The following is a 115,343-nucleotide window of genomic DNA, read 5'->3' on the forward strand; positions in this document are numbered from 1 at the left end:
TGCCATAAAGAACATCATATTGATGACATGTTCAGGCTTACCAGCAAAATGCTTCCGCAAGTCAGGATTTTGAGTCGCAACACCAACTGGACAAGTGTTGAGCGAGCAAACTCGCATCATAACACAACCTACTGATACAAGAGCCAAACTAGCAAACGAATATTCTTCAGCTCCAAGAAGTGCCGCTACCGCTACATCACGGCCTGTCATAAGTTTACCATCTGTTTCAAGTGTCATACGTTGACGAAGACGGTTGAGTGACAGCGTTTGATGTGCTTCAGCCAGCCCCATTTCCCAAGGGAGACCAGCATCGCGAACAGAGTTACGAGGCGAAGCCCCTGTACCACCATCATATCCAGAGATAACAACCTTGTCAGCGCCAGCTTTCACACAACCCGTTGCAATGGTACCAACTCCTGTACTTGATACCAGTTTAACATTAATTTTAGCATAAGGATTGATAGCTTTAAGGTCATAAATCAATTGTGCCAAATCTTCAATTGAATAAATATCATGGTGCGGTGGTGGGGAAATCAAGCGAACACCAGGCGTTGCACCACGGATTTCAGCAACCCAAGGGAAGACTTTTTGACCCGGAAGCTGACCGCCTTCACCAGGTTTTGCACCCTGGGCTAACTTAATTTGTAGTTCTTCAGCAGACATGAGGTATTCAGCATTGACACCAAAACGTCCAGATGCTACCTGTTTGATTTTAGAATTGAGATTACGACCATCTGGTTGAACTTTGAAACGATTTCGGTTTTCGCCACCTTCTCCAGAGTTGGATTTAGCACCGATACGGTTCATGGCTTCTGCAATAGTTTCATGTGCCTCTTTAGATAGAGAACCAAAACTCATGGCACCAACCTTAAAGCGTTTAACTATGCTTTCAGCTGGTTCAACTTCTGAAAGGTCAACTCTAGGACGATTCGAATGGAATTCCCAAATAGAACGAAGCGTCGTTGGATGTTCAAGTGCTTCTTTATCCAACTCAGTAGTATAAGTCTTGAAGAGATCATAATCCCCCCTACGAACTGCTTGTTGGAAATTATAAATAGTCTGTGGATTGAAGAGGTGATATTCACCATCTGCTTTAAATTGGTAACTACCACCACTCTGAAGATAGTCGTCACGTCTTGCACCAAAGGCGTCCTCAATACGTTGCAAGTATTCTGCTTCGATTTGGTCAAGTGACAAACCACCAATACGAGTCACCGTTCCTGTAAAGTATTGGTTCACAACAGCATCAGACAGACCAACGGCTTCAAATAATTGGGCTCCCTTATAACCAAGAATGGTTGATATTCCCATACGACTCATGACTTTTACGATGCCTTTTTCTGCTGCTTTACGATAGTTTTCATATGCTGCTTCATCCTTGCCATAGTCTGCAAGTGTCGCATACGCACCGTAAGGATGGATAGCCGCTGCACCATAACCAACCAAGGTCGCAAAGTGGTGAACTTCAGTTGCTTCAGCTGTATCAACAACAATTGAGAACTGGCTGGCTTTTCCTTTGACAACCATGTAGTTATTCAAGCCCGATACAGCTAACAGGATTGGAATAGCAGATTGACCTTCCTTGACACCACGGTCCGATAAAATAATGATTTTGCTACCCTTATCTACTGCTTTTTCTGCTGCTTTGAAAAGATTTTCCAAAGCACGTTGCAAACGATTTTGGCTAGGTTCAACTAAATTATAAACTGTTGATAAGGTAGTTGAACTATAGCGGGCATCAGTCAGCTGAGCTAATTTGGCAAAATCCTGACTAGAGAGTACTGGGCTATCAATTTTGACCTTAACACAATTATCCGCACCATCTACAGTAAAATTCCCATCTCCACCCAAATACACACTAGTGGATACTACGATTTTTTCACGAATAGCATCAATTGGCGGGTTCGTTACTTGGGCAAACTGTTGTTTGAAGAAAGTAAAGAGGGACTGATTTTTATTTGACAAAACAGCCAATGGACTGTCAAATCCCATAGAAATAACGGGTTCCTCTCCTTTTTCGGCCATAGGAAGAATAACCGTACGAATCACTTCCTCGGTGTAACCGTATGTTTTCCACAAGGTTGTGATATTATCTACTTCTTCTTTAACTTCTACTGCTTCAAAATCATTGAGATGAGCAATATTTTCTTCAACCCATTCTTTATAAGGATATTGAGCTGAATAATAATCCTTAACTTCCTCATTTTTCATGAGTTTGCCAGAAGTCGTATCAATCAACAACATATTACCAGGACCAAGCACACCTTTTTCAACAACACGACTTGGTTCTAAGTCAACAACACCTGATTCAGATGAACAAATCAAAAAGTTATCCTTAGTTAATGAATAACGACTAGGTCGGAGACCATTACGGTCAAGACGAGCACCAACCATGTCTCCATCTGTGAAAACAAGAGCGGCTGGTCCATCCCAAGGAGCCACGAAACTTGAAGCATATTCATAGAAAGCTTTCAACTCGTCAGAAAGACCGGATTGTTCTCCCCAAGCTTCTGGCACCATCATCAATAAACTTTGTGGAATATCACGTCCGTGGCGATAAAGGTATTCCAAGCAGTTTTCTAGTTTAGCTGAATCAGAATTTTCTTCATTGTAAACTTCAATTTGATGGCTGTGCATCCAATTTTCAGCACCACGTAGGGTATTAATCTCACCATTATGAGCTAAGAAACGAAATGGTTGCGCACGATCCCAAGATGGAAAAGTATTTGTTGAGAAGCGTGAGTGCGTCAGAGCAATATGTGATTTGAATAACTCATCTGTCAAATCAGGATAAAAAAGCCCAACTTGAAACGCATGCAACATTCCCTTATAAACAATCGTTTTACTAGACAAAGAACAAATGAAAAATTCATCCGCTGAAAAACTCTTCTCTAGTTGACGACGCAAACGGAAGAGTTTATCTTCAAACGCTCGCCCAGCTTTAGTATCTGAAGGTTTACTAATAAACAATTGAACAAAACTAGGCATAATTTCTTGTGCAGCAGGACCGCAATTATCATAATTAAAAGGAACATCTCGCGTAAACAGAACACGATAACCTGCATTTTTAATTTCAGATTTAACAGCAGCTAAAAGACTGCTTTTTGCCTCAATATCTTGTGGAAGATAAAGCTGTGCAACAGCATAGTCTCCTTTTGATGGCAAAACCAGTCCGGCTTCGGTAGCCTTTGCTTGGAAAAATTCATCTGGCATAGCCAACAACATTCCTGCTCCGTCACCAGTATCAGGTTCTGCGCCTGTCCCACCACGATGATTCATCCGCGTTAACATGGTAAGAGCATAGTCAATCAGAGTATGACTAGGCTCACCATCAAGCTGTGCAACAAATCCCATTCCACAGGCATCTGATTCAAATGATGGTTCCCAGAGAGTCGTCTGCTGAGCCTTCAAAGCATCTTCATTCATAGCTTTTTCTCCTCAATTTATAGAATAAATAGTCAAATTATTCAGAATTTTCATTTTGTATTATATCACAAGTTTCTTATTTAGAATAGTTATTATTATATATTTTTCGTTTTACTGAATAAAAATTAAAAGAGGTTGGGACAAAATGTACCCAACTTCTTGTAATTTTGTAATTTTACTTGCGAGGCACAGTGGTTACGGAGATTCTATCAACTTTAGTCAATCTAAGATTTCCCCTGAATGATTCATTAGCATTAGGTACCAATGAAAATCTGCTGATTGGCGAGGATAGGCTCAAGTCCGACCTCACCTCTCAGAGTTTGTGTCAACATCAACACAAAGGTTACTCAACCGTTCTACTCTCAAGGTTAAATTTTTTAGTAGAGGTTGAGGTAGTTATCAATTTCCCATTGTGAAACAAAGGCAGCATAACTTGACCATTCAATCTTCTTAGCTTCAACAAAGTTAGTAAAGATGTGTTCACCAAGTGCAGACTTAACAACTTCATCTTCTTGAAGAGCTTTAACCGCATTGTGAAGTGTTGAAGGAAGGTCTTTAATACCTGCAGCCTTACGTTCATCTTCTGTCATGACATAAATATTTGTTTCGACTGGAGCAGGCGCTTCAATTTTATTTTCAACACCATCAAGACCTGCTTCCAAAAGAACGGCAAGAGCAAGATAAGGATTAGCTGTTGGATCAACTGAGCGAAGTTCAAGGCGTGTCCCCATACCACGTGAAGCAGGAACGCGGATAAGTGGTGAACGGTTACGTCCAGCCCAAGCAATGTAAACTGGCGCTTCATAACCAGGAACCAAACGCTTGTATGAGTTTACAGTTGGATTCATGATTGCGGTATAGTTGTAAGCGTGTTTCATCAAACCGCCAAGGAAATCATAGGCAGTTTCTGACAATTGCATTCCTCGTGGGTCTTCTGGGTCAAAGAAAGCATTTTTACCATCTTTATCAAAAAGAGACATATTACAGTGCATACCTGAACCGTTAATACCGAATTTAGGTTTAGCCATAAATGTCGCATAAAGACCATGTTTACGAGCAATAGTCTTAACAACCAGTTTGAAGATTTGGATATTATCACAAGCTTTCAAAACATTAGCGTACTTAAAGTCGATTTCATGTTGACCTACTGCTACCTCGTGGTGACTAGCTTCAACTTCAAATCCCATTTGGGTCAAAACATTGACGATTTCACGACGTGTATTATCAGCCAAATCTGTAGGAGCAAGGTCAAAGTAACCACCTTGGTCGTTCACTTCAAGTGTAGGTTCACCTTTTTCATCCATTTTGAAAAGGAAGAATTCAGGTTCTGGACCAAGGTTGAATGATTTGAAACCAACTTCTTCCATATGATGCAATGCACGTTTTAGATTACCACGTGGATCTCCTGCAAAAGGTTCACCTTCAGCAGTATAAACATCACAAATCAAACCAGCAACAGCACCGTTTTCTCCACCCCAAGGAAAAACGGTCCAAGTATCAAGATCTGGGTACAAGAACATATCTGATTCATTGATGCGAACAAATCCTTCAATTGATGAGCCATCAAACATAGCTTTGTTTGATAAAACTTTTTCAAGTTGTTCATCAGTTGCTGGAATTTCAACATTTTTCAATGTTCCTGCGATGTCTGTAAACATCAAACGTAAGAAGGTAACATTTTTTTCTTTAATATCTTTTTTGATATCAACAGCAGTAAGTGTCATGGTGTTCTCCTTTGTTAACAAAAATGCCAATACACATGTAAAATGTGCAGAAATTGATATTTTTTATAGGTTAAATCTTTGATTTGTGATGAATTTTCTTTAAATCCATGAACATTATTCAAATAATTCAACTTATCTAGATTCATTATAATCTTATCAGAATATTTTGTCAAGTCTAAATGTTATAAAATATAACATCGTTTTCAAAAAAATAAAAGAACCAAGAAAACTTGATTCTTTTAAATAAGTATGCTTACAAAATGTTATCAAACGTTTCACGAACTTCTTTTGGCCAAACACTAGATTGTACTTCACCAATATGCTTCTTACGAAGCAAGAACATTGCCATACGAGATTGACCGATACCACCACCGATGGTAAGTGGGAATAGACCATTAAGAAGAGCCTTATGCCATTCTAATTGTAAACGATCTTCGTCACCTGTAATCTTGACTTGGCGTTTAAGCGCCTCCTCATCGACACGAATACCCATAGATGATAATTCAAACGCTGAACCAAGCGCTTCGTTCCAAACGATAATATCACCATTTAAACCATGATATCCATTTTCAGATTCTGAAGTCCAGTCATCATAGTCAGGTGCACGTCCATCGTGGCGTTGACCATCTGGCAAGATGCCACCAATACCAATGAGGAAAATAGCTCTAAATTCTTTAGCAGCAGCATTTTCACGTTCTTTTGGTGTCAAATCTGGATATTTTTCAACCAATTCTTCAGTGTGAATAAATGTAATCTTTTTAGGCAAAACAGCTTCAATATCAAAGCGTGCTTCAACTGCTAATTCTGTCAATCGAATAGCTTTATAAACTTGTTCAACTGTTTCTTTCAAATAAGTAATATCACGACGACCATTAGGAATTACTTTCTCCCAATCCCATTGATCCACATAAATAGAGTGGATGGGATCCAAATCCTCTTCGTCTGGTCGGAGAGCTTTCATGTGTACGAAAAGCCCTTCTCCTTCATTGAAGCCAAAACGTGCCAAAGTGTGACGTTTCCACTTAGCAAGTGAATGAACAACTTCAAATTCAGCATCTGGAATGCGTTTAACGTGCACTGAAACAGGATTTTCGATACCACTCAAATTATCTTGCATACCATCCCCGACCTGACTAAGAATAGGTCCTTGCACTTCAACAATTTCAAGTTTGTCAATCAAATATTGTGTAAAAGTATTCTTGACAAAAGAAATCTCCTGTTGCTGATGAATAAAGCTTTTCTTCATGTTTGCTCCTCCTTTAAAAATTAAGATAGGGCTATTATATACCTTTCAAAAGCAAAAGAAAACCCCTTTTTCAAAATTTTTGCAATTTTTCTGCCAATTTCGAACTCTTTATGTTATATAATCTAACATTTGTCCCGGTTTTTATAAATCTCTTTTGTTCTGGTCTTTCCACATAGCCCAATTCTTTATAAAATGCATGAGCGCCCCTTCTAGATATACCTGAATTAACACGGATACCTGAGATATTGGATCGCTGGGCCAACTTTTCTAATTTCGACAAAAGAGCTACTCCAAAACCTTTCCCTTGATAATCTTGAGATACAGCTAGCGCTATTAGATTCCATAAAGGCTTAAAATACAGTGTTTCATAGAGCTGAGCATGCACATAACCAATCAGTTGACCATTTTCTTCAGCTACCAAAATGGTGTGATTAGAGTCCTGTAAAAGTTTCTCAAGCTGAGCCTTGGTTGCTGACATATCACTATCATAGCCCAAACTATCACGGTTAATGACATAGAGAGCTTGGGTATCTGATAAACGAGCTGATCTAATCATTTAGGGTTTCCTCAACTTTCTCAATGAGTTCTTTGGTCATGCGACGCGGTCCACGAATATTACTGACACCCAGTTCTTTGAGAACGGATGCCGGAAATTTGCCATCATCAAACTGTCGAATAAGCTCAATGCGCATGAGTCTCTTGATGTCTGGATGGTTGCGGTAGCCGTTATTGTCCGTATCGGCTTCTAAGACTCGGCAGAGATAGCGGAGCATCCGACTAGGTGCAGTGATGTAAATGCCCACATAGTCTCCCTTCTTGATGGAGGCTTTTTGAGTCCAGTCAATAATTTTATTTTCCGTAAACTCTGCATCAATGTCATAATACTTAGGATTAGCAGGAATCAGCCAGAAATTTGGCCCTTGGCTGCGACCTAGTAGATTAGGAGCAGCTAGACTACGACTTTGGGTAACTAATTCCCAAAGTTCTTCATCTGATAAACTATCGTCAAGCACTACCGAAACCCAGCTCTTCTTGGACATGTGGTAACTAGGAAAAATGCCGTCTTTACTGAGTAAATTTGCTATTTCAGTTGGCTCAACCTTGAGATTAACCACTTCAACTTCCTGCTCTGCTATTGCCCCCGAAAATCCTAACTTTTCCAACTTAAGTGGAAAAATCAAGGCATACCACTTACCACCAACACGGTAAGAAGCAAACTGAGGAGACTTGACAAAAGGATAATCAACAACGTCACCCCACTCACTTTCAATCATAGTAGCTAGGCGATTCGTTTGGTCATTAATAAATGGCAGAGTTTGACAACAATTGCTAGCCACACGCTCCAAAACGTCTAGATAAGCCTCACGTACTTGGCCGACAAAGCTACCACTAGCACGCTCAACATGAAGAGCCAGATACTCTTCATTTAGTTCCAAATCTATGACCTTACTAGCTATTTGCCCGTCAAATGTGACCTGTATCCGCACTTCAAAATCACCATTTAAAATACTTTCGCGGAACTCATAACCATTTGTCGATTTGACAAAACCAAAAGGTAACAGTTTTTCAAAACAAATTCGTTTTTTTGCAAATATAGAAGAACTCAAGTCACCCCCTCCTTTCTCTTATAGCCATTATAACAAAAAAGGAAGCCAGAATAGATTTCTTAACTTCCTTTTCTTTTTTAAACAAGATGGTACTCTTTCAAGAGTTTTTCAATATCGGTACCTTCTGTCTTACGAAGGGCTTGTTTCAGGATAAATTTTTCGACAAAGTTCAACTTCATATCAGTGATAGCCTTGCCATCACGCAGTGCAACTGTCGCATGAAGCAAGTCACGCACATCATAGGTGCTGCCCCAAACTTCCGGCACACCACGGTCAATGTCTAATAACGTGTAAACAGCTTCCATCCCCGTACGAATAGAGTATTCTGTAGTAAAAATGGTATCACGCTGTGTTTCAGCAAATTGTCCTAAAAAGGCAAAGTTAAAAGCGCCATCTGGCACAACATTTGGGCGGTCTCCTTTTTCACGTGGCATAAAGAAGGCTGTTATGTAAGGCATCATACAAGGAACAGTTTTGGCACTGTGACGCGACAAATTATCAATGTCTGATACGGGCACTCCCATATGATAAAGCCATTCGGCACAAATTTCCTGACCAGTGCAATCGCGCATTGGTTTTTTGATATAGTCGCCTTCCTTGTCGGAAAAGAGACCATAAACCCAAACCACTAATTCATTCTTAGCTTGATTTCTGAATTGTGGTTGGCGGTTAACCGTCCAGCTCATCAGCCAACTTGAATCCTTAACAGTGACAATTCCGCCTGTAACAACCTTACCTGAAAATGGATCACGCTTACAAATTTTTTGAATATAAGCTGGTATCTTATCATCAATCGTCGTTACTGTGGCACTCATCCAGTTAGATTGTTCAGGGTCATAACAGAATTTGTCCGGATGACCAAAACTAGCATCTTGTGCCGCAATCTTCCGCCACATATCCCAGCCGCCGCCTGGACGAATTTCCTTATTAAAGCTAGCAGGCTTATCTTGGCTGCCGTAACTTGAATTTTCAACACAGCCGCCATTGGTGATAAAGACCAAATCATTTTCAGTCAGGTCAATGCTATCTTCTTGCCCATCACGAATAACTTCAATCTTTTTAGCGACTTTCTTATCTTTTTGACAGTCAAAGAGGACATTGACCACCTTGGTATTGTAATGGAAAATAACTCCAAAAGATTCCAGATACTTGACCATCGGCAAAATCATAGATTCGTATTGGTTGTAGCGGGTAAAACGCAGAGCAGTAAAGTCAGGCAAACCACTGATATGATGAATAAAGCGTTTGATATAAAGTTTCATTTCCAAAGCAGAATGCCAATTTTCAAAAGCAAACATGGTCCGCCAATAAAGCCAGAAATTAGAGTCAAAAACTTCATCATCAAAAACTTCATTAATCCGTTTGTTATAAAGATCTTCATCAGGTGTGAAGAAGAGTTTCATAATTTCCATAGCTGCCTTGTCAGACAAGCCAAACTTCTTATCTGTATGAGCATCTTGACCTTGTTTTTCAGTCGCACGGCAGAGCGAATAGTTAGGGTCTGCTTTATTGAGCCAGTAATATTCACCCAAGACACTGACACCATCCGTTTCAATGGAAGGAATAGAGCGGAAAAGATCCCACATGCATTCAAAATGATTGTCCATCTCACGGCCGCCCCGCATGACATAACCAATATCACTGTATCGATAACCATCACAGGCCCCGCCAGGAATCGGATCCTTTTCTAAGATATGAACTTGTTTGCCTGACATTTGCCCATCACGGACAAGAAAGCATGCTGCTGAAAGAGCAGCTAAGCCAGAGCCTATGATATAGGCTGATTTGTGATCAACACCAGCTGGCTTTTGAGGACGAGCAAAAGCTTCATAATTACCACTAGAATAATACATTTTGAATACCTCTCATCTTTTTTACTTATCTCTATTGTAAAAGCCTCCCCGCCTAAGAACAATAAACAAAAAAGCTTAAATGATAATTTTTTTATCATTTAAGCATATTTGATAAAAAGCAGAGCTATCGCCCTTTAGTATCATAATGTTGCAGAGCAGCTACGATATTACCATGCACTAAGATGGCCAGACGATTAACCAAGTCTTGAGGGTCTTCTCTCATGTCCTTTTTAATCCAATCCAACATGAGCCCGACTAAGGCATACTTGTAAAAGTCTGCTATAAAGTCCATATCTTCAGTGCTGACGCGTAAACCAACTGCCTTTTCCTCAACCACATCAATCATGAGCTGATAGGTCAACTGATAGAGATAGGTTTCAATCTGCTCCCGACTCACCGAGTGATAAACATTGAGGATAAAAGGCTTATTTTCCCTGACTGCTTTAAAAATATCCAGCAGCCCTTCCTCCCAGCTATCATAATGCCGATTTTCACCAAGAGCCTTTTGCGCGTCTTCCTCACAAGACCACTCCACCAAATCATAAATGTCCTTGAAGTGATAATAAAAAGTCATCCGACTAATCCCACAGTCATCCGTAATATCCTGAATGGTGATCTTGGGTAAAGGCTTTTGCAGCAACAAGTTCTTCAGAGACGCTTCCAAAGCTTTTTTCGTTATTTGTGCCATAGTTTCCTCTTTCAATACCTTTATTATACCAAAAAGTAAAGCCAAGCATAGTATTAGACTTGATTATAAGATGTAACTTTTATAATGCTAAGGAGCTATTCCATTTATCTGTTGATTAATACTCTTCGAAAATCAAAATTATCCGTTGTCAACTTGCCTTGATGAACTCAAGTTCTATCGTCGGCTTCGTTTCCTAGACTACTTTTGATTTTCATTGAGTATAAAAGTGCCATCTACTTGTAAAAGACCAATCATACCAATGTTGCCGATTGAATTTACTAAAATACTTCCTTTCGGTATATTCCTTGAAACATTCCAACCTAATTCAGTTAAACTTTCGCTTGCAAAAATCAAATTTTTTCCTGTAATAAATCAGTTGGTTTGAAGAATGGATAATTGCCATTGTAATACTCTTCATATTTTTCGAAGGTGTATTACCCGTGACTACTTCTCCAATATTTTGTATAGATGGGTACACCAATTGATTGGAACCTTCCCATAATAGGCGTTGTCATCAGTTAAAACGGGTTCAATTTCGACTAAGCCTTTCTTCTTGAGTTTCCCTTCCTCAAAGAGCCGTTGCTTTTCTGCACGAATTTTTTTCCAATAAAACTGAAGCGGGTTCATCATTGGGGTCTTGTGGGACCAACTTTCCTTGCATAGCCACATCCAGAACTTTTTGTCGGAGTTGTTCTGATAATTGTTGAAGCTCTACTTGGTTTTGATTGATAATATCTAGAAGATTGAAATAGTGTTGGATTTGGTTAGCGATTCGTAGTTGTTCAGAAATTGGTGGGATAGGGAATAGAAAATCTTCTAAAAATATTTTGGGAATCCTTTGTTGTCCAACAACACCAGTAAAATTATCACACTTAAACTTACATTTTCTTATTATTAGTAATGTATTCGCAGAGTTTATGTCTTTAAACGGCAACCATCCAAAGAAAATACTAGATTACAAATTTTGAGAAAAATTATTGACATAAGGATGAAAATAGGTTAAACTACTAAATGGTTCTGTGTGAACTGACCTAAGACAGCAGGGGAGCGGTGCTCATAAGATTCCTGCCGAGGCACAAAACGTCATTATGAAATAACGTCTTTGTACTTTCGTGTCTAGGTTTAGGTGCGATTTTTTTGTGCCTAGCCCAAAAATAAAAACGGAGGTAAAACTAATGAGTGAAGCAATTATTGCTAAAAAAGCTGAACAAGTTGAGCTCGTTGCTGAAAAAATGAAGGCAGCTGCAAGTATCGTCGTTGTTGATTCACGTGGTCTTACAGTTGAGCAAGATACAAATCTTCGTCGTTCACTTCGTGAAAGCGGTGTTGAGTTCAAAGTTATCAAAAACTCAATCTTGACTCGTGCAGCTGAAAAAGCAGGTCTTGACGATTTGAAAGAATTATTTGTAGGCCCATCTGCAGTAGCATTTTCTAACGAAGATGTTATCGCACCAGCAAAAGTTCTTAGTGACTTTGCAAAAGATGCAGAAGCTCTTGAAATTAAAGGTGGTTCAGTAGACGGTAAATTCACTTCTGTTGAAGAAATTAACGCTCTTGCTAAATTGCCAAACAAAGAAGGTATGCTTTCTATGCTCCTTTCTGTACTTCAAGCGCCAGTTCGCAACGTTGCATATGCTGTCAAAGCTGTTGCAGAAAGCAAAGAAGAAGGCGCAGCTTAATGCGTCAGCCCGTAGCAGCTTAATGCTATCTTATTTAAACCTAATTTAAAACATATTTGGAGGAAATTACAATGGCATTGAACATTGAAAACATTATTGCTGAAATTAAAGAAGCTTCAATCCTTGAATTGAACGACCTTGTAAAAGCTATCGAAGAAGAATTTGGTGTAACTGCAGCTGCTCCTGTAGCTGTAGCTGGTGCAGCAGGCGGAGAAGAAGCTGCTGCTAAAGATTCATTCGACGTTGAATTGACTGCAGCTGGCGACAAAAAAGTTGGCGTTATCAAAGTTGTTCGTGAAATCACAGGTCTTGGTCTTAAAGAAGCTAAAGCTCTTGTTGATGGTGCACCAGAAGTTATCAAAGAAGGTGCATCTGCAGCTGAAGCTGAAGAAATCAAAGCTAAACTTGAAGAAGCTGGAGCTTCTGTTACTCTTAAATAATAGAGCGACTACTCAATTAGCCTAAAAACATTCTGAAACCGCTATTCTTAGGAATAGCGGTTTTTATTTTTGTCGGCAGATTTCAACAAGTCCAAGTTAGCCATCGTTTACACTTCTCAAAGTAATCTCCTTATTACTGAGTTTAACATTAAAGACATCTACCTTATTCACTACTATTAGCTTATGATAATTTACATCAAACCGATTCTTAATTATTTTTTAAAATTTTCTCATTTTGTATTGACCTTCACTGACCAAAGGTGTATAATATCATCAGAAGATGGTTAGGAAAACCAATACAATCACCTTAAATACGACCTCTCTACCCATTTGTATAGACTAAGGTGTTTGTTCTTCAACGACATATAAATCAGATTATAATACTACTTGTGATCTATTTTTAGAAAAAGAGGTAACTAATTATGGCTAACAACAACTTTTATGGAAGAGATCCTTTTGGAAATATGGACGACATTTTCAACCAACTCATGGGAAATATGGGAGGCTACAATTCCGAAAACAAACGTTATTTGATTAACGGACGTGAAGTCACCCCTGAAGAATTTGCTCAATATCGTCAAACTGGTAAATTACCAGGTAATCCAGATATGCAACAAGCATCTGCTGCTACTGCTCCTAAAGAAGATGGTATTTTGGCAAAACTTGGTACCAACTTGACCGAACAAGCACGCCAAAATGAACTTGACCCAGTCATTGGACGCAACAAAGAAATCCAAGAAACTGCTGAAATCTTATCACGCCGTACGAAGAACAATCCTGTTCTTGTCGGTGATGCAGGAGTTGGTAAAACTGCTGTGGTTGAAGGTTTGGCACAAGCTATTGTCAATGGCGACGTGCCTGCGACGATTAAAAATAAAGAAATCATTTCAATTGATATTTCAGGGCTTGAAGCGGGTACGCAATACCGCGGTAGCTTTGAAGAAAATATTCAAAATTTGGTTAAGGAAGTCAAAGATGCAGGTAATATCATCCTCTTCTTTGATGAAATTCATCAAATTTTAGGTGCTGGCTCAACCGGTGGTGACTCTGGTTCCAAAGGCTTGGCTGACATTCTTAAACCTGCCCTTTCGCGTGGTGAATTAACTGTGATTGGTGCGACTACACAAGACGAATATCGTAACACCATTTTGAAAAATGCTGCGCTAGCACGTCGTTTCAATGAAGTTAAGGTTAATGCACCATCTGCACAGGACAGTTTTAATATCCTCATGGGTATTCGTGATTTGTACGAAAAGCACCACAACGTCATTTTGCCGGATGATGTCTTGAAAGCAGCTGTTGATTTCTCTATCCAATATATTCCACAACGTAGCTTGCCAGACAAGGCTATTGATTTAATTGACATGACTGCTGCTCACTTAGCAGCTCAAAATAAGGTCACTGACATTAAGACTTTGGAAAAGGAAATTGCTGATCAAAAAGCTAAACAAGAGGCCGCTGCTGCTAAAGAGGATTACGAGACTGCACTCAATGCCAAAGTACGGATTGAAGAACTACAAAAACAAATTGATAACCACACAGAGGGTCAAAAAGTAACTGCTACGGTCAATGACGTGGCAGAATCCGTTGAACGTTTAACTGGTGTGCCTGTTTCCAATATGGGCGCAAGCGACATTGAGCGTTTGAAAGAAATGGCTAGTCGTTTAAAGGGTAAAGTCATCGGTCAAAACGAAGCTGTTGAAGCAGTGTCACGCGCCATCCGTCGTAACCGTGCTGGTTTTGATGAGGGTAACCGCCCAATCGGTAGCTTTCTTTTCGTGGGTCCAACAGGAGTTGGTAAGACCGAATTGGCTAAACAATTAGCACTTGATATGTTTGGTTCCAAAGATTCTATCATTCGTCTGGATATGTCGGAATACAGCGACCGCACTGCCGTTTCTAAATTAATTGGTACTACCGCTGGTTATGTTGGCTACGATGATAATAACAATACTCTTACAGAACGTGTTCGCCGCAACCCTTACTCTATCGTGCTTTTAGATGAAATTGAAAAGGCAGACCCACAAGTCATCACCCTCCTTCTTCAAGTTTTGGATGATGGTCGTCTAACCGATGGTCAAGGTAACACGATTAACTTCAAAAATACGGTTATCATTGCTACATCTAATGCTGGATTTGGTAACGAAGCTTTAACTGGTCAAGATGATAAGGATAAGAAAATCATGGATCGTATCGCTCCTTACTTCCGTCCAGAATTTCTCAATCGTTTCAACGGTATCATCGAATTCTCTCATTTGACTAAGGAAGACTTGAATGAAATTGTCGACCTGATGTTAGATGAAGTCAGCAAGACAATTGCTAAGAAAGGTATTGATCTTGAAGTCACAGACGCTGCCAAAGCTCACTTGATTGAACTAGGGTATGATGAAGCGATGGGGGTTCGTCCACTGCGTCGTGTTATCGAACAAGAAATTCGCGATAAAATCACTGACTTCTATCTTGATCACACAGATGTTAAACATCTTAAAGCTGATATTACAGACAATGTCATGGTTATTTCTGAAAAGCAAAATTAATATATACACAGTAGAATTGATGCTTATCAGAACTTGACAACAAAACAATTTCCCTTAATGATACAAAAAAACTGATTCTCAGATGAGTATCAGTTTTTTTAGATTTTAATTATTGCTACACAAATTGGTATAAAGGGATAAAAAGGTGACACCACTGACATATCATTTTGATTTTCTAAAACCATCAAATGATGTCAACTCTAATCACTTGTCCCCTTCTTAGTTGAAGCGATAAGATTTGCTTAGCACTGCTATTTTTCTACCTAGAACACCAGACGTAAGACCGCTACAGTTGCAACTCCTATGAGAACTGCCAACATGACATTTTTGCTTTTTGCAACAACTAGAAATGTTGGAGCTACTGCCACCAGTTCAATCCACTTAATTTGAGGGAGATGCCCTTTTTCAACTGTAAAAATACTAGATAAAATCAAAGCGAAAATAATGGTTATTGGTAGATAACCTAAAAATTTAATAACCTTTGGAGGTAATTCAGCAAAGCGCACAAGTATATAAGGAAAGACCCTTGGAATCCATGTAACCAACATCGATATGACAATGGCCGCTATAACATATGAACTAATCATCAAGCAAAACCCCCACAAAGCATCCTAAGAGCGTCGCAACCAACACCGCTAAAGCACTCGATATGATGACACTAAGTAAAATATAAGAAAGAAAAACTGTCACTAAAATCCAAGTAATTTTCTGCCATTTAACCCGCCGAACCATACCTTCCAACTGACTAGAGAATATAGCCACAAACATAGCGATTAATGCAAAATCTATCCCAAAGGAATCTGGATTAGGAATGAGACCTCCTAAAACACAACCAATTATAGAAGCAGTTGCCCATGTGAAATAGCCTGCAAAATTATTCCCATACATCCAGATGACTGAAATATCTTTATGACGAATATGCTCCCCTAGTAAAATACCATAACTTTCGTCTGTCATGAAACTTCCAATCAGTAACTGCTGTCCTATGCTTGCCTTTGGAAAAATCGTTGAGGTATGCAAATTCATCAAAAAATGCCTCAGGTTGATTAAAAAAATGGTAAGTCCAATAGAAGGTAACGAAGCCTTTGCCAAAATAAGACCACAAAGAGCAAATTGACCAGAACCAGAATAAACAATAATGCTCATCAAACCAATTTCCAGCGGTGTCAGACCAGACTTTGCTCCCACAATTCCCAAAGCCATTCCTATCGATATATATCCAAAAACCGTTGGTGTAGCTGCCTTGGCACCATCCCAAAATCCTTTTTCCTGCATAGTTCCTCCTTGAATTACCAGAATTTTCCTATATTATAACATAATTTTAGTACTGACTACCACTCATTTAAATAGGAGATTCTTTTGTTGTTTTTCTAAATGATGGAGTAACAATCCAAAAATTTACCCACTTATTATGTACTGACGCCCTAGATTAGTTGGCGATTAAAGAAACTTTTTTAATAGCGGAAACAATAATAAACAAGTAACTATGAAATGTTGATAGCTAGTAATCATTTTTCCACTGTTTCAAATGCCAAACTTGGCTTGGCATTTAAGTCAAGGCTGGCAAAGTGTTTTTTTTCATATTCAATTGCAGCTGCAAGTGCAATCATCCCCGCATTGTCTCCACAGAGCCGCAAAGGAGGAATAACGACAGTAGTCTCTGTGATTTCTTCTGCCAATCGTTCACGTAAACCACGATTAGCAGCCACACCTCCAGCTACAACTAATGTCTTAACAGCATAACTTTTAAGTGCCTTTTTAGTTTTGGACATAAGAATATCTAGCACAGCTGCTTGAAAAGAGGCACACAAATCTTCTTTGACAAGTTTTTTACCTTTTTGTTGGGCATTGTGGCTCAGGTTAATAAAAGCTGATTTGAGTCCAGAAAATGAAAATTCCAGATTATCCTCTTTCATCATAGCACGAGGAAAATCATAGACGTCCCGTCCCTTATGTGCTAACTCATCAATTTCTCGGCCTGCTGGATAGGTCAATCCCATGACACGACCAACCTTATCATAAGCTTCGCCGACTGCGTCATCACGAGTCTCTCCCACAATTTTATAATTGCCAGGTTCAGAGACATAAACTAATTCTGTATGACCTCCGGATACTAAAAGCGCTAAAAGTGGATACTCCAACTCCTGAACTTGGCGTGCAGCCATTAAATGGCCAGCCATGTGATTGACAGGAATCAAAGGAAGTTGATTTGCCCAAGCAAAAGCCTTTACAGCAGCCATTCCCACTAAAAGTGCACCAACCAAACCAGGGCCATAAGTTACCGCCACAGCATCTAGTTGACTTGCTTCAATCCCTGCTTCCAGCAAAGCATCTTCAATACAAAGTGTAATAACCTCAACATGATGACGACTAGCTACCTCAGGAACAACTCCTCCAAAGCGTTTATGACTCTCCACTTGGCTAGCAATAATATTACTCAGCAGTTCTTTGTCATTCTTTAAAACAGCGACACTTGTTTCATCACATGAACTTTCCACTGCCAATATATATCTGTCCTTCATTTACTCAATTCCCTCACGTTTCATGATAATGGCATCTTCAACTGGATCATGGTAGTAATTTTTCCGATGTCCGATTGCATTAAAGCCATTTTTTTGGTACAAGGCTTGTGCAGCATTGTTGGATGCTCTCACCTCAAGAAAAATCGGAAAATCAACCTCATTGAGGAAAGCCATGAGCTGCGCTCCCAGACCTTGTCCCTGATAGCTTTTTTTTACCGCTATATTCGTGATTTCCAACTCTCCTACTAACTGCTGTACCGATATAAAACCAACAACTTGCGTCTCAACTTCTACAAAAAAATAATCAACGTTGCTTTGCTGCATGTCTGCTAAAATCTGTTTTTCTGACCAAGGTGATTTGGCATAAACATCTGACAAAATATCATAGACAGCTACAACATTTTCTTCCAATGTCCGCATATCATACCCGTTTAACATAGTCAGCCTGTGAATCTTCATGATGGTCTTTCAACCAATTTTCTTCAGCCTCAACTCGTTTAAGATAGTTTGGAACAAAGGCATTCACATCTACTGCAGGTAAAGTTTGACCTAGTTTGCCAATTTCGTATGCTGATGGTAATGTTTGGATAACTGTTGCCTGCGGAAGGTGTTCTTCAATTTGAGTTCGAAAACTTTCCACTTCTCCAACAAAGGTCACTTTTTCTTGGAGTTTCAAACTTTCTAGAACATCCGTAAGAGCTAAATGTCTATCTTGTACAACCGCTCTGCCATTGTCATAAAAACCAGCATAAACATTATTGCGTCTAGCATCTATAATAGGAACGACCAATCCGGATTTTTTAGCAGGTGCTGCGAGAGCATAGAGACTTGATACTCCGACCAAATCAATCTTGAGGCTGTAAGCAAGAGTCTTGGCTGTTGCTACTGCGATGCGGAGACCTGTATAAGAACCTGGACCCTGAGCAACCACAATGCGCTGCAAATCACTAGGCTGCATATCCACTGAGTGCATTAAAAAATCAATAGTGGGCATGAGGCTGATACTATGATTCTTTTTTATATTAAGCGTAACTTCTGCTAATAATTCTTCTCCATCTAAGATTGCAAGTGACAATGGCTTACATGAAGTATCAAAGGCTAAAACTTTCATCTTGTTTCCTTCTGACTTGAAATTTCTTTTCCAATTATAACATAAAAATACATCCGATACATGACTGATGTTCAATAAGACTCTAGAGTTAGACGAAAAAAGGTTTCTATGGTATAATTGAAATAATTGTAACGAATCAAAGTAAAATCTATTACTCATAAAATTTCATAAACGATGGCCGATTGAAATACGTTTAATCTGGCAGACTTTTTGTAGTTATGATTTTACTTGTCATAAAGAAAGGAATCCTATGATTTACAAAGTTTTTTATCAAGAAACAAAAACACGTAGCCCACGTCGTGAACAGACAAAAGCGCTCTATCTCGACATTGATGCCACTGATGAACTTGAGGGACGCATTAAGGCGCGTAAACTCGTTGAAGAAAAGACTGCCTACAACATTGAGTTTATTGAACTCCTCTCAGACAAACACCTCGAATATGAAAAAGAATCAGGTGTTTTCGCCCTAACGGAGTTATAATATGAGCAATATCAATCTTAAACCTGAAGAAGTTGGGGTTTATGCGATTGGTGGCCTTGGTGAAATCGGAAAAAATACCTATGGAATTGAATACAAAGATGAAATCATCATAGTTGATGCCGGTATCAAATTTCCAGAAGATGATTTATTAGGTATTGACTATGTTATCCCTGACTATTCTTACATCGTTGAAAATCTTGACCGCGTGAAAGCTTTGGTTATTACTCACGGACACGAAGATCATATCGGCGGTATCCCATTTCTTCTGAAACAAGCCAATGTTCCCATCTATGCAGGACCACTTGCTCTTGCTCTAATCAAAGGCAAACTGGAAGAACACGGCCTCTTACGTGAAGCTAAGCTATATGAAATCAATGCTAATACCGAGCTGACCTTCAAGAACCTCAGTGTTACTTTCTTCCGTACAACTCACTCTATTCCAGAACCCTTGGGAATTGTTATCCATACTCCTCAAGGTAAAGTTGTCTGCACAGGAGACTTCAAATTTGACTGGACCCCTGTTGGCGAGCCAGCTGACATTCATCGCATGGCTGCTCTGGGAGAAGAAGGTGTTCTTTGCTTACTCTCAGACTCAACCAATGCCGAAGTCCCAACTTTTACAAATTCCGAAAAAGTTGTCGGTCAGTCTATTATGAAGATTATCGAAGGTATTCACGGACGTATTATCTTTGCTTCTTTCGCTTCCAATATCTTCCGCCTTCAACAGGCTGCTGAGGCTGCTGTTAAGACAGGCCGTAAGATTGCTGTTTTTGGACGTTCCATGGAAAAAGCCATCGTTAATGGAGTTGAACTCGGTTATATCAAGGTTCCAAAAGGCACCTTTATTGATGCCAATGAATTGAAAAATTACCATGCGAGCGAAATTTTGATTATGTGTACTGGCTCTCAAGGAGAGTCAATGGCTGCCTTAGCTCGTATTGCTAACGGGACTCACCGTCAAGTTACCCTACAGCCCGGTGACACGGTTATCTTTTCATCAAGTCCAATTCCAGGTAATACAACCAGTGTCAACAAACTTATCAACACCATTCAAGAAGCTGGTGTTGAGGTTATTCATGGTAAGGTTAATAATATCCATACTTCTGGACACGGTGGTCAACAAGAACAAAAACTGATGCTTCGCCTCATGAAACCAAAATTCTTCATGCCTGTCCATGGGGAATACCGTATGCAAAAAGTCCACGCTGGTTTGGCTGTTGATACTGGTGTTCCTAAAGAAAATATCTTTATCATGGAAAATGGTGATGTTCTTGCGCTCACTAAGGATACCGCTCGTCGCGCTGGTCATTTCAATGCCCAAGATATCTACGTTGATGGCAATGGTATTGGTGACATAGGTGCCGCTGTCCTCCGAGATCGTCGTGATCTATCTGAAGATGGTGTCGTCTTAGCTGTAGCAACTGTTGACTTTGAGTCACAGATGATTTTGGCAGGACCTGACATCCTCAGTCGTGGTTTCATCTATATGCGTGAATCTGGAGATTTAATTCGTGAAAGCCAACGCATTCTTTTCAACGCTATTCGAATCGCCCTGAAAAACAAAGATGCCAGCATTCAAACAGTTAATGGTGCTATAGTCAACGCTTTGCGTCCTTTCCTCTACGAAAAGACAGAGCGAGAACCTATCATTATCCCAATGATACTGACCCCTGATAAATAAAAAAAGCAGGAGATAAGTTTTCTTATCTCACTGCTTTTTTATACTCAAAGCTGACTATTTTTATTGACTGCTAGCAAATCTTTGAGTGAAATGAGGAGTACGGCTGCAAAAATGAAAATCATTCCTAGAATATCAATGACGTAAAAAACTTCTTTCATCAAGAGAACTGTCAAAAGTACCGAAGCTATGGGCTCAACTGCAGCTAAAAGACTGCCTTTTACTGGACCAACAATACTAGTGCCTTTCAGAAAGGCTGTGTAAGCAAACACGGTCCCAACGCCTATCATCCCAACATAAGCTAAAAGATTATTTCCAATTCCTAAAGCAATATCGTACCGCCAAGCCTGTGTAAAAATTGGGAAAACAATTCCTCCCATGAGCATACCTAGACCAATAACTAAAATACTTCCCCACTCATGAATCAGTTTGACTGGAATGATGATGTAAGCCACGTAAGTAACCGCTGAAAAGAGCCCCCAAAATAAACCAACCGGAGTGATAGCTAAATTACCTAACTGACCATGAGTAGCTATGATAAAAGTTCCCAAAACAGCTAGGATAATAGATAGCAATTCAACCATTGTCGGCGCTGTGCGATTTTTCAAACAAACTAAAACCAAAATTAAGATAGGGGTCACATACTGCAAGACCGTTGCCGTTCCAGCATTAGTATGCTGAATAGCTTGCAAATAGGCAAACTGATTGAGAACTAGCCCAAACAGGCTAAACAAGAATGTTCCTAGAAGAAGAGATCTATTTGTCAAAGCTTTTTGCAATTGGTTAGGCTGTTTAATTACGAGAATAGTAAGTAAGATGAGCCCTGATATCAATAGCCTAAGACTAGCAAGGAGATTGATATGGACTCCATGTGCCATTAAATATTGTCCGCTAACTCCTGAAATTCCCCAAGCACAGCCCGCAATAATGACCAAGAGACTGCCTTTTAAATTTTTTGACATTTCGTTAAACTCCTTTTGTAAACTCCTTTCATTTTATCATACAAAATTTGCTTTGGAGAAAAAATCTTCATATTCTTTTTTCCAGAATAGTTGGAGCAATAATTTATATCAATCCAAGAAGCAAATGGACAACCAAACCTATTACTTTCAAAAGCATTTCTATAAGTAAATCCTAAAAAGTTTTTGCGTACCAATCAGTTTAACGGTTCTCCACAAGTAACTAGCTCTATCATTTCGTTGCCAAAATTGAGACGTCTATCACTAACATTAACTGGGGATGAGGCCTCTCTCTCAAAAGGAGACATAACTACTCAAAAAGGCTCTACAATTTCTGAAGTTAATTTTCCAACTTTAGAAATTATAGAGTCTTTCATTAAAACAATTCACTGTATGCCACACAAATTACTGCTAAGGATATTTAGTCGTTTTCTTTCAACTTCGCCAACTCTTGTGCTAAAAGTTTTAAGGCAACTTGCGGATTGGCTTGTCCTTTTGTTGCTTTCATAAGAAATCCTGTGAAGGCTTTGTCAGCATTACGTTTGCCAGACTTGAAGTCAGAGACAGCCGCTTCATTATCTGCAAAGACTTGGTGAATAATTGGAATAAGCACATCAGGATCTGAGATTTGTACCAGACCAGCCTTTTCGACAAATTCACGGGCACCCCCACCATTTTTGGCCAAATGAACAAAAACTTTTTTAGCAATTTTAGAGGAGATGGTACCGTCTTCGATAATGGCAATCATTTCAACCAAGTTTTCTGGTGTCAGCTGGATTTGATCCAAGGTCTTGCTCTCAGCATTTAAGAACTGTGCCACTTCTCCCTGCAACCAGTTAGAAACCTGTTTAGCATCACCTCCAAGGGCAACTGCTTTTTCAAAGAAATCAGACGTTACTTTTGTTGATGTCAACTGACCAGCATCATAGGCTGACAACCCAAGTTCTGAAATATAGCGGGCACGGCGGTCTTTCGGAAATTCTGGTAAACTAGTACGAACTTCTTCAATCCATTCATCAGACACTTCAAACAATGGCAAATCTGGCTCTGGGAAGTAACGGTAGTCAGCAGCGCCTTCCTTGACACGCATCAAAATAGTAGCCTTGTTTGCTTCATCATAGCGGCGAGTTTCTTGACGAATTTGCCCACCAGCACGCAGAATCTTTTCTTGACGTGTCACTTCATATTCAAGCCCTTTGCGGACATTTGAGAAAGAATTGAGATTTTTCAGTTCTGTCTTAACACCAAATGCTTCTTGACCGTACGGACGAAGGGAAATGTTGGCATCAACACGCATAGACCCCTCTTCCATCTTGACATCAGAGATGCCTGTGTACTGGATGACTTCCTTAAGTGCGGTTAAGTAAGCATAGGCTTCTTCGGGACTGCGCATGTCAGCTTCAGATACGATTTCAATCAAAGGTACCCCTTGACGATTGAGGTCAACGTAAGAATAACCGTCGGTTCCGTGCGTATTTTTCCCAGCATCTTCTTCCAAATGAGCGCGTTCAATGCCAATTTTCTTAGTTGAACCATCTTCCAGTTCAATTTCAATCCAGCCATCGTAGCCAATAGGCTCATCAAATTGTGAAATTTGGTAGGCTTTTGGATTATCAGGATAGAAATAATTCTTTCGGTCAAAGTGCATGTGCTGATGGATGTCCATATTAAGTGCCAACGCAGCTTTGATTCCCGCATCAATAACACCTTTGTTCATGACTGGTAGAACACCTGGAAAAGACCAATCAATAACGTTAGTATTAGCATTTTGATCATTACCGAAATGGGCTGATGTTGGTGAGAAAATTTTGGAATTAGTGTTCAACTCAACGTGAACTTCAAGTCCGATAATTGTTTCAAAGTTCATTATTTGTCACCTCCAAAAATCACTGGTTGTCGTTTGTGATAGTCTGTTGTTGCTTCGAAGGCAGCAGCAGCTTGATAAATGGTCTCCTCACTGTATTTTGGACCAATCAACTGCAAACCAACAGGCAAACCTTGAGCAAAGCCGGCAGGAATGGAAATCCCTGGCAAACCTGCCAAATTTACTGGGATGGTCAAGATATCTGCCAGATACATGGCAACAGGGTCATGATTTAAAGAGTCCAAGTCATAAGCAACACTAGGGGCGGTTGGTCCTAAGATTAAATCGTAATCCGCAAAAACATTTTCGAAGTCTTGAATAATCAGAGTACGCACAGCACCAGCCTTTTTGAAATAAGCATCGTAGTAACCCGATGACAAGCTGAAGGTTCCTAGCATGATACGACGTTTGACTTCATCACCAAATCCTTCGCTACGGGTATTAACATAGATGTCTTCAAGATTGCTGAAGTTTTCCGTACGGTAACCATAGCGGATACCATCAAAACGCTGTAAGTTTGAAGAAGCTTCAGATGAAGCGATAATATAGTAAACTGCCACACCGTACTTGCTATGTGGAAGACTAACTTCTTCCACTGTTGCTCCTAGTTTTTCAAAATGTTTCGCAGCATTAAGGATGGTTTCTTTCACCTCAGGGTCAATTCCTTCGCCCAGATATTCTTTCGGAAGTGCGATTTTCATCCCTTTGATGTCTTGACCAATTTTAGAAGTAAAATCAGCTACTTCGTTAATTGCTGATGTAGAATCTTTAGCATCATATCCTGAAATAACATTTAAAAGCTGTGCATTTTCCTTAACAGTTGGGGCAAATGGACCGATTTGATCTAATGAAGAACCAAAGGCAATCAGCCCAAAACGTGAAACTGTCCCATAGGTTGGTTTCAGCCCAACAACGCCATTAAAAGCAGCTGGCTGGCGAATTGAACCACCTGTATCTGACCCCAAGGAAAGACGTACTTGACCAGAGGCAACTGCTGTTGCAGAACCTCCTGATGAACCACCCGGAACTTTATTTTGATCCCAAGCATTCTTGGTTCTCTTAAAATATGATGTTTCGGTTGACCCACCCATGGCAAATTCATCCATGTTAGTCTTTCCGATAACAATCATATCCTTTCCATAAAGTTTTTCAACGGCCGTCGCATCAAAAATTGGTTCATAATTATAGAGCATTTTTGAAGCTGCTGTGGTCAAGATACCCTTGGTTGAGATATTGTCTTTGACAGCTAAAGGAATACCAGACATGACATTATCAACGTCAATGCCCTTTTCATCAATCGCTTTTGCCTGTGCCAGCGCAGCTTCTTCTGAAATCGTGATAAACGAGTCAACAGCGGTTTCGCGTTTTTTGATGTCTTCAAGTGTCAACTTAGTTAGCTCAGTTGCTGAGATTTCTTTCTTGACAAGGAGATCATGCAACTCGTCAATTGATTTTGTATTGAATGACATTAGGCATCTCCTCCATCTTCTAAGATAGCTGGTACTTTGATGTAATAGTTTTCAGCTTGTGGTACATTTTTGAACAATTCATCTCGATTTGTGCCTTTTTCAGCCACATCATTACGCATTACTGTCTTACGATCAGCCATGGTTGTGGTAATAGGCACACCGTTTGTATCAACTTCATTCAATAGTTCTACCATATCAACAATTTTTGACAAAGTGGTCGCAAATTCTACTGTTTCTTCGTCTGAAAATGCTAATTTAGATAGACTCGCCACATGGCGGACTTCTTCTTCAGAAATTTTCATCGCATTTCTCCATTATTTTTACATAGTCTTACCAATTATACCATAAACTGTGTTGCTCTGCTATTTTATACTTAGTTCAAATTACCTCAAATTAAAATCTGACTTTTACTATGGTGACAAGTTGCCAATAAAAGAATTGAATTTATCTCATACAGGTTAAGGACAAGAAATATGGCATCAATGAGAGCTTTTAAAAACTTCCAGATTTCTCTTATCTTAACTAAGAATACCACTTAATACTTTGTCATAGATAGACAAACATCCAAACACAGCAACATTAGGGTTATCCCAGTAATTTTTTCTTACTACTAAAGGCTTGAAAAATGAGATTGTGAGATACTATAACTAACTCTTTCGTTTGATTGTTCAGAAATTATCCCAGAAAACTAAAGAGTCTGCTTGCCAACACTGCTTCACGGTATTAATAAAATAAACCATGAGATATCTCTTCGATTTTATTGTGTCACTTTGTAAAAAATAAAAGACCCTATCCAATTAATATTGGTATAGAATCTTTAACTTGATGTCATTGCTCAATAGAGCAAAACTAGTCTGATTAGGCTACTTGGTCAAGCAGTGATTGCAATTTCTTGAATTGCTCATCCGTCAAGTAAGTTTTGTAACTATTAATAAGTTCTTGGAGTTCTTCTTTTGAGTACAGCGATGTACTTTCTTTAATAGAATTATAGATACCTTCAAACTGTTCATCTGACATTTTGTAGTTTTGTTCAACAAGCTTGCCAAGTTCCTCCTGAGATAAAATAGCATTACTATTTGGAACTTTAATGTCCTTATAGGTAGATTTTTTATAAGTCATTGTCAAATGAATAGAGTCAATTCCGAGATTAAGGGCTTTTGCATAAACCAACTTAATATCAGCATTCCCACTGCCATCTTTATCTAGAGTCATAGTAATCTTGGAGTCATCAGAAACCGATGCTTTAGCTAAATCAATGTAAGTTTTCAGTTCCTCATCTTTCTTAGCTTGAGCTGAGTAGACCTTCAGTAACTCATCAAATGATAGCGTGGCTGTTACCTTATCGCCATCTTTTTTGAATTTTTTGTCCGATAATTTTTCTATCCAAGAATAATCTTGCTCTTTAGAAAGTTCACTTAATTTAGGGAAAGATTCGTTTGAAAACTCAGCCAAATCAATGTATTTACCCTCAAAATTTTTACTATCTAACCCATAGAAAGTAGTGATGGCATCTGCATTGAGATAGGCCGTATCCTTAACGTAAAAAAGATTAAATTTTGGGAATGCTGCATTTATTTTAGATAAATCAGTTGAAATGCTCATTTTTTCATTTTTCAAATCTTGCTGTACTTGAAAATTCAGCGAAGCACCTTTAAACATACTCATATCAATACTTTCTGAATTATCAGAAGTACTTGTCTGAATATCCTTAATCTTAACGCTAAATTGATAAGCTGACTTGTCTTGGTCAGCATTCTGCTTTATCCGAGAGATAAACTCCTCTTTCGGACTCTTAGAGCAAGCCACAATCAAAAATAAGACTGGAAGCAAAAGTAAAATCCTAATTTTTTTCATTTTAAAGTCTCCTTTTGTAACCGTTTCCTCTATTATACCCTTTTTGCTTCTCATTTTCAATGAATATTCACAAAATATCACGACAAACGCATGAAAACTTTCTTTGATAAAAAAGAAAGTTCATCAAGATCTTTTTGAAGACTGCAACCAAAAGATTGATTGCCTGAATAGATAAAAAAGTTAGAACCTACATTCACAAGCAAAGTACTCATAGATAAGAGATAGTTTTTCGCTAATCAAGGTAGTTTTTGAGAGAATACTGACTGTATTTTGAAAAAAACTAACAATAAGTCGCTCAAAAACTAGCCTTAGATAGAAGTGCTGAACTGTGAATACAGGTTCTTAGTTGTCATACCAAAAATATATCCCTGAATGAGAATAAAAATTGTTCAGTACATTATCGGTTGATTTAGTAGTTTTATGTGTGCTTTATTTAATCTTGCTCAATTTTTCTTCTTGTAGTAGAATCCCAGTGATTCTATCACGAAAACAATTGTTTTGGATAACAAACTTACTTATTATCCAAAAAAACTAACTGATGTACAAGATAACACCCAGTTAGAATAAAATCAGAATTTTTCTGACCTAGTGTGAGTACAAGTTCAATCTCAAGAAAAATTGAAATACAAGATTTCAACTGTAGTAACAAAGTGGTGAAACAATTATTTTACGATAATCAACCCTAACTAATTGGGGTGTAAAGAATATTTTTCGGACATTCAGAATAATTAAAAAGAAAATGTGGAAGTCAAATCCACATTTTCTAAAAGTCTCATTCTGCTAATGATCAGCGAGGCGTTTTCTAAGTTCCTCCATGCCAACTATAACAAAAGGACAAAGTAACAGATAACACCAATGCCACAGACCAAGACTAGCAGTATTAAAAAGTTCATGGAAGAAAGGCAAGTAAACCAGCATCAAAAAGACGAGTAGTTCGACCGCCAAACCAATATCAATCAATGAATTTGAGAAAAGCCTCAATTGCCGAATGGATTGGTCAGAAGTGCGGCTGTTCATAACCATGCCAATCTGGCAAAAGATGATAGCTCCCAAAGTCATAGTTGTAGCTTCACGATAGAGTTGTCCTGAGGCAACCAGATGAGAGAGATTTCCATTATGCAAATAATAAGTGACGAAGAAGGCTCCCATAGCAAGAGCAGACTCAATCAAACCATACCAGAGGAAGGCTTTGATAAGCAGAGATTTACTGAGAAGTCTATCCGTTAATTTTCGAGGCGGATGGTGCATAACATCAGGTTCCGGAGGCTCTACGCCCAAACCGAGGGCAGGAATCATGTCCGTCCCTAGGTCAACTGCCAAAATCTGCATAACGGTCAGAGGAAGGGGAACAAAGCCCTTTGAAAGGAGGAAAAAGGCGGATGGCACAGCTTCCGGAGTATTGGAATTAAAAATATAGGTCAGAAATTTTTTGATGTTGTGATAAACGGCTCTCCCTTCTTCCACCGCATGGACGATAGAAGCAAAGTGATCATCGGTCAAAATCATGTCAGCCGATTCTTTGGCTACGTCTGTCCCAGTGATTCCCATCGCAATACCTATATCTGCTTTTTTGAGAGCAGGAGCGTCATTGACACCGTCACCAGTTACTGCAACTACTTCTCCCAGTTCTTGCAGAGCTGTCACGACACGATATTTTTGTTCAGGAGCTACGCGGGCAAAGACAATTTCACCTTTGAGTGCCTCTTTGAGCTGACTGTCAGATAAAGTTTCCAGTTCAAGTCCTGTCACCACACGTGCGTCATCTCCACGGACAATACCAATTTTCTTGGCAATGCTGAGCGCTGTCAAACCATAGTCTCCTGTCACCATGATAATACGAATACTAGCTAGGTGACATTTTTCGATAGCTTCGCGAACACCTTCTCGAGGCGGATCACTCATGGCAACTAAACCAAGAAAGACCATATCCATTTCCAGATACTCTTGTGTCCAAGAAGTCTCATCTGTCAGAGCTTCCCTTTCCAGTGGACGATAAGCAATAGCCAAGACACGTAACCCATCTTGCGCAAAATTGTCATTGGCTGATAAGATTTGCTGACGGACACTATCAGTCATTGTGTGAAGGCCAGATCCATCCCTATAAAAGTGGCAAAGTTCTACTATTTCCTTGGGGGCTCCTTTGGTGATAGAAAGATGCTGGCTGCCATCAATAGTCTCACTCAATTCATGCACAGTAGTCATGCGTTTTCGGACAGAGTCAAAGGGCAGTTCTTTGAGGCGAGGAGCCCAAGTATGGTTATTATGAAGGGTAATTCCAGCTTTTTCTGCCAAAACATTTAGACAAGCCTCAGTTGGATCGCCTAAAACGGTGTAAGTAGCATGGTCTTGGTCAGGTGGCAAAACTTGAGCATTGCTGCAAAGATGGGCAAAGCGAACCAAGTATTCGAGAGATTTGTCGTCCACAAGCGAAGCTTTTTTACCATCTACCTTGCGGATGTCACCTTCTGTGGCATAACCGAGACCAGTAACATCGTACTGGTCTGAGACTTGCCAAAGGTGGTTGACAGTCATCTCGTTTTGAGTTAAAGTTCCTGTCTTATCCGAGCATATGACAGAAGTGGCTCCCAAAGTTTCAACCGAAGACAGTTTTTTGACCAGAGCATTATCCTTTGCCATGCGTTGCACCGCCATTGCCAATGAAAGGGTAACGGTAGGAAGTAACCCTTCTGGGATAAAGGCAACAATCATGCCTAAGGCGAAAATAAAAGCTTGAGCAAGAGGCTGATGGACAAAAAAACTTGCTGCAAAAAAGAAAACAACTCCAACCGTGATGGCGATGATTGAAATTTGCTTGGTCAAATGATCCAATTCCTTTTGCAGAGGGCTTTTATCATCAACCATAGTTTGCGTCAGGTGGGCAATTTGTCCAAATTGTGTCTCCATACCGATGGCTGAGACAATCATTTTGGCAGATCCAGAAGATACAGTAGTTCCTGCAAAAACCATATTGTCACGCTCCAGAAGACTTTTATCAAGAACTTCATCAGCCTGATTAGTCTTATAAACGGGGTTTGATTCCCCAGTTAAGGCAGACTGATTGACTTGCAAGTCTGTCGCAAAAACCACACGCCCATCTGCCGAAATTCGGTCCCCCTCTTCAATAAGAACCAAATCTCCTGGTACCAACTCTTCGGCAAGGATTTTTTCTTCCTGACCTTCGCGGACAACACGGGCATAAGAAGGCAGCATCTTTTTTAGAGCTTCTGTTGCTTGGCTAGCACGATACTCTTGGACAAAGCTGAAAATACCATTAACAATATTAACAAACCAAATGGCAATTCCTAATTCTATGCTGTGGGATAGCAAGGCTACAGCACCACCAACCCAAAGTAATATAGCCATCAAACTCGTAAAATTTTTAACAAAGGTCAGCACGATAGGTTCTTTTGATGCTTCTTTAAGTCTATTTGGTCCATAGATTTGCTGACGATTGCTGACTTCCTCTTTGGTAAGTCCAGAAGCTCGGCTAGAGGCGGCTTGATAAACGTCGTCTGCTGCATAAGTTTCAAGGCTCTTTTGAGAAGTCCGAGAATAATTATGACTACTCATATGATTTCCTCAATTCTAATACTCAATGAAAATCAAAAGTAGCCTAGGAAACGAAGCCGACGATAGAACTTGAGTTCATCAAGGCAAGTTGACAACGGATAATTTTGATTTTCGAAGAGTATAAATCAATATTTCAGAGACAATATAGCCTACATTGAAAAAGATGAAAACGTTTTTCTATACTGTCATTATACTCCTTTTTAAGCAAAGTGAACAAAAAAAAGTCTGATTGTCACAGACATTTTCTGAAAAATAAAAGGATGATAAATTATTGGCACAAGTTGTTTTTTCTCTTTAAAGTCTATACCAAATGGAATGATTTATAGTCTATTAGTACTAGGCAACGAGCTGCAGGTTGCTAGAACAGCCTAGGGGCTGTTCTAGGTTGGAAGTAAGACATGCGAAGCAAGTCACTTTCGTAAAGTACGGCAAAGCGAGTTCAAACAATCCAGTGGAGTGTTTGAAGTTGGAAATAAGGAAACGGAGTTTCTCTTATATCGAAGTAATCAAAGATAAACTAATTGACTATAAAAGCTCTAGCTCACTTTTCAGAGATAGTCTTACAATTTCAGTATAGCAATATTATCCATTCACCGTCTCTTCACACCTACTTTTAATCTTCAATAAGCCCTAAAATTTAAGAACCATCATTTACTTAAGTTGAGAACTCTTCTTTGAAAATTTACGAGTATAAAGCGGGCAATAGGACCAACTACGAGAAGATTCAAGGGTAAGGCAAATACGAAATTAGTTATCCAGGTACGGCCATAAATCCCATAAGAAATCGGAATACGGTTGAACAGCAACCCATAAAGCGACATACAACTTACCATAAAAAGAACCATCATCCCGGAAACAGCAATAATTCTCACCCACTTTTTCCCTTGATAATCAATGCGTTCTAGAATTGCAAAAGCCAGTTTTTTTGCAATTGGTCCTGCAAGCACAATATCAAGAAAAAGTGCAACTATAAAACCTGGAAGATAACTTGACGCTAGGTGTCCCCACGAGAAATGTCCAGCTACAATCAAATTCCAGGTAGTCATCCCAAGCACCATCATCACACACATCAGACCGGTAAAAAAGAGTGATTCTTTGAAATTACGAGGCATAAAAATTCTCCATTTTCTTTATTTTTATGTCTTCTGATTTTTTAAATCATACAACTGGAGTTATTTTAACATAAATATTTTTTTCTTGTAAGTCAAATTTTTAATCTTCACCTAAAATCTGTTCCATACAAGTCTCACGTGGTGTCATCCCTTGGTTTTGGTAGAATCGAAGAGCACCTAGGTTATCATTCCAAACATTGAGCGTTAGGGCATAGCATCCAATTCTTTTGGCATAATCAATTGCAAAGCGATAAAGTTGTTCTCCGATTTTTTGGCCGCGCGTTTCTTGGTCAACACACAAATCATCAATAAAAAGGGTTTTGTGAACAACAGATGGTGCTTTACTCTCTTGAATCATGGTAAACAGATGCCCCAGAACCCGTCCTTCGCAATCTTCATAGACGAAGATTGGGCGTTGGTCATCTTGGATAAGTTCCTCCAATTCAGTTTCCGTATACTTACTCCCTTCTGCTTCAAAAAGATCTGGTCGTGCCTGATGATGCACATAGAGAACTTGTCTCAAAAGCTCTTGTAGTGCTGGGATATCTCTTACTTCTGCTCGTCTGATTGTCATTTTTTCTCCTTTTCTTTTGGGTGATGGCTAGCGCTGGCCATCCCATTCTGCATAAAATTCTCTCAAAAAATTTTCTAAATACTGGTGGCGCTGCTCTGCCATTTTCCGACCAAAATCAGTATTCATCAAGTCCTTGAGTTTAAGCAATTTTTCATAAAAATGCATGATAGCCGTATCTTGACCATTCCGATACTCATCAGGAGTTAGCCGCTCCCGCGGTTGCTTGGCTGGATCGTGGATAAGCCGCCCCTTACTACCAGAATAAGCCATGCAGCGAGCAATACCTATAGCCCCGATGGCATCCAATCTATCCGCATCCTGAACAATTTTCCCTTCCAAGGACACCATAGGTTGACCGCCACCACCTTTGAAGGACATAGTGGTAATGATTTGAATAATGTCAGATATCATCACCTCCGTCAAGCCTTGATTAGCTAACCAAAGCTGTAAATTAGCCAGTTCTACTTCTGGCTGGTCTGTTAGCTTATCATCTGCCATATCATGAAGTAGCGCAGCCATTTCACAAAGAAAGACATCTGCCTTTTCTTCCATGGCAATCGTACGGGCGGTGTTTCGTACCCTAACAATATGCCACCAATCATGACCGCTGGAGTCACCTTCTAAGCGGCTACGAACCAGTTGCTCCGCTTTTTCTAAAATCATTTTCTTGTTAATCATGATGTTATTATAGCATAGATTCTGTTAGTAAAATGATGAAAACCTAGAGTTGATACGGACTTGTTTAAAAAGTTATTTATTGCCAATTCGATTTGTAAAATCTTACAACTACCTTACAAAACTGTAAGGGCAGTTTTCCTTCACTTTGATAAACTATGGTTAGGAGGATAAGACAATGAAATCTTTAAAAATTTTAAATACAAATCAGCTCAAGTATATCGCCCTAGTTTTTATGGCTATGGATTCTGCTTTCTTTGCTTTTCCTGGTCTACCAAGTTGGATCCATCTCATCACGCGCTTTGTGGCACCGCTCTTCGCCTACCTAACGATTGAAGGTTTTTTTCACACTAGAAATCGCAAGAGGTACCTGCTTCGTCTATGGAGCGCAGCTATTCTCATGCAGCTAGGTGACTTCTTATCTATTTTCTTACTCGGACAGGAACATGCCATCAGAGATAACATTTTTCTGACCTTGGCTGTCGGTTACAGTGTCATCTATTTTTGGCAAAAGTCTAGAGATGAGGATAACCAAAAATCCGCTAACATCATTCTGGGGACTCTGATTTTTTTGATTGGTATTGTCTTATCGCTTGTTGGTTTCCCCTTAGGTCAACATCTTATCTTAACGCTAGAAGGTGGTATTCCAATCCTCTTTCTCATGCTGATCTTCTGGGCTTTTTATGGTAAACCTAAAAAGCAAGTCACTATCTTTTGTTTGTGGAGCATTCTCCTTTTTATCGGTTGGGGACCAGATCTCAACATTAGTTATTACAAAAGTTTTGACAACTGGTTTGACATGTTTTGCTACAATAGCGATGCCCTAAGTTTTCTCTTTTTACCATTTCTTCTGTTATACAATGGTCAAAAAGGCAGCAACAAGCCCATTCACAAATGGTTTTTCTACATCTTCTATCCAGCCCATCTCTGGTTACTGCATTTGCTAGCTCTCTTTTTATAATACCCTTCAAAAAAACTCAAACATTGTTGACTTCATCTGATGACAACAATTCATCTGCACCCGCATTCACTGGTCTGAGTTTGATTTTAATGAGTATAAATGGAAAAGACCCCACCACAATAGGTGAGGTCTTAAACATATTAGAACCTGTATTCACAGCTCAACACTTTCATCTAAGGCTAGTTTTTCAGCTACTCATCGTTAGTTTTTTTAAATACAGTCAGTATTCTTCAAAAAACATTGGTTAGCGAAAAAATATCTCTTAAATAAAAGCGCTTCACTTGTGAATACAGGTTCTTAGATTTTAAAGTACGCTTGCTCTTTATTTAACTTTACCGTTCCAATAGTCAAAACCATCTTTAAGAACATAGATTGTTTTGTATCCCGCCTTTTTAAGTGACAACACCACACGTGGAAGCGATGTACTCCTACTGCTATCATAAAGAAGGACTGGTTTGTCCTTACGAAGAGCAGACATGCTCTGATTAAATTGACTCGCTGGAAGATTTCGCGCTCCCAAGATATGCTTCATTCGGTAAGCGCTTTGTTCACGAATGTCAATGAGCTGACCACCGTGAATCAATTCAGCAAAGGCAGCATTGTCAATAAATTTAGCAGCTTTCCTAACTTGATAATATCGCCATGCGGTCCAACCTAGAAAAGCAACAAGTGTAAGGAGAAGAATAATCGTCACCAAACTGATATTTCCCATAACTACTCCTAATCTACAAACTGACTGGCAAGACTAGCTGCTCCAATAATTCCAGCATCATTTCCTAATTCTGCAATTTTAATTTTTGTCGATTGACGCACCTGTGGAAAGGCATATTTAACAAAATGTTTTTCAATGCGGCCACGCAAAAATTCTCCTGCTGCAGAAACACCACCACCAATAACGACAGAGTCTGGATTTAGGATGTTTGAAATGTTTGCAGTCGCTAAGCCAAGATAAAAGGCAACTTTTTCCACAACTGAATCTGCAAATTTATCACCACTTGCCGCAGCTTCAAAGATGTCCTTACTTGTCACAGCTTCACCATTATCAATAGCTAGCTTTATGCTAGAAGTTCCTTCATAGGCTTCAGCTAGATGACGAGCAACGCGAACAACACCTGTCGCCGAAGCAACTGTCTCTAAACAACCTTCATTACCACAAGTACAAGCAAAACCGTTCTCAGGCTCTACATTGATATGCCCAATTTCACCGCCTGCACCAGCAACTCCATGGATAAGATTACCGTCTGCAATTACACCACCGCCAACACCAGTGCCAAGAGTCACAAAGACCACGTCAGGATTGTTGGCACCTGCGCCAACCCAACGCTCACCAAGAGCCGCAACGTTAGCATCATTATCAATAGCAAACGGAATCCCAAGCTCTTCTTCAATAACTGAGCCAACTTCCTCTGTGTGTGCCCAGTTGAGGTTGAAGGCCCCTGTGACTGTCTTTTTATCGCGGTCAACCGCACCCGGTGAACCCATTCCGATACCTACAAAATCATCCTTGGTTAAACCATAAAGTTCCAAGCGATGTTTAAGCGAAGCAACAATATCTGGCACGATGTGCTTGCCGTCTTCGAGAATATTAGTCTCAATTGCCCATTTTTCCTGGACTTGACCGTCAAGGGATAAAATCCCAAATTTTACAGTTGTTCCGCCAAGGTCGATACCAATCAATTTTTTAGCCATCTTATTTTTCCTTTTCCATTTCCAATCTGTGTTCTCGTCGCAAAATCAATTCAGCTGTAATATAATCATCCTTGTCAATCAAACCATTGTCATAAAGTTTTTCCAGTTCAATTTTCATGACTTCGATGTCATAAAGGCGCTTGCCAATATAAATAATAATGCCAAATTGCTTAAGCAACTGTTGCACATCATATAATGTTTTCATATAAAAATTTTAGCAAAAATCAACCATTTATGCAATCGTTTTCTGCATTTTCAAGACCACTTTTTCAACCTAACCGATACTGACGAATAATATCTAAGAAAGTTCCAAAATTGACATGTTAGGAAAATCTTACACTCAATGACAATCAGACCGTTGAAGCTAGTCATACTTTCACTGGTATAGTAGGCCCGAGGTGATTATAAACTAAAAGACTAGAAAACCTCCTTTGGATCCCGCTACTAGCTAGGTTCAAAGGAGGACTGTTTAATTTTTAAGGCTCAACTCAGCACTAGAACAAGGTTATACTGATTGAAAACTTATTTTTAGCGAATACCTGGTTTTTGACCACGTTCTGCTTGTAGCATCCAGATAGTTTTTTCAGCATCTGCCTGCGCTGCAGTGAAAATGTCATTGCTAGGGGCATCTCCCTCTTCATCAGTGACATCAAGACCAACTTGATAGAGATTTGACAAATAGGTATAGACCTCTACCAAGCGTTCTAAGTGTTGATCCATTGTTTTATCAAAATTGCCGACCGTTTCTTCTAATTTAGAATATTGGTCAAATTCTTGCAAAGTTGAATAAGGTGCACCACCAATGGTAATCAAGCGTTCACTCATTTCATCTAAGTGTGCATTGAGTCCATCCATAAGCTCATCCATTTTGGGATGAAGGTAGAAGAACCCAGTACCACGCATATACCAGTGAACTTGGTGGACAATAGAAGCCGCTTTTGACAAATCTGCCACTGCTTGATTAAGTACAGCCTTCGTCTTTTCATTTTTAGCAACTTTTTTAGAAGAAGCATTATGAGTTAGAGAAACAAAACTATTTTCAACAATTGTTTTTGACATGTGATGTCTCCTTTCAAACGTAAAGTGAGAGTTCTTATTTAGAATGATTATCATTCTTACACCCTCATTTTAGGTCTATTTTTACTAAAAATCAAACATTTTGCTTGGAACTTTCGAATAAATAGGTATGGCAAATTTACTTATTTTTTTCTTTGGAACCAGTTTTGGATCTTTTATTGGTTTGGTTGTGGATAGATTTCCCGAAAAATCTATCCTTTATCCACAAAGTCATTGCGATTCCTGTGGAAACTGTCTGCAAGTCAGAGATTTAATCCCCATCTTCTCACAACTTATCAACAAGTCGCGCTGTCGGTGGTGTAATCAGAAGATTCCTTGGCGCTACATCGCTCTTGAGACCATTTTGGGCATCGTTTTCTATCTAGCTTGGTGCGGGCAATTCAGTGGCAGCCAAGTTTTCATTATTTGCCTTAGCTTGACACTCAGTCTCTATGATTGGCAAAACCAATCCTTTCCTCTCCTCGTCTGGCTCATTCCAAGTTTAGTGGCACTACCATTTACTGGGATTAACAGCCTAGCTCTGTGCTTCTTATTATTCGGAGTCATGGCAGAGCTGGTTGACTTGAAAATCGGCAGCGGAGATTTTTACTATCTGGCAACCCTTTCTCTATTCCTTAGCTTTCAAGAGATCCTTTGGGTGGTTCAGTTAGCCTCCCTGTCAGCTATTCTAGCCTGCTTTTTTATCCAAACTAAACGCCTACCTTTTGTACCATTTTTATTTTTTGGCTATTTAGTGATTAGCATTATTTGTTTTTAACTATGCCTAACTAAATTTTTAAATATTCTTAACAAATAATCTATTTTCTGCTATAATACTTCTTGTCAGAAAGAAGTATTTATATGAAACAAAGAAAAATATCTCTTAGCGAAGTTAATCAAAGTGTCAACGTCCCTAAAAATGCAGGTTTTTTCAAAACCCTCAGTGCTTTTTTAGGCCCCGGAGCTTTAGTGGCCGTTGGTTATATGGATCCAGGGAATTGGATTACCAGTGTCGTTGGTGGCGCAAGTTATAAATACCTTTTATTGTCCGTCATCCTCATTTCTTCCCTCATTGCCATGCAGTTACAGCAAATGGCTGGAAAATTAGGTATTGTTACTCGTCAAGATTTGGCTCAAACAACAGCTGCCCACCTTCCTAAATGGCTACGTTATTTACTCTTTGTGGTTATCGAGTTAGCCCTCATGGCAACTGACTTAGCTGAAGTCATTGGCTCTGGGATCGCTCTTCACCTACTCTTTGGATGGCCACTACTTTTCTCCATTCTCATTACCATTTTAGATGTCTTTTTACTCCTGTCGTTGATGAAGTTAGGTTTCCGTAAAATTGAAGCTGTGGTATCAACCCTGATCTTAACCATTCTAGGGATTTTCATTTATCTGGTTCTCCTCTCCAAACCTAGCCTCTCTGGGATTTTACATGGCTACCTTCCCAACTCAGCTATCTTTGATTTGCGACAGACGGCTGCCAACAGCCGACTGACACTGGCTTTGGGGATTATCGGAGCAACCGTTATGCCACACAATCTCTACCTACATTCCTCTATTTCACAGACACGAAAAGTCAATTACAAGGACCCTGATTCAGTTACAGAAGCCGTACGCTTTATGACTTGGGATTCCAATCTTCAATTGAGTCTGGCCTTTATCGTCAACTCCTTACTCCTCATCTTGGGAGCCTCCCTCTTCTACGGACACGCTAGTGATATCAGTGCTTTTTCACAGATGTACAATGCGCTACGCGACTCATCCATTGCTGGTAGTGTTGCCAGTGGGCTGCTATCAACCTTATTTGCTGTGGCTTTGCTAGCCAGCGGGCAAAATTCAACCATTACAGGAACACTGACTGGACAAATTGTTATGGAAGGATTTCTTCATTTCAAGCTACCACAATGGCTTATTCGTCTGGTCACACGACTCTTAGCATTGTTGCCGGTCATCATTGCTGCAGTGCTCTATGGTAGTAAGGAAACCATTTTAGATCAACTTATTGTTTATTCACAAGTTTTCTTATCACTTGCCTTACCGTTTTCAATCTTCCCTCTAGTTTACTTCACTTCAAATCCTAAAATCATGGGAAAATTTGTCAATGCCCGTTGGAACAGCTTCCTTGGCTATCTGATTGCTATCATTTTGACTCTACTCAATTTCAAACTCATCTACGATTTAATCCTATAAAAAGCTGAATTGAACTGAATCTTTCGTTAGATCTTACGTCTAACCATAGGAACAGTTCAATATCAGCTTTTTATTTTTTCTCAAATTGAGAGCCAAATGCAACAAAGTCTGTCACTTCTTGAATTTTACCATCGTGAAGCCCTTGGACAATTTTCGTACCTACGATAACTCCATCAGAAACAGCATTAAACCGCTCGATATCTTCTTCTGTGGAAACGCCAAATCCTGTCAAAACAGGGATATCAGCATGGACAGTCAAGTTGGCTAAATGCTTGTCTAAATCATCTCGATAATTTCCTGTCTTACCAGTAACCCCATTGATGGCAACTGCATAGACAAATCCTTCTGCCCCATCAATCAAGAGTTTTTGACGGTCAAGTCCCGTTGTCAGACTAACAAGTGGCACAAGTGCAATATCGCTTCCTTCCAAGAAAGGCTTAATCATATCTTCATGTTCATGTGGTAAGTCAGGAATAATCAAGCCTTTGACAGAAGTGTCCACTAAATCTTTGATGAATGTTTCAATACCATATTGATAGACGGGATTGATGTAGGTCATGATGATAAGGGGAACTTTTGTTTTTTGCTCCTGCAATTTTTGGACTATAGCTGCCAGATTGACACCTTTAGCTAGACTGCGCTGTCCTGCCAACTCTATCACAGGACCATCGGCAACTGGATCTGACCATGGAATACCGACTTCAATGGCGGAAGCTCCGCTATTTTCCAACAAAGTAATAATCTCAAAAAGCCCATCTAACCCCTTAGCATGGTCGCCAGCCATGATATAAGGGACGAAAATCCCACGCTTACTATTCTTAATTGTTTGCAAATGTTTTGTTAATGTCTTTGTCATATCTTACTTCCCTTCCGCTTCAAAACGCTCTTTGACCTGCATAACATCCTTATCACCGCGTCCAGATAAACAAACGATAAGAGATTGGTCTGGTGTCATTTTCGCTGCTACCTTTTGTGCTAGGGCAATGGCATGGCTTGACTCCAGAGCTGGGATAATGCCTTCCAAACGTGAGAGGAGTTTAAAACCTTCAAGCGCTTCTTCATCGGTGATAGAATCATAAGTCGCACGACCAATCTCATTGAAATAACAATGTTCAGGCCCTACACCAGGATAATCTAATCCTGCCGAAATTGAGAAAGCTTCCATAATTTGACCATGTTCATCTTGTAAGACCTCCATCAAGGCACCATGGAGGATACCTGGACACCCCTTAGCAAAAGTTGCCGCATGCTTATCAGTATTGAGTCCCAGACCAGAAGCTTCTGCACCATACATGGCAACAGAGTCATCATTGACAAAGGGGTAGAACATACCGATAGCATTTGAACCGCCACCAATACATGCCATGACCGCATCTGGTAAGACTTTGCCAGTCATCTCCGTAAATTGACGTTTAGATTCTTTACCGATGACCGATTGAAAATCTCGGACAATTTCTGGAAAAGGTGCTGGGCCAAGAGCAGATCCCATGATATAGTGGGTGTCATCAATACCCGCCACCCAAGCACGCAAGGCTGCATTGACCGCGTCCTTGAGTACGCGTGAACCATCTGTCACACTATGTACCTTAGCACCTAAAAGCTCCATGCGAAAGACGTTGAGCGCCTGACGTTTAACGTCTTCTTCACCCATATAAATGGTACACTCCATGTCAAAGAGAGCGGCTGCGGTGGCTGTTGCTACACCGTGTTGACCCGCACCTGTTTCAGCAATGATTTTCTTCTTACCCATGCGCTTGGCCAGTAACACTTGACCAAGGGCGTTATTAATTTTATGAGCACCAGTGTGGTTCAAATCTTCACGTTTGAGGTAAATTTGGGCACCACCGATATACTTGCTCAGCTGCTTTGCATGGTACAGTGGGGTTTCGCGTCCGACATAATATTTGAGCAGCTCATCCAATTCCGCTTGGAAAGTTGGATCTGCCTTAGCCTCACGATAGGCTTTATCCAACTCAATCACTGCTGTCATCAGCGTTTCTGGGACAAACTGTCCACCAAATTGTCCATAAAATCCATGTTGGTTTGGTTCTTGATAGGTCATTTTTTCACTCTTTCTATAAATTGTCTAATCTTGTCTAAGTCCTTGATACCGTTGGTTTCCACCCCTGACGAAACATCCACCGCATAGGGCTGAAAAAGAGCTTGCGCTTCTGTCACATTTTCTGCTGTCAAACCGCCTGCGATAAAGAAGGGTTTTCTAATCTCCTTCTCCGCCAATAAGTGCCAGTCAAAAGCCTGACCAGAGCCAGCTGTTGGAGCATCAAAGAGCAGGAAATCCGCTGCGCTGTCAAGCTGGGGTTCATCATCTCTGATTTGGATGGCTCGAATGACAGGAACAGAGATTTTAGACAAGTCTTTTTCAGGAAAGTCTCCATGAATTTGTACTATATCCAATGGAACTTTAGCAATTGCCTCTTCTAATTCCGAAAGGCTAGGTGATACAAATACTCCAACGATTTTTGTAGCCTCAGGAACTACTTTCGCAAGTTCATTAGCTCGCGCCAAACTCACCTGTCGCCTGCTTGGAGCAAAAACAAAACCAATGTAGTCTGCTCTGCTATTAACTGCCATCTCTACCGCTTCTAGCGTTGACAGACCACAAATTTTAACCCTTGTCAATCTGCAACTCCTTTATTTTCTCAGCAACATTATCAGCCGTCATTAGGGCTGTCCCGACTAAAATACCATTAAAGTAAGGCGCCACCAAAGCCGCATCCTCAGCTGTAAATAGGGCTGATTCAGAAATGTAGGCAGGCTTGCCTTTAAAATATGTGGAAAGTTCCAAGCTAGTATTGATATCTGTCTCAAATGTCACAAGATTACGGTTATTAACACCGATAATATTCGCACCAATACGATGAGCGACCTCTAGCTCGGGCAGGTTGTGAGTCTCAACCAAAACTTCTAAACCAAGTCCTGTTGCAAAGTCATAAAGCTCCTTGAGATGCTTTTCTGATAAGGCCGCCACAATCAGCAAAATTACCGTTGCTCCAGCATTTCGACTACGAACAATCTGCTTTTCATCAATAATAAAATCCTTGGCTAAGGTCGGAATTGACACTTGTGAGGAGATTTGTCGTAGATAATCAATATCACCTTTAAAGAACAATTCATCTGTCAAAACAGAAATCATCGCAGCACCATTTGCCTCATAGGTTTTGGCCTGAGTGACGATATCTATATCCAAATTGATGTCCCCCAAACTCGGACTAGCTTTTTTTACCTCAGCAATTAGTTGCAGTTTATTGGGGTGAGTTTTTAGGAAATCATAAAATTTATAAGTCTGACGAAGTGACTTCAACTCCTCCATCGGCAAGCCAGCCACTTCTTTTTCTTTCTGTTCTAAGATTGTGGGGAGAAAACTTTTGCTCATATCTGTACCTCCTGCAAGTGTCTGAGTTTAGCTAGAGCTGACCCATCTGCTAGTAGCTTGCGAGCTAGTGCCACACCTTCTTTGATGGTGTTAGTCTTACCGTTGGCAAAAAATCCTAGTCCAGCATTTAGAACCGTTGTTTCAAGGTAAGGGCTAGCTTGATTTTGGAGAACGCTAAGTAAAATATCCGCATTTTCCCTGGCATCACCTCCAACAATATCTGCTAACTCTACCTTTGGCATGTCTAAGTCCTCATAGGTAAAGTTATGCTGACTAATTTGACCATCTTCTAATAGTGTATAGGTATTGGTACCATAAAGCGCAGCTTCGTCCATGTTGTCTGGTCCAGTGATGATAATAGCTCGTTTACGTCCTAATTTTTTCATGGTTTGAGCAGCCATTTCTTGCAAGTCTTTGCGGTAAAGCCCCATCAGTTGCGACTCCAAATCCAAAGGATTGGCCAAAGGACCGACAATATTCATGACTGTTGGAATCCCTAGAGCTTTTCTTGCCGGACCAATATAGCGCATGGCTGGGTGCATGGTTTGGGCGAAGATAAAGGCGAGACCAACTTCATCAAGTGCTCTTGATAGGGTTTTCGGGGCAGCGGAAACATTGATACCCAGCGCCTCTAAGACGTCTGCTGAACCTGATTTTGAAGAAACAGAACGATTGCCTGCCTTTGCCATGCGAATCCCACCTGCCGCTAAGATAAAACAAGCTGTTGTTGAAATATTAAAACTAAAGGATTGATCCCCTCCCGTCCCACAATTGCACATAGCATCCTCAAAAGAATCAGGTAAAAGGGTAGCGTGCTTTTTAAGAGCTCGAACAATACCAGTAATTTCAGCAGCAGTCTCCCCTTTAGTCTTAAGTCCTATAAGAAAAGCAGCAATTTGACTTTCTGATACTTCATTTTTCAAGATTTTATCAAAAAGAGCTTCCACTTGTTCTTCTGATAAGTCTTGTCGATTTGAGATTTGTGTAAAAATTTCTTTCATTGACGTCTTCCTTTCATGATGTAAAAAATGTTTCCTCTGTTTCGCGTTATTAGAACCTGTATTCACAAACGAAGTGCTTATAGATAAGAGATCACTTTTCGCTAATCAAGGCAGTTTTTTGAGAGAATACTGACTGTATATTGAAAAAAAACTAACGATGAGTGGCTCAAAAACTAGCCTTAGATAGAAATGCTGAACTGTAGATACAGGTTCTTACTTAAACTCAGATTTTTATGAATTCTCTTCGAAAATCAACCTCGAACGGTGTTGACCTGATTTGATGAACTCTAGTTCTGTCTTCACCTACGTCACCTAGTCTGATTTTGATTTTCATTGAGTCTAAGCATTATGTTTGACTAAATTTACAAAATTCTCAATCATTTTCAATCCATCTGGACTACCGATACTTTCTGGATGGTACTGCAAGCCATAGATGGGGAAATGTTTATGCTGAATAGCCATGATTTCTTGATCGTCTGTGGTAATAGCAGTAACCTCAAAGTCTGCTGGTATTTTTTCCACAACAATGGAATGGTAACGCATAATGGGAACTTCCTTGTCAATCCCTTCAAAGAGAGGAGATGGTGTTTCAAGAGAGATAAAACTCTGTTTGCCATGCATGACATTTTTAGCGAGCCCTAGTTTTCCACCAAAACTTTCAGCAATAGCTTGGTGTCCCAAACAAACTCCCAAGATGGGTTTACGGCCAGCAAAGTCCTTGATCATGCTTTCCATCTTGCCTGCGTCTGCTGGCCAGCCTGGGCCTGGTGAAAATACTAAACCGTCTGCTCTTTCGGCCTCCTCATACAGAGCATCAGCATCATTTCGCAAAACCTTGACCTCTGTAAATGTTCCTAAATATTGTGCCAAATTGTAAGTGAAAGAATCATAATTATCAATCAGTAAAATCATCGTGTATCTCCTATTCTCGTCATAGCTTTGGCTTTGTTGATGGTTTCGTAAAATTCATTTTCAGGTAAGCTATCATAAACAATGCCAGCACCTGCCTGCACATAGGCTTTTTGATTTTTCAAAATCATAGTGCGAATAGCAATGGCAAAATCCATATCCCCAGTCGCAGATAAGTAACCAATGGCACCCGCATAGATGCCGCGCTTTTCCTGCTCTAATTCATAAATGCGACGCATGGCACGGATTTTAGGAGCACCTGATACAGTACCCGCTGGCAGAGTTGACTTAAGCGCATCAACAGCCGATAAGGCCGACAAGAGTTCTCCTTTGACCACACTGGTCAGGTGCATTACATATCGAAAATATTCAACTTCCATGTACTTACTTACCTTGACAGTGCCATTTCTAGCAACTTTTCCTAAATCATTACGTCCCAAGTCAACTAACATGCGATGCTCCGCCGTTTCCTTGATGTCTGAAACCAAATCCTTAGCCAGAGCTACATCTTCTTCCTCGCTGTCACCACGAGGTCTCGTGCCTGCAATTGGATTGGTGGTTACTACTCGATTTTTTACCGAAACAAGACTCTCCGGACTGGCACCAATGACCTGATAATCCCCAAAATCATAAAAATAAAGGTAATTGGAGGGATTAGTGATGCGTAAATTGCGATAATAATCTAAAGGATCACCTTCAAAATCAGCTGAAAAGCGCTGGCTGATGACACATTGGAACATATCACCTTCACGAATCAGCTTTTTTGCTTTGACTACCATTTCAGTGAAGGCCTCTTTTTCGATATGATTGGAAAATTGCAAAGCATGAAGTTCCTGCGGTGTAAATTCATTGGAAGCCTGCGTCTGTAAGTCTGTGATAACTTGACCAAGAGCTTGGCGCACCGTATCATTATCACGACCAGAGTAGATGTTATCCTCTATGACGTAAATTTTTTCCTTCTTATGATCGAAAATCAAGTAAGATTCATAAACAAAGAAGTGCATATCTGGTGTTCCAATAGTATCTACTGGAATATCTCCGATATTTTCATAAAGACTGATCATGTCATAGCCGACAAAACCAATGGCACCACCAGCAAAGGGGAGTTCTGAGCTAATGCCCTTTATCGTTATTTGATTCAAATAATCCAAGGGATCTTGCTCCACAGCTTTGCCATTTTCATAAAGAACTCCTTCTTTAAAGATAATTTCAAAGACAGGATTGTAAGCCACGATGGAAAAACGGGCATTTTCTTTCTCACGTGGAATAGACTCCAAGATGATCTTGTGCTCACCTTGCACACGCATATAAGCCAGAATAGGTGTCAAGGTGTCTGCTGGTAAAATTTTTCTCATAGAAGTTTCCTTTCATCAATTGTCTTTATTAATTGTCATTTCAAGCTCGGTGAAGGCTTCAATCATTGAACGCCAAATTTTCTCAGCCACATCTGGAGACAAATGGGCTTTAGCAGCCTCCTATCGCCGACTAGCAAGAACTTGTGATACCCTGTCAGCTACCTGAACAACTCGGATATCGTTCTTATTTTTAACCGCCCAGCTTGTTCAACTAAACGCTGACGCTTGGCCAAAAGAAGAATTAAGAACCTGTATTCACAAGTAACGTGCTTTTATATAAGAGATCGTTTTTCGCTAATCAAGGCAGTTTTTTGAGGAATACTGACTGTATTTTGAAAAAAAACTAACGATGAGTAGCTCAAAAACTAGCCTTAGATAGAAGTGCTGAACTGCGAATACAGGTTCTAATCCTTGGTCTATTTGATCAATCGCATGACGAATCTCCGTTATATTTTTCATACAGTCACTCTCCAAATAAAAACAAAATCCCCACACAGAAAAAAACTCTGTGCGAGGGCGTTAGTTAATCTAGCGCGGTGCCACCTCATTTGACGAAAACTAGCTCTCGTCATCTCAACCTCCTCCAATAAGGAGTTGCACAGTAAGGGGTGCCACCCTGAGGACTATTGTTTATCCCCAATCCCTCTTTCAGCCCAATGTTCATCAAAGTCAGATACTTGTTTCCATCGCCCACAAGCTTTCTGAAATCCACCTTAGACTACTTTTCTGAAAGGTTTAATCATTTTTCGATTCTAAATAATCTGCGATTGACGCTACATCCTTATCGCCACGACCCGAAATATTGACAATAATAATTTGATCTTTTCCCATTTTAGGAGCACGCTTGACAGCCTCAGCAATGGCATGAGAACTCTCTATAGCTGGTATAATCCCTTCTGTTTTTGAGAGCAATAGCAGAGCTTGTACTGCTTCATCGTCTGTAGCTGGGACATATTCTACACGCCCTGAACTTCTCAAGAAAGCATGCTCTGGGCCAACTCCTGGATAATCAAGACCCGCAGAAATTGAATAAACAGGAGCAATGCTACCATCATCTGCAAAAAGAGCATAAGTCTTCATTCCATCAACAATTCCTACAGTTCCTTTGGTCATTGTCGCAGCATGCTTATCCGTGTCAATCCCATGCCCAGCAGCCTCAACACCAATCAAAGTAACTTCTTTATCTGCAACATACTGTGAAAAGGCACCAATCGCATTTGAGCCTCCACCGACACAGGCAATTACCGCATCTGGCAGACGTCCCTCTTTTTCTAAAATTTGATGACGTGACTCTTCACTGATAACCTTCTGAAATTCATGAACAATAGTTGGATAAGGGTGAGGACCAACAGCTGAACCCAAAACATAGAAAACATCCAAGTCTGACATCCATGCTTCAAAGGCTGCATCGACAGCTTCTTTAAGAGTTGCCGTCCCCGCAGTCACTGCATGAACTTTTGCCCCCATCATCTCCATACGGAAAACGTTTAGGCGTTGGCGTTTAACATCTTCTGCTCCCATGTAAACATCACAGGCCATACCAAATTTCGCTGCTGCAGCTGCAGTGGCTACACCGTGCTGACCCGCACCTGTCTCAGCAATAACCTTGGTTTTGCCCATACGTTTAGCTAAGAGAATTTGACCTAGAACATTATTTAGTTTGTGAGAACCCAAGTGATTCAAATCTTCACGTTTGAGATAGATTTTCGCCCCACCCAAATGTTTGGTCAAACTTTCCGCATAATAAAGTGGTGTTTCTCGACCTGAGTAGTCTTTTAAATAATAATGATATTCGTTCAAAAATTCTGGATCATCCTTATACCGATTGAAAACATCTTCCAGTTCGTCCAATAAATGTTGAATGGGTTCAGGTACAAAACTACCTCCAAATTCACCAAAATAACCTTTTTTACTGATTTGTTCTGCCATTTTATATCTCCTTTTCGTTTTTCTCTTTAGTTAACATTTTAGTTCGCTTTTAGTTATGAACAGAAAATTTTGTGGTAAACCATAGCACCAACTCCTATTTAATGCTACAAAACAAACTAAAGACTATATCTGAAATCCTTATAATTTAGAAAAACAGTCGCCATCGTTTAAACATTAACATTCCTCCAAAGAAGCAAAAAGCCCTGCACAGAAAAAAGCTCTGTGCGAGGGCGTTAGTTAGTCTAGCGCGGTGCCACCTCATTTAACGAGAATTAGCTCTCGTCATCTCATCCTCCTCAAACAAGGAGTTGCATGGTAAGGACTGCCGCCCTGAAAACATTATAGTCTCACTTTTAAAGAGTTACTTCCCATAAGACTTTGACATCAAAAAACCTCACACAGAAAAAACTGTGTGAGGGCGTTTTAAGTTGCCTAACGCGGTGCCACCTCATTTAACGAGAACTATCTCTCGTCATCTCATCCTCCTCAAACAAGGAGTCGCACGATAAGGGGTGCCTACCTGAAAAATATGTTTTATCTTCACTCTTTACTATCAGCCCAATTTCACAATCGCCCGCTACCTGCTCACAATAACCGCAGGCTCCCTGAAAACTTCTTACTGCTACTTTTCTGATTTGAGATTATTATAGCTGGATTTTTAGAGTCTGTCAATATTTTTTTGAAATTTTCTAAAAATAATAACACTTAATGACAATCAAAATCAGACAAATTTTAACAGATTTGGCAAGTCTATTATGGGTAAGACATAAAACGAACTTAGAGGCTGGACAAAAAGCCCAGCAGCACTTCTCAAGGTTTGTTCAACATTTCAGCGCAGTGGTTGATTGGGTTTAACAGTCCAGTGGACTGTTAAAGGTTGGAGATAAGGTTTGCGAAGCAAATCTCAGCAATTCGTGTTTTACACTCCAAATTTGACCTCTACGACTGATGCGAACAGAGTTCGCTTCATTTCCAACCTCAAAAGATTCCCCTAACCTTTGGAGCTGTGCGGGGCGGGAGTGAAACAGTCTGGGAATAGACTGTTTCAGCTCAACAACTTGAAACGAGAAATTGTTGACGAACTCTCTTTTCTACCATTTGTCAAGCCTATCAAGGTTTTAGAGAAAAAATAATTTTCATACAGTCATCAAAATAGGGAAGTGACCTTACTTTACACTAAAGATTTACATAAAAAGTGTATACAAAATCAACACCTTATTTTGTGATTTTTGAAATAAGGTGTTACAATAATATGGCATAAACAGTTTTACCGATTTTGGGTTAAAGTGTAATCGTAAAGTTTGTTATGCATAATGAGGTAATACATTGTCCGGATGAGACGATGTATGGAGGCAATCGTGTGTGGCTTGGTTGAAGTCGTTTGCGATTGCCTTTTTCGTTTCTCATAAAAGTCTGCAATATGGCAAGGATTGGTGTGACTAGCTGAAGCGATATTGTGAATGCATTTGAACAGAATCTTTCTAGCGTAGGGGTTGCCACGCTTGGTAATGTGTTCCTTAGCGATGAAGTTTCCAGATTCATAGTGTCTCAGGTCAATACCGATAAAGGCATTGATTTGATTGGCAGACTGAAAACGGCGAATATCTCCCAGTTCACCAATAATACTTGTTGCAGTCGTCTCAGCGATACCAGGAATAGAAAGCAGAATGTCATACTCTGGTAAAGGTTGAGCTAGTTCCACCATTTCGTCTAAGATTGCTTGTCTCTGTTCAGAAAGTCTAAGCAATTCTTTTGCATAGTAACGGACCTCTTCCATGATTGGAGAGGTTTTCTTGACGGCACAATAAGATTGATTAGCTAGTGCTGTCAGCTTCTCTGCTAAGTAGGCCACACGCTCGTCAGAAATCCGTTTTGAAGTGGACAGACGGATGCTCTTTGAGAGTTCATCCTTGCTTAACTCAAGCACGAAGTCCTTGCAAGGAAACGCAGTAACTAAGTTCCAGTATTGTTCCCCAGTTGGTGTTGACAAGATAGTTTCCAATTCAGGAAAAGTGACCTGTAAGACCTTGTGCAGACGGTTTTTAGCTCGAACGATGTCCTCAGTTAAGTTCTGATAGAACCGACTTGAATCTCGCAGATCTTGATAGACTTCTTCTTGGACATAGGTCGGTTTACGATTCAATACAAACTGAGACTGAGCCAGTTTTTCGGCGTCAATTTGATCTGTTTTTCGCACACGCAAGCTATCCAGTTGCTTCTTGGCTTCTAAGGGATTGAGTCGCGTATAAGCGTAGCTATGTTCATCCAGAAAAGCTTGAAGACGACGAGAATAGACGCCTGTTGCTTCAAAGATGATTTCTGGCTTGTGGACAGTTTTCAAATCGCCAAGTAGCCGAGAAAATCCAATGGCATCATTGGCCATGGTATAGCCATGAACCTTCTCGCCGTTGACTAGAATAGCCACTTCTGAACTTACCTTACTCACGTCAATTCCCAATACTACTCGCATGATATTACCTCTTTGTCTTGAATGATTCCTTGTTTTAGTGATGTCATTTTCAATACTCGACGTCTGGCGTCCCACATACTTTGATAACATTCTTTCTAAAACAGGTGTCTTGCCAGTTTTTGTTGCGACGTCTAGCGTCAAAAAGCCCCACGACTTAACAAGACACCTCTACTTTATCATCTTGAGAATGAAAAAAGTAGTGAGTACTCTCTCCCGTCAGAGATTTCCTCACTACTAATCTTAGTATGTTTTTACCTGTTGAGTTCTTTCCCGCTCCCACCATAAAACTCTACGTCTTCTTAGTTTTCGGGGAACAGGCTGTTAAGTTCACCACTGATAATTTCTTGAAGAGGAAAGGTAACACTGATACTTTGTCTGTACAATCAAAACCACCCGTGAGAACGGGTGGTTTGCTCTTCGGCTGAAAGCCTCTGCTACCGGCCGAGGCCTAAAGGCCTACCGAATGGTTTCCCTTCAGCACCACCTTTGCTAGCTGACCCGACTAGCGGGTCTCTTTAAGACTACTTTCTTTTATTCTTCTCACCTGTAAACGGATCATATTCCTCGAAAAGACTGAGCTGATCTGCTATCACGTCTTCTTGTAATTGATTACGAATATATTCTTCAATTCGCTTCTGATTTCGCCCAACCGTATCAACATAAAACCCTCGACACCAAAATTTGCGATTCCCATATTTATACTTTAAATTAGCGTGTCGGTCGAATATCATTAAGCTACTTTTACCCTTTAAATATCCCATAAATGAGGAAATACTTAGCTTCGGTGGTATACTCACCAACATGTGAATGTGATCTGGGCATGCTTCTGCTTCATGAATTTCAACACCTTTTCTTTCACATAATAACCGTAAGATTTGACCAATACTTGCTTTGTATTTCCCATAGATTATCTGACGTCTATATTTTGGGGCGAAAACAATATGATACTTACAATTCCATGTAGTATGTGCTAAACTATTATTATCCTGTCTCATCAGAGGTACTCCTTTTGTATATTAGTTAGTGGTCGGGAAACCTTATCTAATATAACACTTTAGGGGGACTTTTTTGATACATCGCTAAAAGCTTTTCGGAACCACTAGCACAGCTAGTGGTTTTCGTGAGACAAAAAAAAAGGCTGGAATCATCCAGCCTCTTAAATAGTTTTCGTTAATAAGTCTGCCTAGATAGAATCAGCCTGAATTGCGAAGTCCTGTAGCAATTCCGTTGATAGTGGTATGAATGAGTTTTTCGTAGTCCTCATTTACCCCATCATGGCGTAGACGTTTAATCAGCTCAATCTGAATGTAGTTTAAGACGTTGAAGTAAGGAAGACGGAAATCAAGACTAGCACGAAGAGATGGATTTTCCTCCAACAACTCCTTGTGATTTTCAATAGCTAGAATGACTTCTTTAGTCAGTTTCCATTCCTCAAAAATAATCTTGAACACATCACGAACTTCTTGACTTTCAGCCAACTGTGCGTATTGGTAGGCGATGCTCATGTTAGATTTTGACAAGACCATATCAACATTTGACAAGAGCGAATTGAAGAATGGCCATTTTTCATACATGTGTTGTAATTTGGCCAAGTTACCTTCTGCGGCATCAATATAATGCTTGAAGGCTGAGCCAACACCATACCATCCAGGGAACATGATACGGTTTTGTGACCATGAGAACACCCAAGGAATAGCACGCAGTCCTGAAATTTCAGTAATCGTTTTACGAGCTGCTGGACGTGAGCCAATGTTCAGACTGGAAACTTCCTTGATAGGACTAGCCTCAAAGAAATAATCGTAGAAATGAGGATTTCCAAAGACAAGATCACGGTAAATGACATTTGAGTCAGCTACAATGTCATCCATAGTCGCACGGAAATCATCAATCTCATTTGGATCAGTAATCATTCGCGTCACCATACGGTCAATAGTTGCTGAAATCAGCATCTCAAGATTGTAATAGGCCACATCCTTGTTACCGTATTTATTTTCAATGATTTCACCTTGCTCAGTCAGACGAATGCGGTCTTTGATAGAACCAAAAGGTTGTGAAGTAATGGCTTCATAAGAAGGTCCACCACCGCGTCCAACAGTACCACCACGGCCGTGGAAGAAGGTTATTTTCACTCCATGTTCCAAACCGATTTGTGTCAGTTCATTTTGAGCTTTGTAAAGTGTCCAACCTGAAGCGAGATAGCCGCCATCCTTGTTTGAATCAGAATATCCAAGCATGATTTCTTGATAATTGTGATTTGTAGCCACCCATTTCTTGACGATATCGTAGTCAAGGTACTGAGTCATAATACCACGTGAATTATCCAAATCTTCAATGGTTTCAAAAAGCGGTACAATCTGAATACGAGCCTTTTCCTTGTCAATCAAGCCGACTTCTTTTAGCATGATGGCAAGTTCAAACATATCTGACACACTCTCCGTATGTGAGATAATGTGCTGTTTAATCACTTCTTCGCCCAATTTGTCTTTGAGCTCACGCGCCACTTGATAAATAGCCAATTCTTTTTGCAAGAGTTCTGACTTTTCAACATTTGTTGAGGAAAGTGTCCGCGGATCTTCTTCCAATTCTTTGAGAAGGACAGCACATTTTTCTTCTTCGGAGAGAGAACTGTAGTCATCAACAATATTTGCAGACTTAAGCAATTCAGCCACACAAGCTTCTTGTACGCTAGAATCTTGACGCATATCAATACTTGCAAGATAGAAACCAAAGACTTCAACGGCCTGAATCAATTCGCTCAAATCACCTGTTAGAAGGGCATCATCGCCATTGTCCAAGAGAGATTTCTTGATGAGTAGGAGATCTTCTTTGAATTCTTGAGCTGTGGCATAGCGTGGTAAATCTTCCTCGCTAAATTCAGAAGCCACCTCTGACACTTTGTTCTGAACATAACGTGCAACCACACCTGCATTGTTTGCACCCGTGTTAACATCTGCAAAGACCTCATTGCCATCAATGCGAGAGGCCAAGCTAGAACCACCCACTTTGAGACCGATCAAGGTTTGGATGAGTTTGGACTGGATGTAATGGAAAGCCTTACGATAAGGTTCGTTTTCACGGTAGATAGATTTGTCACTAGATTGGGCAGCCAAATATTCAACTTCTGGGCTGATATTTGTTAAAGTCGTTGACAATGAGAAAGTACGGTAAAGCCCTGACAACTTTTCAATGTAATAGTTAATAATGACTTCACTTTGAACAGTGGCAGAAAGGCGAAGAGTCTCAGCAGTTACATAAGGATTTCCGTCACGGTCTCCTCCAATCCACATGCCCATCGTAATAGGTGTCGGATTGTCTAGTTCAAGTCCCTTATCGGCAGCCAATTTTTTATATTCGGCTGTCAATTTTGTAATGGCCTGAATCAATGAAGAGTTGTAATACTCCATGACGTTAGTGATTTCATTTTTTACTTTGAGTTTCTTCTCACGAATAATATCCGTTTGCATGATGATCTCAATGTAACGGCGCAAATCTGTGTGCCATTTTTCTTCATTGACTACACCCGCACGCACATCACGATATTTACGAAGAAGGTCATGAATTTTATTCGTCAATTCAAGAACGGTCTTACGCTGAACTTGTGTTGGGTGAGCTGTCAAAACAGGAACGACATTCACATGTTCTAAAATCTCCTTGGCATTTTCCTGCTCTGCCACCATATCAATGGTTAGGGACATTTTTCCTAGATAATCAGCCTTGGTATTGTTTTGATAGTTAATCTCATAAGCCAAGTCAACATCTTCTGAAATGTTAATCAAAAGTGGCAAAATTGAGAAATAACGAGAAACAATAACCATTTCTTCATTAGTTAATTGAGAAATCAAGTCATTTAACTGAACATCATCTTCCTTAGCAGAGAGGTCAATAATTTTTTCGATTTTAGCAAAAGAAGCATCGCCAACCATTTGGCGAGTGATTTCTTCTAGCATTTTCTTCAAAATACTGACTTCTTCAGTGATGATAGCCTGATTATTGCTGCTTTCTAACTTTTTGACGGTCACACAATCACTCCTTCATTAAGAGACCAAGCTTTTGCCATCATTCAAAAATGATGTGCTTTAGCTTTTAACAAGTTATTTTACTAAACAATGATAACGATTTAGCCAAAAAAAGCTTTAAATTCCGTATCATTTTTAGCTTACCCTTCTATCATACCACTTTTTCCCGAAAAAGTAACCCGAAACAAGGAATATTGTCTAGTATTTTATAAATTTTCTGATTTTTTCTTTGTTTTTTCAAATTTAGCTTAGCATACCCTGCTTTTTTACCTCTACTTATTTTTTTGATATACTGATATTATGACATTGACTAGGCAGCAAGCCTAGCAAGCAAAGGAGACTATATATGGAATTAAAAAAACGCTCTGAATTTCCTGAAAATGAACTTTGGGATCTAAGTGCCCTCTACAAAGATCGCCAAGATTTCTTACTGGCTATGGAAAAAACTTTAGCCGACATTGATGTTTTCAAGCGAAATTATGAAAACAACTTGAACAGTGTGGAAGAGTTTACAGCTGCTCTGATGGAAATTGAGCAGATTTATATTGAGATGAGTCACATCAACAACTATGCTTTCATGCCACAGACCACCGATTTCAGCAATGAAGAATTTGCCCAGATTGCTCAGGCTGGTGGTGATTTCTTTACCAAGGCTAGTGTGGCGCTCAGCTTTTTTGATACAGCCTTAGCCACTGCGGATACGGCTGTTCTTGATGCTTTGGAGAAAAATCCTTACTTTAGCTCTGCCATTCGTCAGGCTAAAATCCGAAAAGAACACTTTATCAGCCCTGATGTTGAAAAAGCTTTAACTAATCTTGGTGAGGTTCTAGGAGCACCTTATGATATCTACACCAAGATGAGAGCTGGTGATTTTGCCATGGAAGATTTTGAGGTGGATGGAAAGACTTATAAGAACTCTTTTGTAACCTATGAAAATTTCTATCAAAATCATGACGATGCCGCTATACGTGAGAAGGCTTTTCGTTCATTCTCAGCTGGTTTGCGTAAACATCAAAATACTGCTGCAGCTGCTTATCTGGCTAAGGTTAAGTCTGAGAAAATTCTCGCTGACATGGGCGGCTACGACAACGTTTTTGATTATCTTCTAGCGGATCAAGAAGTTGATCGTGCCATGTTTGACCGTCAAATTGACCTGATTATGACAGAGTTTGCCCCTGTTGCTCAACGCTATCTCAAACACGTTGCCAAGGTCAATGGCCTTGACAAGATGACTTTTGCCGATTGGAAATTGGACTTAGATGGTGAGCTAAATCCTGATGTCACCATTGATGATGCTTATGATTTGGTCATGAAATCAGTGGAACCTCTGGGACAAGAATACAGCCAAGAGGTCGCTCGCTACCAAAGCGAGCGCTGGGTGGACTTTGCTGCGAATGCCAACAAGGACTCTGGTGGCTACGCTGCCGATCCTTATAAGGTTCACCCTTATGTCCTCATGAGTTGGACTGGTCGCATGTCTGATGTTTATACCCTTATTCACGAAATTGGTCACTCGGGCCAATTCATCTTCTCGGACAATCATCAGTCTTATTTCAACGCTCACATGTCCACCTACTATGTGGAAGCTCCATCAACCTTTAACGAATTGCTACTCAGCGATTATTTGGAGCGTCAGCTGGATGACCCTCGTCAAAAGCGCTTCGCTCTTGCCCACCGCTTGACTGATACCTATTTCCACAACTTCATCACTCATCTGTTAGAAGCTGCCTTCCAACGCCGAGTTTATACTTTGATTGAGGAGGGTAAAACCTTCGGTGCTGAGCAATTGAACAATATCATGAAAGAAGTTTTAAGCCAATTCTGGGGTGATGCGGTGGAAATCGATGACGATGCTGCTTTGACTTGGATGCGTCAAGCCCACTACTACATGGGACTTTACAGCTACACCTACTCTGCTGGTCTGGTCATCTCAACGGCTGGCTACCTCAACCTCAAAAATAATCCTAATGGTGCTAGCGACTGGCTCAACTTCCTCAAATCTGGTGGCAGCCGCACACCACTAGACACCGCCCTTCTCATCGGTGCTGATATTTCTACGGACAAACCGCTGCGCGACACTATCCAATTCCTAAGCGACACCGTTGACCAAATTATTGCTTACACAAAGGAGCTTGAAAATGCCTAATCTTTATGATTTTACTGTCAAGGCTCAAGATGGCAGTGATAGCCCGCTTAGCCAATACGCTGGCAAGGTTGTGCTCGTTGTTAATACGGCAACAGGTTGCGGCTTGACACCGCAGTATGAGGGGCTACAAAAACTTTACGATACCTACAAAGACCAAGGTTTTGTCATCTTAGACTTTCCTTGTAACCAGTTTGCTGGTCAAGCACCTGGTAGCGCAGAGGAAATCAATACCTTTTGCAGCCTCAATTACCAGACAACTTTCCCACGTTTTGCCAAAATCAAGGTCAATGGCAAGGAAGCTGACCCTCTCTATGACTGGCTCAAGTCAGAAAAAAGCGGTCTGCTAGGCAAACGTATCGAATGGAACTTTGCCAAATTTCTCATCGACCGTGAGGGCAATGTGGTGCAGCGCTTCTCCTCTAAGTCCGAACCAGAAAAGATGGTGGTGGACATTGAAGCTCTACTCTAAAAGTATAGTCATTTAGTTTATCTTTGATTACTTCGTTAACTCGCTTTGCCGTACTTCAGTACAGCCTGCAGCTCGTTGCCTTGTACTAAAAGCAAACTAAAAGACTATAAAAGAACTCTGAGACAAAATCTCAGGGTTCTTTTGGTTTTAAAGGCTACATCATTGTAACTTATACTCAATGAAAATCAAAAGTAGCCTAGGAAACGAAGCCGACGATAGAACTTGAGTTCATCAAGGCAAGTTGACAACGGATAATTTTGATTTTCGAAGAGTATTAGCTAAGAAATCCTCCAACTCTGCCTGGGCTTCTGGTGTGGTACCGACTAGTTGACCAAGCATTTCTTCAAGTTTCGCTGTGGTTTCAGCGATTTCCTTATCTGTCTCAGCTAGCTTGTCCGCAAGCTCTGTCAGTGGAATGACAGGCTCTTCCTCAAAGGTATCCACATAGCGAGGAATGTTGAGGTTGTAGTCATTTTCAACAATCTCTTCAAAACTTGCCAGATAAGCAAACTTATCCACCGTTTGACGGTCACGGTAGGTTGCTAAGATTTTGGCAATGTGGTCATCTGTCATGACGTTTTGATTTTTGCCTTTGTCAAATTCTTTTGAGGCATCAATGAAGAAAACATCTTTGCTCACACGATTTTTCTTGAGAATGATAATAGTCGTTGGGATGCTCGTATTGTAGAAAATGTTGGCTGGCAAACCAATGATGGTATCAATGGCACCTTCTTCGAGGAGGTGTTTTCTGATTTTCTGCTCGGCATTGCCACGGAAAAGAACGCCATGCGGCAGGACAATAGCCATAACGCCTGAATGCTTGAGATGGTAGAAACCATGTAGCAAAAAAGCGAAGTCAGCCTTGGATTTTGGTGCTAGGACACCGTATGGGGCAAATCTAGCATCTTGCAAGAAGCCCGGGCTTGCTGCCCACTTTTGTGAGTAAGGTGGGTTCATGACAACCCCATCAAAGTCTGTCGGCTCTGTGTTTGGCCAGTCTTCGTCAAGGGTATCTCCATTACGTAGGTGGTGGTTTTCTGTCGCTACCCCGTGTAGGATCATGTTCATGCGCGCCAGATTATAGGTAGAGGTTTTGTTGTCCTGACCAAAATAAGACACGGTTGAGGCTTGGTGGCTATAGCGCTTAGCATTGAGCAAGAGTGACCCCGAACCCATAGTTGGATCGTAAAGGGTAAAACCTTTTTGATTTTCTCGCCCGCTAAAGACAATCTGGGTCATGAGGTGAGAGACGGCTTGTGGGGTGTAGAATTCTCCCGCTTTCTTACCAGAGTCACTGGCAAACTGACCAATCAGGTACTCGTAAGCATCACCCAAAATGTCCCCATTGTGCCCTGCCAAGTCAAGGTCGTTTAAGGCGAGGATGACTTGCGCAATGGCTTTATTTTGCTTTTGTGGAGTGGTGCCTAGTTTTTTCGAGTAGAGGTCAATGTCTTCAAAGAGGTTTTCAAAGGCTTCATTGCTCTGCTCAATGTCACGAAAGCCCTGTGCCAAGTCTTCCAGTTGGAAGCTTTCTTGGTGAATGCTATCGACAAGACTGGCAAAGGTGAGCGTTGGGTCAATGACATAACCAAGTTCATCTTCCAGGACGTCTATCAGGTCTTCTTTGACATCTGGATCAGCGTAGTTTTCGGTATAAACCGTCAGTGCTTGGGATAGGCTATCAAAAGGTTCATCGAGGTTATCACAGACAGCCATCAAGAGCTTGTCTGAGAGGTATTTGTAAAAGATCAATCCCAAAAGGTAGGATTTGTAGTCGTTGGCATCCATGCTGGCACGCAGGATATCGGCAGCGTTCCAAAGGGATTGAAAGAGGCTAGTGGAATTATCTGTTTGTGTCATGTGCTTTCTCTTTCTAGCTTTAGTGTGTCGTTTTTGACACTCGGTGAGCATCTCATCAAGGGCGTGCTTCATTGAGTGTCAAGGGGTTGTCAATTATTGGTCAAGGTCGTCCTTGGCCTCTTGGGGCTTTTTAGTTGGGGTGACCTTGTAGCGGTTACGGATAGTGTTGAGTTGGTCTCTAAGATCTGCAAGCCCTGTCTTTTCTGGGTAAGCATAGGCATTGATGGCGGTAAAGTCCACTAGGAACTCATAGATTTCCTGCATCTCGGCACGAAGTGCTTTGCTGTTGCTTTTGACCACGGTCTTTTGCTCTTGCAGCCGTTCAACATAATAGTGGGCAAAGACTGACTGTGTCCGACGCAATTCGTCATAGTGGGGGTAGAGATGGAGGGTGGTCAATGCTGCTTGGTACTCCTCTTTGGCTAGTTGACCGAGGAGATGGCTGATGGCCTCCGTCTCTTTTTCATAACTGGCTGTAGCGACCTGCTTATAGTTTTTGAGCAAGTCACTTAGACGCTGGTAAGCTGCCGCAGTCTCTGGGACACTCACACGGGAAAAGGCACGCACTAAGCTAGTCAAGGTCATAAAGGCTGCATCACGCCCCTTATCAGCCTCCTCTAGCTTGTCACTGACCTGACTGGCACGAGAGCGGTGCAATCCTGCCTGAAAGTCTTGCAAAAGAGGTTTGAGGGCTTCATTTTTGGACACGTAAAGCAGGTCTTTATTCTTTTTGACGAAGCTGTCAATAGCAGAGCTGCTCTCTGTCATCAACTGAGAAAAGCTGGCGTGGTCCAATTTACTTAATTCAAGGCTTGTGATCTTATATTTTTTCATAATCATCTTCTTTCTTTTTTGTTTTTTTGAGCTTACATTTACTGGCTATTAGAAAAGCTAGCCAAATCATCTATCTGAGGGTCTAGGGAGATGAGACAATTTCCCGACAAGTTAGCTGAGAACTTAGACAGTTCAGAAAAGTTCCCGACAAACTACCTGAGAACTTAGACAGTCCAGAAAAGTTTCTGACAAACTGCCTGAGGGCTCAGGTAGGCTAGAAGAATTCCCGACGAACTGCCTGAGAACTTAGGCAATCCAGAAATGTTCCCGACGGACTTCTAGACATGGGTAAGGCGTGATAACTCCTCATACCTCACGAGACAAAAAACTTACGCAAGAGAGTCTTTTTCATCTCTTTCAAGCTAGCCAACTTGTCCTCCACCTGATCCATCTCTTGATCGAGGGTTTGGAAGAAAGTGCCAATGGCTTCTTGTTCGGGGAGGGAGGGGAATCATATATTGTAGAACATCTTTATTAGAAATATTAGCTTGGGCAGCTCCTTGAGAAGCTAATCGCATTTCATTTTCGAATTTTTCAGTTCTGAGAATAGAAAAAATAAATTCAAAGTTTGCTGTTGTCGTTAACTTTCCAACTCGCTGGTTAAGAACACCTTTTGATTCAGTCATTTTAGAAACCCTACCTACATTTCCAGTTAATGATATTAAAATATCACCTTTTTTTAACACATATTGCATTTCATTTGGGTTAATATCAATCCTATTTCCTTTTTTGTCATCAATAAAGTATTCACCTGTTACGTTTGCAATAGTTACAACTAAGTATTCACCAGTTAAACTATAACTATCTGATTTCCAAGCATTACCTCCCTGAATAGTACACACTTCCCCCAACTTCACTTCTTTCCAGTCGTCTTCAAAGCCTTGGAAGCGGAGGGCTGGTTTGGTTTGTCCCTTGGCTGGAAAGAGGAGTTTGAGATAGGTCTTCTTCTGCTCCTTGAGCGTGTCCAACTTACGCTGATGAAGGGTGATTTGTTGGTCGAGGGTGGAGAAGAAGGTGCCGATGGCTTTTTGTTCGGGGAGGGTGGGGAAAAAGGCACTAAATTCTAAAACTTGATCTTTTGCAAGATTTGTTTGTCCAACCCCATTATCAAACTTAAGAAAATATGAGTTTCTATTCAATAATTCATTCAAAAAACTTGCACTTTCTTTAGGAGTTATGGCAGCTATCCTCTGATTTAATGTATACTTCTGATCTACATCAACCAAGAACGTCTTTGACAGAGCTTTACCGTTTGGAATATCACTCAGTACAAAGGCGATTTCGTTTTTATAAAGTGGCTCTAATTGTCGACTTGAAAATTTTTCGACTACTCCTCCTGTAGAAACAAACTTTGAATTTATTACTACGTAATCTCCTTCTGCAACTATCGATTGTTCATGTGCTTTACCATTTCTATATTTTGCCACCTCTCCCAACTTCCGCAGTTCCCAAGCGTCAGTGTAGCCTTGGAAACGATAGGCTGGGATATTATTGTTTGTTTTCATTTAATCTCCTTTTAGTCTTTTAACACCAAATCCATATATTTGTGGACTTTTCCATTTATCAAAACATCAATATTATTTGTCCAGATGTCATAGATTGGTTCATTACCAATATTTTCGAAAGTTAGACTTCTCAGACATGACAGCTCCTTACTGTCAAAAAGACTTGATAGCTTAGAGTTGCTGAAATTTAGATTGACTAATTTCAACTCTTTCACCTCGGGATGTATTGTCAAATTTTGCAAAGTCTCTCCGCCACCATACAAGGTGATAGAATCTGCATTTTTGAACTCAACTAATAGGTTGGAGCTATTATAAGGTAAATCTATTGTAGAAGCATTTTGAATCCAGTGATAGACCATAGGCTTTATACAACAATCTTCATTTCTTGATATATGTATCTGTCGTAACTTTTGACTAATCCCTTCTGAATTTGCTTCAATAATAAACTGAGTAGTAGGCACAGTTTCAAAACGATTACCCACACAGGTAAATGTTTCTAAAGATGGAAGTTTGCACAAATCCAACGTGTTTTCATCAGCAACTTGGATTTTATTATTCTCTAAAACAAGGTGTTTGCAGGTATTTCCTGCTAACAAATCTTTTAAGAATGTAAAACTAAATGTACAGTTTCTTATGGTTATACTTGAAGCATACTTGAAAATCTCTCGTAATTCCTCTCTAAGTAATTTACCGTCGATACTGGTTGAAATATCTTCTAATACTTAACAAAAATCAAAAATAGCGTTATAATAGTATTATGACAAAAGAACTTACCCAAACACAAGTCGAAGAATTAAAGCAAGCCCTTAAAGATAAAAATAATGCTCCGCATCATAGAAAAATTCAAGCCCTTATTCTCTACTCTGAATGCCATAATTTAACATCTGTAGCTAAATCAGTAGGCTTTGTCCATCAGACAGTCCGCAACTTATTAAATCGCTATCTAAGTGGTGGCTTAGAAGCTCTCTTAAAGGAGAATCGTGGTGGTCGCCGCCGCTCCTATATGACGCATGAGGAGGAAGAAGATTTCCTTAAAGAGCAACTCTCTTCCTCTTTGAATGGAGAATTCGTTACCGTTAACACCCTCTTTAAAGCTTATCAAGAGAGAGTTGGGCACAAGACAACCCGAGAAGGTTTCTATGCTCTCCTGAAACGTCATGGTTGGCGTAAAGTTAGCCCACGTCCCCAACATCCGAAAAAAGCAGACGCCGAAACCATTTTAGCGTCTAAAAATAAAATCTTTATTCGAGGAGAGAATGAGTAAGCGCTTTATTGATGGAAAAGAATATCAAAAAATCCGCCTTATGTATCAAGATGAGGCGGGTTTTGGGCGTATCAGTAAACTTGGTTCGTGTTGGTCTCCAAAAGGTTATCGTCCTCACGTAGCAAGTCATCACATTCGTGAATACCGCTATTGTTATGGAGCTGTGGATGCCCATACAGGCGACTCGTTTTTCATCATAGCAGGCGGATGTAATAGTGATTGGATGAATGAATTTTTACGCCAACTATCGGCAGCTTATCCAGAAGATTATATTATTTTAGTCATGGATAATGCCATCTGGCATAAATCTCAGACCTTAAATATTCCTAAGAATATTGAATTTACCTTCATTCCACCCTACACACCTGAAATGAATCCTATTGAGCAAGTCTGGGCTGAGATTCGTAAACTTGGTTTCAAGAATAAAGTATTTAGGACCTTAAATGAGGTAATCGATAAACTTCAAGAGGTTATTCAAACCTTAACCGCTTATCAACTCAAATCAATTGTAGATAGAGACTGGACTTCCGCTATTTTTGATTTTAACTGAGTATAAAACGATAGGTATTTTCAACTTAGAACCAGAAGATATTTTAGGGATATAGTGTGAAAATTGTTTCAACTCTTCTTCAGAAGTTACCCAAATTTGTTTGATTCGTTTAAAAACAAAACTATCAAAGGGAATCATAAACTTTTTAAACACAGCATTTATTTCCAAGTTTCCATTTGTCCGATAGATCGGCATTGGAAAATCATATACTTTTTTGAAATGTTCTATGCTATTCCGAGTTAGTCCCAAATCCTCACGGTCAAGATAATAATTCAAAGCCGCCTTATTATCTCGTTCTATTGACTGATTAAAACTTAACACCTTCTTGCTGTCTACCAAAATATCAAGCATTGGAACTAATTGGAATTTCTCCATCAGATACGCATCAAATATTTCATACAATTTTTGAAACTTGGGGATGAAATCCTCTTCATAGTAGAAAAGATAAACCTTACTCGCTTTTTTAATAAATGGCTTTAAGAATACCAAATCACTTCCCACAATAGAATGACCAAGTAGATAAAGTTCTATGGTCTGATTAAAGTTAGCTCCTCTCTGAGTCTGCCATATCAATCTTTCTCTTTGGGCATGAAGTTGAGCATCTCTCTTAATTCTGATTGCTTTATCGTTCATCACTGAACCAGGTACATTTAAAGGAATATTCTCATCAATAAAATTTCCACCAAAAATAATGTTGCGATTTTTTAAATTTCCATGAAGATGTAATATCTCCATTGTATCTACATTCTGAGATTCTGTTATTTCTGCTTCAAATAATTCTTGTATACTATTTGTATAATTGAAGCTAAGCACTTGAGCATTTTTAAATAGAGACTGGTATAAAGGATTAACAATCTTTTTCGTTTCTTTAAAGCGACGACTCCATTTTTGGTACTCTAGATTAAGATAATCATAAAACTCCTGCTCCAGTTCCAGTAAATTTTGGTTCAAACGTTGCATCTCATACTCAGATTTCAATCTCTCAGTAGATGATTGATGGGTACGATTCAGCTCTTTTACTCTTTCTTCAAAAAGAGTTTCAAAATCTGACCAGTTTTGACCGCCTCCAGAATATTCCTTTATAAATAATTGATTGTGTTGGTATGTTTCCCTATTATCAAATAGTTTCTGTTGTTGTTGAATATACTCCACAAAATCCCCATAGGAACTTTTAATCCCCAAGTTCAAGTCAAAGCCGTTCCCAACGATGACGTATTTTTGCACTTCTTCAGTCACTCTACCTACCTCCTTTCAAGGGTAGGATGTCTTCTGCGATCATGCTCAGGTAGTCCTCTTTGAGGGCTTTTTCTACCATTTGTCAAGCCTATCAAGGTTTTAGAGAAAAAATAATTTTCATACAGTCATCAAAATAGGGAAGTGACCTTACTTTACACTAAAGATTTACATAAAAAGTGTATACAAAATCAACACCTTATTTTGTGATTTTTGAAATAAGGTGTTACAATAATATGGCATAAACAGTTTTACCGATTTTGGGTTAAAGTGTAATCGTAAAGTTTGTTATGCATAATGAGGTAATACATTGTCCGGATGAGACGATGTATGGAGGCAATCGTGTGTGGCTTGGTTGAAGTCGTTTGCGATTGCCTTTTTCGTTTCTCATAAAAGTCTGCAATATGGCAAGGATTGGTGTGACTAGCTGAAGCGATATTGTGAATGCATTTGAACAGAATCTTTCTAGCGTAGGGGTTGCCACGCTTGGTAATGTGTTCCTTAGCGATGAAGTTTCCAGATTCATAGTGTCTCAGGTCAATACCGATAAAGGCATTGATTTGATTGGCAGACTGAAAACGGCGAATATCTCCCAGTTCACCAATAATACTTGTTGCAGTCGTCTCAGCGATACCAGGAATAGAAAGCAGAATGTCATACTCTGGTAAAGGTTGAGCTAGTTCCACCATTTCGTCTAAGATTGCTTGTCTCTGTTCAGAAAGTCTAAGCAATTCTTTTGCATAGTAACGGACCTCTTCCATGATTGGAGAGGTTTTCTTGACGGCACAATAAGATTGATTAGCTAGTGCTGTCAGCTTCTCTGCTAAGTAGGCCACACGCTCGTCAGAAATCCGTTTTGAAGTGGACAGACGGATGCTCTTTGAGAGTTCATCCTTGCTTAACTCAAGCACGAAGTCCTTGCAAGGAAACGCAGTAACTAAGTTCCAGTATTGTTCCCCAGTTGGTGTTGACAAGATAGTTTCCAATTCAGGAAAAGTGACCTGTAAGACCTTGTGCAGACGGTTTTTAGCTCGAACGATGTCCTCAGTTAAGTTCTGATAGAACCGACTTGAATCTCGCAGATCTTGATAGACTTCTTCTTGGACATAGGTCGGTTTACGATTCAATACAAACTGAGACTGAGCCAGTTTTTCGGCGTCAATTTGATCTGTTTTTCGCACACGCAAGCTATCCAGTTGCTTCTTGGCTTCTAAGGGATTGAGTCGCGTATAAGCGTAGCTATGTTCATCCAGAAAAGCTTGAAGACGACGAGAATAGACGCCTGTTGCTTCAAAGATGATTTCTGGCTTGTGGACGGTTTTCAAATCGCCAAGTAGCCGAGCAAAGCCAATGGCATCATTGGGCATGGTATAGCCATGAACCTTCTCGCCGTTGACTAGAATGGCCACTTCTGAACTTACTTTACTCACATCAATCCCAAAAACTGCACGCATGATATTACCTCTTTGTCTTGAATGATTCCTTGTTTTAGAGATGTCATTTTCAATACTCGACGTCTAGCGTCCCACATACTTTGATAACATTCTTTCTAAAACAGGTGTCTTGCCAGTTTTTGTTGCGACGTCTAGCGTCAAAAAGCCCCACGACTTAACAAGACACCTCTACTTTATCATCTTGAGAATGAAAAAAGTAGTGAGTACTCTCTCCCGTCGGAGATTTCCTCACTACTAATCTTAGTATGTTTTTGTACTTGAGTTTGTTGAGGGCTTGGTCGCCTTGGGCGTCTTTGTAGGCTTGATAGTCTTGGGAGTCGGTGATGGCTTTTTCTCCGATTTGCTTGTCTTTTCCTTGACGGTAATTGTCCACGACAAATTGGAGTTCGTCTTCGCCCACATGCCAGTAGCTAGCTTTTTCATGAACCTTGTCTTGGATAGTTTGGTCGATGATGTCGTCCAATTTCTGGGCGACTGATTGGCCTTGGTAGCTGGCAGCGTTGGCTTGGATATCTTTCCACATGTTTGCGATGAGTTGGGAGAGTTTTGGATTGGTCTTGTCCAGATCGGCGATATAGTTATCCACCATCTCTTTTTCGCGTTCTGGGATAGTGGTCTGACGGCGCTCGATAAGAGATTGGATGAGAGAGAGGATGTAGTGGTAGTTGATCTCATCAGTCCGGATGGATTCTAACTCGTAGGTGATGTCTAAGATCTGACTCTCATCATCGGGGTCAGCCTTGCGACGCTCCTTGATTTCCTCGATAACATTTTGATAATGCCCTGAGTAGTCTTCGATATCTTCGAGGCTAAGGCCAATTTCTGACAGGAGACTGTCTTGGTCATAGTCTGTATAGACTTGCACCGAGGCAAAGAGTTTGTCAAATTCTTGGAAAGCTTTGGCAAAGTCTTTTAACTCTCGGTCTGTCGCCACATCAAGGTCTGGGGTCTGGTCAGGACTTGGGGCAATCTCCAAAAGTCTGTGAACTTTTTCAAGAAATCTTGCCTTTTCCTGTTCCCAGTCAGGAGCTAGGACACTATTTTCCCCTCCATTTGAATAGAGGCTCAAGGCTTGGTCAACCTTTTCCTTGAAGAGTTGCGGGCTTTGGAATGTGACGACTTGACCAAACTTCTTATAGTCGTCAAAAAGACGGTTGGTTCTTGAGAAAGCCTGAATCAAGTGCTGCGGTTTCATGGGTTGACGGTCTATGAATAGCGTTGACAAGCAAGGCGCATCAAAGCCTGTTAGTAACCTATCTACGACGATAACCATGTCCAATTGTTCTTCACGAAAGGCATAGCGGTCATTCTTTCGAGCCAAGCGGTCGTTGAGGTCGGCATTGTAGGCCTTGATATTGGCCATGCTAAAGTGTGTCCCAAACATCACATTGTAGTCATTGAGACTATCTTGCATTTCTTCTTGATTGGTGAAAGAGCCATCGGCATTTTCAGTGATGGAGTAGGTGATGGCTATTTTGGGAAAGTCGGGTAGGACTTTTTTGACATCTTCTGAGATGGTGAGAGGTGTCTCTCCATTTTTGACCGCCTTAATCAGGCGGTAATAGGCTTGCGCTTGGGCGATACTGCTGACGGTCAAGAGCGCATCGTAGGTCTTACCGACACCATTATCAATCCCTAGTTTACGCTTGGAGTGATTGAAGATACTGTCCAAGACCTTGAGCATATGCCTCTCATCTGTATAAGCTTCCTCTGGTATGCTGTCTTCTGCTAAGTGGGGCATAGTGGTCTTGTACTCCACCTGAAAGCCTAAGACAGCCTTATCATGGATGGCTTCCTTGACAGTGTATTGGTGCAGGCAGTCGCCGTACTGTTCTTGAGTTGTTTGCGGCAAGTCACCTTTTTGTTCACGTTTATTTTCTTCAAAGATGGGAGTTCCTGTAAAGCCATACCAGAGCGAATTGACAAAGAACTGACTCAGCTGGCGTTGGCGTTCTGGGGTGACAGCCCGATGACACTCATCTACGACAAAGGTGAGATTGAGGTGCTTGATCCGATGAAACTGCTTGGCATGACGACCTTCGTCAAACTGGCGAATCATGGCATTGATTTTTTGGATAGTGGTAACCACCACTCGCCGTTCATCTGAAAAGAGATTTTTCACCAAATGTCTGGTATCATCCGTCTCGTCAATATCGACCATATCATTTTCGGCATAAGAGAGAAAGGAGGATGTGGTCTGCTGATCCAAGTCCGTGCGGTCAATGACGAAGATGGTCTTGTCAATAGACGGAATCTGCAAGAGGTTACGTGAGACTTTATAAGAGGTTAGGGTCTTACCCGAACCAGTGGTGTGCCAGATGTAGCCAGACTGGCGGTTACGACTGGCTTCTCGTATAGCCTCGATAGCATGCACCTGATACGGACGGAGTAATATCAAGGCTTTTTTATCGTCATCAATCACTGAGTATTGCATAATCATCTCATGCGCTCGGGGAATAGAGAGGACAGAGCGAGCAAAGTCAAAGAGATGGGGCTGTGGGGTATTGTCCTTATCCACCCACTTGGTCAAAAACTGCTCATTCAGTTTTGATTCTTTGGTTGCTGCGATATAGCGGGTGTCATTGACATTTGAGACGACAAACATCTGTAGGCTAGAGTAGATACCGTGAAATTGACCTTCTTTTTCATACTTTTGGATTTGTCGAAAGGCATCTTTGAAAGGATGGGAGCGTGATTTGAGTTCGATTTGAATCATGGGGAGGCCGTTGATGAGTAGAGTCACATCGCCACGGCGTTGACGAAGCCCCTTTCCTCCTGTAACGATCTGATTGACCACTTCATAGGAGGACTTGCCACCAGCCACATTGGAGCGCCAGAGGACTTCCAGTCGAATAGTACCCAAACTAGCATCTTCTCGCTGCACCTGAACTTTGGCAATTCCATTTTCACCTGAAATCCATTTAGCCGCTTCGTAAAAATTGACAAAATTAAGTTGGTTCTTAATTTGGTACTTCTCATTGTCTGTCAATGGGTGGTCTGCCAAGAGACGGACATTGTTTTCTGCCAATTTGGCAAAGAAATTGTCCCACAAATCTTCAATGTTACGGATATCTGGGCGATAGGTCCACTGGCTCTCCCCACGGGTCAACTGAGTGATGAGGTCTTTTTCGATTTGCAGCTCTTTGGTCGTCTCTTCTTGGGACTGATAATCAGCAGTGACCATCCTCATACTGACCTCAAAATCGTGGAGATCGTCTTCGTTGATTTGACGGACAAGCCCAAGCAGGTGTTTGTCAATGGCTTCTAGTTTCAAGTGGGCATCTGCCAGACGTTGTTGGGCATTATGGTAGTGATCAGGATTTTTCACAATGGCAAGATAGCCTTGCAAGAGGTCGTCAGCTTTGGTAAATTCGCTGCTACAACGTGCCACAAACTCCTCACTATTTTCCATATCAAAGCTGACCTCTAACAGTCGGGTTTGATAGCTTTTGAGGTGTTGGCAGATGTCAAGCAAGTCAGGCGCTTCTGTCCTGATCTGTTGCAGATCAATGGTCATTTGAGAGAGGGCTTCAGTCATGGTCAAGCACCTCCCTTTTTGGAGTAAGCCAAAAAACCTGACAGAAAACTGGCAGGTTACTTAAGTGATTCGATTTTAAGTTGCTTAGACGCGAAGCGCTAATATATATATATATACGGCCGCAAGGGTTTGCAGGATTTCCATACGTTCATTATCTCCTTTTTAATTAAGTTTATTTTACTATTTTTTTAATCAAATGACCACCCTTTTGCCGTATCTAATGACACTGATAACCTCAGTAAATTCTTTTACACCCACAAGAATCCAAGAGCTCCCTTTCCTGACATCCCACTACCAATCACTTACTGAAATATCACCACATCGCTGACTCATTCCAGTACAACCGAACAGCCCTACTCATGCGCTCCAGCAGTCCAGAAAGAATCGCGACAGACCGACTTTGAACTCTGGCTACCCAGATAAAATCACAACAAACTGACTACGCTCTAAGGCGGTTCAGAAAGAATCACGACAGACTGACTTTGAACTCTGGCTATCCAGAAAAAATCGCGACAGACTGACTGCGCTTTATGGCGGTTCAGAAAAAAGCACGACAGACCGACTTTGAACTCTGGCAGTCCAGAAATAATCACGACAGACCGACTTTGAACTCTGGCAGCCCAGAAAGAATTGCGAAAAACCGACTGCGCTCTAGAGCGGTTCAGAAATAATCACGACAGACTGCTCGTGAACGCAGGCGGTTCGGAAATAATTGCGACAAACTGACTATGCTCTAGGGCAGCCCAGATAAAATCACGACAGACTGACTTTGAACTCTGGCTATACAGAAAAAATCACGACAGACTGACTATGTACTCTGGCAGTTCAGAAATAATCGCGAAAAACTACCTACGCTCTAAGGCGGTTCAGAAAGAATCACGACAGACTACCTACACTCTAGGGCTATCCAGAAAAAAGCACGATAGACCACCTACGCTCTAGGGCAGTCCAGAAAAAATCACGACAGACTGACTGCACTCTAGGGCAGTTCAGAAAGAATTGCGAAAAACCACCTGCGCTCTAAGGCGGTTCGGAAATAATCGCGACAGACTGACTTTGAACTCTGGCAGTCCAGAAATAATCACGACAGACCGACTTTGAACTCTGGCAGCCCAGAAAGAATTGCGAAAAACCGACTGCGCTCTAGAGCGGTTCAGAAATAATCACGACAGACTGACTGCGCTCTAGGGCCACTCAGAAATAATCACGACAGACTGCTCGTGAACGCAGGCGGTTCACTTCGCTTGGTCCAGATGAAACTTTTCCATCAAAAAACAAGCTGATCGCAGAAGCTTTGTGTTCGTGGGGCAGCTTGTTGGGTGTCGTGTTTATCTATCCTTTATAGACTGACTGGTAGAACTCAATCTTGTCACCGTCTTTGACTTTGATTTTGTTGGCAGTTTTTGGAGCGAGTTCGTCATTGACGTCAAACATCCAGTAGAGACCTTTTTCCTCATCTTGGGCGACACCGTCAATGACCGTGATGAAGCCTTTAGATTCTTTGACCTTATAGTTGGCCTTGAGGACATCCATGACCGTATCTCCCTTTTGAAAGCTGACTTTTTCGTCAGTCGTGTTATCACCCTCTTTGACAATGAGGCGTACGGTTCCCGCACTAGATGACTGGGAAGTCTTGGTCGAATCAGCTGTGCTATTGCCGCAGGCCGTCAGAAAAAGGACAGATAAGAGTAGGGTAAGCAGGCTAAGTGTTTTTTTCATGTGAAAATCTCCTTATGATGGGGAATAGTAGGGGGTAAAAGAGCAATGTTGAGAGGGCATGGGCTAGGTTGAAGCTAGCGCCTGCTAAGACATAAGTCCACCAGGGCATGCCATAGAGCAGAGCATAGCAGCTGTCGATGATGACACCATAGGCCACACCCATCAGTCCTGCAAAGACAGACTGACTGAGCAATTCGCTGATACCTAGGGTAGCCAAAAATTTGGACAAGGGGCAAAGCAACCACCGCCAAAGCAAAAGGACCAGCGCAAAGGCCAAAATCTGCCAGAACACCCAAGGACCAAAGCCCAAGAGAAAGGACGATACCAGCATGGTCACCGCCATGATGAGCAGACTCTCCCTCAGGGAGACGAGCAGACCCCAAAGCAAAAAGATAGCGGTAATGGGCTGCACATTGGGTAGGCTGGCAAAGGCATAGCGTAAAACCACACAAAGGGCGGACAGCAAAGCTATGCGTGTCACTTGTTGCAAGGAAAGTATCGGAGTTTTAGTCATATTACCAGTCTAGTGAAAATTTTCCTACCTGTCAAGCAGGCTAAGGTAGCTTTCTGACTAAGGATAGTTTACTTATGAATTGAATGTCAGTCTTACGTTAACACTCCTCAGACCTTCTTGTCTTGAGTTTCAGCCTGTTTACTTAAAACAAAAGAGGAACAGAGTCCCAGCTGCATCTTGCCGATACAAACTGTGATCATCTGATTTTCATTGAGTATGACTTGTCAGGGTGAGTTTGATTTTTCATTGAGCATAACAACAAAAAACCGGAAAAAACTTCCGGCTTCTTGCTATCTTATCATGATACTCAATGAAAATCAAAAGTAGCCTAGGAAACGAAGCCGACGATAGAACTTGAGTTCATCAAGGCAAGTTGACAACGGATAATTTTGATTTTCGAAGAGTATGAGAATGTGCTCTTATCCCCACACCTCATCAATCACTTCTTTCACCAAGGCCAATTTCTTCCATTGGTCTGCTTCTGTCAGGATATTGCCTTCTTCGGTAGAAGCAAATCCGCACTGGGTAGAAAGCCAGAGTTGATCCAAAGGCAAGATTTTTTCTGCTTGACGGATGCGGTCAATAACTGCCTGCTTATCTTCCAAAGTTCCTTCTTTTGAAGTAATAAGACCAAGAACCGCAACTTTGCCATCTGTGATTTCAGCTAAAGGTTCAAAGCCGCCTGAGCGGTCATTATCAAATTCCAAGAAATATTCAGTCACCACTTCTTTTCCAAAAAGTTCTTTAGCGATCGGATCGTAGCCACCTGACGCTGCCCATGTTGAGTGGTAATTCCCACGGCAGACATGTGTATTGACCAAAAGTCCTTCTGGGACATTTTCATAAACGTCATTGTTGAGGGTCAAGAAAAGATGACCGAGTTCTGTACGAACTTCTTCTGCCGTCTTGCCTGTGAGAGCGCCCCAAGCTGCCAAGAAATTGTTATCAACCAAGGTACCCCAAGTACAGTCATCCACTTGCAAGGTTTTAAGCCCTGCCGCAACCAAGTCAGCAATAACTTGAAGGTAAGCTGCCTTGATGTCAGCACGCAGTTCTTCAAAGTCAGGGTAGATGCTATTGAGTTTTTCAACGTGCTCAGCATCACGAATCAATTCAAAGTAAAATTGTGCTGGCGCTGGAATGGTATATTTTGCTTCTACTGGTGCACCTGTCTCATCAACGTAGACCTTCAAGAATTGGTATGCTTCCACAAATGGATGCTTGTCACCAGTAATCTTGCCAGCAATCAAGGCAGAGTCAGCTTTGGTCGTTTCATCATGGAAGTGATAGCCTTCTGCTGCTTGGACATGATCGATACCACCAAATCCCCAGAAGAAATCCAAATGCCAGTAAGCACGGCGGAACTCTCCGTCCGTAACCTTTTCAAGACCAGCAGCGATTTGTTTATCAACCAAATCTTTGATAGCTTGATCTTCAACAGATTTCAGTTCTTGAGCTGTTACTGTACCAGCTTCAAAACCTGCACGCGCCGCCACCAACTCAGCCGGTCGCAAGAAACTGCCAACATGTTCAAAATATTTTTTCGTCATTATTATTACCTCATTTATTAGTATAATCTCAGTTTAACAGAGTTTGCTATAAGTGTAAAATATATATTTCTTATGCTTTTCCATAGTTATAAACTATAAGAGCTCGTATTCACAGTTCAGCACTTTCATCAAAGGCTAGTTTCAAGCCATCAAAAAAAAGCCGAGCAATGCCCGACTTCTTCAATTTAAGCCCACACTTTATCAGTGATGGTTTTAATCAGTTGGAGTTTGTTCCACTCATCTTGTTCAGTCAAGATATTGCCTTCTTCGGTGGAAGCAAAGCCACACTGGGTTGAAATACCAAGATTTTCAAGTGGTACAATGGCCGCCGCTTCCTGTATGCGAGAAATGATTTGGTCAATATCTTCCAATTCTGGCTTTTTAGAGGTAATGACACCCAGTACCAACTCAACATTTGGACGATTGTTCCAAATATCCGCAAGTGGGGCAAAATCTCCCGAACGCTCATCGTCGTATTCTAGGAAGAAAATGTCATAGTTAAGCTGTCCCAGATATTTAGCGATGGTGTGATAGCCGCCTTCAAAAAGATAAGTAGATTGGAAATTACCGCGGCAGATGTGCGTTGCCACTGTCAAATCCTCTGGTAGACCTTCCAAAATTTTATTGATTACATAGACATCATCTTGAGCAATTTGTTCAAATTCTGAACGAAGCTCAGGATTGTTTTTATTGTCTTCTAGCTGTTGGATTAAATAAGCCCAAGTAGTGTCATCTAATTGTACGTAACGTGCTCCCAAGTCATAGAAATGCTTGATCGTATCTTGATAAGCCTGTGCCAAGCCATCCAAGAAATCTGTCCAGCTGTCATAGTAATCAGCGTAAAGATCACTGCGATGGTCACGTTTGATAATCAAAGATGGACTAGGAATGGTGACCTTAGGCGTTACACCTTCTGGTGTGATAGACTTAAGGTAAGCAAAATCACGGTAAAAAGGATGATTAGGATTCTCAGCCAACTTGCCCACAATGCGTACATTGGTCGTACGGGTCTTGGCTCCGTGGAACTTATAAGAGTCCTCTTGCAGATATTGTTCCAATCCCGTCAAATTCCAAAGGAAATCCAAATGCCACCAAGAACGACCAAACTCACCATCAGAAACAACTTGAAGACCATTTTCGACTTCATGGTCCACCAATTCCTTAACCAATTTGTCTTGAATAGCTAACAGTTCTTCATGAGAAATTTTTCCTTCTTCAAACTGCTCACGCGCTGCTTTTAATGCTTGTGGGCGAAGATAAGAGCCGACATGATCGAAATGAAAATGTGTTTTTGTCATAATACGTACCTCTTTTGATTTGTTTCCACCATTTTACACTTATATCCTATAGCTGTAAAATATATATTTCCTATGAATTGCCATAGTTTTAGCTTATATCTCGGTAAAAAAGTATAATGTCACGGCACAGCCCCCAAAAATACGACATAAAAATACACTTCTGTTGAAATCTAGTAAACTAGAAATTCATTGGCTCCATAAGACTGTAGTGAGTAAATTTCACAGCGGTAATGATAGGGTCGATATTAAGCATAATACTGTTGGTTGCAGGAGTTTTGACAATTTTAAGAACCTATTATTCTCTCTTTGAACATACAAAAAGAGAAGACACAATTCGTCTCCTCTCATGCTTATACTCAATGAAAATCAAAAGTAGCCTAGGAAACGAAGCCGACGATAGAACTTGAGTTCATCAAGGCAAGTTGACAACGGATATTTTTGATTTTCGAAGAGTATTAATGATCTACCAACCACCACAAGTGACAAAAAGTCGAATTTTGTTAAAGATATAGTCAACGGCTGACTTACAAAAAAATGAATGAAACGATAAAAAATAGTTTTACACCGTCATCATTCATTTTTATTTATTGTGTTTTAAAAATCACTGTCACATCAGAAAACGCGGGCAAGACTGCTCTTGCTCCTTGCAGATTTAATCACACTTCTCTAACTCACCTGTCCAAGCGGCTGTCCCGCCATTGATGTTAGTGACATCATAACCCTGAGCATCTAAGAAAAGACAGGCTTGAGAAGAACGTCCGCCAAGGTGACAGATGATATGGTAGGGAGTCTCAAAGTCTAATTCAGTATAGCGGTTAGCTAACTCACTTAAAGGCAGATTAATAGCTCCAGGCACATGTCCCGCTGCAAACTCGTCCGCTTTGCGAACATCTACCACATGAAATGCCTTATCCTCCAAATCTACTGTAACATCAGCTATATCGACAACTTTAATCATTTATTTTCTTCCTTTAAAAAATCTTTAATAACCAAAGCAATGGTTTCTGGGTACTCACGATAGAGGTCATGACCAGATTTTGGTGAGAGTTGGTAACTAACATAACCTGGATTGACCTTTTCTGGCACTCTTCGTTTTTTCGCTGACAAGTCTGCTCGTATGGCTGAAAGAATGGCCAAAGTCTCAATTGCAATCAGACTCTAGGAGACTGAACTCACTTCTGCTGCTAATTTCAATAAACCAAGCATGCTTTCTGGCTAATAGTCAAGGACATACTTTCTTTTTTCTTGTTCCCAGTAATAGGCATGCCAAATAATTGCTGCCAAGACCGTCTAGAAAATAAAGGGAGATCATTTTTTATCGCCTTTTTTAAGATATCTGATGACCAGAAGTACCAGATTGGCGAGCAAGAGAAGCCCCCAAATACCCGCTATAAGTAGCCTGTCATTTTTGATGTTGATAAAAACGCCAGCACTATAAAGCAGGATAAAAAAGACAGTCATCAGGTCAGAAGTAGAAGTAAAGGGAGATTTTTTCATCGTTTTCCTTTCATGTATCACAGGGTTAAAACCATTTCTAAGCAGGGTAGTTGCGATCCCCATATCTCTAAGTACCTAGCTGGACGAAAGCCAACCTTTTCATAAAAAGCTCGGGTTTGAGCATAGGACGAGCTTGGATGAACTGCCGACAGGGTCTTGACCAGCAAGTAGGTTTTAGCATGCTGGCGAGCATAGCTTTTCAGTTTTTCTAGCATAGCAGAGCCGACACCCTGACCTTGATAGGATTTCAAAACACCCGTGCAGTCAATTTCAAAGGCTGTCTCAGTTTCTATCAAACTGATAAAACCGATAGCTGTTTCCTCTGCTTCTGCTAGAAGACAAAGTTCATCACCCGCCGCATCAACATAAGCCTGAGTAGACTCTGGAATACCAAACCACTCTGGCAAGTCTGCCAAAATAACTTTTGCAGCTTGGCTATTTTGTGGTGAGGGTTGTGAGATAGTAATATTCATGTTTGATTTTTGTGTGTCAGTTTAGTGCAATATCTAAGCCAAGCACCTATTATTTCTTCTTATCATCGTCATCCATGCTAAGAACGCTGAGAAAGGCTTCCTGCGGAACTTCAACAGAACCAATAGCCTTCATACGCTTCTTACCAGCCTTTTGCTTTTCAAGGAGTTTACGCTTACGAGACACGTCACCACCATAACACTTGGCCAGCACATTTTTGCGAAGAGCTTTGATATCAGAACGTGCCACAATTTTTTGACCAATAGCTGCTTGGATTGGCACTTCAAATTGCTGACGTGGAATGATTTTCTTCAATTTCTCCACGATAAGTTTTCCACGTTCATAGGCAAATTCTTTGTGAACAATAAAGCTGAGCGCATCTACCTTGTCACCGTTGAGTAGGATATCCATTTTCACTAATTGTGAGCGGCGGTATTCAGAGATTTCATAGTCAAAGCTAGCATAACCACGCGTTGATGATTTCAATTTATCAAAGAAATCAAAAACAATCTCTGCCAGCGGAATTTGGTAGATAACATTGACTCGATTATCATCGATATAATCCATTGTGACGAAATCACCACGCTTACGTTGTGCCAAGTCCATTACAGCCCCAACATAATCCTGTGGAACCATTATCTGTGCCTTGACATAAGGTTCTTCGATACTGTCAACCTTTGTTGGGTCAGGGAATTCAGAGGGATTAGACACTTCCATCATATCACCATCAGTTGTATTAACGTGGTAAACCACAGATGGAGCTGTCATGATAAGGTCAATATTGAACTCACGCTCCAAACGCTCTTGAATGACGTCCATGTGAAGCAGACCCAAGAAACCACAACGGAAACCAAATCCTAGGGCTTGAGATGTTTCAGGCTCAAATTGAAGACTGGCATCGTTAAGCTGTAATTTGTCTAGGGCTTCACGGAGGTCATTATATTTGTTAGACTCAATTGGATAAAGTCCAGCAAAAACCATTGGATTCATTTGCTTATAACCAGCTAAAGGCTCTGTCGCTGGATTGTCAGCTAAAGTAATGGTATCACCAACACGAGTGTCTGCGACGGTTTTGATAGAAGCGGCAATATAACCAACATCACCTGTTGCCAAAAATTCACGACCTACAGCTTTAGGAGTGAAAATTCCCACTTCAGTGACATCAAAAGTTTTGCCATTTGACATCATTTGGATAGTGTCACCGGGCTTGACAACTCCATTAACAATACGGACTTGTAGAATAACCCCACGGTAAGCATCGTAAACAGAATCAAAAATGAGGGCTTGCAGGGGAGCTTTTACATCACCTGTCGGTGCTGGTACTTTTTCAACGATTTGTTCAAGGATATCTTCAATACCAATACCAGCTTTGGCAGAAGCCAAGACAGCTTCTGAGGCATCTAGACCAATGACATCTTCAATCTCTTGTCGGACGCGTTCTGGATCTGCGGCAGGTAAGTCAATTTTATTGATGACTGGCAAAATCTCCAAATCATTATCTAGTGCTAAATAGACATTTGCTAAGGTCTGTGCTTCAATACCTTGTGCAGCATCTACAACTAAAATTGCTCCTTCACAAGCTGCCAGAGAACGAGAGACTTCATAGGTGAAGTCAACGTGCCCTGGGGTGTCAATAAGATGGAAAATATAAGTTTCACCATCTTTAGCCTTGTAATTTAGCTGTACCGCATTTAGCTTAATAGTGATACCACGTTCACGCTCTAGATCCATGCTATCCAGCAACTGCGCTTGCATTTCACGGCTAGAAACCGTTTCTGTCTGCTCTAAAATACGGTCGGCTAAGGTTGATTTCCCATGGTCAATATGAGCAATAATGGAGAAATTACGAATTTTCTCCTGTCGTTTTTTCAATTCTTCAATATTCATTACTAATTCCTATACTATTTTGTACTCAATAAACATCAAACCAGCTATAACTATCTTGAAGATAGTTGTAGGTTGAATATTCAACAGACATCGCTCGTAGTAGTAAATATGCAAATAAAACTACGGTTCATCAAATCGACGATGTCCGAATTTGATTTTAGAAGAGCATCAGTCATTCTAATCTATTATATCAAAAAGAAGCTATCTGTGCGCACTTGACAAGAAATTTTGATTAGAGGGCATTTCTATATAGCTTTGTTATTCAAAAAAAGAAGCTGAAATAAGATCAACTTCCTTAGTTTCAATTTTTAAAATAAGAAGATATAGCAGTTGGGTACATTATAATTCATGAAAAAACAATTTTCACCCCAAAATTAAGCTATACAACTTTAATAATTACTTATCACCAAACCACAATGCAATCTCACGCTGAGCTGCTTCTTTGGAATCAGAACCATGAACCACATTTTTGATATTACCATCAACAGCTCCCATGGCAAAATTTCCTCGAATGGTACCGGGTAGCGCATCGACAGGGTTGGTTGCACCCATCATAATTCGCCAACTCTTAACAACTTTTGGCCCTGAAATCACCCCAATCAACACTGGACCACTAAGCATGTAAGATAAAATATCTGGGAAAAAAGGTTTATCCACAAGATGACTGTAGTGCTGACGTAAAATTTCCTCTGTTGCCACCCTCAACTCTAAACGCTCAATAGTAAAGCCTCGACGTTCTATCAAATTCAGAATTTCACCAATCAAGCGGCGTTCTACACCATCTGGCTTAATCATAAAAAAGGTATTCTCCATATCTGCCTCCATTATGTAGTCATTTCTTTCATTTTAGCATAAAAACGTTTTCTATGCTCATCTTTTAACTAAAAAAATCCAGCCGAAACTGGATTTTTAATCGTCATTGTGACACTATTACTGCATTAGTTTGAGTGCCAGATGTCTTCGTTGTATTGAGCAATTGTACGGTCTGATGAGAAGAATCCTGCTTTAGCAATGTTCTTAACAACCTTAGTCATCCAAGCATCACGGTCCTCATAATCTGAAAGCATTTGTTCTTTGACTGCAATATATTCTTTCAAATCAATGAGGGTCATGAACCAGTCTTTGTTAATCAACTCGTTGTAAAGACGTTCTAAGCGTTCTGCTTTACCAAGCGCTACCAACTCATCGCTAACGATGAAGTCAACAGCTTCTTTGATAACTTCGTCACCATTATAGTAATCAGCTGAAACATAGCCTGCCTTGTCATAAAGATCAATAATTGTATCTGAATCTTTACCAAATGTGTAGATATTTTCCATACCAGCAAGTTCTGCAATTTCAACATTGGCACCGTCCATTGTACCAAGTGTCAGAGCACCATTAAGCATGAATTTCATGTTACCAGTACCTGAAGCTTCTTTTGAAGCAAGAGAGATTTGTTCAGAGATATCTGTCGCAGGAATAAGGTGTTCAGCAACAGTTACGTTGTAGTTTTCAACAAGGTGAACATTAAGGTATGGTGCTACTTCTGGATCGTTGTTGATCAGTTCAGACAAGCTGAGGATAAGGTGAATAATATCTTGTGCAATGGTATAGGCTGGAGCTGCTTTACCACCGAAGATAACAGTTACTTTGCGTTTTGGCAAGTTTCCACGTTTAATTTCCAAGTATTTATGGATAACATACAAAGCGTTCATTTGTTGACGTTTGTACTCGTGGAAACGTTTGATTTGAGTATCAATGATAGAGTTTTCATCAAGCTCAATACCTTTGTTATCTTTGAGGTAACGTTTAAGAGACAATTTATTATTGTATTTGATCTCAGCCAACTTAGCATGAACGTCTTTGTCATCAGCAAAAGCAAGTAGTTTTTCAAGCTTAGTTGCGTCAGTCAGATACTCATCACCAATCAATTCCTTGATGTAGTCAGCCAAATCTTGGTTAGCAAATTCAAGCCAACGACGGAAAGTAATACCGTTTGTCTTGTTATTGAATTTTTCAGGATAAAGGTCGTAGAATGCTTTCAATTCACTGTTTTTAAGGATTTCTGTGTGAAGTGCAGCAACCCCATTAACTGAAGTTGAGAAATGAATATCCATATGTGCCATATGAACACGACCTGATTCATCAATGATTTGAACAGCTGAGTCAGCATATTTCGCACGAACAAGTTCATCTAATTTTTCAATGATTGTTACCAAATGAGGCACTACTTCGTTGAGGTAGTCAAGAGGCCATTTTTCAAGTGCTTCTGCCAAGATTGTGTGGTTTGTGTAACCAACCATCTTGCTAACGATTGAAACAGCTTCATCAAAGTCAATACCATGTTTTTCTGTCAAAAGACGGATAAGTTCAGGAATAACCATTGATGGGTGAGTATCGTTGATTTGAACATAAGCATAGTCAGCTAAGTCGTGCAAGTCTGAACCACGTTCGATAGCTTCGTCAATCAAAAGTTGAGCAGCATTTGACACCATGAAATATTGTTGGTAAATACGAAGTAATTCACCGTTTTTATCAGAATCATCTGGGTAAAGGAAGAGTGTCAAGTTCTTTTTGATTTCAGTCTTATCAAATGAAATTCCGTCTTTAATCAAGCCGTAATCAAGACCATCAATATCGAAAAGATTCAAGTAATTTTTAGTGTCTTTTTTGTATCCAAGAACATCAATACGATCCAAACGAGATTTCAAGGTAAAATCTTTGAATGGCACATCGTATGAAATGTCTGTTGGAACCAACCAAGAATCATTTTCAATCCAGTAGTTAGCTTCAGCTTCTTGTTGGTTGTTTTTGAAAACTTGTTTGAAAAGTCCGCAGTGGTAATTAAGACCAACACCTTCACCGTTGATTCCAAGGCTAGAGATAGAATCAATGAAACATGATGCCAAGCGTCCAAGTCCACCGTTACCAAGAGATGGTTCTGGTTCAACATCTTCAACTTCTGCAATTGATTTACCAGCAGCAGCCAATTCTTCTTTCACATCTTTGTAAATGCCAAGGTTGATCAAGTTATTTGACAAAAGTTTACCGATCAAAAATTCAGCTGAGATATAGTAAACTTTACGTTTAGCAGTATTTTTAGCTTTAGAGGCAGCAGCTTCCTTAACAAAATCCAACAAAAGATAGTAGATTTCTTCATTGCTGAGATTTGCAAGATTTTTGTTTTGTGTTTCAAGATAAGTTGTAAATGTAGTCATGAGTTTTCCTTTTTATAAAATATCTATTTTAGTTTATGATAATAACAATAATGTCTTGATGTTTTCTTAAGCGACAAAATAATATTATTTATCTTGTGCTTTAAATGTATTTTTACGAGCGTAGAGAGAAGTGATTTCCTTCAAGAAAGCTTTCCTATCAGCTGTCAAATCAGTTGACAACATCCGCCATTGCCAGTTTCCACCAACTGTATTTGGCATATTCATCCGTGTTTCTGCAGGCTTATCTAACAAATCTTGCATGCAGACAATCGTCACATCACTAACGCTAGCAAACAGAGCACGGAGCATTGCTTCTGAAATTGGTTCATTTTCTTGACGGCGAATGTAGGCATTAGCAAATGCTTGTTGTTCTTCAGTCAAGTTTTCGTACCAACCATTGATAACTTCGTTATCATGAGTTCCTGCATAAGCCACTGAATCAGCGATATAATTATGTGGGATATCAATACTCTTTCCTTCGGTATCGTAGAAACCAAATTCTAAGATTTTCATTCCAGGAAAAGCTGTGTCAGCTAAAAGTTGCTCTGCTTTTTCATCAATATAGCCGAGATTTTCAGCAATAATTGGTAGTTCACCAAGTTCTGCTTTCACGGCATCAAATAAGGCTTTTCCAGGACCAGGTTGCCACTTACCATTTTTAGCCGTATCATCTCCACCAGGAATTTCCCAGAAATCAGAGAAGCCTTTAAAGTGGTCAATACGAAGCAAATCATAAATCTTAAATCCTTCACGAATACGGTAAACCCACCATGCAAAATTACTTGCTGCATGAGTCTTCCAATCATATATTGGATTTCCCCAAAGTTGACCATCCTCTGAGAAGCCATCTGGCGGACAACCAGCAATAAATTTAGGCTTCTTAGCTGCATCTAATTTGAAAAGTTCTGGCATAGTCCAAACTTCCACACTATCAGCAGAAACATAGATTGGCATATCACCGATTATTTCAATGCCGTGAGCATTAGCATAATCCTTAAGTGCTAACCATTGGTCAAAGAAGAAATATTGCGTTACTTTATGGTAGGCAATGACATCTTTGAGTTCCTTACGGTAGGCTGCAAGAACTTTGCTATCACGATTGATTAAAGCTTTGTCATCCCAGTCTTGTAAGGCTTTATTATCAAAGTGTTCTTTGAATGCCATAAACTCGGCAAAATCAGTCAACCAGTCTGCTTCTTTTTCAAACTTAGCAAGTGCTTTCTTGCCTTCTGCTGACGCTAGGAAATTAGCAACAGCTTTTTCCAAAATCGGGCGACGGCGCTCATAAATCAACGCATAATCAACAGCTTCTGGGTTATCTCCAAAGGTCAAGTAGTCAAAATCCGATTTTTTAAGGTAACCAGCTTTAACCAGTAAATCAAAGTCTATCAAATGAGTGTTCCCAGCCACAGCTGAAAAAGATTGGTAGGGAGAATCACCATAACTCGTTGTTGTTAACGGTAAGATTTGCCAGTAACTTTGGTCAGTTTCAACTAGGAAATCGACAAAATCATAGGCAGATTTACCAAATGTTCCTACGCCAAATTGCCCTGGAAGGGAAGTGATGTGCATAAGGACACCGCTCGCGCGTTTTTCCATATCCTGCTCCTCTCGTCTTTCTTAGTTTTAGGATAATGCAAGTATAACGCAAACGTTTGCGTTTGTCAAGGATTTTCCTAAAAAACTTCGATAATCTACTTATCGAAGTCCTATTGAAAGTTCTATAAACGTTGATATCACTTGATTTGACTGAATTTTGTTAAATTACGGACACTTTCTCTTTCTTTAAAAATGAAAGGCACAATAACAGATTCTCGATGAACCTCCGCTGGGGTTTTTATTTTCTCCAAAAGATGTCGCAGACTTGTCTGACCAAGACTAGAAATATTAACATCAAAAGTTGTCAAGTAAGGGTGAATCAATTTTGAATATATGGAGTTGTTAAAGGTAATAATAGAAATATCATCTGGTACAGATAGGTTGTAGAATGATAAAAATTGCATTAACCGAATAGCTACGATATCACCAATTACGATAAGAGCCGTCGGTTTTTCTTTATGGATCGTTTCTATCAATTCCTCTAAGACCTGGGGATCATTACGATCAAAAAGTAAAGCTTCGTGACTCCTGATTCCTAGTTTTGTTGTCCCTCGAACATATCCAAAATAACGTTCCATAGCAACTTCTGATGTTTTATCATCTGTAACAAAAAGAATTTTCTTGTGCCCCTTTTCATAAAGATGAGTTACTGCTGTTTTCCCCATGAGCTGATTATCATTATTGACATAGGTGATATCATTTTCAAAGCCTTCAGGAGCCCCCACTACCACAAAAGGTAGATTATTTGCTAGTAAGTATCTCCGAACAGGATCGTTGGCATCTGAATATAAAATAATAAAGCCATCCACTCTTTTCTGACGGTGCATAAGCTTAACTTGTTCTTCAACTTCTCCCATTGATTCGCCCGTTGCAATAGAAACAGTAAAGTCATTTGCTCTTGCTTCATTCGTAATCGTTGTTAAAATCCTCATAAAGAATGGTTCGCTTAAGCGGTCTGGGGTTACCAACGGAGGGAAAACAAGTCCTATATTATAAGTTAGTCCGCTCGCTAACATCTGTGCTGCTGCGTTGGGAACATAGCCAAGTTCCTGCATTGCCTTGCGAACACGTTCTTTTGTCTTTTGTGAAATTGATGTATTGTTTTTTAGAACACGACTAACTGTAGATGGATTAACACCAGCTTTAGCCGCCACGTCTTTTATTGTAACCATCCCAACCTCCTCTTTTTCTAGTATATATAATCTGTATTTTTCAGCTCTCAAAAAAACGATTCACATAACTTTCTTCTATATAAGTGACGAATTATTATGTCCAAAAATAATAGAGCTGTTAACCTAAAAACGGTTCCTTTATTTTAAGAATACACTTTTAAAAGAGATAATGCAATCGTTTTCCGAAAAAACGTGCATTTTTATGCCACAACACTAAAAAATTTCTGTCCTATGGAATTTTTTTTGAAATTTTTTTAAAAAAATACTTGACAAAAACTGCAAACGGTTGCATAATATACTTGTAAATAATAAAACATTCTCTAGGAGGAGAAAAACAATGAAGAAGAACACTTGGAAAAAAGTCGTCACTAGTGGTGTAGCACTTGCATCAATCGCAACTCTCGCTGCCTGCTCATCTAATGGTTCAAAAGAATCAACTTCATCTGATAAAGTATCACTCAAACTTTGGGTGCCTACTGATGCTAAAGAATCATATGAAGCAACAGTAAAAGCTTTCGAAAAAGCTGAAGGCGTATCTGTTAAGATTGTTGAATCTAACGACTCAAAAGCTCAAGAAAACGTGAAGAAAGACCCAGAAAAGGCTGCAGACGTCTTCTCACTTCCACACGATCAACTTGGTCAATTGGTTGAATCAGGAGTTATCCAAGAAATCCCTGAAAAATACGCTACAGAAGTAGCTGACAACAACGTTGAAAACGCTGTTGCAGGGGCACAATACAAAGGTAAAACTTATGCCTTCCCATTTGGTGTAGAATCTCAAGTTCTTTTCTACAACAAATCTAAACTTTCTGCAGATGATGTAAAATCATACGAAACAATCACATCAAAAGCAACTTTTGGAGCTTCATTGAAAGAAGTTAATGCTTATGCAACTGCTCCATTGATGCTTTCAGTCGGTAATACACTCTTTGGTGAAGATGGTGAAACTGTTGACGGTACAAACTGGGGTAACGATAAAGGTGTTGCAGTAATGCAATGGTTGGCTGACCAAAAAGACAACAAAGGCTTCGTGAACGTTACTGATGCTGAAGCTGTTTCTAAATTTGGTGATGGTACTGTTGCTGCTATCGAAACTGGTCCATGGAACTACTCTGCTGCTGAAGAAGCTGTTGGTAAAGATAACCTTGGAATCGCTGTTTATCCAACAGTAACTATTGGTGGCGACACTGTTCAACAAAAAGCCTTCATGGGTGTTAAACTTTATGCCGTTAACCAAGCACCTGCTAAAGGTGATGCTAAACGTATTGCTGCTTCATACAAACTTGCAGCTTACCTAACTAACGCTGAAAGTCAAGAAAACCAATTCAAGACTCGTAACATCATTCCATCAAACAAGGAAGTTCAATCATCTGACGCCGTTACTTCTAATGAATTGGCTAAGGCTGTATCTAGCATGACTGGTTCTGCAGACTACACAACTGTTATGCCAAAACTTAACCAAATGGCTACTTTCTGGACTGAATCTGCTTCTCTCCTTAGCGGACCTTATTCAGGTAAGATTGCTCCTGCTGACTTCCTAGCTAAGCTTCAACAATTTGACAAAGACTTGGCAGCTACTAAATAAGTTTTTTAAGCAGAATGTTAGTGATCACGTAAAGGGGATCCCCTTTACGTGATTTGTTAATTATTGGTTTCTTGCTGCTATTTTGTTAGCGGTATCTATCTACTACTTGGGAGGTTCATTATGAATAACTCTGTCTATTTTGATAAAGTTTCTGTAAAAGAAGCTCTAAAAAAAGGTGGACTTGACGTTAAACTATCAGCACTCATTATGGGATTTGCAAATCTCGCCAACAAACAATTCATTAAAGGATTTCTCTTCCTCATTAGTGAAATTCTTTTCCTAATATCATTTGTCTTACAGGTTATTCCAGGATTTAGCGGTTTGATTACTTTAGGGACTCAGGCCCAAGGAAAACAAACTGTTGAGATTGACGGAGTTAAGTTCACCAAGGCCGTTGACGGAGATAACTCTATGCTCCTCTTAATCTTCGGTTTGGCATCAGTAATCTTCTGTCTTGTCTTTGCTTATATCTACTGGTGCAACCTAAAAAGTGCACGTAATATCTATGTTTTAAAATCTGAAGGTAAGAAAATACCAACTTTCATGGAAGATTTCCATACTTTGGCTGACGGTCGTTTCCATATGACTCTCATGTCAATTCCAATGATTGGTGTGCTTCTCTTCACTATCTTGCCTTTGGTTTACATGATCTGTCTAGCCTTTACTAGCTACGATCATAACCACCTACCACCAAAATCACTTTTTGATTGGGTTGGTCTTTCAAACTTCGGAAACGTTCTTAGCGGACGTATGGCTGGTACCTTCTTCCCTGTCCTATCTTGGACTCTGATTTGGGCAGTAGCTGCTACAGCAACTAACTTCTTCTTCGGTATCGTTTTGGCCTTGATTATCAATACCAAAGGTCTGAAGTTGAAAAAAATGTGGCGTACTATCTTCGTCATCACAATCGCCGTTCCTCAGTTCATCTCTCTTCTCATCATGAGAAATCTTTTGACTGATGGTGGCCCACTAAATTCACTCTTAATCAACATTGGTTTAGTTTCAGCTAAAAATCCGTTACCATTTTTGACAGATCCAGTTTGGGCAAAATTCTCTATCATCGTTGTTAATATGTGGGTTGGTATTCCATTCACCATGCTTTTGGCAACTTCTATCATTATGAATTTACCTCAGGAACAATTGGAAGCTGCTGAGATTGATGGTGCAAATAAATTCCAAATTTTCCGCAACATCACTTTCCCACAAATCCTTTTGATTATGATGCCAAACTTAATTCAACAGTTTATCGGTAATATTAACAACTTTAACGTTATCTACTTGTTGACAGGTGGTAACCCAACTAATCCTGATTTCTATCAAGCAGGATCTACTGACCTCTTGGTAACTTGGCTCTATAAACTGACCGTTTCTGCCGCTGACTATAACTTGGCTTCAGTTGTCGGTATCTTAATCTTTGCTATCTCAGCAATCTTTAGCTTGCTGGCCTATACAAGAACCAACTCTTATAAGGAAGGAGCTGCTAAATAATGAAAAACAAACGTCGAATTAATTTAACACTGACATATATCCTATTGATTATTTTATCTATCGTCTGGCTCTTTCCAATTGTTTGGGTTGTCCTGACCAGCTTCCGTAGTGAAACTGGAGCTTATGTTCCTTATATCATTCCAAAATCGTTTACTCTGGACAACTATGTTAAACTCTTTAATAATTCTTCATTCCCATTTGCTCAGTGGTTCTGGAATACTCTTATTGTAGCTACAGCGACAACGATTATTTCAACTTTTATCACCGTTGCAATGGCCTACTCACTTAGTCGTATCAAATTCAAACATCGCAATGGTTTCTTGAAATTGGCACTTGTGCTTAACATGTTCCCTGGCTTCATGTCAATGATCGCCGTTTATTATATTTTGAAAGCCTTCAATTTGACACAAACCCTCTTCGCCTTGGTACTGGTATACTCTGCAGGTGCTGCACTTGGTTTCTACATTGCTAAAGGATTCTTTGACACCATTCCTTACTCTCTTGATGAGTCAGCTATGATTGATGGAGCGACACGTAAAGATATCTTCTTCAAGATTACCTTACCACTGTCAAAACCAATCATTGTCTATACTGCTTTAACAGCCTTTATCGGTCCTTGGATTGACTTTATCTTTGCCAAAGTAATCCTTGGCGATGCTACTAGCAAATATACCGTTGCAATCGGACTTTTTGCCATGTTGGAACAAGATACCATCAATGAATGGTTCCGTTCTTTCGCAGCTGCATCAGTTCTCATCGCTATCCCAATCACACTTCTCTTCATCTACATGCAAAAATACTATGTTGAGGGTGTTACTAGCGGTTCTGTTAAATAGTTATCACATTATGATAAGACCTGAAAAGGTAGTGCTTTTGTGGCACTACCTTTTTGGTTACAGCGATACTAATACTCAATGAAAATCAAAAGTAGCCTAGGAAACGAAGCCGACGATAGAACTTGAGTTCATCAAGGCAAGTTGACAACGGATAATTTTGATTTTCGAAGAGTATAAATACTTGAAAGATCTTCTAATGATAGCCTTTCATTTTTTCTTTCATTAATAGGAAGCTTGTTCCCTTGTTTCGACTCTATAATATCCGTGGTGGGTGACAAAGACCCCTTATTCCAACTTCAAATATTTGAACACGCTTTGCCATACACTTGCTATCGCAAGCTTCATCTCCAACTTTCAACATAATCACTGCCCTAATCATTCGACTTGACCTTCGCTCATTTTATTTTCCTCTCCCCAGACTTGTGGAATTATCACTAAAAACAATGACTTATTTCTATCAAAAAAAAGAGAGAGACTGTCCACTGTTTCTACAAGTCTCTAGAACGAAAGAAATTTAACTTTCTTTTATAGAAAACTATCATCCTCAGCAAAAGTTATTCGAAAGTAAGAACCTGTATTCACAAGCGAAGTGCTTATAGATAAGAAATAGTTTTTCGCTAATCAAGGCAGTTTTTTGAGAGAATACTGACTGTATTTTGAAAAAAAACTAACGATGAATAGCTCAAAAACTAGCCTTAGATAGAAGTGCTGAACTGTGAATACAGGTTCTAATATGAGATCAATAACTGATACTCAATGAAAATCAAAAGTAGCCTAGGAAACGAAGCCGACGATAGAACTTGAGTTCATCAAGGCAAGTTGACAACGGATAATTTTGATTTCCGAAGAGTATGATTTGATAGCTTACAAAAATGGTACAGTCATCACTGAGAGCACCACTTTCACAGTTGAACAAACTATCTACTCAACACATAATCGGTTCGCTGTTCCCTGCTATCATCGTCACTACTTTCCTTGGTGAAGTCAATAATAATTTGCTCATCGGTATCATTATAGGATAAACGGTTGATGGTGAAACCATCCTCAGATTGTTCAGTGAGACTTATTAGCTTATCTGCATTATCAGACTCTAATAAATCAGTTAAACTGTATGCTTTAATCTTATCTACTTCCATTTGCAACAGGATCTTTTTGATTAGCTTCTTATTGATTGCTAATTTACCTGAATAGGATAGTCGTTCAATATCAAAATAATCTCCTTCAAAGCTGTCAACCTCAATGTCTGGATAAGTAATAGTGATAGTATCTGGATTTCCTTGGGCACTCCAGCTATCTTCGTCATCAATACTTGTCCATGTGTATGACAGCTTCTCTGCTAACTCGTGACATAGCTGACTTGTCTTTACGCGAATCGCATCCTCAACGTTATGCTGCCGTGCTGACGACTGTATTCTACTTACAGAGGTAATGCTACAATAGGCAGTAGCAGGAAATAGAGCCAGCAAAGCAATAACGTAAAGAACTTTTGTAATTCCGCTGGAAAGTCCAATCTTTTTTACCAAATATCTAAAAAATATAATAAATAAGATTGAAAAAAAGGCCAAAACAAACAAAATTGACAAAACAAGCAGAAAAACTTTAACACCCGCCACCAGAGAACTAATCAGTTTCAATAGCCACTTAAGAATATATCCAGCTAGCCCTAGGACAAACAGAATGAATAATATTCCCCATAAAGGATTTTCTTCATAAAAGTAAAAACTTCCATCTGAACGTACCCGCCCTTTATACATTTTTTTCATAAATGCTCCTAAAATGATATTGATATCCTATTGTTAATAAACTCCCCTAATTAGCTAGCACATCATAGATATGACTAACTTGAATAAGAACAGGGTCATTGAACAAACACAACTTTTAGCTACTTTGGAGTCTATCAATTGCTCAGTTAAGTCTGACATAGTTATAGAAAAATTCTTCAGATACTAGAAGATCTTCGTCAAATAGCTGTAACAAAAATCTTTTCAAGAATTATGATTGATACTTCCACCTGTAGTTTCTAGGATTAGGTTTTAAATTCTAACTAAAAACATTCAAGCTTTTCTTGGTAAGTAAATTACCAAAATTCACGGATAAAATCATTTTCGAGACGCTTACTATAAAACATCTCTGACAATTTTTCTTCATCGAAAACACGCAGCAAGTTTTTTAGGTCATAAGCAAGTTCAATATTATCCAAATCATTACGTGAGACCCACTTAACCTCACCCTCTTCAGAAGAACGCAGTTCACCAGAAAAGTCATTGGTGCGGTAGAGAAATACCAAATATCGAATACCGTCCACTGTATGCCAGTGCTTCATTCCAACTAACTTGGGATTACGAATGGTCAGTCCTGTTTCTTCATAAACTTCTCGCACCACTGCTTGATGCAGACTTTCTTTTTCTTCAATATGACCACCAGGTAAAGCTGCTCCTGACCAAGTGTACCTTTTGGGATCACGAATTTGCATAACAATATTTCCTTTTTTATCTTCAATCAAGCACATGTTCGTTAAGATGACTTGAGATGTACGAGGCATGGTTTCTCCTTTTACTTTTACCTTCAGTTCAATTAAAGTCTCATCCTTATTATGTATAGTATAACAAAATGCTAATTTAAAAGCTTTCTCTATTTATCCAGATACAAGCCTTTAGCGACACTTTGGTCTACCAAATCCAAAACAAGCTCCCAAAGTTCTGCCGATTCTTCCTTGATAAAGGCCTTCTTGGCCAAGACCTGTGACTTGGTCAAGCTAGCTGGATTTTCATTTTCAGGAGCAATAAGTAGGTGATTCATCAGTGGTGCTAGAGCATCCAGACAACGAGCATAACGCGCTTCAGGTGTGTCCGCCTTGGTCTCAAATTCAAGCCAGAGTTCTCGGTAGCTATCAGCCTGATCAGGAGGGAGAAGAGCCAACGTTTTCTTGACAGACTCCCACTCACGTTCAAAGGAAGTCAACTTGCCAACCTCATCGTAAACCCATGTATCACCTGCACCGATTTCTCCGATTTCATGCAGCAAAAGCATGGTCATAACCTTTTCAAGATCTACTTCCTCTGGAAAATGCTGGCGCAAGACAGGTGCCATAAGAGCTAGTTGCCAAGAATGCTCTGCAGAATTCTCAAAACGCCCATCTAAGGTCTGATTCCGTCGAGTGACCATCTTGAGTTTCTCAAGTTCATTAAAAAAAGCTAATTGTTGATAAAGTGGTGACATGACGACCTCCTAGACACTTTTAGTTATTATAACATAAACTATAGAGGATACGAAGAAGAATGGTACGCATAAAAAACACTCTACCATTATGAAAATAGCAGAGCAGTTAAGATGACTAACTCGTGAACTGACAGATTTCCTTGACTTGGCCCTGTTCATCAGTAGCAATCACCTTTATAGCAGTAATCTTTCCTCTTGTCATTTCTAAATTGTTCAAGCAATGAGCGTAAACTTGAGTCAGCTTATCTTCATCAATACGATTGGCAAGGGGTAAATGTGGAATCCAGACTTCAGGAACATACTGTGAATCAACTGCGACCAATTGCCCCAGCAAATCATGAATGTGCTTATGCATCTTAGCTAATCATGGTGTCTTTGTTGGACCCAGAAAAACAATAGAACTTCCCCAAAAAGAGCCGATAGCTTGAAAAGAAAGCTCCAAAGGTAAGGTTAAATTGAGTTTATCACCCAAACTTTCTAGCACTTCTTCAACAGCAATCGTCTCAAAATCTGCTAGAGTAATATGTGGCTCCCTGTCCCTGACTTGGTAAGCATAATCAGACAAAGACATATCTTTCAATTCTTGCCACAAGTTTCTTATTTTCTGATTGGTAGTTTCATCTAAAGTAGCAATGATAGCGTACATTGTTTCGCTCTTCCTTTCTATATTTGATAATAGTTTCATTATAACAAAAAGCCACCATAGAAAGCGGCTTTTCTAGTAGAATTCTCCTTATTTTACTTGTTTTAAGTAAGCCCTTGGATAGACCTGACTCTCACTATCCTTTAGTTATACATCACCCACTATAGTTGACAATAACCCCCTTTGACAAGCTCATACTAAAAGCATTTCCCATTTCCCGTAGAGAACTATTTCCTTTATTTTAATTCCGATGGGTATAGACGACCGCTACTAATCTTAGAAGATTCAAGAGACTGCCTGCAATAATTATGACTTTCTCACTAAAATATTTGCTGAATAAATCATGAGATAAGCTCAGATTAACCATCAGCCAAAACAACACTAGCCAGCTCAGGCTAATTCTATTTTTTAACAAAACTTTTTATCATTATTTTAGAATTGACAGTCACTCCTTTACATAGTGTTGCTATAATCATAAATTTTTCCCATAAGATATTACCAGTGGATGTGAGTGTTCATTCTTGATTTGTCTATCTTCTCTTCAATTAAATTCTTTCTGGTAGATTATTGAGATACATGAAAATGGCATCATCACTGTTTTCTAACACTTGCATGGTTTCTTTAATGGGTTCTGCATAAACTTCACTATAATCTATTTCATCATACTCTGGTCTAATCTGGAAAGCTAACATTTCTTGGTCCAAAGAAAACTCCGCATGAACCGTTTCTTTATTACCTCTAGCATCCAAACGAATCCATTTATCAAGAGCCTTGAGATAAACGGCGTTTAAAGCGTGAATGCAATAACCGCTGTCTGGAGTATCTCCCAGCGTCAAACGTTGGTAGCAAATACCTGCTGGAATACCTTCAAGTCGCAAAAGAGCTGCGAGAAGATTTGGCATAGCAAATTCCAATGCCTTCTTTAAGCGTTTGTGAAGCCGTAACAGTCACACGTTTATCCTTAACATCCCAAGAGTGCTTAATTTCATCTCTAACAAAATGAAAAGCATTGCGTATAAAATCAATGTCATCTTCTGATGCATTATATAAATCCCTTGCCTTTTGTCTCACAACTTCATCGTTACCATCAATATAGTGTGACAATTTCAAATAGTCTTCTCTATCATTCACTAATGTAAGCATGCATCCTCTCCCTCTAATCCATGGCCTTTAGTTCAATCACCATATCCCTAATTTGGGCAGCCAGTTCAAAATCAAGCAGTTCGGCGGCTTCCTGCATTTGTTTTTGAAGTTTTTTGATAGCCTCCTGACGTTCAGATTTTGTCATAGCACTATAATCAACAGCGTCTTCTGCTACATCGGTATCATTTGACTTAGTAATCGCAATAAGATCTCGGATTTCTTTTTTAATGGTTTGTGGAACAATGCCGTGTTTCTCATTGTAAGCCATTTGCAGGCTCCGCCGACGTGCTGTTTCATCCATAGCCTTCTGCATAGACTCGGTAATCTTATCAGCGTACATGATAACATGCCCGTTACTATTTCGCGCGGCCCGCCCAATAGTCTGGATAAGACCACGTTCGTTACGGAGGAAACCTTCCTTATCCGCATCAAGGATAGCCACCAAGCTGACCTCTGGGACGTCAATTCCTTCGCGCAGCAGGTTAATCCCAATCAAGACATCAAAAACTCCCAAACGCAGGTCACGAATGATCTCTGTCCGCTCTAAAGTTTTAATATCTGAGTGCATATACTTAACCTTAACCCCCATTTCTTTGAGGTAGTCTGTCAAATCTTCTGCCATTTTCTTGGTTAACGTAGTGACAAAGACACGCTCACCCTTTTCAGCGCGGCTATTGATTTCACCCAAGAGATCGTCCATTTGCCCCATAGTCGGACGGACTTCCACTTCGGGATCCAAGAGACCTGTCGGGCGAATAATCTGCTCGATAACGGTATCGGTCTGCTCCATTTCATAATCACCAGGCGTTGCAGAAACATAGACAATCTGATGCACATGACTTTCAAATTCTTCTCGGCGCAAGGGACGGTTATCCAGAGCACTTGGAAGGCGGAAACCATAATTTACTAGCATTTCCTTACGTGAGCGGTCTCCATTGTACATGCCCTTAATCTGCCCCATAGTCATATGGCTTTCATCAATCATGATGAGAAAGTCTTCTGGGAAAAAGTCCAGAAGAGTGTATGGTGGCTCTCCCTTTGCTCGTCCATCCATATGACGCGAGTAATTTTCAACACCACTGGTGTAGCCCATCTCGCGCAGCATCTCCACATCATACTCCGTCCTTTGGCGAATGCGCTGCGCTTCTATCAGTTTGCCTTCTGCTTCAAAAAGTTTGACCTGCTTTTCCATCTCTTCGAGAATATTAGAAATAGCTTCCTCCATATGCTCCTCGTTGGTCATAAAGTGGGTGGCTGGGAAAATAGCCAAATGATCCACTTCACCGAGAACACGTCCAGTCAAGCTTTCGATTTCTCGAATACGATCAATCTCATCACCGAAAAATTCCACACGAAAGGCATGTTCATCACGAGAAGCTGGGAAAATTTCCACTACATCACCACGTACACGGAAACGCCCACGCTGGAAGTCAATATCATTGCGCTCAAACTGAATGTCCACCAAGTCATTTAAGAGCTGGTCGCGAGAAATCTCCTGACCGGGACGTAAGCTAACAACGCTGTCGGCGTATTCCTTAGGTGAACCCAAACCATAAATACAAGAAACAGATGCCACAACAATGACATCATTACGCTCCAGCAGAGCAGAAGTCGCTGAGTGACGGAGTTTATCAATCTCATCATTGACCGAGCTGTCTTTTTCAATATAGGTATCAGATGAGGGCACATAAGCTTCTGGCTGGTAGTAATCATAGTAAGACACAAAATATTCTACGGCATTGTCTGGAAAGAACTCCTTAAATTCCCCATAAAGCTGACCAGCCAAGGTCTTGTTGTGGGCAATGACCAAGGTCGGTTTATTAACTTTCTGAATGACTTGACTCATGGTGTAGGTCTTACCTGTACCTGTTGCTCCTTTGAGAATCTGTGCCTTTTCGCCTCCTTCAATATTGTCCACCAAAGCTTCAATGGCTTGGGGTTGATCTCCTGAAGGTTGGTATTTAGAAACTAATTTGAAATGATTATTATTTTTTCTATCTATCATGGTTTACCTCGTTTCTACTATTTTATCATATCATCAAAAAAGACTGAGTTTTAAGACTCAATCTTTTACAACTTCTTTTTCTTTGTATAATAGCAGAGCTAGAATAATGCTAGCAACAAGTAAGACCAAACTCGTCAGCAAACTACCTTCCGTTCCAAATCGGCCACCCGAAACCCAGTCTGCTGCGCCAGCTTTATTGACAAAATGGAAGAGTGACTTTCCTGCACCTGTCCCACTAACTGCTACACCAAAGACGTTACCTTGGGTGAAATTCCAAGCCCCATGAAGACCTGCTACACCCCAGAGGTTATCCGTCTTTAGCATATAAAGTGCCATGAAGACACCTGATAAAATAATTCCCATGATTGAAAAGACCGTAACATGAGAATTTGACAAATGCATGAAACCAAATAAACTGCTCGAAATCCCAATCGCTACCGCTAGATTACTCCGCTTGTTGATTATTGGCAAGAGCCAACCGCGGGTTAATAACTCTTCTGTACCGCCTTGAACAAACCAAAACGGGATAATTGATAAAACATAGACAACTGTTGACCACGAAAAATCCACGCTTTGTAACCTTACCCCACCAAATAGATAGGTCAAGGCAAAAGCAAGGGTGAAAATTCCCATACCTACACCCCAACCCTTGAGGATTTCCAAAAACCAACCTTGCTTAAAAAAACCTAAACTGGTAATTGAGCGTTCTTCATACCATTTAACCCAAGCAAATTGACTTAATGCCACAAAGCTAAACAAGCCTAGCTGAAAATAAATTGAACCAAGCAAAGTACTAGCCATCTCAGGTTTGAGGAATGCCACCGGCATAAGTAACAAACCAAACGTTGCTCCTCCCACAAGTTGCCCAAAAAGGAAAAATAAGACAACCATACTACAGACGATTAAAATGGTAAACCATGCTGGTAAGGACTCGTAACGGTAAGTATGATTTTCTAACATTCGTTTCTTAAACATTTGTATATTCTCCTTGTAACTTCGTAATAGTACAATTATACCACAAATATTTTAGTGATTCAATCAACTCACAATTATCATAATGTTACGTTTTCTTACATGAAAATTCTTAATATTTGCTTAATTTGCTGTTTTTTGTTATAATTCTAACTAATTATTTAAAAAGGAGACTTACATGAAGAACAGACTTAAAGCTCTTATGCTAGTAATGTTATCAGTAATCTTTGTATTTGGCGCCAAAGCATCAGCCGATACAATTGATATCGTTTCAGATACTGCATATGCGCCATTTGAATTTAAAGATTCTGACCAAGTATATAAAGGAATTGACGTTGACATCATCAATGAAGTTGCTAAACGCGCAGGTTGGGACATTAATATGACCTTCCCTGGCTTTGATGCCGCAGTTAACGCTGTCCAATCTGGACAAGCTGATGCCCTCATGGCAGGAACGACTATTACAGAAGATCGTAAAAAAGTAATGACTTTTTCCGATCCTTATTTTGATACTACCATCGTTGTTTATACACGTAGTGATGCTAAAATTTCAAAATATAGTCAACTGAAAGGGAAAACTGTAGGGGTCAAAAATGGTACAGCTGCTCAAACGTTCCTTGAAAAAAATAAGGACAAGTACGGTTATGCCATTAAAGCATTTGACACAAGTGACCTGATGAATAACAGCCTTGACAGCGGTGCGATTGATGCCGCCATGGATGACGAACCTGTTGTTCAATACGCCATTAACCAAGGAAAATCCTATGCCATTAATATGGATGGTGAAGCAGTGGGCAGTTTCGGCTTTGCGGTTAAAAAAGGCAGTGGCTATGAATACCTAATCCCACAGTTTAACGAGGCCTTTGCTGCCATGAAAAAAGACGGAACTTATGCAGCTATCATGAGCAAGTGGCTTGGCAGTGACACGACGGCTTCTGAATCAACTGGAGACGCTGACGCTAAAACCACACCTGTCAAATCAAGTTACAAGATTGTCATGGACTCTTCATTTGCACCATTTGAATATCAAAATGATGCTGGTAAATACGTTGGGATTGACGTTGAACTCATTAAAGCTATCGCCAAACAACAAGGCTTTACAGTGGAATTGAGCAATCCCGGTTTCGATGCTGCTCTAAATGCAGTTCAAGCTGGACAAGCTGATGCCGTTTTGGCTGGTATGTCAATCACTGATGCTCGTAAAGAAATTTTTGATTTTTCGGATTCTTACTACACCTCAAATATCTTACTTGCCGTTAAAAAGGGAAGTTCCGTGACAAACTATAGTGACCTTAAAGGGGCCACTGTCGGTGCAAAAAATGGCACTGCTTCTTATACTTTCTTAGAAAAGAATGCTGACAAGTATGGCTACACTTTAAAAGCTTTTGACGAAGCCTCTTCCATGTATGATAGCTTGAATTCTGGATCCATTGATGCTCTCATGGACGATGAAGCTGTACTACGCTATGCTATTACCCAAGGTCGTAATTTTGAAACACCTATTGATGGTGAACCTTCTGGTGAATATGGATTTGCTGTTAAAAAAGGAACAAACCCTGAACTCATCCAAATGTTCAATAATGGTCTTGCGGCCCTTAAAAAATCTGGAAAATACGATAAAATCATCGCTAAATACCTCGGTACAGAAGAAAAGACATCAACAAAAACGGTTGACGAAACGACTATTTTTGGCTTAATTTCAAACAACTACAAACAATTACTTTCAGGTCTGGGAACAACCCTCAGCCTGACCCTGATTTCTTTTGCCATTGCTACTATTATCGGTATCATCTTTGGTATGATGGCCGTCAGTCCAAGTAATGTCCTTCGTACAATCGCAGCTATCTTCGTGGATGTGGTACGCGGTATTCCACTTATGATTGTAGCAGCCTTCATTTTCTGGGGAATCCCAAACCTTATTGAATCCATCACAGGTCATCAAAGCCCAATCAATGATTTTATGGCTGCCACAATTGCACTTTCGCTTAACGGCGGAGCTTATATTGCTGAAATCGTTCGTGGTGGTATTGAAGCTGTTCCATCAGGACAAATGGAAGCCAGTCGAAGTTTAGGCATTCCCTACAATACAACCATGCGTAAGGTTATCTTGCCACAGGCTGTAAAATTGATGCTTCCAAGCTTTATCAATCAGTTTGTCATCTCACTCAAAGATACGACTATCGTGTCGGCTATCGGACTTGTCGAACTTTTCCAAACAGGTAAAATCATCATCGCTCGCAACTATCAATCCTTCCGTATGTATGCTATCTTGGCAATCATCTACCTTGTGATGATTACTATTTTGACACGTCTCGCAAAACGATTAGAAAAGAGGCTTAAATAATGGCAGAATTAAAAATTGATGTCCAAGACTTACACAAATCTTATGGACAAAATGAAGTTTTAAAAGGTATTGACGCCAAATTCTACGAAGGTGATGTCGTTTGTATCATCGGTCCTTCAGGTTCTGGTAAATCAACCTTCCTTCGTACTCTCAACTTACTTGAAACAATCACAAGTGGAAAAGTCGTTGTTGACGGTTATGAACTTTCAGATAAAAGTACCAATGTTGACAAAGCACGTGAAAATATCGGAATGGTATTTCAGCACTTCAACCTTTTCCCACACATGACTGTTCTTGAAAATATTACCTTTGCTCCCATTGAACTGGGCAAGGAAAGCAAGGAAGAGGCTGAAAAGCACGCCTTAGAATTATTGGAAAAAGTTGGCTTATCTGACAAAGCTACCGCTAAACCTGACAGTTTGTCTGGTGGTCAAAAGCAACGTGTCGCTATCGCACGAAGCTTGGCCATGAATCCTGACATCATGCTCTTTGATGAACCTACATCAGCACTTGACCCTGAAATGGTCGGAGACGTTCTCAACGTTATGAAAGACTTGGCTGAACAGGGCATGACCATGCTGATTGTTACCCACGAAATGGGATTTGCTCGCAAGGTTGCCAACCGCGTCATCTTCACCGATGGCGGACAATTCCTCGAAGATGGCACACCAGAACAAATCTTCGACAATCCACAACACCCACGTCTCAAAGATTTCTTGAATAAAGTCTTGAATGTGTAAAAACATAAAAAGGAATCGCAAACAAGCGGTTCCTTTTATAATGTTATCAGCATCGCTCATTTTCTTAAAAATATGTAGTATCTATTCTGAGAAGTTGCTAGCCGCTCAAAAATCTTGAGCTTATCTCCAGTCGAAAATTTTTTCATGAAGACTATAAAGTTCTCATCTTCTTTCCTCAATTTCTAAAAGACAAACTACCAAGGGGCAATCCAGAAAGAAAACCGTTTCATAGGCTTCAAAATATCTAGCTTAAACTAATTGTAATTACCATTTATAATCTATTAAGGAGTCCATTCAACAAATATTTCGGGGGGGGGGGATACCACTTTTATCTTCTTTCCAATTAACAATCCAAGGTAACGAATAGTAATTTCGTTTTATCTGCTAATTTTTTGAAAAAGTCGGTCTGCTACTCTCTGAATATCCAATAACAACCATCTCTTCATTAGTAACTTCTTAAATTTTTATATTGTAGCATTTTCTTTGACTTTTTGAAAACGTTTTGTTAGACTATATACGAATAAATCTCGGAGGTACAAGGAGCCATGAAAAACTAAAAAACTAATTGTTGATATTCCTTATCAAGTTATGTTTTTTAGTGTGCTTTCTTGCTCTGCCTTTAAGGAACAAATGTAAGTCTTTTTAGCTACACCAATATCACTTTTCCTGTGACTTGGTGTCGAACTTACTGCTTAACAGATTCCCGCTCACTTTCAACTCTCTACTTGGTAAGGTAGAGAGTTTTTATTATTTGAAAGGAATTTTTATATGCTAAAAATTGACCACTTAACCATCAATCATCAAAAAGATTTACAGACGCTCATCAAGGACCTATCACTCGTTGTTAATCATGGTGACAAGCTAGCCATCATCGGTGAAGAAGGTACTGGCAAATCTACTCTCATCAAAGCTATTGTCTCACCTGAACATCTTGCCAATTATGCCATCCTTGATGGTAAGATTCACAATCAGTTCGTCAACACTGCTTACCTGCCCCAAGATTTACCAACAGAGGATTTGGAAAAAACTGTCAGCAAGTTTCTTTTTCAAGATTTGGATTACAACCAGTTTGACTTTAATCTTTTTTATAAAATGGCAGACCTACTGCAGATGAGTAGCCAGCGACTAGACAGTAATCAGCAACTCATGAGAAGTCTATCTGGCGGTGAAAAAATCAAATGTCAGTTACTCAAATTACTGGCAACGGATCCTGATTTACTGATTTTGGATGAGCCATCCAGCGATTTGGATCTAGGCAGTCTAAAATGGTTAGAGAGATTTATCCATGAGACGGATAAGACCATTATCTTCATCTCCCACGACGAAGCTCTGCTAGAACACACAGCTACTGCTATTCTCCACCTTGAACTACTAAAAAAGCGTCAGGAACCCCGCGCTAGCTATTTCCAAGGAGACTATAATTCATACAAGACCTGGCGTCAGGTAACCTTCAACAAACAGATGCAAGTAGCACAAAAAGAACGCGAGGAGCATGCCAAGAAAATGGCGCGACATCATCGCATCCATCAGAGTGTGGAGCATACCGTTCGAAATACGCATGACGCTACCGCTGGCCGACTTATTGCTAAGAAAATGAAAAATGTCCTGTCGCAGGAAAAGCGCTACGCCAAGGAAGCTGAGAATTTTCACGAAATCCCACAAGATATGGATGCTATCAATCTCTTTTTCTCTCATATCAAGCCTTTGCCAGCTAGCAAAGTCCTACTTCGCTGGGAGCAACATCCTTTGCCAACAGGTCAGGTGATTGCGTTAGAGGTTCGGGGGCAGGATAAGCTGGTTATCACGGGGCAAAATGGTATCGGCAAGACTCGCCTGCTAAAAGAACTTATCGCTGAGTTGGACACAAAGTCAGATCTTTCTGTCGGCTACATGCCGCAACACTACGAAGACCTGCTGGATGACAGGCAGTCCGCCCTACAATTTCTCACAGCAGTCAGCAGTGAGGAGAAAGCCCGGATGCTGTTGGCTAGCTTACAATTCACTCGCGAAGAAATTACTCACTCTGTCAGCCATCTTTCCGGTGGACAAAAAGCAAAACTCTTTCTAGCTAGGATGGTTTTAGCAGGAAATAATGTCCTTATTTTAGATGAGCCAACACGTCACTTTTCACCGACCAGTCAACCAATTATTCGTCAGTTGTTGGCAGATTTTCCTGGATGTTTAATTTCAGTCTCTCATGATCGGTTATTTATCAAGGAGGTAGCCAAGAAATCGTATGAGCTAGATCACGTTACTCTAAAAGAACTCGCTTAAACAAAAATCGGAGCAGACTCACTGCCCCGATTTTATTCTATTTTAGACTTTTCTTTGGCTAATCGCTCACGCTCAAGCCGTAATTTTCGCTTTGGATTCAACGCGTTAAAGAGTTCTTCTAATTTTTCAGCATTCCAAACATCGGCAGCTGAAACAAAATTTCCATCCTTATCCTTGAATGATATCGGCTTATCTCCCATAAAATACCTCACTTACTTGAATGATTAAAGAAATTGAAGATAACGTACTTATGTTCCACTATCTTATCGATACATTGTTCAAAAACTTATGATGTGAGAAAAGTAATTATGATTTAATCACCTTTTAAGCGAATAAACTAGAGGTTGAGACAACGAAATCGAACTTCTCCTAAATTCATGACTTCTGTTCACTCTCTATGATTTAGTTGTTGACTTTAGGCGCAACTAAACCTTTGAAGTTAATCCACAAATTCAAAAACGAAGTTACCGATACGAACAAGGTCTCCATCCTTGGCACCGCGCTCACGAAGTGCTTCATCAACTCCCATACCACGTAATTGACGTGCAAATTTCATGACAGACTCATCACGCTCCATATTAGTCATGATAAAGAGTTTTTCAAGTTTTTCACCAGATAGAACCCAAGTCGCATCATCATCACGACTAATTTCAAACGGACGTTCATCAGCCTCAAAGCCATAATAAACCTCTTCTTGTTCCATGTCATCCTCAGTGTAAAGAAGAAATTCATCTGTCTGTTCAAGTAATTCTGCAGTTGCTTCCAGAAGATTTTCCAAACCTTGATGAGTCAGAGATGAAATTGGGAAAATCATTGGCAATTCGTCAAATTCATCATATTCAGCAGCCAATTTTTCTTTGAAGACCTTCAGATTTTCCTCAGCTTCCGGCATATCCATCTTGTTGGCTACGATAATTTGGGGACGCTCTAGGAGACGAAGATTATAAGTTTCTAGCTCCTTATTGATTTGACAATAATCTTCATAAGGATCACGTCCTTCGCTAGCTGACATATCGATAACATGTAAGATCACACGAGTACGCTCAATATGTCGAAGGAATTGCGTTCCTAGTCCTATACCTTGGCTGGCTCCCTCAATCAATCCTGGGAGATCAGCCATGGCAAAGCTATCCCCAGACTTCGTACGTACCATCCCAAGATTGGGCACGATTGTGGTGAAGTGGTAAGCACCAATTTTTGGTTTTGCAGCCGAAACCACGCTGAGAAGAGTCGATTTCCCGACAGATGGAAAGCCAACTAGCCCTACATCTGCCAAAATTTTCAATTCTAATTCCAACTCACGTTCTTCACCGGGTTCGCCATTTTCAGCGATTTCTGGCGCAGGATTACGAGGGGTTGCAAAACGGATATTCCCTCGGCCACCACGACCACCATGAGCCACAATAAATTCCTGACCGTTTTCTACAAGGTCTGTAATGACCTTACCAGTTTCTGCATCACGGACAGTTGTCCCTTGAGGCACGCGCACAATCAAGTCATCTGACCCGCGTCCGTGCATACCCTTAGTCATGCCTTTTTCACCATCTTTTGCCTTAAAACGTCGGTTATAACGAAAGTCCATGAGGGTGCGAAGCCCTTCATCTACTTTAAAGACAACCGAGCCTCCCTTGCCGCCATCGCCACCCCAAGGACCGCCATTTGGCACATATTTTTCTCGGCGAAAGGCCACCATACCATCACCACCACGACCAGCCTTAACGCTAATCTTGGCAGTATCTAAAAACATACTCATACTTTTTTCCTACTTTTTATAAAATGACTCGCACTCATTTGCAAGCATAAAAAAACGCTTAGCAGCGTCTTACAGGATGGACGCAATCGCTGTCGCAATCAATCCACCAACGGTTACAAGAACCATCAAAATAACAACAAACAAAGTCAATTTTTCAAATGCTGTTTTTTTACGTGGTCCATTTTCTCCAAAAGCCACAGTCCACACCTCTTTTACTGAATTTTGCTAGTTCTATCTTAACATGATTTTGCTAATAAAGCAAACACTAGCCATTTGAATTCAATTGAAACGTTTTCAGCTTTCTTGTGATTTTTATTGAAATATGCTAGAGTAAGTCAGTAAGAAAAAATAAAGGAGAATTTTATGGTATTACCAAACTTTGAAGAAAATTTAAAAAAATATGCCAACTTACTCATTGCAAAAGGGGTAAATATCCAAAAAGGACACACCCTTATTATTACGATTGCCGTCGAGCATAGCCACTTGGCACGCCTATTGACTAAGACTGCCTATGCTTACGGCGCTGCCGAGGTTGTAGTAGATTATGTGGATGACCAGATTACCTTAGAAAAATTGCTCCACGCAGACGAAGATCGAATAACTTCTGTTGCTGATTACATTGTTGCAAAATCTGATCATTTTTTAACTAAAAAAGCCAGTCGGCTAGTCGTTCGCTCAGCAGACCCAAATGTTTTTGCAAGTGTAAACCCAGATCGTCTGGCCGCAGCCACACGTGCTACTGCTATTGCACTTGACGCTCAATGGACAGCCACTCAGGCCAATCAGATTAGCTGGACTCTAGCAGCTGCCACAAGTCCCGAATGGGCAGCTATGGTATTTCCAGAGCTAAGTACTCCCGAAGAACAAATTGATGCTCTTTGGAATGCCATCTTCAAAATGAACCGTATCTACGAGGAAGATCCAATCAAGGCTTGGGATGAACATCAAAAACGTCTGACATCAAAGGCTGATATTCTTAACAAGTTTCAGTTTGATGCTCTTCACTACATCGCACCTGGAACAGATTTAACGCTTGGTATGCCTAAAAATCATGTTTGGGAGGCAGCAGGTAGTATCAATGCTCAAGGTGAACTCTTCATTGCAAATATGCCAACTGAGGAAGTCTTTTCCGCTCCTGATTATCGTCGTGCTGATGGCTATGTAACTTCCACCAAACCATTAAGCTACGCTGGTGTGGTGATTGAAGATATGACCTTCACCTTCCAAAACGGTAAAATCATTGAGGTGACAGCCAAAAAAGGAGAAGAAACGATCAAACGCCTTATTGAGGAAAATGATGGTGCCCGTTCACTTGGAGAAGTTGCTCTTGTTCCCCACAAGACACCTATCTCACTTTCTGGCTTGACATTCTTCAACACACTTTTCGATGAAAACGCTTCTAATCATCTAGCAATCGGGCAAGCCTATGCTTTTAACATCGAAAAAGGAACTGAAATGACTTCAGAAGAGTTAGATGCAGCTGGGCTCAATCGTTCAACTACTCACGTGGATTTTATGATTGGTTCAGACAAAATGGATATTGATGGTATCACAGCAGATGGCAAAACCGTCCCTATCTTCCGAGGCGGGGAATGGGCTATTTAAAAAGCTGACTTATTGAGAATAAAATAGTCAACTTCTTACACTTTTATCATTATGCACACTGACAGCCCGCCCCCCACTTATGCTAATCCAATGTTATTGGCTTTATTGGGTGAAATTCTATTCTACCTCAATCAGCGCCACTGATTCTGGAGTTAAGCTTTCACACAATCTCTAAACTTTTTTAGTCATTCAGTGTGCTGTGAGATTTTATCCACCAGTCTAGGTAAAGACCAACGGAGGTGAGTAATAGAATAAATGAAGTTCGTGTTATTTGCTGCGGGGAGCTTGAACATTTCGAAGGATTGTTGCCTTTAAGAAATGAAGCTTATGATAGTTTGTCACTTCCATTAAATGCTCAAATTATTTGAAGTTCCCTCATTAGGCGAAGTCATAAATGTAAGCTAAATAGCTATAAATAAAGATTGTAAATAAGAACCTGTATTCACAAGTGAAGCGCTAATCATGACTACAGGTTCTAAGTTTTACCTTGGTAAATAAACTCCTCGTATTGAAAATTGAATATAGACTTCTAACACTATTGCAGTTGCTAAAGAAATGAAATTTCTTTATCCGTTGTAGCAGATAAAGAAACTAAGTGGTAACAACATATATTTACTTCTGTTTGACCCTGCTTTTTACAAATCAACGTTGAAGACCACCAGACGTTCCAATTCCTCAGAAGTCAGATGACGCCACTGTCCCAAGGACAAGTTTTTCTCCAAAGCCAGCGGCCCCATGCCTAATCTCTGTAAATCTACTACCTTCTTACCACATGCTGCCACCATTCGCTTGATTTGATGAAACTTCCCTTCCTTAATCGTAATTTGCACTATAGTCGTCTGAGTAAGATTGTCAATCTCTTTTATGACCAGTTGCGCTGGCTGACAGGTAAAATCCTCTAAAATAATTCCCTTTTCAAAAGCCTCAACATCCTCGTCAGTCATGATGCCTTCGACCTTAGCCTGATAAAGCTTATCTATATGACGTTTGGGCGATAGCATAGCATGTGCCAAAGGTCCATTATTAGTCAATAAAAGCAGACCATGTGTATCAATATCCAGACGACCAACAGGAAACACTGCCTTGTCCCAGGCTTTTTTATCCAGCAAATCAAGAACCGTTTGATGATGATTGTCTTCAGTCGCCGAAATAACCCCCTTAGGCTTGTTGAGAAGATAATAAACATATTTTTCGTAAGTCAAAGCTTGACCTTGACAAGTGATTTTATCCGTAATTTCATTAATATGACGCTTGGCAGAGCTTTCCACAACATCATTGACTTTAACCATTTTCTTCTTTAAAAGCTGCTTTACCTCTGTACGCGAACCTACTCCAGCTTCTACTAAAAATTTATCTAAACGCATGATGACTCCTTTTTCTCCATTATAGCATGAACCCCTAAGATACAAACAGCAAAAAACCGCCTCAGTGCGGTTTTTGCTGTTTATCCTAAAAAAGTAGATAACCTAACGGTGACTTCCAACATTGATACGATTAAGAGCGCGGCGAAGAGCAACTTGAGCACGACGGACTTCGTCAATATCATGTGTCGTCTGAGCGGCTTGTAATTTACGTTCGGCACGCAACTTCGCACGTTCTGCACGGCTGACATCAATATCTCGTTCGCGTTCAGCAGAGTCCGCAACAATTGTAACAAAATTATCACGAACTTCTATTATCCCTCCATTTATAGCAACCCAGTCCACATGATTTTCATCATCAATACGACGAATTTTCATTTCATGAACAATAAGTGGCGCAATGATATTGACGTGATCGGGGAGAATTCCCATGTCCCCATCAAGAGTTCTAATAGAAATGTATGTGGCATGATGGTCGTAGCGAACACCATCAGGTGTGACAACTTGAACAGTCATATATTTCATGACATCACCTCATTAGTAGCCCATTTTTTGCGCTTTAGCAACAACATCTTCAATAGGGCCAACATTACGGAAGGCGTCTTCAGGAAGATTGTCATATTTTCCTTCAAGAATTTCTTTAAAGCCACGAACAGTTTCTGCAACTGGTACATACGAACCTGGTTGACCAGTAAATTGTTCTGCAACATTAAAGTTTTGTGACAAGAAGAATTGGATACGACGAGCACGACCTACCAGAGTCTTTTCCTCGTCTGACAATTCATCCATACCCAAGATAGCAATGATGTCTTGCAATTCGCGGTAACGTTGAAGAACACGTTGGACTTCTGTTGCTACTGCATAATGCTCCTCACCAACAATTTCTGGAGAAAGAGCACGTGAACTTGAAGCTAATGGGTCAACAGCTGGGTAAATCCCCATTTGAGTCAGTTTACGTTCAAGGTTAGTTGTTGAATCCAAGTGAGCGAAAGCTGTTGCTGGCGCTGGGTCAGTGTAGTCATCAGCTGGTACATAAATCGCTTGGATAGAAGTGACAGAACCTTTTTTAGTTGATGTAATACGCTCTTGTAATTGCCCCATTTCAGTCGCAAGAGTAGGTTGATAACCAACGGCTGAAGGCATACGACCAAGAAGGGCTGATACTTCGGAACCCGCTTGAGTGAAACGGAAAATATTATCAATGAAGAGAAGCACATCTTGTCCTTCCACATCACGGAAGTACTCGGCAATGGTCAAACCAGTCAAAGCAACACGCATACGTGCTCCAGGTGGCTCATTCATTTGACCAAAGACCATGGCTGTTTTTTCAATAACGCCAGATTCTTTCATTTCCCAGTAAAGGTCATTTCCTTCACGTGTACGTTCCCCAACACCAGTAAACACTGAAATACCACCGTGTTCTTGTGCAATGTTGTGAATCAATTCTTGAATAAGGACGGTTTTACCAACTCCGGCACCACCGAAAAGTCCAACTTTACCACCCTTTAGATAAGGTGCAAGAAGGTCAATAACTTTAATACCTGTTTCAAGAATTTCCGATGCTGTTGATAATTCATCAAAAGATGGTGCTTTTTTATGGATTGGTTGTCGTTCAGCATCTTCAGCAAATGGTTCTTCCAAATCAATGGTATCGCCAAGTACATTGAAAACGCGTCCCAAAGTTTCTTTACCGACTGGTACACTAATTGCACGGCCAGTATCAAAAACTTCTAACCCACGTGTAAGCCCATCAGTTGATTCCATTGCGATTGTACGCACAAGTCCGTCACCAAGTTCAAGAGCAACTTCGAGAACGATTTTTTGCGCTTTATCGCCATTTTTATAAACAATCAACGCATTATTTATCTCAGGAAGTTTGTCGCCTGCTGCAAATGCAACGTCAACGACTGGTCCAACAACCTGAGCAATTTTACCTGAGCTCATCTATTTCTCCTTTTTAGATTTCTAGATATATTCCTTTTTATGAGTTGAATGTCTCACTTTTCTTATTCCAACGCATTTGCACCCGCAACAATCTCTGTGATTTCTTGCGTAATGGCTGCTTGGCGTGCACGGTTATATTGAATAGTCAACTCGTTAATAACATTTTTAGCGTTATCTGTAGCAGTCTGCATAGCTGTCATTCCAGCAGCATGCTCTGCCGTTTTAGCATCAACGATAGCCCCGTAAATCATACTTTCTGTATATTGAGGCAAGAGTTGTTCTAAAATAGCTTCACGATTTGGTTCCAATTCAAAATTAGCTGATGCCGGAGCTTCAGATTCTTCAACATCCAAGTCTCCTATTGGCAACATCTGCTGCACACGTACTTGACTCGTTAAACTATTGACATGGTGATTATAACACACATAAAGTTCGTCAAAGAGTTCACTTTTATACATTTCAACAGATTGGGAAATAATTTGTCCAACTTGCTCAAAAGATGGGTGATCTTCAAGCCCTCGGAGTTCAAAAGAAACGTTCATACCACGAGCTTTGAAAAAGTCTGAACCCACACCACCGATAGATATAATAGCGTAGTCATCCTCATTGTGATATTCTTCAATGATGTCCATCATAGCCTTGAGAATTTTAGAATTATAACCACCAACAAGACCCTTATCAGATGTGATAACGATATAACCTGTTTTTTTGACAGGACGCGTCGCCAACATTGGATTGTTGGAACCGTGGACTAAGTCTGAATGCAAGAGATCCGTTGTAATCTGACGGATTTTAGTTGCATAGACTTGAAAATCTTTAGCAGCTTGTTCTGACTTGGTCAGTTTACTAGCAGAAACCATATGCATAGCACCAGTAATATGGCTGGTTTTTTGCGTTGAAACAATTTTGGCTTTAATTTCACTAAGAGAGCCTGCCATAATAAACCCTCCTATCAGTTAAAATTCGCTTGATCTTTAAAGGCTTGGATTGCAGCATCCAACACTGCTTCTTCTGGAAGATCTTTAGTAGTACGAATCGTTTCAAAGATTGATTCATAGTGAACTTCAAAATAATCATACAAAGCTTCTTCAAAGGCCAAAATATCATTAACTGGAACATCGTCCAAGAAACCATGTGTCAATGCATAAAGAATGACAACTTGCTTTTCAACAGCAAGTGGTTTATGGAGTGGTTGCTTCAATACTTCGACTGTGCGACGACCGCGATTTAATTTCGCTTGAGTTGCAGCATCAAGGTCAGAACCAAATTGCGTAAAAGCTTCAAGTTCACGGTAAGAAGCCAAGTCAAGACGAAGGGTACCGGCAACTTTCTTCATAGCCTTAATCTGGGCAGACCCACCAACACGCGACACTGACGAACCCGCATCAATGGCTGGACGAATACCAGAATTGAAGAGATTTTCTTGCAAGAAAATTTGTCCATCAGTAATTGAAATCACGTTTGTTGCAATATAGGCTGAGATGTCACCAGCTTGCGTTTCGATAAATGGAAGGGCTGTAATTGAGCCACCACCCAGAGCATCTGAAACCTTAGCTGAACGTTCAAGTAAACGACTGTGAAGATAGAAAACATCCCCCGGATAAGCTTCACGACCTGGTGGACGACGAAGAAGCAAGGATAATTCACGGTAAGCTACAGCTTGTTTTGACAAATCATCGTAAACAATCAAAACATGTTTGCCATTGTACATAAACTCTTCTGCCATTGCAACACCAGCATAAGGTGCGATATACAGCAGTGGTGATGGTTGTGATGCCGAGGCTGTTACAACGATTGTATAATCAAGTGCTCCATATTTACGAAGCGTTTCAACCTGTGTACGAACGGTTGATTCTTTTTGACCAATAGCCACATAGATACAAATCATATCTTGACCTTTTTGATTCAAGATAGCATCAATCGCAACTGATGTTTTACCTGTTTGACGGTCACCGATAATCAATTCACGTTGGCCACGTCCAATTGGAACCAAGGCATCAATAGCCTTTAAACCTGTTTGGAGAGGTTCAGAAACTGATTTACGTTGCATAACACCTGGTGCAGGCGTTTCAACTGGGCGAGTCGCTGTTGTTACAATCTCTCCAAGTCCATCTACTGGCTGACCAAGCGGATTGACAACACGACCGATAAGAGATTCACCAACTGGCACTTCCATGATTTTACCAGTACGTTTAACCTCATCACCTTCACGAATAGCTGAAAAATCCCCAAGGATAATGATACCAACATCGTTTGACTCAAGGTTTTGTGCCATACCGTAAGCACCATTTGAAAACTCAAGAAGTTCCCCACTCATGGCATTATCAAGTCCTCGAGCACGCGCAATACCGTCACCCACATAGGTAACGACACCAGTTTCTGTGACGTCAAAATTTGGCTGGAAGTTTTCAATTTGCTTTTTAATTAAAGCGCTAATTTCTTGTGCATTAATTGCCAAAAGTCACACCACTTTCTATTTTAAATTCATTTTTACTTGTTGCAATTGACGACGAATACTTGCGTCAATCACCTTATTATTAACATTTATGACAAAACCACCAATGATAGACTGATCAATCTTCTCAATCAAACGTCCCGCTTTGACATCGAATTTACGAGCAACAGTCTCACGAATACGTGTCTTTTGTTCATCAGATAAAGGCACTGCTGTTGTTACAACAATATCGTACTCATTTGTGATACGCCCGATTTCTACCAAAGCTCCGCGCAAGATTGCTTGAAGATAGACTTCGCGCTCATTTTGCAAAATTACCTCAAGAAAATTGTTTAGATAAACTGAACTAGACTCTTGAAGTAACCTAACCAATGTCGCTTTTTCTTCTCGTGGAATAGCCAAACTAGCTAAAGTTTTACTTAATTCCGTGTGTTCAAAAACATTGAGTATTGCTAGAATATCGCTTTGAACACTTGGGATACAGTTTTTCTCTGAAGCTACTTCTACGAGACTTTTTGCATATTGCTCAATTAGAGCCTGTTCCTTATTTGTCATCAGGCATCTCCTAGTTTGTCAAGATAACTGTTAATCAAGCCACTTTGCGCTTCCTTATCAAGGTTAGCTGTCATGATTTTTTCAGCTAAAAGGATTGTCAAGTCAGCAACCTCTTCCTTAACACTAGAAAGAGCTTCTGCTTTACTTTGTTCAATATCTTGACTTGCTTTTTCTTTTAAACGAGTCGCTTCATCGCGAGCCTCTGCGACAATCTGTTCACTCTTATGATTTCCTGCCTCTTTGGCTTCTTCTACGATTTGACCAGCTTCCGCTTTAGCTTGTGACAATTCAACTTCACGCTTTTGTGCCAAAGTTTCTGCTTCTTGACGTGCATTTTCTGCACCATCAATATCATTTGCAATCTTTTCTTCACGTGCTGCAAATATTCCTGTAATTTGCTCCCAGGCAAATAGTTTGACAAGAACAAGCAAAAGAAGAAAAGAGCCTGTCACGATAATAATATTACCAAGACTTGTAGCATTAATCAAAGTTGACATAATATGCTTTCTCCTTTCCTTTATTCTTCTTCATGATTCACTTTTTTACCAATGTAGGTTGACGATAACATGACAAATACATATGCCTGAATAGCTGAAATAAAGACTGAGAATCCCGTCCAAAGGACATTCAATATGAACGCCACCGGCCAAGCAATTGGGCTATAATGCGCAAAGCTAGTCAATAAACTCAGAACAATTTCACCAGCAAAAATATTACCATACAGACGTAACGTCAGCGAAATAACATTAGTAAATTCTTCAAGAAGGTTCATCGGCAGCATAACTGGTGTTGGCGACAAATATTCTTTTAGATATTTTTTGATACCATTTTTACGAATACCTTCAAAATGAACAATAATGGCGATTAACAAAGCTAAACCAAAATTATAAGCCACATTCGAAGTTGGAGAAGACCATAAGTTATAATCCCCAATTTCAAGTTTTGTTACTAAGCCAATATTATTTGCAATTAGTAAGAAGAAGAATAAGCCAAAGAAGAGGAGACTGTAATTACCAGTATAGCGTCCAAGATTGGGTTTAATAATTCCCTGAACAAACTCATATATCCACTCTAAAACATTCTGCTTACCTTTTGGTTTTAGCTGCATCTTGCGACTTGACCAAAATATAATTAGAAATGTCAAAAGTACAGTTAAGAGGGACATAGCGAGAATGGTTAGGTCGAATTTCACCCCTAAAAATTCCATTGTAGGATTTACAGAAGTTTCCAACTCTACCCCCTCCTTCTTTTTTATAAATTCTTAATCGTTTTATCCGACAAAGAAAGTTGACGCAAGTAGAACGAAGAAAGTACCTTCAATAAAGGCTACCCCCATAATCATAAGTGTTTGTAACTTACTGTACATTTCTGGTTGTCGTGCAGCAGATTTTGCAATATTAGCCACCAAAATCCCTTCACCAAGGCTAACGCCTAGAACGGCAATACCGAGTGCCAAGATCTTTAAATTCAACATAATGAATTCTCCTTTAAAAAATTTTTACCTTGCTATTTTAGTCCTATTTTTCAATAAAGTCAACGAATTTCCCCATTTTGAGTGCGCTTTCTTAAATTTTCTTTAACCTTTATAGACCATGATGTTAGATTTTATAACATTGTTTTCTGAAAATTACCCAAACTACAAAAAGAGCAGATAAGTTGTCTCTTAACCTGCCCTCTTTACAATCTCTTAGACGTTATTTCTTTAGACGCCAGATTTCTTCAGCGTATTCTGTGATGGTATCATCAGAAGTGAATTTGTCTGAATTGGCAATATTTCGCAGAGACATGCGAGACCATGTTTCACGGTCACGGTAAAGCGCATCGATGCGTTCTTGTGCTTCAACGTAGGCTGGGAAGTCTTCGAGCAAGAAATACTCATCATTGTGAGTGATGAGAGCTTCGTAAATTTCCACGCCTTCATTTTGGATGTTTGGAATAGTACCATCAACAAAACTATCCACCACACGCTTGATGACTGGGTTGTTTTCATAAACACCACGTGAATAATAATCATGAGCAGCATAATGACGATAAACATCATCTTTATCCATACCGAAAATAACAATGTTATCATCACCAACTTCATCCTTGATTTCAATATTAGCGCCGTCCAAGGTTGCCAAAGTAATAGCACCTGTCATCATAAACTTCATGTTAGATGTTCCTGATGCTTCTTTGGATGCTAATGAGATTTGCTCAGATACATTAGCTGCTGGAATAATGATTTCAGCAAGGCTGACACGATAATTTTCCAAGAAGACAACTTTTAGTTTGCCTTGAATGCTTTCATCATTGTTTACAAGATTTGCCAATTCATTGATAATCTTGATAACAGATTTGGCAAAGTGGTACCCAGGTGCTGCTTTAGCTCCAAAGATGAAGACGCGAGGCACCACATCTTTATCAGGATTGTCCTTCAAATCGTTATAGAGCTTGATGATGTGCATCACATTGAGCAATTGACGTTTATAGGCATGAAGACGTTTGACTTGCACGTCAAAGATAGCTTCTGTTGATACTTCAACACCTGTTGATTCCTTGATGAAGGCTGCAAGACGTGCTTTAGCATCTTGCTTGACTTGGTAAAAACTATTAAGTACCGCACTATCATCAACAAAGTCATTCAACTTACGAAGTTCATGGATATTTTTACGCCATTGTGTCCCAATGGTTTGATCAATAGCATGTGATAATTCTGGAGCCGCGATTTGTGTCCAACGACGTTGCACGATACCATTTGTCTTGTTATTGAATTTTTCTGGGTAAAGGGTGTAGAAATCGTGGAGTGTATCTTCTTTGAGGAGTTCTGTGTGAAGCTTGGCAACACCATTGACAGAGTGACCACCGATAATGGCAAGATTAGCCATATGAATTTGGTTGTCTTTCACGATACGAGTATTTTCGATAATCGCTGGATCAATGCCTTTTTGCGCCATTTCAATAACGAATCGGTTGTCAATTTCAAGGACAATTTGGTAAACGCGTGGCAAAACTTTTTTGAATAACTCGGCATCCCATTTTTCAAGAGCTTCTGAAAGAATGGTGTGATTCGTGTAGGACATAGTTTTCACAGTTGCATTCCATGCTTCTTCCCAGTTAAGGCCGTACTCATCAACCAATAGGCGCATAAACTCTGCTGGTGCCACCGCAGGGTGAGTATCGTTGATATGGACAGATACTTTTTCATGGATATTTTCAAGTGGCAGACCTTGTTTGAGGTAAGTTTTGATAATGGTTTGCAAACCAGCGCTTGTCATAAAGTATTCTTGAACAAGTCGAAGCTGCTTACCTTCATAATTAGAATCATCTGGGTAGAGGGTCGAAGTGATGTCACGAACGCTACGAAGTGCATCAATCGTTGGATAATCCAATTCATACTCTTCTGGAATTTCAACATCCCAAAGGCGAAGATTGTTAATTACTCCATTTTCAAAACCAATTTGTGGCACATCGTAAGGTACGGCACGGAGTACTTGCGCGCCCTCATAAACTGGTACTAATTTCCCTTCTTCAGCTTTGAGATAGACATTTCCAAATAATTTGACATCTACGATGTCATGGTCTTTACGCACCTCCCAGACATTCCCAATAGAACCGAACCACGAATCAGGCAATTCAACCTGATAACCATCTACGATTCGTTGTTTGAAAAGTCCGTATTTATAGCGGAGCCCATTCCCAAAGCCTGGATAACCGGTTGTTGCAAGCGAGTCCATAAAGGCAGCAGCCAGCCGTCCAAGCCCACCATTACCTAGAGCCATGTCATGCTCTGCTGTTTTAACTGCTTCAAAGTCAACATTTAGGTCTGCAAACCCTTCCTTAACCAGATCCAAAATCCCTAAATTCAAAAGATTCGTTTCCAACATACGTCCTGGTAAGAATTCAATCGAGAAATAGTAAGCAATTTTTTGTTGCTTGTCAGATAAATTGTGATTACGGTCAATCCATGTCTTGGTATAGTACTTACGAACTAATTTTGCTAAAGTTGTAAAAAGTTCCGATGGTGTTGCAGCAGGCACTTTTACCAGTTGCTCTTGGTGAAGTGTATCTTTGAAATCACGTATAAATTGTTCTTTTGTAAGTTGCATAAAAGTCCTTTCTTTTATTCATATTCAATATAGCTGCACTGGACAGACACATTTTATTTTGATAAATGCTTAGCCTTCAACGTAGAGCCGAACTCCTTTTCGTACAAGAATCAAGACAGACAATCATAATAGCTTCTCACACTGCTTTAGATCAAAGCTATAAAATAACGCTACTACTAACTGAGACAAATTGAAAATCTAGTTTTATAATCAATTAGTTTATCTTTGATTACTTCAACGTAAGAGGAAACTCCGTTTCCTTATCTCCAACTTCAAACACTCCACTGGATTGTTTGAACTCACTTTGCCGTACTTTACGAAAGTGACTTGCTTCGCATGTCTTATTTCCAACCTAGAACAGCCTAGAGGCTGTTCTAGCAACCTGCGGCTCGTTGCCCAGTACTAAAACAAACTAAAAAACTATAGGTCTCACTGAATACGAGGCTAAAAATTTAATTGATACTCAATGAAAATCAAAAGTAGCCTAGGAAACGAAGCCGACGATAGAACTTGAGTTCATCAAGGCAA

At 40.2% G+C, this 115,343-nt stretch carries 97 protein-coding genes, 2 pseudogenes and 1 other annotated feature (1 of these 100 only partly in view); of the genes and pseudogenes, 18 read left to right on the forward strand and 81 right to left on the reverse strand.

The annotated features are described in order from the left end of the window. From gltB to ABZ559_RS09790, 9 genes are all read right to left on the reverse strand, one after another. Positions 1-3,426, reverse strand: partial view of a glutamate synthase large subunit gene (gene gltB, locus ABZ559_RS09750; protein ID WP_367006182.1) — the 5' portion only. 1,092 nt of this gene lie to the left of the window's left edge; only the first 3,426 of its 4,518 coding nucleotides appear in the window; it begins with the start codon at positions 3,424-3,426; the stop codon falls past the left edge of the window. Positions 3,427-3,803: 377 nt separating this feature from the next. Continuing rightward, on the reverse strand, positions 3,804-5,150 hold the full coding sequence (gene glnA, locus ABZ559_RS09755; RefSeq protein WP_367006183.1) for a type I glutamate--ammonia ligase: 1,347 nt from the start codon (positions 5,148-5,150) through the stop codon (positions 3,804-3,806). Positions 5,151-5,403: 253 nt separating this feature from the next. Further along, positions 5,404-6,396: an aspartate--ammonia ligase gene (asnA, locus tag ABZ559_RS09760; protein ID WP_367006184.1), complete on the reverse strand. Its 993-nt coding sequence runs from the start codon at positions 6,394-6,396 to the stop codon at positions 5,404-5,406. A gap of 70 nt (positions 6,397-6,466) precedes the next feature. Continuing rightward, positions 6,467-6,952: a GNAT family N-acetyltransferase gene (locus ABZ559_RS09765; protein ID WP_367006186.1), complete on the reverse strand. Its 486-nt coding sequence runs from the start codon at positions 6,950-6,952 to the stop codon at positions 6,467-6,469. After that, complete coding sequence (locus ABZ559_RS09770) at positions 6,945-8,003, reverse strand: MmcQ/YjbR family DNA-binding protein (protein ID WP_367006188.1); 1,059 nt, start codon at positions 8,001-8,003, stop codon at positions 6,945-6,947. Before ABZ559_RS09770 ends, ABZ559_RS09765 begins: the two co-directional genes overlap by 8 nt. 77 nt (positions 8,004-8,080) lie before the next feature. Continuing rightward, on the reverse strand, positions 8,081-9,856 hold the full coding sequence (locus ABZ559_RS09775) for an oleate hydratase (protein WP_367006189.1): 1,776 nt from the start codon (positions 9,854-9,856) through the stop codon (positions 8,081-8,083). Positions 9,857-9,980: 124 nt separating this feature from the next. Further along, entirely contained in the window at positions 9,981-10,544 is a 564-nt protein-coding gene (locus tag ABZ559_RS09780; RefSeq protein WP_367006191.1) for a TetR/AcrR family transcriptional regulator C-terminal domain-containing protein, read from the reverse strand. A gap of 444 nt (positions 10,545-10,988) precedes the next feature. Further along, positions 10,989-11,174 (reverse strand): hypothetical protein, encoded by a 186-nt coding sequence (locus ABZ559_RS09785; protein ID WP_367007669.1) that lies wholly within the window; start codon positions 11,172-11,174, stop codon positions 10,989-10,991. Then, positions 11,113-11,478 (reverse strand): restriction endonuclease subunit S, encoded by a 366-nt coding sequence (locus ABZ559_RS09790; protein ID WP_367006193.1) that lies wholly within the window; start codon positions 11,476-11,478, stop codon positions 11,113-11,115. The genes ABZ559_RS09785 and ABZ559_RS09790 overlap by 62 nt, the downstream gene beginning before the upstream one ends. Positions 11,479-11,556: 78 nt before the next feature. Next, positions 11,557-11,691: a sequence feature (ribosomal protein L10 leader region), on the forward strand. A 28-nt stretch (positions 11,692-11,719) separates the two neighbouring features. Here ABZ559_RS09790 and rplJ point away from each other — a divergent pair. The 3 genes from rplJ to ABZ559_RS09805 all read left to right on the forward strand — a co-directional run bounded on the left by rplJ (position 11,720) and on the right by ABZ559_RS09805 (position 15,200). Beyond that, positions 11,720-12,223, forward strand: coding sequence for a 50S ribosomal protein L10 (gene rplJ / locus ABZ559_RS09795; RefSeq protein ID WP_273415158.1), 504 nt, complete (start codon positions 11,720-11,722; stop codon positions 12,221-12,223). Positions 12,224-12,294: 71 nt separating this feature from the next. Further along, the gene (rplL, locus tag ABZ559_RS09800; RefSeq protein WP_018376919.1) at positions 12,295-12,663 is read left to right on the forward strand and encodes a 50S ribosomal protein L7/L12; all 369 of its coding nucleotides are present in this window, start codon (positions 12,295-12,297) and stop codon (positions 12,661-12,663) included. A 422-nt stretch (positions 12,664-13,085) separates the two neighbouring features. After that, positions 13,086-15,200 (forward strand): ATP-dependent Clp protease ATP-binding subunit, encoded by a 2,115-nt coding sequence (locus ABZ559_RS09805; RefSeq protein ID WP_321056197.1) that lies wholly within the window; start codon positions 13,086-13,088, stop codon positions 15,198-15,200. Between the two features lie 263 nt (positions 15,201-15,463). On the opposite strand, the gene ABZ559_RS09810 is transcribed toward ABZ559_RS09805, so the two are convergent. The 5 genes from ABZ559_RS09810 to tsaB all read right to left on the reverse strand — a co-directional run bounded on the left by ABZ559_RS09810 (position 15,464) and on the right by tsaB (position 18,833). Then, positions 15,464-15,787, reverse strand: a complete 324-nt coding sequence (locus ABZ559_RS09810; RefSeq protein WP_273415151.1) for an AzlD domain-containing protein — start codon at positions 15,785-15,787, stop codon at positions 15,464-15,466. Further along, complete coding sequence (locus tag ABZ559_RS09815) at positions 15,780-16,475, reverse strand: AzlC family ABC transporter permease (protein ID WP_273415150.1); 696 nt, start codon at positions 16,473-16,475, stop codon at positions 15,780-15,782. The genes ABZ559_RS09810 and ABZ559_RS09815 overlap by 8 nt, the downstream gene beginning before the upstream one ends. 233 nt (positions 16,476-16,708) lie before the next feature. Continuing rightward, a complete protein-coding gene (tsaD, locus tag ABZ559_RS09820) occupies positions 16,709-17,722 on the reverse strand; it encodes a tRNA (adenosine(37)-N6)-threonylcarbamoyltransferase complex transferase subunit TsaD (RefSeq protein ID WP_367006195.1) in 1,014 nt (337 codons plus the stop codon). Continuing rightward, the gene (gene rimI / locus ABZ559_RS09825) at positions 17,723-18,142 is read right to left on the reverse strand and encodes a ribosomal protein S18-alanine N-acetyltransferase (RefSeq protein WP_026217249.1); all 420 of its coding nucleotides are present in this window, start codon (positions 18,140-18,142) and stop codon (positions 17,723-17,725) included. Position 18,143: 1 nt separating this feature from the next. Beyond that, on the reverse strand, positions 18,144-18,833 hold the full coding sequence (gene tsaB, locus ABZ559_RS09830) for a tRNA (adenosine(37)-N6)-threonylcarbamoyltransferase complex dimerization subunit type 1 TsaB (protein ID WP_367006197.1): 690 nt from the start codon (positions 18,831-18,833) through the stop codon (positions 18,144-18,146). 250 nt (positions 18,834-19,083) lie between these two features. On the opposite strand from tsaB, the gene ABZ559_RS09835 reads away from it, so the two are divergent. Then, positions 19,084-19,314, forward strand: coding sequence for a DNA-dependent RNA polymerase subunit epsilon (locus ABZ559_RS09835; protein WP_018376926.1), 231 nt, complete (start codon positions 19,084-19,086; stop codon positions 19,312-19,314). Between the two features lies 1 nt (position 19,315). Beyond that, positions 19,316-20,995, forward strand: a complete 1,680-nt coding sequence (locus tag ABZ559_RS09840; RefSeq protein WP_367006199.1) for a ribonuclease J — start codon at positions 19,316-19,318, stop codon at positions 20,993-20,995. 44 nt (positions 20,996-21,039) lie between these two features. Here the strand turns inward: ABZ559_RS09840 and ABZ559_RS09845 are convergent, their stop codons facing one another. From ABZ559_RS09845 to ABZ559_RS09885, 9 genes are all read right to left on the reverse strand, one after another. Beyond that, on the reverse strand, positions 21,040-21,954 hold the full coding sequence (locus ABZ559_RS09845; protein WP_367006201.1) for a DMT family transporter: 915 nt from the start codon (positions 21,952-21,954) through the stop codon (positions 21,040-21,042). Between the two features lie 418 nt (positions 21,955-22,372). Continuing rightward, positions 22,373-23,818: an Asp-tRNA(Asn)/Glu-tRNA(Gln) amidotransferase subunit GatB gene (gene gatB, locus ABZ559_RS09850; protein ID WP_367006202.1), complete on the reverse strand. Its 1,446-nt coding sequence runs from the start codon at positions 23,816-23,818 to the stop codon at positions 22,373-22,375. Next, complete coding sequence (gene gatA / locus ABZ559_RS09855) at positions 23,818-25,284, reverse strand: Asp-tRNA(Asn)/Glu-tRNA(Gln) amidotransferase subunit GatA (protein ID WP_367006204.1); 1,467 nt, start codon at positions 25,282-25,284, stop codon at positions 23,818-23,820. The genes gatB and gatA overlap by 1 nt, the downstream gene beginning before the upstream one ends. Next, positions 25,284-25,586 (reverse strand): Asp-tRNA(Asn)/Glu-tRNA(Gln) amidotransferase subunit GatC, encoded by a 303-nt coding sequence (gene gatC, locus ABZ559_RS09860; protein WP_018376931.1) that lies wholly within the window; start codon positions 25,584-25,586, stop codon positions 25,284-25,286. The genes gatA and gatC overlap by 1 nt, the downstream gene beginning before the upstream one ends. Before the next feature lie 556 nt (positions 25,587-26,142). Continuing rightward, positions 26,143-27,138 (reverse strand): hypothetical protein, encoded by a 996-nt coding sequence (locus tag ABZ559_RS09865; RefSeq protein WP_317335146.1) that lies wholly within the window; start codon positions 27,136-27,138, stop codon positions 26,143-26,145. A gap of 780 nt (positions 27,139-27,918) precedes the next feature. Then, positions 27,919-30,708: a cation-transporting P-type ATPase gene (locus ABZ559_RS09870; protein ID WP_367006205.1), complete on the reverse strand. Its 2,790-nt coding sequence runs from the start codon at positions 30,706-30,708 to the stop codon at positions 27,919-27,921. 647 nt (positions 30,709-31,355) lie between these two features. Continuing rightward, on the reverse strand, positions 31,356-31,820 hold the full coding sequence (locus tag ABZ559_RS09875) for a DUF2798 domain-containing protein (protein WP_367006206.1): 465 nt from the start codon (positions 31,818-31,820) through the stop codon (positions 31,356-31,358). Positions 31,821-31,920: 100 nt separating this feature from the next. Further along, complete coding sequence (locus ABZ559_RS09880) at positions 31,921-32,394, reverse strand: GNAT family N-acetyltransferase (protein ID WP_018376934.1); 474 nt, start codon at positions 32,392-32,394, stop codon at positions 31,921-31,923. 27 nt (positions 32,395-32,421) lie between these two features. Next, entirely contained in the window at positions 32,422-33,072 is a 651-nt protein-coding gene (locus ABZ559_RS09885; protein WP_367006208.1) for an HD domain-containing protein, read from the reverse strand. 175 nt (positions 33,073-33,247) lie between these two features. On the opposite strand from ABZ559_RS09885, the gene ABZ559_RS09890 reads away from it, so the two are divergent. After that, positions 33,248-34,030: a TraX family protein gene (locus ABZ559_RS09890; protein ID WP_367006209.1), complete on the forward strand. Its 783-nt coding sequence runs from the start codon at positions 33,248-33,250 to the stop codon at positions 34,028-34,030. A gap of 322 nt (positions 34,031-34,352) precedes the next feature. Here ABZ559_RS09890 and ABZ559_RS09895 read toward each other — a convergent pair whose 3' ends face one another. The 4 genes from ABZ559_RS09895 to ABZ559_RS09910 form a co-directional block, all read right to left on the reverse strand. Then, positions 34,353-34,733, reverse strand: coding sequence for a rhodanese-like domain-containing protein (locus tag ABZ559_RS09895; protein ID WP_367007653.1), 381 nt, complete (start codon positions 34,731-34,733; stop codon positions 34,353-34,355). A gap of 17 nt (positions 34,734-34,750) precedes the next feature. Then, on the reverse strand, positions 34,751-35,719 hold the full coding sequence (locus tag ABZ559_RS09900; RefSeq protein ID WP_367006210.1) for an ROK family glucokinase: 969 nt from the start codon (positions 35,717-35,719) through the stop codon (positions 34,751-34,753). Between the two features lies 1 nt (position 35,720). Continuing rightward, positions 35,721-35,924, reverse strand: a complete 204-nt coding sequence (locus tag ABZ559_RS09905) for a YqgQ family protein (protein ID WP_018376939.1) — start codon at positions 35,922-35,924, stop codon at positions 35,721-35,723. 323 nt (positions 35,925-36,247) lie between these two features. Further along, a complete protein-coding gene (locus tag ABZ559_RS09910; RefSeq protein ID WP_367006212.1) occupies positions 36,248-36,778 on the reverse strand; it encodes a Dps family protein in 531 nt (176 codons plus the stop codon). 127 nt (positions 36,779-36,905) lie between these two features. Between ABZ559_RS09910 and ABZ559_RS09915 the strand changes: the two genes are divergently transcribed. Together ABZ559_RS09915 and ABZ559_RS09920 are read left to right on the forward strand one after the other, a co-directional pair. Then, positions 36,906-37,553, forward strand: a complete 648-nt coding sequence (locus ABZ559_RS09915; protein WP_367006213.1) for a prepilin peptidase — start codon at positions 36,906-36,908, stop codon at positions 37,551-37,553. A gap of 83 nt (positions 37,554-37,636) precedes the next feature. After that, positions 37,637-38,971, forward strand: a complete 1,335-nt coding sequence (locus ABZ559_RS09920) for an Nramp family divalent metal transporter (protein ID WP_367006215.1) — start codon at positions 37,637-37,639, stop codon at positions 38,969-38,971. 70 nt (positions 38,972-39,041) lie between these two features. Here ABZ559_RS09920 and trpA read toward each other — a convergent pair whose 3' ends face one another. The 12 genes and pseudogenes from trpA to ppc form a co-directional block, all read right to left on the reverse strand. Beyond that, positions 39,042-39,827, reverse strand: coding sequence for a tryptophan synthase subunit alpha (trpA, locus tag ABZ559_RS09925; RefSeq protein WP_367006217.1), 786 nt, complete (start codon positions 39,825-39,827; stop codon positions 39,042-39,044). A gap of 3 nt (positions 39,828-39,830) precedes the next feature. Next, complete coding sequence (gene trpB / locus ABZ559_RS09930; RefSeq protein WP_367006219.1) at positions 39,831-41,033, reverse strand: tryptophan synthase subunit beta; 1,203 nt, start codon at positions 41,031-41,033, stop codon at positions 39,831-39,833. Continuing rightward, positions 41,030-41,611 (reverse strand): phosphoribosylanthranilate isomerase, encoded by a 582-nt coding sequence (locus ABZ559_RS09935; RefSeq protein ID WP_018376040.1) that lies wholly within the window; start codon positions 41,609-41,611, stop codon positions 41,030-41,032. Before ABZ559_RS09935 ends, trpB (ABZ559_RS09930) begins: the two co-directional genes overlap by 4 nt. Next, complete coding sequence (gene trpC, locus ABZ559_RS09940) at positions 41,598-42,365, reverse strand: indole-3-glycerol phosphate synthase TrpC (protein WP_018376041.1); 768 nt, start codon at positions 42,363-42,365, stop codon at positions 41,598-41,600. The genes ABZ559_RS09935 and trpC overlap by 14 nt, the downstream gene beginning before the upstream one ends. Then, complete coding sequence (gene trpD, locus ABZ559_RS09945; RefSeq protein WP_018376042.1) at positions 42,362-43,366, reverse strand: anthranilate phosphoribosyltransferase; 1,005 nt, start codon at positions 43,364-43,366, stop codon at positions 42,362-42,364. Before trpD ends, trpC begins: the two co-directional genes overlap by 4 nt. A 339-nt stretch (positions 43,367-43,705) precedes the next feature. Continuing rightward, the gene (locus ABZ559_RS09950; RefSeq protein ID WP_018376043.1) at positions 43,706-44,278 is read right to left on the reverse strand and encodes an aminodeoxychorismate/anthranilate synthase component II; all 573 of its coding nucleotides are present in this window, start codon (positions 44,276-44,278) and stop codon (positions 43,706-43,708) included. Continuing rightward, a complete protein-coding gene (gene trpE, locus ABZ559_RS09955) occupies positions 44,275-45,630 on the reverse strand; it encodes an anthranilate synthase component I (RefSeq protein ID WP_367006222.1) in 1,356 nt (451 codons plus the stop codon). Before trpE ends, ABZ559_RS09950 begins: the two co-directional genes overlap by 4 nt. A 15-nt stretch (positions 45,631-45,645) precedes the next feature. Then, positions 45,646-45,872, reverse strand: a pseudogene (locus ABZ559_RS09960) (chorismate mutase). 493 nt (positions 45,873-46,365) lie between these two features. Further along, positions 46,366-47,559, reverse strand: a complete 1,194-nt coding sequence (gene trpB / locus ABZ559_RS09965; RefSeq protein WP_367006224.1) for a tryptophan synthase subunit beta — start codon at positions 47,557-47,559, stop codon at positions 46,366-46,368. 1,267 nt (positions 47,560-48,826) lie between these two features. Next, positions 48,827-50,029, reverse strand: coding sequence for an IS110 family transposase (locus tag ABZ559_RS09970; protein ID WP_367006225.1), 1,203 nt, complete (start codon positions 50,027-50,029; stop codon positions 48,827-48,829). A gap of 521 nt (positions 50,030-50,550) precedes the next feature. Further along, complete coding sequence (gene tnpA / locus ABZ559_RS09975) at positions 50,551-51,024, reverse strand: IS200/IS605 family transposase (RefSeq protein ID WP_002891962.1); 474 nt, start codon at positions 51,022-51,024, stop codon at positions 50,551-50,553. A gap of 198 nt (positions 51,025-51,222) precedes the next feature. Then, positions 51,223-54,048, reverse strand: a complete 2,826-nt coding sequence (ppc, locus tag ABZ559_RS09980) for a phosphoenolpyruvate carboxylase (RefSeq protein WP_367006227.1) — start codon at positions 54,046-54,048, stop codon at positions 51,223-51,225. 343 nt (positions 54,049-54,391) lie between these two features. Between ppc and pepF the strand changes: the two genes are divergently transcribed. Together pepF and ABZ559_RS09990 are read left to right on the forward strand one after the other, a co-directional pair. Further along, entirely contained in the window at positions 54,392-56,191 is a 1,800-nt protein-coding gene (gene pepF / locus ABZ559_RS09985) for an oligoendopeptidase F (RefSeq protein WP_367006229.1), read from the forward strand. Next, positions 56,184-56,660 carry a glutathione peroxidase gene (locus ABZ559_RS09990; RefSeq protein ID WP_018376050.1) on the forward strand — a complete coding sequence of 159 codons (477 nt, stop codon included), beginning with the start codon at positions 56,184-56,186 and terminating at the stop codon, positions 56,658-56,660. The genes pepF and ABZ559_RS09990 overlap by 8 nt, the downstream gene beginning before the upstream one ends. Before the next feature lie 231 nt (positions 56,661-56,891). On the opposite strand, the gene ABZ559_RS09995 is transcribed toward ABZ559_RS09990, so the two are convergent. The 4 genes from ABZ559_RS09995 to ABZ559_RS10010 all read right to left on the reverse strand — a co-directional run bounded on the left by ABZ559_RS09995 (position 56,892) and on the right by ABZ559_RS10010 (position 61,455). Next, positions 56,892-58,520, reverse strand: coding sequence for a type I restriction-modification system subunit M (locus ABZ559_RS09995; protein ID WP_367006231.1), 1,629 nt, complete (start codon positions 58,518-58,520; stop codon positions 56,892-56,894). Positions 58,521-58,613: 93 nt separating this feature from the next. Continuing rightward, positions 58,614-59,354 carry a DUF6261 family protein gene (locus ABZ559_RS10000; protein WP_277291260.1) on the reverse strand — a complete coding sequence of 247 codons (741 nt, stop codon included), beginning with the start codon at positions 59,352-59,354 and terminating at the stop codon, positions 58,614-58,616. A 362-nt stretch (positions 59,355-59,716) separates the two neighbouring features. Beyond that, positions 59,717-60,859 (reverse strand): restriction endonuclease subunit S, encoded by a 1,143-nt coding sequence (locus tag ABZ559_RS10005; RefSeq protein WP_367006233.1) that lies wholly within the window; start codon positions 60,857-60,859, stop codon positions 59,717-59,719. Positions 60,860-60,870: 11 nt separating this feature from the next. Then, positions 60,871-61,455, reverse strand: a complete 585-nt coding sequence (locus ABZ559_RS10010) for a hypothetical protein (protein ID WP_367006234.1) — start codon at positions 61,453-61,455, stop codon at positions 60,871-60,873. Between the two features lie 161 nt (positions 61,456-61,616). Between ABZ559_RS10010 and ABZ559_RS10015 the strand changes: the two are divergent. Further along, positions 61,617-62,673, forward strand: a pseudogene (locus ABZ559_RS10015) (IS630 family transposase). On the opposite strand, the gene ABZ559_RS10020 reads toward ABZ559_RS10015, so the two are convergent. From ABZ559_RS10020 to ABZ559_RS10095, 16 genes are all read right to left on the reverse strand, one after another. Further along, positions 62,626-63,909, reverse strand: a complete 1,284-nt coding sequence (locus ABZ559_RS10020; RefSeq protein WP_367006235.1) for an AbiH family protein — start codon at positions 63,907-63,909, stop codon at positions 62,626-62,628. The pseudogene ABZ559_RS10015 and the gene ABZ559_RS10020 overlap by 48 nt on opposite strands. Before the next feature lie 248 nt (positions 63,910-64,157). After that, entirely contained in the window at positions 64,158-65,360 is a 1,203-nt protein-coding gene (locus ABZ559_RS10025; RefSeq protein ID WP_367005835.1) for an IS110 family transposase, read from the reverse strand. 154 nt (positions 65,361-65,514) lie between these two features. After that, the gene (locus ABZ559_RS10030) at positions 65,515-68,544 is read right to left on the reverse strand and encodes a type I restriction endonuclease subunit R (protein ID WP_367007654.1); all 3,030 of its coding nucleotides are present in this window, start codon (positions 68,542-68,544) and stop codon (positions 65,515-65,517) included. A 1,686-nt stretch (positions 68,545-70,230) separates the two neighbouring features. After that, the gene (locus tag ABZ559_RS10035) at positions 70,231-70,617 is read right to left on the reverse strand and encodes a DUF4430 domain-containing protein (RefSeq protein ID WP_367006236.1); all 387 of its coding nucleotides are present in this window, start codon (positions 70,615-70,617) and stop codon (positions 70,231-70,233) included. After that, a complete protein-coding gene (locus ABZ559_RS10040; RefSeq protein WP_321057709.1) occupies positions 70,601-71,131 on the reverse strand; it encodes an ECF transporter S component in 531 nt (176 codons plus the stop codon). Before ABZ559_RS10040 ends, ABZ559_RS10035 begins: the two co-directional genes overlap by 17 nt. 419 nt (positions 71,132-71,550) lie before the next feature. After that, positions 71,551-72,681 carry a 5-methyltetrahydropteroyltriglutamate--homocysteine S-methyltransferase gene (locus ABZ559_RS10045; RefSeq protein ID WP_367006238.1) on the reverse strand — a complete coding sequence of 377 codons (1,131 nt, stop codon included), beginning with the start codon at positions 72,679-72,681 and terminating at the stop codon, positions 71,551-71,553. A 185-nt stretch (positions 72,682-72,866) separates the two neighbouring features. Further along, a complete protein-coding gene (locus ABZ559_RS10050; protein WP_018376058.1) occupies positions 72,867-73,979 on the reverse strand; it encodes a vitamin B12 independent methionine synthase in 1,113 nt (370 codons plus the stop codon). Between the two features lie 652 nt (positions 73,980-74,631). Then, the gene (locus ABZ559_RS10055) at positions 74,632-74,937 is read right to left on the reverse strand and encodes a rhodanese-like domain-containing protein (RefSeq protein ID WP_367006239.1); all 306 of its coding nucleotides are present in this window, start codon (positions 74,935-74,937) and stop codon (positions 74,632-74,634) included. Next, positions 74,934-75,116, reverse strand: a complete 183-nt coding sequence (locus ABZ559_RS10060) for a hypothetical protein (RefSeq protein ID WP_367006241.1) — start codon at positions 75,114-75,116, stop codon at positions 74,934-74,936. The genes ABZ559_RS10055 and ABZ559_RS10060 overlap by 4 nt, the downstream gene beginning before the upstream one ends. A 171-nt stretch (positions 75,117-75,287) precedes the next feature. Continuing rightward, positions 75,288-75,539 carry a hypothetical protein gene (locus tag ABZ559_RS10065; RefSeq protein ID WP_367007670.1) on the reverse strand — a complete coding sequence of 84 codons (252 nt, stop codon included), beginning with the start codon at positions 75,537-75,539 and terminating at the stop codon, positions 75,288-75,290. Continuing rightward, positions 75,494-75,949: a GNAT family N-acetyltransferase gene (locus tag ABZ559_RS10070; RefSeq protein WP_367006242.1), complete on the reverse strand. Its 456-nt coding sequence runs from the start codon at positions 75,947-75,949 to the stop codon at positions 75,494-75,496. Before ABZ559_RS10070 ends, ABZ559_RS10065 begins: the two co-directional genes overlap by 46 nt. A gap of 49 nt (positions 75,950-75,998) precedes the next feature. Further along, positions 75,999-77,834: a translation elongation factor 4 gene (gene lepA / locus ABZ559_RS10075; RefSeq protein ID WP_367006244.1), complete on the reverse strand. Its 1,836-nt coding sequence runs from the start codon at positions 77,832-77,834 to the stop codon at positions 75,999-76,001. A gap of 396 nt (positions 77,835-78,230) precedes the next feature. Next, positions 78,231-78,647 carry a nucleoside-diphosphate kinase gene (gene ndk, locus ABZ559_RS10080; protein ID WP_018375056.1) on the reverse strand — a complete coding sequence of 139 codons (417 nt, stop codon included), beginning with the start codon at positions 78,645-78,647 and terminating at the stop codon, positions 78,231-78,233. 125 nt (positions 78,648-78,772) lie between these two features. Then, entirely contained in the window at positions 78,773-81,034 is a 2,262-nt protein-coding gene (glgP, locus tag ABZ559_RS10085) for a glycogen/starch/alpha-glucan family phosphorylase (protein ID WP_367006246.1), read from the reverse strand. 84 nt (positions 81,035-81,118) lie between these two features. Continuing rightward, positions 81,119-82,633 carry a 4-alpha-glucanotransferase gene (gene malQ, locus ABZ559_RS10090; protein ID WP_367006248.1) on the reverse strand — a complete coding sequence of 505 codons (1,515 nt, stop codon included), beginning with the start codon at positions 82,631-82,633 and terminating at the stop codon, positions 81,119-81,121. A gap of 137 nt (positions 82,634-82,770) precedes the next feature. Further along, complete coding sequence (locus ABZ559_RS10095; RefSeq protein WP_018375053.1) at positions 82,771-83,805, reverse strand: LacI family DNA-binding transcriptional regulator; 1,035 nt, start codon at positions 83,803-83,805, stop codon at positions 82,771-82,773. 337 nt (positions 83,806-84,142) lie between these two features. Between ABZ559_RS10095 and ABZ559_RS10100 the strand changes: the two genes are divergently transcribed. The 3 genes from ABZ559_RS10100 to ABZ559_RS10110 all read left to right on the forward strand — a co-directional run bounded on the left by ABZ559_RS10100 (position 84,143) and on the right by ABZ559_RS10110 (position 87,714). Next, entirely contained in the window at positions 84,143-85,390 is a 1,248-nt protein-coding gene (locus tag ABZ559_RS10100) for an extracellular solute-binding protein (RefSeq protein WP_018375052.1), read from the forward strand. Positions 85,391-85,510: 120 nt separating this feature from the next. Further along, entirely contained in the window at positions 85,511-86,878 is a 1,368-nt protein-coding gene (locus ABZ559_RS10105) for a sugar ABC transporter permease (protein WP_367006249.1), read from the forward strand. Next, the gene (locus ABZ559_RS10110) at positions 86,878-87,714 is read left to right on the forward strand and encodes a sugar ABC transporter permease (RefSeq protein WP_367006251.1); all 837 of its coding nucleotides are present in this window, start codon (positions 86,878-86,880) and stop codon (positions 87,712-87,714) included. Before ABZ559_RS10105 ends, ABZ559_RS10110 begins: the two co-directional genes overlap by 1 nt. Before the next feature lie 917 nt (positions 87,715-88,631). Here ABZ559_RS10110 and ABZ559_RS10115 read toward each other — a convergent pair. The 9 genes from ABZ559_RS10115 to ABZ559_RS10155 all read right to left on the reverse strand — a co-directional run bounded on the left by ABZ559_RS10115 (position 88,632) and on the right by ABZ559_RS10155 (position 95,699). Beyond that, positions 88,632-89,477 (reverse strand): hypothetical protein, encoded by an 846-nt coding sequence (locus ABZ559_RS10115; protein WP_367006252.1) that lies wholly within the window; start codon positions 89,475-89,477, stop codon positions 88,632-88,634. A gap of 314 nt (positions 89,478-89,791) precedes the next feature. Then, positions 89,792-90,256, reverse strand: coding sequence for an 8-oxo-dGTP diphosphatase (locus tag ABZ559_RS10120; RefSeq protein ID WP_277290671.1), 465 nt, complete (start codon positions 90,254-90,256; stop codon positions 89,792-89,794). A gap of 89 nt (positions 90,257-90,345) precedes the next feature. Next, positions 90,346-90,933, reverse strand: coding sequence for an HD domain-containing protein (locus ABZ559_RS10125; protein ID WP_367006254.1), 588 nt, complete (start codon positions 90,931-90,933; stop codon positions 90,346-90,348). 115 nt (positions 90,934-91,048) lie between these two features. Further along, entirely contained in the window at positions 91,049-91,288 is a 240-nt protein-coding gene (locus tag ABZ559_RS10130; protein WP_367006256.1) for a hypothetical protein, read from the reverse strand. Between the two features lie 9 nt (positions 91,289-91,297). Then, a complete protein-coding gene (locus ABZ559_RS10135) occupies positions 91,298-91,579 on the reverse strand; it encodes a 2'-5' RNA ligase family protein (RefSeq protein ID WP_367006257.1) in 282 nt (93 codons plus the stop codon). Between the two features lie 542 nt (positions 91,580-92,121). After that, on the reverse strand, positions 92,122-92,478 hold the full coding sequence (locus ABZ559_RS10140) for a hypothetical protein (RefSeq protein WP_367006259.1): 357 nt from the start codon (positions 92,476-92,478) through the stop codon (positions 92,122-92,124). After that, a complete protein-coding gene (locus ABZ559_RS10145) occupies positions 92,444-92,719 on the reverse strand; it encodes a hypothetical protein (protein ID WP_367006260.1) in 276 nt (91 codons plus the stop codon). The genes ABZ559_RS10140 and ABZ559_RS10145 overlap by 35 nt, the downstream gene beginning before the upstream one ends. Before the next feature lie 13 nt (positions 92,720-92,732). Then, positions 92,733-94,724 (reverse strand): excinuclease ABC subunit UvrB, encoded by a 1,992-nt coding sequence (uvrB, locus tag ABZ559_RS10150; RefSeq protein WP_367006262.1) that lies wholly within the window; start codon positions 94,722-94,724, stop codon positions 92,733-92,735. Positions 94,725-94,781: 57 nt separating this feature from the next. After that, complete coding sequence (locus ABZ559_RS10155; protein WP_367006264.1) at positions 94,782-95,699, reverse strand: type II CAAX endopeptidase family protein; 918 nt, start codon at positions 95,697-95,699, stop codon at positions 94,782-94,784. 175 nt (positions 95,700-95,874) lie between these two features. Between ABZ559_RS10155 and ABZ559_RS10160 the strand changes: the two genes are divergently transcribed. The 3 genes from ABZ559_RS10160 (at position 95,875) to ABZ559_RS10170 (ending at position 101,054) form a co-directional block, all read left to right on the forward strand. Then, positions 95,875-98,040, forward strand: coding sequence for an ABC transporter substrate-binding protein/permease (locus ABZ559_RS10160; RefSeq protein ID WP_367006266.1), 2,166 nt, complete (start codon positions 95,875-95,877; stop codon positions 98,038-98,040). Further along, positions 98,040-98,780: an amino acid ABC transporter ATP-binding protein gene (locus ABZ559_RS10165; RefSeq protein ID WP_367006267.1), complete on the forward strand. Its 741-nt coding sequence runs from the start codon at positions 98,040-98,042 to the stop codon at positions 98,778-98,780. Before ABZ559_RS10160 ends, ABZ559_RS10165 begins: the two co-directional genes overlap by 1 nt. A 768-nt stretch (positions 98,781-99,548) precedes the next feature. Continuing rightward, positions 99,549-101,054 carry an ATP-binding cassette domain-containing protein gene (locus tag ABZ559_RS10170; protein ID WP_367006268.1) on the forward strand — a complete coding sequence of 502 codons (1,506 nt, stop codon included), beginning with the start codon at positions 99,549-99,551 and terminating at the stop codon, positions 101,052-101,054. Between the two features lie 32 nt (positions 101,055-101,086). Here ABZ559_RS10170 and ABZ559_RS10175 read toward each other — a convergent pair whose 3' ends face one another. The 3 genes from ABZ559_RS10175 to ABZ559_RS10185 form a co-directional block, all read right to left on the reverse strand. After that, entirely contained in the window at positions 101,087-101,254 is a 168-nt protein-coding gene (locus tag ABZ559_RS10175; protein WP_018375041.1) for a hypothetical protein, read from the reverse strand. 239 nt (positions 101,255-101,493) lie between these two features. Beyond that, complete coding sequence (gene obgE, locus ABZ559_RS10180) at positions 101,494-102,807, reverse strand: GTPase ObgE (RefSeq protein WP_367006270.1); 1,314 nt, start codon at positions 102,805-102,807, stop codon at positions 101,494-101,496. A 69-nt stretch (positions 102,808-102,876) separates the two neighbouring features. Further along, complete coding sequence (locus ABZ559_RS10185) at positions 102,877-103,005, reverse strand: DUF4044 domain-containing protein (protein WP_018375039.1); 129 nt, start codon at positions 103,003-103,005, stop codon at positions 102,877-102,879. A 165-nt stretch (positions 103,006-103,170) separates the two neighbouring features. On the opposite strand from ABZ559_RS10185, the gene ABZ559_RS10190 reads away from it, so the two are divergent. Then, positions 103,171-104,412 (forward strand): aminopeptidase, encoded by a 1,242-nt coding sequence (locus ABZ559_RS10190; RefSeq protein ID WP_367006273.1) that lies wholly within the window; start codon positions 103,171-103,173, stop codon positions 104,410-104,412. 635 nt (positions 104,413-105,047) lie between these two features. Here ABZ559_RS10190 and ABZ559_RS10195 read toward each other — a convergent pair. The 10 genes from ABZ559_RS10195 to ABZ559_RS10240 form a co-directional block, all read right to left on the reverse strand. Beyond that, positions 105,048-105,776: a pseudouridine synthase gene (locus tag ABZ559_RS10195; protein WP_317334307.1), complete on the reverse strand. Its 729-nt coding sequence runs from the start codon at positions 105,774-105,776 to the stop codon at positions 105,048-105,050. Positions 105,777-105,878: 102 nt separating this feature from the next. Further along, positions 105,879-106,298, reverse strand: coding sequence for a F0F1 ATP synthase subunit epsilon (locus ABZ559_RS10200; protein ID WP_273415293.1), 420 nt, complete (start codon positions 106,296-106,298; stop codon positions 105,879-105,881). Between the two features lie 12 nt (positions 106,299-106,310). Beyond that, positions 106,311-107,717, reverse strand: coding sequence for a F0F1 ATP synthase subunit beta (atpD, locus tag ABZ559_RS10205; protein WP_018375035.1), 1,407 nt, complete (start codon positions 107,715-107,717; stop codon positions 106,311-106,313). Positions 107,718-107,779: 62 nt separating this feature from the next. Next, positions 107,780-108,655, reverse strand: a complete 876-nt coding sequence (locus ABZ559_RS10210; RefSeq protein ID WP_367006275.1) for a F0F1 ATP synthase subunit gamma — start codon at positions 108,653-108,655, stop codon at positions 107,780-107,782. Positions 108,656-108,669: 14 nt separating this feature from the next. Continuing rightward, complete coding sequence (atpA, locus tag ABZ559_RS10215; RefSeq protein ID WP_018375033.1) at positions 108,670-110,175, reverse strand: F0F1 ATP synthase subunit alpha; 1,506 nt, start codon at positions 110,173-110,175, stop codon at positions 108,670-108,672. A gap of 15 nt (positions 110,176-110,190) precedes the next feature. Continuing rightward, positions 110,191-110,727 carry a F0F1 ATP synthase subunit delta gene (locus tag ABZ559_RS10220; RefSeq protein ID WP_367006277.1) on the reverse strand — a complete coding sequence of 179 codons (537 nt, stop codon included), beginning with the start codon at positions 110,725-110,727 and terminating at the stop codon, positions 110,191-110,193. After that, positions 110,727-111,224, reverse strand: a complete 498-nt coding sequence (gene atpF / locus ABZ559_RS10225; protein ID WP_018375031.1) for a F0F1 ATP synthase subunit B — start codon at positions 111,222-111,224, stop codon at positions 110,727-110,729. The genes ABZ559_RS10220 and atpF overlap by 1 nt, the downstream gene beginning before the upstream one ends. 20 nt (positions 111,225-111,244) lie before the next feature. Next, positions 111,245-111,958 carry a F0F1 ATP synthase subunit A gene (atpB, locus tag ABZ559_RS10230; protein WP_367006278.1) on the reverse strand — a complete coding sequence of 238 codons (714 nt, stop codon included), beginning with the start codon at positions 111,956-111,958 and terminating at the stop codon, positions 111,245-111,247. 39 nt (positions 111,959-111,997) lie between these two features. After that, a complete protein-coding gene (locus tag ABZ559_RS10235; protein WP_003064078.1) occupies positions 111,998-112,201 on the reverse strand; it encodes a F0F1 ATP synthase subunit C in 204 nt (67 codons plus the stop codon). Between the two features lie 220 nt (positions 112,202-112,421). Beyond that, the gene (locus tag ABZ559_RS10240) at positions 112,422-114,815 is read right to left on the reverse strand and encodes a glycogen/starch/alpha-glucan phosphorylase (RefSeq protein WP_367006279.1); all 2,394 of its coding nucleotides are present in this window, start codon (positions 114,813-114,815) and stop codon (positions 112,422-112,424) included. Positions 114,816-115,343 lie beyond the last annotated feature (528 nt).

Source organism: Streptococcus sp. ZY19097 (assembly GCF_040731245.1).
In the GTDB taxonomy this organism is placed as follows: domain Bacteria; phylum Bacillota; class Bacilli; order Lactobacillales; family Streptococcaceae; genus Streptococcus; species Streptococcus orisratti.

Coding starts and splice junctions, on each gene's coding strand:
- ABZ559_RS10120 (WP_277290671.1), bottom strand. CDS start 90,256: ATGCCTCGTACATCTCAAGTCATCTTAACGAACATGTGCTTGATTGAA.
- gatA (WP_367006204.1), bottom strand. CDS start 25,284: ATGTCATTCAATACAAAATCAATTGACGAGTTGCATGATCTCCTTGTC.
- ABZ559_RS09920 (WP_367006215.1), top strand. CDS start 37,637: ATGAAACAAAGAAAAATATCTCTTAGCGAAGTTAATCAAAGTGTCAAC.
- tnpA (WP_002891962.1), bottom strand. CDS start 51,024: ATGAGACAGGATAATAATAGTTTAGCACATACTACATGGAATTGTAAG.
- tsaB (WP_367006197.1), bottom strand. CDS start 18,833: ATGAAAGTTTTAGCCTTTGATACTTCATGTAAGCCATTGTCACTTGCA.
- ABZ559_RS09815 (WP_273415150.1), bottom strand. CDS start 16,475: ATGCAGGAAAAAGGATTTTGGGATGGTGCCAAGGCAGCTACACCAACG.
- ABZ559_RS10005 (WP_367006233.1), bottom strand. CDS start 60,859: ATGAAAACAAACAATAATATCCCAGCCTATCGTTTCCAAGGCTACACT.
- obgE (WP_367006270.1), bottom strand. CDS start 102,807: ATGAGTATGTTTTTAGATACTGCCAAGATTAGCGTTAAGGCTGGTCGT.
- asnA (WP_367006184.1), bottom strand. CDS start 6,396: ATGAAGAAAAGCTTTATTCATCAGCAACAGGAGATTTCTTTTGTCAAG.
- ABZ559_RS09835 (WP_018376926.1), top strand. CDS start 19,084: ATGATTTACAAAGTTTTTTATCAAGAAACAAAAACACGTAGCCCACGT.
- ABZ559_RS10065 (WP_367007670.1), bottom strand. CDS start 75,539: ATGGGGATCGCAACTACCCTGCTTAGAAATGGTTTTAACCCTGTGATA.
- ABZ559_RS09845 (WP_367006201.1), bottom strand. CDS start 21,954: ATGTCAAAAAATTTAAAAGGCAGTCTCTTGGTCATTATTGCGGGCTGT.
- ABZ559_RS10100 (WP_018375052.1), top strand. CDS start 84,143: ATGAAGAAGAACACTTGGAAAAAAGTCGTCACTAGTGGTGTAGCACTT.
- ABZ559_RS10190 (WP_367006273.1), top strand. CDS start 103,171: ATGGTATTACCAAACTTTGAAGAAAATTTAAAAAAATATGCCAACTTA.
- trpB (WP_367006224.1), bottom strand. CDS start 47,559: ATGGCAGAACAAATCAGTAAAAAAGGTTATTTTGGTGAATTTGGAGGT.
- ABZ559_RS10140 (WP_367006259.1), bottom strand. CDS start 92,478: ATGCCAAATCTTCTCGCAGCTCTTTTGCGACTTGAAGGTATTCCAGCA.
- glnA (WP_367006183.1), bottom strand. CDS start 5,150: ATGACACTTACTGCTGTTGATATCAAAAAAGATATTAAAGAAAAAAAT.
- ABZ559_RS10160 (WP_367006266.1), top strand. CDS start 95,875: ATGAAGAACAGACTTAAAGCTCTTATGCTAGTAATGTTATCAGTAATC.
- ABZ559_RS10095 (WP_018375053.1), bottom strand. CDS start 83,805: ATGGTTACAATAAAAGACGTGGCGGCTAAAGCTGGTGTTAATCCATCT.
- rimI (WP_026217249.1), bottom strand. CDS start 18,142: ATGCGGACATTGGAAGAAAATGTTGTAGCTGTCTATGATATTTTGTCA.
- ABZ559_RS10130 (WP_367006256.1), bottom strand. CDS start 91,288: ATGCATAAGCACATTCATGATTTGCTGGGGCAATTGGTCGCAGTTGAT.
- uvrB (WP_367006262.1), bottom strand. CDS start 94,724: ATGATAGATAGAAAAAATAATAATCATTTCAAATTAGTTTCTAAATAC.
- ABZ559_RS10200 (WP_273415293.1), bottom strand. CDS start 106,298: ATGAAATATATGACTGTTCAAGTTGTCACACCTGATGGTGTTCGCTAC.
- trpC (WP_018376041.1), bottom strand. CDS start 42,365: ATGAGCAAAAGTTTTCTCCCCACAATCTTAGAACAGAAAGAAAAAGAA.
- ABZ559_RS09885 (WP_367006208.1), bottom strand. CDS start 33,072: ATGATTAACAAGAAAATGATTTTAGAAAAAGCGGAGCAACTGGTTCGT.
- gatB (WP_367006202.1), bottom strand. CDS start 23,818: ATGAACTTTGAAACAATTATCGGACTTGAAGTTCACGTTGAGTTGAAC.
- ABZ559_RS09870 (WP_367006205.1), bottom strand. CDS start 30,708: ATGAGTAGTCATAATTATTCTCGGACTTCTCAAAAGAGCCTTGAAACT.
- ABZ559_RS09785 (WP_367007669.1), bottom strand. CDS start 11,174: ATGATGAACCCGCTTCAGTTTTATTGGAAAAAAATTCGTGCAGAAAAG.
- ABZ559_RS09780 (WP_367006191.1), bottom strand. CDS start 10,544: ATGGCACAAATAACGAAAAAAGCTTTGGAAGCGTCTCTGAAGAACTTG.
- rplL (WP_018376919.1), top strand. CDS start 12,295: ATGGCATTGAACATTGAAAACATTATTGCTGAAATTAAAGAAGCTTCA.
- ABZ559_RS10070 (WP_367006242.1), bottom strand. CDS start 75,949: ATGAATATTACTATCTCACAACCCTCACCACAAAATAGCCAAGCTGCA.
- ABZ559_RS10050 (WP_018376058.1), bottom strand. CDS start 73,979: ATGACAAAAACACATTTTCATTTCGATCATGTCGGCTCTTATCTTCGC.
- ABZ559_RS10105 (WP_367006249.1), top strand. CDS start 85,511: ATGAATAACTCTGTCTATTTTGATAAAGTTTCTGTAAAAGAAGCTCTA.
- trpA (WP_367006217.1), bottom strand. CDS start 39,827: ATGACAAAGACATTAACAAAACATTTGCAAACAATTAAGAATAGTAAG.
- ABZ559_RS09875 (WP_367006206.1), bottom strand. CDS start 31,820: ATGCCTCGTAATTTCAAAGAATCACTCTTTTTTACCGGTCTGATGTGT.
- ndk (WP_018375056.1), bottom strand. CDS start 78,647: ATGGAGAATACCTTTTTTATGATTAAGCCAGATGGTGTAGAACGCCGC.
- ABZ559_RS10155 (WP_367006264.1), bottom strand. CDS start 95,699: ATGTTTAAGAAACGAATGTTAGAAAATCATACTTACCGTTACGAGTCC.
- ABZ559_RS09810 (WP_273415151.1), bottom strand. CDS start 15,787: ATGATTAGTTCATATGTTATAGCGGCCATTGTCATATCGATGTTGGTT.
- ABZ559_RS10030 (WP_367007654.1), bottom strand. CDS start 68,544: ATGGTCACTGCTGATTATCAGTCCCAAGAAGAGACGACCAAAGAGCTG.
- ABZ559_RS10210 (WP_367006275.1), bottom strand. CDS start 108,655: ATGGCAGGCTCTCTTAGTGAAATTAAAGCCAAAATTGTTTCAACGCAA.
- ABZ559_RS09765 (WP_367006186.1), bottom strand. CDS start 6,952: ATGATTAGATCAGCTCGTTTATCAGATACCCAAGCTCTCTATGTCATT.
- ABZ559_RS10170 (WP_367006268.1), top strand. CDS start 99,549: ATGCTAAAAATTGACCACTTAACCATCAATCATCAAAAAGATTTACAG.
- ABZ559_RS10165 (WP_367006267.1), top strand. CDS start 98,040: ATGGCAGAATTAAAAATTGATGTCCAAGACTTACACAAATCTTATGGA.
- lepA (WP_367006244.1), bottom strand. CDS start 77,834: ATGAATATTGAAGAATTGAAAAAACGACAGGAGAAAATTCGTAATTTC.
- ABZ559_RS10110 (WP_367006251.1), top strand. CDS start 86,878: ATGAAAAACAAACGTCGAATTAATTTAACACTGACATATATCCTATTG.
- ABZ559_RS10115 (WP_367006252.1), bottom strand. CDS start 89,477: ATGAAAAAAATGTATAAAGGGCGGGTACGTTCAGATGGAAGTTTTTAC.
- ABZ559_RS10235 (WP_003064078.1), bottom strand. CDS start 112,201: ATGTTGAATTTAAAGATCTTGGCACTCGGTATTGCCGTTCTAGGCGTT.
- pepF (WP_367006229.1), top strand. CDS start 54,392: ATGGAATTAAAAAAACGCTCTGAATTTCCTGAAAATGAACTTTGGGAT.
- ABZ559_RS10040 (WP_321057709.1), bottom strand. CDS start 71,131: ATGACTAAAACTCCGATACTTTCCTTGCAACAAGTGACACGCATAGCT.
- ABZ559_RS10035 (WP_367006236.1), bottom strand. CDS start 70,617: ATGAAAAAAACACTTAGCCTGCTTACCCTACTCTTATCTGTCCTTTTT.
- ABZ559_RS09775 (WP_367006189.1), bottom strand. CDS start 9,856: ATGTATTATTCTAGTGGTAATTATGAAGCTTTTGCTCGTCCTCAAAAG.
- ABZ559_RS09905 (WP_018376939.1), bottom strand. CDS start 35,924: ATGAAAACATTATATGATGTGCAACAGTTGCTTAAGCAATTTGGCATT.
- ABZ559_RS10240 (WP_367006279.1), bottom strand. CDS start 114,815: ATGCAACTTACAAAAGAACAATTTATACGTGATTTCAAAGATACACTT.
- ABZ559_RS09805 (WP_321056197.1), top strand. CDS start 13,086: ATGGCTAACAACAACTTTTATGGAAGAGATCCTTTTGGAAATATGGAC.
- trpE (WP_367006222.1), bottom strand. CDS start 45,630: ATGAGAAAAATTTTACCAGCAGACACCTTGACACCTATTCTGGCTTAT.
- ABZ559_RS09915 (WP_367006213.1), top strand. CDS start 36,906: ATGGCAAATTTACTTATTTTTTTCTTTGGAACCAGTTTTGGATCTTTT.
- ABZ559_RS09865 (WP_317335146.1), bottom strand. CDS start 27,138: ATGAAAAAAATTAGGATTTTACTTTTGCTTCCAGTCTTATTTTTGATT.
- atpF (WP_018375031.1), bottom strand. CDS start 111,224: ATGTCAACTTTGATTAATGCTACAAGTCTTGGTAATATTATTATCGTG.
- glgP (WP_367006246.1), bottom strand. CDS start 81,034: ATGACTACATTTACAACTTATCTTGAAACACAAAACAAAAATCTTGCA.
- ABZ559_RS10000 (WP_277291260.1), bottom strand. CDS start 59,354: ATGAAAAAATATAAGATCACAAGCCTTGAATTAAGTAAATTGGACCAC.
- ABZ559_RS09900 (WP_367006210.1), bottom strand. CDS start 35,719: ATGGCTAAAAAATTGATTGGTATCGACCTTGGCGGAACAACTGTAAAA.
- ABZ559_RS10125 (WP_367006254.1), bottom strand. CDS start 90,933: ATGTCACCACTTTATCAACAATTAGCTTTTTTTAATGAACTTGAGAAA.
- gatC (WP_018376931.1), bottom strand. CDS start 25,586: ATGAAAATTTCTGAAGAAGAAGTCCGCCATGTGGCGAGTCTATCTAAA.
- ABZ559_RS09910 (WP_367006212.1), bottom strand. CDS start 36,778: ATGTCAAAAACAATTGTTGAAAATAGTTTTGTTTCTCTAACTCATAAT.
- ABZ559_RS09950 (WP_018376043.1), bottom strand. CDS start 44,278: ATGATTTTACTGATTGATAATTATGATTCTTTCACTTACAATTTGGCA.
- ABZ559_RS10145 (WP_367006260.1), bottom strand. CDS start 92,719: ATGCTTACATTAGTGAATGATAGAGAAGACTATTTGAAATTGTCACAC.
- ABZ559_RS09995 (WP_367006231.1), bottom strand. CDS start 58,520: ATGACACAAACAGATAATTCCACTAGCCTCTTTCAATCCCTTTGGAAC.
- ABZ559_RS10195 (WP_317334307.1), bottom strand. CDS start 105,776: ATGCGTTTAGATAAATTTTTAGTAGAAGCTGGAGTAGGTTCGCGTACA.
- ABZ559_RS09840 (WP_367006199.1), top strand. CDS start 19,316: ATGAGCAATATCAATCTTAAACCTGAAGAAGTTGGGGTTTATGCGATT.
- ABZ559_RS10175 (WP_018375041.1), bottom strand. CDS start 101,254: ATGGGAGATAAGCCGATATCATTCAAGGATAAGGATGGAAATTTTGTT.
- ABZ559_RS10055 (WP_367006239.1), bottom strand. CDS start 74,937: ATGATTAAAGTTGTCGATATAGCTGATGTTACAGTAGATTTGGAGGAT.
- ABZ559_RS09880 (WP_018376934.1), bottom strand. CDS start 32,394: ATGACAATCAGACGAGCAGAAGTAAGAGATATCCCAGCACTACAAGAG.
- ABZ559_RS09970 (WP_367006225.1), bottom strand. CDS start 50,029: ATGCGAGTAGTATTGGGAATTGACGTGAGTAAGGTAAGTTCAGAAGTG.
- tsaD (WP_367006195.1), bottom strand. CDS start 17,722: ATGAAGGACAGATATATATTGGCAGTGGAAAGTTCATGTGATGAAACA.
- ABZ559_RS09990 (WP_018376050.1), top strand. CDS start 56,184: ATGCCTAATCTTTATGATTTTACTGTCAAGGCTCAAGATGGCAGTGAT.
- ABZ559_RS10135 (WP_367006257.1), bottom strand. CDS start 91,579: ATGTACGCTATCATTGCTACTTTAGATGAAACTACCAATCAGAAAATA.
- ABZ559_RS09890 (WP_367006209.1), top strand. CDS start 33,248: ATGAAATCTTTAAAAATTTTAAATACAAATCAGCTCAAGTATATCGCC.
- atpD (WP_018375035.1), bottom strand. CDS start 107,717: ATGAGCTCAGGTAAAATTGCTCAGGTTGTTGGACCAGTCGTTGACGTT.
- malQ (WP_367006248.1), bottom strand. CDS start 82,633: ATGGAAAAACGCGCGAGCGGTGTCCTTATGCACATCACTTCCCTTCCA.
- ABZ559_RS10220 (WP_367006277.1), bottom strand. CDS start 110,727: ATGACAAATAAGGAACAGGCTCTAATTGAGCAATATGCAAAAAGTCTC.
- trpB (WP_367006219.1), bottom strand. CDS start 41,033: ATGACCTATCAAGAACCAAACCAACATGGATTTTATGGACAATTTGGT.
- rplJ (WP_273415158.1), top strand. CDS start 11,720: ATGAGTGAAGCAATTATTGCTAAAAAAGCTGAACAAGTTGAGCTCGTT.
- ABZ559_RS10045 (WP_367006238.1), bottom strand. CDS start 72,681: ATGACGAAAAAATATTTTGAACATGTTGGCAGTTTCTTGCGACCGGCT.
- trpD (WP_018376042.1), bottom strand. CDS start 43,366: ATGAAAGAAATTTTTACACAAATCTCAAATCGACAAGACTTATCAGAA.
- ABZ559_RS10025 (WP_367005835.1), bottom strand. CDS start 65,360: ATGCGTGCAGTTTTTGGGATTGATGTGAGTAAAGTAAGTTCAGAAGTG.